Origin of the sequence: Pseudoalteromonas sp. Scap06, from assembly GCF_013394165.1 — a bacterium.
Lineage (GTDB): Bacteria > Pseudomonadota > Gammaproteobacteria > Enterobacterales > Alteromonadaceae > Pseudoalteromonas.
Map to the genome: position 1 here is coordinate 3135427 of NZ_CP041330.1, position 115343 is coordinate 3250769.

A 115343-nucleotide genomic window follows, 5' to 3' on the forward strand; every position below is an offset into this window, starting at 1 on the left:
GCCATAACAAATAGGAACCGCCAGCCCAACCACTACGGCAGGGCGCCAACCTAAAAACACGCCAACAAATATCACCACAGTAAACACTGCAAACACTAAACTTGATGTGAGGTTATTTACTTTTTCATTCGCAGTTTGGCCATAATCTCTGAGTACTGTATAGCTAACTTCTGGTGGTAATAAGGTATTTGTAAGTTCATTCATCATGGTATGAACATCATTTGCAACAGCAACCGCATTAGTCCCTGTTTGCTTGGCTACGCTTAAAGTAACCATAGGCAACTGCTGCTGATCAGTAGATTGCGCTAACCATTGGTAATGCTCAGTTTCACCAGGGCCATCGCTTACTGTTGCAATGTCCATCAAGTAAACACTTTTACCATTAACCACATTAACAACTAATTGCTCTACCGCTGATTGTGTTCTTAGTACATCACCTGCCTGAATAGCAATTTGCTGCTGATTATCAACCACATTTCCCACTTGGGTGAGTTGGTTTGATACATTTAATGCGTAAAAAACATCGTTTACCGTGGTTTGATGGGCAGCCAGTGCGCTGGCATTTAAATTGATGGTAAGAGTACGTGTACGCCCCGAAATTACTTTAACTTCACTGGTATGCTCAATGCGTTGTAAACTATTAGCAATTTCGTTAGCAAAACGGGTTAGTTCATAATCACCATAGAGTTGCGGGTCTTTACTGTAGAGACCTAACATCACAATAGGCACGTCATCTACTTCTATTGGGCGAATTTGCCAACTTTTGATCACCGATGCCATTGTATGCTGATAACTATTTAGTTTTGCGTAGGTATCTAAAATAGCTTGTTCGCGGTTGTGCCCTACTTCAAAACGCAGCGTAACCACTGTACTGTTAGTTTGTGTGGTTGAGTAAATATGCTCAACTCCCACCAACTGGGCCAGTAACTTTTCGAGCGGTTGAGTTACTAACCTAGCGACTTCAGGCGCCTCAACGTTAGGTGCAGATACATAAATATCGAGCATGGGCACAGTAATTTGTGGCTCTTCTTCTCGAGGTGTCTGATTTAGTGCAAATACCCCAAGTAACAAAGACATCACAAAAATAATAATCGGAATGCGACCACTTAAACTACTTTTTACCGCATTGTCTATTAAGCTCATCGCACTTAGCCCTTACAAAATAACCCATACAAGGTACCAAGCAGAACGACTGCATTTTCATCAATGACACGATAATAAATTGTTTGGCTCTCGCGGCGCGTAGCTACAATATTTGCTTTACGCAGCGCTGCTAAATGCTGTGATAACGCAGACTGCGCTAATGGCACGGCTTCATTAAGCTGAGACACGCTCATCTCGGAGTCTTGCAAAGAACATAAAATCATTAAGCGATTTTTATTGGCTAAAATTTTTAATAGCTGCTCAGCTTGTTCTACATTGCCGGCCATGGCAGTAAAGTCAATATTCATACTATGCTCTTATTCTAAAATAGAGCCTGAGTATAAGACGTTAGGTTAGAAAAGTCTAACATTAGATTTTACTAATATAGATATATCTAATATAGTAGCTGTACTGAATTAAATAACTGGCCTACTATAATGAAACTAAACAATGCACTCAGACTAATCGCTGGCATAATGATTATTGTGTCGCTTTTATTGCAAACTTATCACGATCCTAAGTGGATTTACTTTACAGCTTTTATCGCAGTAAATTTAATTCAATCAGCTTTTACTAGCTGGTGCCCAATGATCACTTTATTACGCAAACTTGGCTTTAAGGAATAAACACCATGCTTACACCCATTCCCGATTTACTAAAAATAATTACTCCTAATCAGCGCCGTATTGATGCCGAACAAGCAAAGAAAGAACTTGAGCAAAATAAAGGCTTACTGATTGATGTGCGTGAACCCGCTGAACATGCCACCAAAGCAGCTACTGGCGCAATTAACATTCCACGCGGGTTACTTGAAATGAAACTTATGGAAATAGAAAAAGACGCAGCCCGTCCTATTTATTTACATTGCGCTAGTGGCGCGCGTGCAACATTAAGTGCTGAGGCACTGACTCGAGTAGGTTACAGAAATGTGACAGTTATCACCTGTGATGCAACGAAAGTGTTGAATACATTCTAATTTTTTTAACAAAAAAGTAACCTTAATGTGGTACGATTTGCTTTTTATACTTTATAGGTACAAAGCAATGACGCTTACACGAAGAACTTTTTTAAAAGCCTCGGCAGCAGGATTTGGGGTCGCAGTCTTATCGTTAGGGTTAACGGGTTGTCGGTTTGATGATGAAGATGATAATTTTATTGACGTTAGCTTTAACCATGGCGTCGCTAGTGGCGATCCACTAGCAGATAGCTTAATTTTATGGACTCGCGTTACACCAAAAGATCCAGCAACCAGCCGTATTAAAGTGCAATGGCAGGCTGCGACAGATGAAAATTTCACCTCTATTAGTCACGATGGTGAAGCCTATATAAGTGCAGCCACAGACTTTACTCTCAAAATTGACTTACAAGGCCTTGATCCCAACACAACGTATTACTACCGCTTTAAATCAAATGGTAAAACCTCTCCTATTGGCTCAGGTAAAACATTACCAACAGGCAATATTGATCAAGTAAAGCTGGCAGTTGTGTCGTGCGCTAATTACCCTGCTGGCTTTTTTCATGTTTATGGTGAAATAGCAAAGCAACCTGACTTAGATGCGGTACTCCATTTAGGCGATTACATATACGAATATGGAAATAATGGCTACGCTACTGAAGACGCAACTAGCTTAGGTCGCTTACTACCTGAAGATAACAGCAATGAAATTATTAGCTTAACTGACTATCGTAAACGCTATGCCCACTACCGCACCGATAGCAATTTACAAGCAGCTCACAGCAATTGCGCCTTTATAACAGTATGGGACGACCATGAGGTTACTAATGATACTTGGCGTGAAGGTGCAGAAAACCATAATGACGGTGAAGGTGAATTTAGCGCGCGTAAACTACATGCCCTACAAGCCTACTTTGAATGGATGCCTATACGTAATGTAGCCGATAAAGAACGTATTTATCGCCGTTTTGAATTTGGTAATTTAATGTCGCTATACATGCTAGATACCCGTGTGCTCGCTCGTGATGAACAACTCAACTATGCTGATTTTGATTTAACTAGCGCACAAGGGCAAAGCGATTTTGTTAGTGCTGTTAGTTCGCCCACACGCGCATTACTGGGTAGTGAACAACTAACCTGGCTCACCGATGGTATGACAACCTCAAACTCAAAATGGCAAGTACTTGGCCAACAAGTGTTAATGACCAAGATGCACCTGCCGTTTGAAGTACTACAGCTTTTAGTGAGCCTACAAGTAAGCCAAGCAAATGGTGCTGACACTGGCGCCCTGCTTGCTCAAGCATCAGCATTATTTGCTGAGCTGGCACAAATTAAAGGCCGTATTCTAGCTGGTGATCCAACAGTAACTGATGCAGAGCGTGCGCGTGTTGATACCACCGCACCTTACAATTTAGATGCCTGGGACGGCTACGCCTATGAGCGTGAGGTACTGCTTGGTACAGCTATTGCTGCACAAAAAAACTTAGTGGTGTTAGCCGGCGATACTCACAATGGTTGGGCTGGGCAATTAAAAACTGATGCGAGCAATCCAATAGCCGCATCACAAAATGCGGGAGTTGAGTTTGCCACCTCTTCAGTGTCTTCGCCAGGTCTTGAAAAATACTTAGCACTAAATACACAGGGCCCTGAAGTTACAGTTCAAATGGAGCAAGTTCTTGCTTTACTTGTAAACGACTTGGCTTATAGCAATTTGGCTGAGCGAGGTTATCTAACAGTTACCTTCACTCAAGAACAAGCAAGCGCTAAGTGGAATTATGTAAGCAGCATAAAAACAACCTCTTACGAAATGCAAACCGAGCGCAGCAAAGAATTACGTATGCTAGCAGGTCAGCCTGAAATACAAGGGTAAATTACTCTAAACACGAGAAAACCAATCTAAGGCTCATAACTTCCTTAGATTGGTTTAATAAAAATAACCTATTTTCAAAGAGAGCTGTTGGTTACTTTTTCTCATCCAATAAAGTAACTAACATTTGCTCGATATTTTTTACACTGTAGGTCAATGAGCGAATCAGTTCGACTTGGCTTGGTGGCTCGTCTTGTTTTGCTTGAACGGGTTGTTCTGCAGTGAGGTTATCTTTTTGCGTTAAAATGGCTTCACGAAATTCACTGGCATCAACTACCCCAAGTAACGATACCAACGCACCATGTCCCGACTGTCCTGCTGTTTCAAAACTTAAACGGTATAAGCCAAACATGCGCATTAGCGGCCCCTGACTCAACCCGACATCAGTGATTTTTTCTAGTGGAATCGATTTTTCTTCTTTAAATAAAATACCGCGTTTAACCACTAGCTTGCGCTCTAGTAAATCGGCCGACATAGCGGCTAATACTCTACTTGCGACTAGCCACACTAAAAGTAATACAACGGGTAAAAGTATAATAGTTACAACTGGAAAAAGGCTAAATATTGCAGCTAAGCACATCCAGTACTGTTTTACCTTGTTATCAAAAGTGGCACTTTTTAAAGTTATATTAGACATAGTTTTATTACTTTTAAATTATAGTATTTTTAAGTTACATTAATTATAAGTTGTACACAATTCAACCACCTTGATAGTTACAATCCAATAACCACTTTAATTGCCAGCGCAATAAATACCGCACCTAACAGCCTATCTAACCATATATTTTGTTTAGTAAAACCAAAGCGCTTTTTAGACACCTCAGTGAGTAAGGCTACCAATAAATACCAGCCGGTATCTATCACGAAAACCGTTAAGCACATAACAACGCCAATACTTAGAGTAAGATTCTCTGGGTCAATAAATTGTGAAAATAATGCCAGAAAGAAAATTGCTAGCTTAGGGTTTAAAAATGCAATGGCAAAGCCATCTTGTAACGCCTTAGAACTGCTCACGTCGCTTTGCTGAATATGTAGCTCGCTGTCGCTGGGTTTTGAAAATAGTATTTTCAAACCTAAATACGCTAAATAGGCTGCCCCTAAATACACTAAAAATTGGTACACAGTAGGAAATTGCAACATCAATGCACCTAATCCCAACAGTGAAGCTGCGGCATATAAGCCCACTCCAAAACCATGGCTTAATGCTGCCAGCATGCCATTTTTCATGCCACCGCTTAAGCTATGTTTTAATACCACAGCTAAACTGGGCCCAGGCGACATTGCCCCCATCATGCACACCAGTGCTAAGCTCAACCATAATGATAACGCCATTAGTAACCCTTATATTTCTTCATTTTCAATTAGTAATGCATAACCATGCACCTGCCCATAAAAGCCTGTCAATGGCACTGCGTTTATTACTTTCCAACCGTCTTGGCTTAATTCCTGTATGCGATCATTTAGTGCGACTATATCTACCCCACCCAAAAAACGGGACTTTCTGAATTCGATTACTTTTTGCATTACAAATACCTGCTTTATAGGCTGTATTCAAAATCGTAATGATGAATACCTTGCTCAATCCGTATTTTCATACTGCCAGTTAGTCCTGCTAGCTCATCAGTGCCTGAGTCGGGCACCACTTTTAAAATTAAGCTGTCTTGGCCTTTGTCCATCAGCCCAAAATGCTGCAGTACAAAACTGCCTTTCTTGCCCTCAAGCTCGCCTATCACTTGCTCTATTGCAACATAACCAGCGCTGCCTTGGGTGGGAGTCATGGCGCTAAGCATTTCGCCTTGGCTAGTTGCCGTTAAGCTACCAGTAAATTGTTTATCAATCGACATCCGACCTAAATTAACGCCTTCCTGCCCATGTGCATACCCTTCTATAGGCGCTAATGTCACGGTAAACTCGCCTGTTATCTGTTTAGTTGTCATAATTTTCCCTGTTGATGATTTTTAATACTATTGATTTTTAATCTATTGATGCCATATCTATACCTTAATCATCAATAAGAATCTACTATGCCTACAGACAAGCCTGCTTCAGATAAAGCCGCCTTTAGCGCTTTATTCCCTATATTCAATTTTATTAAGCCTTATAAATGGGTGGTTTTAGGGGCTCTAGTAGCATTACTTGCCACCGCAGGGGTTAATTTATCGCTAGGCCAAGGCGTTAAGTTTGTGATTGATCATGGCTTTATTGCCGGCTCGCAAGCGCAGTTACAACAAGCTGTTTTGGTATTAATTGGCTTGATCAGTTTATTGGCGGTGGGCACATTCAGCCGATTTTATTTAATGTCGTGGATTGGCGAGCGAGTCAGTAACGATATTAGAAAAGCTGTATTCAATCGTATTGTTACTTTGCATCCGAGTTATTTTGAAGAAAACCGCAGTGGCGAGCTGATGTCGCGACTCACTACCGACACTACCTTATTACAATCTATTATCGGCTCATCATTTTCTATGGCGCTGCGAAGCGCGCTAATGTTAGTCGGTGGTTTAATTATGCTACTTGTTACTAATTTAAAGCTTACCTTAGTCGTCGTGGCCTGCGTCCCTTTAGTACTGGTGCCTATGTTGGTTTTTGGTAAAAAGGTACGCAAACTTGCAAGTTCTAGCCAAGATGCGATTGCAGATATCAGCACCTATGCTGGTGAGATCATTCAAAACATAAAAGTTGTACAGAGTTATAGCCATGAACAGCAAGAGCAATTTGCTTTTGCTAATGAAACTGAAAAGGCCTTTAACGTTGCCAAAAGCCGCATTAAACAACGTTCGTTTTTAATTGCAGCAGTTATTTTTCTTACCTTTAGCGCTATTAGTGCCATGCTCTGGGTAGGCGGTAGTGATGTGCTCGCAGGCACTATGACGGGCGGTGAACTTGGCGCGTTTGTATTTTATGCCATTATGGTGGCCATGTCGGTTGCCACCGTCGCAGAGGTTTACGGTGAATTACAACGCGCCGCAGGAGCAGCAGCAAGGTTACTCGAGCTACTTGCGGTTGAAAGTAAAATACAAAATCCCGAAATTCCACAAGATAATCAGTTGCATACAACTACCAGTAACAGTGCAATTTCACTTGAAGGTATTAGTTTTAATTACCCTTCTCGCCCAGATGTAAGCGCATTAAATAATATCAGCTTAAATATTGAAACAGCTAAAACTGTGGCTATTGTTGGCCCTTCCGGTGCGGGTAAAACCACCTTGTTTGAACTGTTACAGCGTTTTTATGATCCTGCCAGCGGAACAATTAAATTTCATAATATAAATATTAAACAGTTGTCATTAAACACCTTACGCAACAAAATGGGTATGGTGGCACAAAACCCGATTTTATTTAGTTCTGATGTCATGCATAACATTCGCTATGGCAACCCAAGCGCCAGTGACGAGCAAGTTTATGCAGCCGCTAAACATGCCCATGCTGATGAATTTATAAAACAGTTACCACAAGGCTATAACAGCTTCTTAGGTGAGCAAGGTGTAAGGCTATCGGGTGGGCAAAAGCAACGTATTGTTCTTGCTCGCGCCATTTTAAAAGACCCAGAGATACTGCTACTTGATGAGGCTACCAGCGCGCTTGATGCGCAAAGCGAGCATCATGTTCAGGCTGCACTTGAGCACTTAATGCAAAATAGAACAACGCTGATTATTGCCCATAGACTGGCCACGGTAAAACATGCCGATATGATTGTAGTAATGGAAAATGGCGAAATAAAAGCCACAGGCACTCATCAGCAATTAATGGCAAATAACCCTTTGTATCAAAAACTATGTGAATTACAGTTTAATTTAGATTGATTGCATTTTAGTTGCTACTTCTTTTTAAGCCATTTATTCATTGCGGTATCGTAAGCCTCAGTTAGCTTAGTTTTATCGCACTTTACACCAGCTATGTAACTATCGGGCAAGTCATTTTTTGGCATAACCCCAGCACCAACGGATACTTTCCTAAAACAGCTATCACCTCGTTGATAAGTGGTAAATTGCATATTTTGCTGCTCTATTTTTAATAGTGGCTTTACCTTGCCTGGATGCTCTTTTGAAACTGTAATACGCTTTTTCTGAGGGTCACTCTTTGCAGTATCAGAATAGCCAGTTTGTTGCTGTAAAATACTGTTGAGTCCTTTGTTTAAATCGATCTTTTTATAAGGCTTTAAAATTACAGGCTGAGTATTTTTCGTGGTGGTATTTAGCGGCTTAGTCGTTTTCTCTGTTTTTTTATAATTAATACTTAGTGGTTTTGATTGGGTTGCATTAATAAGCTCAATAGATTTAATCTCTGTATTTTTATTTGTATGAGCGCGTTGTTGAGGGACTTGTTGTGTTGCTTTAATTTTAGCTGGCACACTTACCATATAAGCTTTAATTGCGGTGGTTTTATGTCAGGTGCTTTTAATGTGGCAACAAAAAGCAAAACTAATCCGTGTAAACATATTGATAAAATAATTGCCGTGCGCCACGCTGCCATAAATATGTCCTTATCGAAGAACTATTTGTGACAGCTAACGCAGGCAAAAGTGCCATTAAAATATACAAAACCACGCATTTGCGCGGTTTTAGCTATTAACCTTGTGTATTAGGCACTATTTGAATTTCGACGCGGCGGTTTTGCGCGCGACCATTCGCGGTATCGTTAGTGGCAATTGGGCGTGATTCACCAAAGCCGCTAGTGCTTACTCGTGCAGCCATAATTTGTTGGTTTACCAAGTAATTTTTTACACTTTGTGCTCGCTGCTCTGAAAGAGTCATGTTGTAACTATCTTTGCCCGTGCTGTCGGTGTGACCTTCGACACTTAAGTAGGTTTTTTCGTATTTATTCATTACACTTGCTATCGCATTTAGAGTGTCATGAAAGCCCGATGAAATATAAGATTGATCAGTCGCAAACGTAATATTAGATGGCATCACTAAGCGTAAGTTATCACCTTCACGTACCACTTCAACTCCCGAACCTGCTAGTTCATCACGAAAAGCAGCCTCTTGTTTATCCATGTAATCACCTACAGCTGCACCCGCTAGCGCACCAATAGCTGCACCAATAAAAATACGTTTATCTTTGTGGTTACCTGTAGCTTTACCTAAAATTCCCCCTGCTGCAGCACCAATAGCGGCGCCTTTACCCGTGTTATTCATTTCACAGCCAGAAAGTAATACGGCAACGACAGTGACACTTAAAAGTGATTTGGTTAACATCATGGTAATTTCCTATTCATTTAGAATTTATTATTGCAATTATGCAAACATTTTTATGAACCAAAAATGAAGAGTAACGTAAAACACGTATTATTACTTACTTCATACGGACTAATGATAGCGCTTCATAAAAATGTCATACTTATTTGTGACACTTTAATGATTTATCAAAAAGGCGATGGCCACTATGTTAATTGCGATTTTTAGGCAGTTTTTTTTTCTTGGCTGCATGAGTTTTGGCGGCCCTGCCGCCCATTTAGGTTACTTTAAACATCACTTTGTTGATTCGCTGCGCTGGTTAAGTATCAGTCGCTATTCACAGCTAATAAGCCTCAGTCAAGCTCTGCCTGGCCCTGGCTCTAGTCAGGTTAGCTTTGCAATTGGAGTAGAGCGTGCAGGTGTACTCGGTGGCATCACCGCATTTATTGGTTTTACCTTGCCTTCTTTTTTAATAATGACACTGCTTGCTATTAGTGCTCACCAATTTGACGCCGTTTATTTTGCTGTGATCACCGGATTGAAGCTCTTTGCTGTAGTGATTGTTGCCGATGCGACCCTTAGTATGGCCAAAAGCTTTTGCAGCAACCTAATCCTTAAGCTAATTGCAGTTATAAGCACCCTAGCTCTTGTTCTACTGCCGATGTTAGGTACACAAATTATTATTTTACTGATTGCGGCCGCAGTCGGCGCTATCTGGCCACTCTTAAAATTAAGTGATTTATCACAGCAAACTAGCAGTGATCAGGGGAAAGTTAACTGGGTTGCACTTAGTTTATTTGCGCTACTGCTTGGAGTTAGCTTTATTCCAATAGGGCAAGAATTTGCGTTATTTGCGCCTTTTTACCAAGCTGGTGCTATGGTATTTGGTGGCGGGCATGTTGTGTTGCCAGTACTTCAAGCGGGTGTGCCAACGTTAAGTGATGATCAATTTTTAACGGCTTACGCCAGTGCTCAGGCTATACCTGGGCCTATGTTTACAATAGCCACCTACTTAGGCGCGCAGCTAAATACCGAGCAGCCAATAATGGGCGCAATCATAGCTACATTATTGATATTTACCCCAGGGTTTTTACTGATGTTGGCATTTCAGAAAAGCTGGATTAATTTAGCCAGTAAGCCCCGCTTTGCCAGCTCAATTGCCGCGCTTAATGCCGCCGTAGTTGGTTTTTTAGCTGCAGCATTGTATTCGCCCATTTGGACTTCAGCTATTAATAGTGTGTGGCATATTGCATTAGTGATTGCTGCATTTACGTGGCTACGTATGAAAAAGCCACCTATTTGGTGGCTATTATTGCTCTTTATTGGTGTTGGCCTTGGACAGCATTATTGGGCACTTTAATACTAGGTTTGCCCGCCATATTCACCCCGTCAGCTGGGCTTAACTGCCCACTGACACTTTGATAAGCGCGCAGTCCAAACACCGGTAATACGGCCAGTAAATGATCCATAATTTCAGCTTGTAAATGCTCGTACGATATCCAACGTTTGTCTTCACTAAAGCAGTAAAACTCAATCGGTAGGCCATGGTTAAGCGGTTGAAGTTCACGCACCATAAGTGTGAGCGAGGTATTGATTTTACTGTGTTGCTTTAAGTAACCCTCTGCATAGCGACGAAATAGCCCTAAGTTCGACACCGGATCGGGAAGTGTGCCTAGTCGAATATATTCTTGCAGTGGTATTGCCGCTTCTATTTGCGCTTTAAAATCATCATCAACTAAAAAGATGCTGTTCATATCAATGTTTAAAGAACGTTTAATACGTCGCCCACCAGATTCTTGCATACCGCGCCAATTTTTAAATGAACCGGCCACCAGCATATAAGTGGGTATAGTCGTTATGGTGTTGTCCCAGTTTCGCACTTTTACAGTATTAAGTCCTAAATCAATTACTTCGCCATCGGCGCCGTAGTTATCTACTTGGATCCAGTCCCCATAGGTCACTAAACGATTAGCGGCAATTTGAATGCTGGCGACAAAACCTAATATGGTGTCTTTAAATACTAATAAAGTAACAGCGGCGATCGCACCAAAACCAGAAAGAATATAAGTCGGCGATTTTTCAAGCACAATACTAACAATTAATATTGAACACACAATAAAGGTGATCAGCTTCACTACTTGAATTAGCCCTTGAATAGGCACTTCGCGGGCAAAATCTAATTGGTTATAAATAGCGCCAGCAATACTCACTATACTGCTAATAATAAAACCTATATAAATAATTAATAATGCTTGGCCAATGGTTTTAAGGATCTCTTGGGCAATTGCATTAACGGGGTAAACACTGTCAAATGTGGCTAAAAAAAGTACACAACATAACAAGCAGGCAATTCGTTTATTGAGCTTGGTCAACATCGGTGACAATGAACCAATACGCTCAGGCGAGAGTTTAGTCACCACCTTTTGAATACCCGGTAACATTAAGCGACGCGTAAATAAGTAAACAAATAATAAAGAAAGGATGCCAATGGATGAGGCCGTGATCGCACTGAGAAAAAAAGCATCGGGGACTTTTTCAAACCAAGGAGTAATTAGCTCCTGTAGGTGTGTTTTGGTCATGGTATTTCAATTTCCTTACTGGGAGTTAATTCAGTACTAGCTTGCTGAATATGAATAGCGCTTAATTGCTTATCTTTTTTTGTCCATAAATTATTTAAATATTGCTGAAACTCGGCTCTAAATGCGTGATCTGTTTGGTAACTGCCAATCATCTGTGTATTTATTGGCATCACCTCAATTGTAATATTAATAGACTCTAGTTCGCCTTTTAAAATATTACGACACACATGATCTGACTTACCGCTATACACTAAACTAGTGTTAAGCATAGCGTCAAATTGCTCGTTTAAAACTTCTAAGGCAAAAGCAGTTCCACCAGCCTTAGGCTTTAATAAATGCTGAAAAGGGCTTTGTTGATGCTTATGCTTTTGCGCAGTAAAACGTGTACCTTCTACAAAATTAACTATGGTTGTAGGATGATGACGAAAGTTACGGCAACTGCGCTTAGTGCGCTCGACATCTAAGCCTTTTAAATTGGGGTTTTTTGCCAATTGCGCTTTGCTCACCCGTTTCATAAAGGGCATACCCATTGCCCACGCACCAGTGCCTATAAATGGCACATACTTAAGCTCATCTTTTAAAAAAAACTTAGGAGCTGGTAATGCATTTAATGAGCTTAATACCGCAATATCAAGCCAGCTAATATGATTACTGATTAGCAAATACCAACTATTGGCATTCACCTCCCCACTAATATTAACTTTAATATCATTACAGCCTAGCCATAGCCCTAAGCGGTTACCTTTACACCACCCCTTGTACGCACCGTGTAATAATTTACTTACTACGGGTATGGGCAAAACCAATTTAACTAACCCTAGGATAAGTACTAATGCGCCAAATATTATTAAATTAGCGAATAAAACACAGCCAACAATTAAGCCATTTAACCAATTAGGTAACCATTTTTTTAGCATAACTGTTAGCTCATTTTTTATTTTTGTTTTAAATTAACGAGCGTCTGGTTTTTTTCTTCCCACACGCGATTTAATTCCGTTTGAAAACGTACTCTAAAGTCAGGATCATTAGTGTAATCACCAATTAAGTCGTCACTAACACCTTTTACTTCAACATGTACATCAATGTGTTTTACTTTACCGGCTGCAAAATCCATAAAGGTAGGAATGCCCTTAGGGTAATGAATAGTGACATTTACCACCTTAGAAATTTGCTCACCCATAGCTTGCATTACAAACGCCACACCACCCGCTTTTGGTTTAAGTAAATGAGGAAACGGGCTATTTTGGCGCGCATGCTTTTGCGCTGTAAAACGCGTACCTTCAACAAAGTTAACCACACTAACCGGCATTTCTTTAAATTTTTCACACGCTTTACGAGTCGTTTCTAAATCTTTACCACGCAATTTAGGATTCTTTTTTAATTGGCTTTTACTGGTGCGGGTCATAAAAGGAAAGTCGAGCGCCCACCAACATAAACCTAAAACAGGTACGTAAATAAGCTCTTTTTTCAAAAAGAAGTTTAAAAAAGGTATTTTGCGGTTAAACACTCGCTGTAATACTAAAATATCCACCCAGCTTTGGTGGTTCGCGATAACTAGGTACCAATCTTTCAATTTTAGCTCTTCTAGACCGGTTACATTTAGCTTTGTTGGCGTTAATAACGTTTGATTTAGCGTGTTAAACGTCACCCAAATAGAGGCACATTGCTTGGCCGTCCAGCTCATTAATTTTTGAAGTCCCTTAATTGGGATTAGCTTAACGATGCCACAAATAAAAATAGGTACAAACCAAAAAAGAGTGTTTATTGTGTAAAAGAAAATACTAAATACACTGCGAATAACTGACATTACTTCTATTCCTTTAAACATCGCGCAGCCACAAATGACCGCGCTTAACTATGCAACTAAATTAATCTTCAAAATAGGTGTAGCCTTCAAGCCCTGCATTAAGCTCGGCTAAGTAACCTTCTTTACAGTGCTCTGATACATCAAGTTTATTAATCTGAGTGGCAAAGTTATCAGCTAATAACTCGCTATCATAATCAACAAATTTTAATACATCCTTAACGCTGTCACCTTTAATGGCATTGGTTAATACATATCCTTGCTCATTAAGCTCAACATGAACTGAATCGGTATCACCAAATAGGTTATGTAAGTCACCTAAAATCTCTTGGTATGCCCCTACCATAAACATCGCAATATGATACTGCTGACCTTGTGTATATTCAGGAATAGGTAAACTGGTTTCAATTCCTGCACCTTCAACGTACTCACGTATTTGCCCGTCAGAATCACAAGTAATGTCTTGGATAATAGCGCGCTGAGTAAGCGGCTGCGTTAGGTTTTCGATGGGCATAACCGGAAATAACTGCTGAATGCCCCACACATCGGGTAACGACTGAAATAATGAAAAATTCACAAACAGTTTATCGGCTAGTTTTTCGTTTAAATCATCCAGCACTTCGCGGTGAGCTCGTGCATTAGAGCTTAATGAAGCACGAACGCGATGTAAAATAGTAAAGTAAAGCTGCTCTATTTTCGCCCACTCTAGCATGCTTACTAAACCATGTACGTATTGATCGTGTGCTTCACTAAATAAGTGCATTGCATCATGATAAATCTCTAATGCCATACGCGGGTTCAAACGTTGTAAACACTGCCACATTTCATCCAATACTAAGGCACTGTTTTTAACAGGTGGTTCTGGGTTTAAATGATTTGGTGCTTTTTCAACATCAATCACATCGGTAATAAGCACCGCATGATGTGCAGTAAGAGCACGGCCAGATTCGGTAATAATTGCAGGGTGAGCTAAGTTATGTTGGTCGCACACCTCGGCAAATGCATTTACTACATTACGCGCATATTCTTCAACTGTGTAATTCATTGAGCAAGCACTACGTGAGCCTGAACCTTCGTAGTCAACGCCAAGCCCGCCACCCACATCAACAGTATTGAGCGGTACACCGTATTGAGTTAATTCAGCAAAATGGCGAGCACATTCGCGCAAAGCACGATGAATATCGCGAATATTGGCAATTTGAGAACCAATATGAAAATGTACCATTTGCATTAAATGCAACTTGTTATGTTGCTTGAGCACTTCCACTGCACTGAGTACTTGTCCTGCAGTTAAGCCAAACTTACCTTTTTCACCACCGGTATTTTGCCATTTACCTTTACCAACCGAATTTAGGCGAATGCGAATACCAATAGCAGGCTCAATACCTAAATTATCAATTTCTTCCAGCAGTGTGGTTAGCTCAGAGAGTTTTTCAACCACAATTTTAACGCTGTGCCCCATTGCTTGACCAATACAGGCTAAACGTAAAAACTCACTGTCTTTGTAGCCGTTACATACAATAGTAATAGGCTCTTTTGCCACACCTAAAATTGCCATTAGTTCAGGTTTAGAACCGGCTTCAAGCCCCACTAAACCACTTGGGTGTGCCAATAGTTTACTGACTACAGAGCGCTGTTGATTTACTTTTATAGGGTAAACACAGGTGTATTTACCATTATATGCACGGTTGCTACGCGCTTGAGTAAACGCATTGGTGAGCGTATCTACACGGTTTTTTAAAATATCGGTAAAGCGCACCAATACAGGTAAGGTTAATCCTTGCTGTTTAAATTGCTCAGTAAGCTGGCTTAAAGAAATGGCAGGTTTTGTTTGGTCGCCATCCGGATAGGCTATCAATTCACCTTGTGCGTTAATATCAAAATAACCATCGCTCCAATGAGCAACATTGTATGTAGCACGTGCTGTTTCTAAACCCCAAGTCATGGCAACTCTTCTTTATTAAATTAGGTGTAAAGGGGCATTTTAATACGTCACTATCTGCTAAGCTAACAAAAATTGAACTTTCCCCTCTTTATAGCTAACTTTATTCGCTAAAGAGCGTAAAATTTGATTGAGCAATAGCGCAAGCACTGGCAGAATTGCCTCCTTTTTTCATACTCAACCAAAAGTGTAACAACAACTATGGCAAATTTAGATCAAAGTAAGTGGTTTACTGAAATTAGCGACCGCGATGGCAGCGCATTTTCATTACGTATTAACAAAAAGTTAGATGAAAAACAGTCTCCTTTTCAAAAAGTAGAAATGTTTGAAACCACAGACTTTGGTAATTTAATGATCATTGATGGTTGCACTATGGTGAGTAGCCGTGAAAACTTTTTTTATCATGAAATGATCAGCCACCCAGCATTACTAGCACACCCAAACCCTAAAAATGTGGTTATTATTGGCGGCGGCGATTGCGGTACATTACGTGAAGTGCTTAAGCACCCAAGTGTAGAAACTGTGACACAAATCGATATTGACGAAGTAGTTACCCAAATGTCGTTAAAGTACTTCCCAGAGTTATGTGAATCAAATAACGATCCACGTGCCACTGTGATGTTTGACGATGGCATTAAATATATGCGTGAAGCAGCTGGTGAGTCTATTGATGTAGTGATTGTTGATGGAACTGATCCGGTAGGCCCTGGTGAGGGTTTATTTAACCATGCGTTTTATACTAGCTGTTTAAATGCACTTCGCCCTGGTGGAATACTCGTACAACAAAGTGAATCGCCACTTATGCATATGCCACTACTGGTTGAAATGCGCGAAGCTATGCTAAGTGTTGGTTTTAACGACTTGCAAACCCTGCCATTCCCACAACCTATTTACCCAAGTGGTTTATGGTCAGTGACGCTAGCTCGCAAATCTGAAGCATTTAACGGTTTTAGAGAAGATGGCGCAGCAATTATTGCTGAGCATAGTGAATACTACAATGGCGGTATTCATCACGGTGCACTCGCAACACCTAATTACATGAAACGCGCTTTTAACAAAAAATAAAAAGCCATTAATACAAAGTAGGGCTCGCAAGAGCCCTTATATGTTTCTCTTTTTTCTACTAACTAAAACCGAAACTGAGCATTTAATGCTATTTGCTGCTGCGATATTCTCGATGCTTTATTCATAGCTACTCGGTTATCTGCTTGGCTATGAAGCGCTGACCCCTCAATACCTATTTGCCATTGTGGTGTAAGCTGATAACGCCAAGTTGCTGTTAGTCCCTCGCCATGACTAGCATTAGGGTCAAACTTCCAATCGTCTTTGTCTGTCACCTCAAAATAATCGTAACGTACTGAGAAACGGTGGCGTTTTATTTTATGACTCAATAATGCAAAATGACTATAAAATCGAGTATCAACGCCGCGGTTTTGACCCATAGCCGTACCACCCGACATTATTTGGATAATTAATCGTGTTTTCGGTGTAAATTTATTTAGCCATGCGACACTTAAAAATCGAGTATCCCAGGCATATTGACCCGTATTATAATTAAGAGCGCCAGGGTCACCATTGTTATCATAGTAGTACACTCGCAACTGAGACTTTTTTAAATAATCCCAATGTCCACCAACGTAATAACCAAATCGCCCATCGACCTCTTCAAACGGTAAAACTTGGTTTGCTTGAAATTGTAACTGTGGAGTATTTAAAGACGCAACAGGCGCAAAAGCGAGAGCCTCATTAAGTGTTGTTTGGCGATCATGCAAAGCAAAGCCTCGCCAAGCGAGTAATGTCCCCGCAGGATCGTTACCTTTAAATGTCGCACCAACCAAACTAAAACTATGGGCACTATTAAAATTACGGGCTGGGCGTTTAATTGTTGCTTCAACACCTAGCGTTCGCAGCTCTTCACCTACCCAAGAGTTAATTGCCGAATTGGTATAGTTATATGCAGATAACCAGCCCATATCAGGGTTTTCTAATGACAATTGTGGATAAAAGCCACCCACTTTAATATGCCATTTATAATCACTGCGAACTAAAGGTTTATATTGCAGATAAGCCTGACTAACCCCCAAGGTACTTTTTGGGTCTTGATATAAATTAACTACAGCATGGGCAGACCAACTAGAACTTATATCTGCACTTAAATCAATAATTCCCTGAGATAAAACCACACCTTGATTAGCCGCATCATGGCGATATAAACCAATTCCACCCTCTTGCCAGCTTAGTTGTGAATCAGCTTGCACTGCCCTTACTTGCAGCAAACCTTTAACTTGTGCGTTGGCTGAAAAAACACTCAACAAGCAAATAACAACGGCTAAGCCCAATAGACTATTCATAATCGTCAAACTCATCAACTTCAACCCTAATAGGCAAAGTTAGTTTTTGTTTTAACTGATAACTTAATTTATTGTTAGTTATAACAACTTTTTGCGACTCTATGTTGCTAATATCTCTAAAGCCTTCATGCCAAACATTTAGTTTATAGGCTCCATTTGGGATATCGAACGATGCTACTCCTTGCTCATTGGTGATTGCATAATATGGGCTATCCACAACAACAATGTAACCCAACATCCAATCATGAATATTACAACCAAGCTCCACAACTCCTGTTTGTTCAAATGTAATTGGATCTTGTGGTTGTTCTCGATAAAGCTTTAATTCAAATGTTTTGCTTTTAGAAAATGAATACACGTGATGCATTATCGAGTCAGCGTTAGGAAATTCAACTTGGCTGTTTTTTTCAACGACTAAGATATGTGGTGTAAATTGGCGATTTTTTTGTGTCATAGTGAAAAGTGATTTATTTATATTCACGCCAGAGGCTTGATCTGGAGCTAACCAAACAACAACATTTTCTTGAACTTTTTGGTTGTTATTATAAACAGTAACCGTTGCTGCACTACTCTTAAAAACAATGATACAACCTAAAATAGCGAGTAAAATTTTCAGCATATTTTCTTCTTGTTAAATTCTTTTTATTTATTATAGAACTAATTTCATAAAGTTTTGCAGATTAATTAACACACTCTTTTTTAGCTAATTAATTGAATACGTATGCAGCTATCTCGTAATAGTGTGTTCATCACTTTATGCTCATAACCTACGGTTTGACATCAAGGACACACAATGAGATTACCTTTACTACTAGTTGCTTTACTTGCAAGCAGTGCTTTTGCAAAAGAAGCCACGCTGAAATCACCTGATCAAAAAATTAAAATTACCATTTCTGATCAATCATCATCCCCTCATTACTCTATTAGCTTTAATGGTAAGCCTGTTATTGAGCAGTCACGCTTAGGTTTTAGGTTTAAAAGCCAAGCACCATTTGATGACGGCTTTGTTATTAGTGAAGTAACTCGTTCACAAACCGATAGCCAATGGCAGCAACCTTGGGGAGAGCGTCAAACCGTTGTTGATAAGCACAATGAAATTGCCGTTACCTTCAATAAACCTGCGCCCCACGCTGGCACATACACTGTACGATTTAAAGCCTTTGATAGTGGTGTAGGTTTTCGCTATGAAGTCCCTAAGCAAGCCGATTTTGAAAAAACTGAAATTACTAAAGAACTGACCGAATTTGCTATTGCCGCAAAAGATAAAACCACCGCATGGTGGATACCTGCTCGCGGTTGGAACCGTTATGAATATGTCTATAACACTACAGACTTACAAGATGCTGCACTTGTTCATACCCCTTTTACCTTTAAAAATGGTAACGGTGTACATGTCAGCATTCATGAAGCAGCTCTGGTAGATTATGCAGGGATGGTGCTTAACCAGCGTCGCCCAGGTACGTTTAGTGCCGATTTAACACCGTGGTCTGATGGCATTGCGGTTAAGAAGCGCGGCGCATTCAATACTCCTTGGCGCACCATTCAAATAGGTGAGCGAGCGATAGACTTAGTTAATTCAGATATTATTTTAAACCTGAATGAGCCAAATAAACTCGGTGATGTGTCGTGGGTTAAACCAGGTAAATATGTAGGTATTTGGTGGGGAATGCACATCAATGAAACAACTTGGGGCAGTGGAGAAAAACACGGTGCCACCACAAAAAATACTAAATACTATATGGACTTTGCCGCTGAGTATGGCTTTGACGGCGTATTAGTTGAAGGTTGGAACACAGGTTGGGATGGCGACTGGTTTTATAATGGTGATGTATTTAGCTTTACTAAGCCTTATGACGATTTCGATATTGTAGCGCTTACACAGTACAGTAAAGAAAAAGGGGTGCAGTTAATTGGTCATCATGAAACCTCTGGCAATGTCAGCAATTATCGCGACCAAATGGAAGATGCTTTTGCGCTTTATGAAAAATCGAATGTAAGCCAAATAAAAACTGGTTATGTGGCCGATGGTGCCAATATAAAACGCATAGATGAAAACGGCATTGCCCGCTTTGAATGGCATGACGGCCAATTTATGGTAAATGAATACTTACATAACATTAAACTTGCCGCTAAATACAAGCTAAGCATCAACACACATGAACCAATAAAAGACACGGGTCTGCGCCGCACTTACCCTAACTGGATTGCCCGTGAAGGTGCGCGTGGTCAAGAGTTTAACGCATGGGGCACACCACCCAATCCACCAGAACACATTCCCATGCTTGCCTTTACGCGTATGCTGGCAGGACCAATGGACTTTACCCCTGGTATTTTTGATATGAGCTTTAATGGCTTAGGGGACGAGACAAATCGCCCACAAACAACACTAGCAAAGCAATTAGCATTGTATGTAGTAATGTACAGCCCAATTCAAATGGCGGCGGATTTACCACGGAATTATTTAGCTAAACCCGATGCTTTTCAGTTCATTCAAGACGTACCAACCGATTGGCAGCAAAGTATTGCGCTTGATGGTGAAGTAGGCGACTTTATTGTATTTGCACGCAAAGAGCGCAAGCGCGATAACTATTCAGGGAACGATTGGTACTTAGGTGCAGTGACTGACGAAAATGCCCGCACCATTGAGATTAAACTCGACTTTTTAGATAAAGATAAACAGTTTGAAGCGCAAATCTACCAAGACGGTAAAAACGCTGAGTGGAAGAACAATCCTTATGATTTAAGCATTGAAAAACGCACTGTTACCGCAAGCGATAAGCTAACATTAAAATTGGCCACCAGTGGCGGTACAGCCATTCGTTTTAAAGCTCTCTAGTAGTTAATCTGAACTCTAGATAATAAATTAACGCTATCTGCAACCATGCAGATAGCGTTATTAGCTTGGATTAGTAACCTTTATTGGTAGGTATATTTGCGCACTTAAACCACCTTCAGGGCGATTAGAGAGCACCACCTTGCCGCCATGCATATCGATAATACGCTTAATAATTGCAAGGCCTAGGCCGCTACCTTCACTACCGCGAGCTGCATCACCTTGTTTAAACGGCTCAAACACAGACTCCAACTCGCTTTCAGGAATACCCGGACCACTATCGTTGACCGCAATAACCACATATTTTTTATTGGAATTAAAATAACTGAGTACTTCAATATCACCCTCTGAGTAGCGTAGTGCATTTTCTATCATATTGGTCACTACTCGCTTAATCGCGACACTACTTATGGGAATTTTTCCAATATTAGGATTCGGTTTAAACGTGATCGCACGTTGATGCTTAAGCTCACTTTGTACGACTTCACCAAGGAGCGCATTAATATCTTCGCAGGTTTGTTCTTCACGTTTATGATGGCGTAAATATTCGATAAATTGATCGATAATGCCATTCATATCTTCAATATCGTAAATAATGCCTTCACGTAAATAATCATCTTCATCAACCATCATTTCTGTGGCTAAACGAATACGCGTAAGCGGTGTGCGTAAATCATGAGAAACACCGGCCATAAGTAATCGACGGTCGTTTTCAAGGGCAGCAATACCTCGCGACATTTGATTAAAGGCGCGCGTTACCTCAATAACCTCGCTCGACCCTTGCTCTTGTAACTTGGTACTAAAGTCGCCTACCCCTACTTTTATCGCAGCTTGTTGTAATGCTTTTAGTGGTCGGTTCAAATGCCTGGCAAATAACCAACCTCCTAGTACACTTAAAAAGCCGATACTAGAAAGATAAAAGGTTAAAAACTCAAGGTTACTTTCTTTAAATCCGGTGAGCGGCACTTTGACCCAATAACCCGGCGCCTGCGGGGCTTCTACCCAATAAATAAGCGGATCAGTTTGACTAATGCGCACCCGAGAAAAGCCATTTAATTGCTCAGACATACTACGCGATAGCCCAGAATACTCACGACTTTGGCCTAAACCATGACGCATAGCTTCACGCTGAGTCATTACTTCAATGCCGGTTATTTCAAAAAACTTCTCAGAGACTTCATCGGTGACTTCAACGCCATCTTCCCAATCAATAAACACGGTTTTAATTTGCTTAGCCAGCATTAAATTAACTTGTTCAATGGTGGGTTTAACCACATATAAACTTACCGTGACGTAGGAGACTATTTGGTTAATAAGCAACAAAGCGGCAACCAAAAATACGGTTTGTCCAAACGCACTACGCGGAAACATTCCCATAATGATTACTTTTCACCGTCAGGAACAAATACATAACCTAAACCCCATACCGTTTGAATATAGCGTGGGTTAGCGGCATCGACTTCGATCATCCTACGAAGACGTGATACTTGAACATCAATACTGCGCTCAAGCGCACTGTAGTCTCGCCCTCTAGCTAAGTTCATTAATTTATCACGACTTAATGGCTCACGCGGATGAGACACTAACGCTTTTAGCACCGCAAATTCACCACTAGTGAGTGACACCGTGTTATCGCCTTCACTCATTTCGCGGGTGGCTAAATTTAGGGTAAATTTACCAAACGCAATTAAGTTCTCCTGCGCTGAAGGCGCCCCTGGTACTTCTTTTGATTGGCGACGTAAAATAGCTTTTATACGTGCTAATAGCTCGCGAGGGTTAAATGGTTTCGGAATATAATCGTCAGCGCCGAGTTCTAGGCCAATAATGCGGTCTACTTCATCACCTTTGGCGGTAAGCATAACAATAGGGATTTGGTTTTCTTTTTGGCGTAAACGTCTACAAATAGAAAGCCCATCTTCGCCGGGCAGCATTAAATCAAGTACCATTAGATGAAAGTTTTCACGCTCAATTAGTCTATCCATTTGCTCTGAATCCGCAGCTGTTCTGACAATAAACCCTTGCTCTACCAAGTAGCGTTCCAGCAAACTACGCAAACGTTTATCGTCATCAACCACCAATACTTTTACTGTCTCTTGTCCCATAATTTGTTGCTTATTTTTATAATTTATTAATCGTTAATATAAATGAAAAACTTAATAATAAAAAACTAATTAAGTGCTTAGATTGTTACTGAACATTTCAAATTCATTGATAGCTATTTTATCTCGACAAGCTGCCTTTATTTTAATACCTTGCCACACATGAAGATTAAACAAGAACTCAGCGTGAAAACAAATTTAATTACTCGCGAAGGTTATTTACAACTGCAGCAAGAACATGATCATCTTTGGAATGAAAAACGCCCAGAAGTAACTAAAATAGTGAGCTGGGCTGCTAGTCTAGGTGATCGCTCTGAAAACGCAGACTATCAGTACAACAAACGTTTACTACGCCAAATTGACCGTCGTGTTCGCTATTTACGAAAACGCATCCCCGATCTAAAAATTGTTGACTACTCACCCGTACAAGACGGCAAAGTTTTTTTTGGAGCGTGGGTAGAAATAGAAAACGAGGCCGGTGAGTGTAAAAATTTTAGAATTGTCGGCCCCGATGAAATTTATGATCGCAACGACTATATTTCTATCGATTCACCAATGGCGCGAGCGCTATTAAAAAAACAAGTAGACGATGATTTTGAGGTCATGACTCCTCAAGGTGCTAAGCAGTGGTACGTAAATAACATTACCTATCAAAAATGACATCGCTTAGTTTTGATTCAGATCACATTAACTTTTTATTGTTTATATTATCTGAGTAAGCTATAACTAAAGTTACTCAAGTAATGTTGTATTAACTTGAGAGTAGTTAATTAAGGTCACCATTATGTCAAACATAACAGCGCGCATATTACAAAATGCTCTCGTGTTTGCACTCTTCATGAGTGTGAGTTTGACATTGCATGGCGCACCTAAAAATAACAAACTTGATGCTGGTTTTGCTCCAGCTGAATTTATTGTTTGTGACTCCCCTGACCAAGCAAACCTCGACACCGATATAGATTCTCTTGATGGTGTTATTGCGCTTAGAGAAATCCAACCACTTTCTTTAGCGTTTTTCTTTCATTATGAAAGTCGATTTTTAGCCACTGCCTACAGTAATGCAAACCCGCGAGCGCCACCCGTTATTTAATTTAATAACTTGCTTTTAAACATTATTAAATTTTTATAACTATTTATTTAGGTGGATATTATGTCTAACTTTAAAGAACTCCGTACCCAAGACATTTCGCATGGCACTATTGCTGATACTTTTACTAATGAGGCTGTGATTGATTTAACCTCTCCAGCAACACGTATAGTAACTAGCTTTACTCAAACAAGTCCTATGCGCGCAGCGTTTGATACAACCATTGAACAAGCATCAAAACAGTTAAATGCTCAGCCCTCTGATTTTATTTTAGTGACTGACGAACAACAAAAACTAATTGGTATTGTCGCAAGTGCTGATTTACAAAGCTCAAAAATCATGATTTTATCGCAGCGTTTAGGCTTGCCTCGTAGTGAAATTAGCTTACGCTATTTAATGACACCGCTGAGTAATTTAATGGGTGTAAGTATGAAAAGCTTAAGCTATTCATGTATCGGTGATGCACTGCAAACTATGGAGCATCATGGCGCTATGTTTATATTAGTTACTGCGGCTAATAATGAAATAAGTGGTTTAATTTCAGCACGCGATATAGCACGTAAGCTGCAAATTCCTGTTCATATTAGCCCAATAGCGCACACATTTAGTGAAGTACTCGAAAGTGTAGAGCACCCTCACTAAATCCGCTTTTTATTGCCCCAGCAATGGCATCTTAAAGCAAGTAAAATAGCTTGCTTTAAGAGCTTTTTATTACCCTCCCCTGTGATATTATTCAAGACATTGACGCATCAGTTAACTTTTTAGCTGGTCTTATTTTTTGTATTAAAAGGTTTTTGCATGAGCGATATCTCTGCACGTTTAGCAACGGAGCTAAATGCACAGCAGCAACAAGTGGTTGCAGCAACAAAGTTACTTGATGAAGGCGCAACCGTCCCCTTTATTGCCCGTTACAGAAAAGAAGTGACCGGTGGATTAGATGACACCCAACTACGCCTTCTAGAACAACGTTTATCTTATTTGCGTGAACTTGAAGAGCGTCGTGGATTTATCCTGTCGACGATAGAATCACAAAATAAGCTTAGTGCTGAATTAGCGGCTGATATTAAAGCTGCACAAAGTAAAACCGAACTAGAAGACTTATATTTACCTTATAAAGCAAAGCGCCGCACTAAAGGTCAAATAGCTATTGAAGCCGGTTTAGAACCACTAGCTGATGCGTTATTTAACGATCCAATGCTTGACCCAGACGCTGAGGCTGCAAAATTTATTAATGCCGAAAAAGCGATTGTCGATACTAAAGCAGCGCTTGATGGTGCTAAGTTTATTTTGATGGAGCGCTTTGCTGAAGACGCTAAATTACTCGCTAAATTTAGAAGTCATATTAGTCAAAATGGAGCGATTGAAAGTAAACTTATTGATGGCCAAGAACAAGCGGGGGCTAAATACCGAGACTACTTTGAACATCAAGAACCATTAAAAAAAGTCCCCTCGCATCGAGCATTAGCCATGCTAAGAGCACGTAACGAAGGTATTTTACAGTTAACTATTAATCCTGAGCCTAACGCTGAAAACCCAGCGCAATTGTGTGCACAGATGATCAGCGATCATTACCGCCTAGATATTAAAAACAAACCTGCCAGCGCTTGGTTATTAACTGTAGTGCAATGGGCGTGGAAAATTAAGCTTGGATTACATTTAGAAAATGAATTTTTAGCCGCAATGCGTGAAAAAGCCGAAACCGGTGCCATTGATGTATTTGCTAAAAACTTAAAAGACTTATTAATGGCAGCCCCTGCTGGCCCTCGCACTACGTTAGGCTTAGATCCTGGTTTACGTACCGGTTGTAAAATTGCCGTGGTTGATAGCACAGGTAAGCTGCTTGCTACCCAAACGATTTTCCCACATGCACCACAAAATCATTGGGATAAATCATTACGCACGCTCGAGCAATTATGTCGCCAGCATAAAGTTGAGCTCATTGCGATTGGTAACGGTACCGCTTCTCGCGAATCAGATAAACTAGTTGGCGAGCTTATCAAAGCCAATACTGAGCTTAAACTAAATAAAATCATGGTCAGTGAGGCCGGCGCTTCGGTTTACTCCGCTTCTGAGTTCGCTGCTAATGAATTTCCAAATTTAGATGTATCTTTACGTGGTGCCGTATCTATTGCACGTCGCCTTCAAGATCCATTGGCTGAGCTGGTTAAAATAGAGCCTAAGTCTATTGGTGTAGGCCAATATCAACATGATGTATCACAAAGCCAACTAGGACAAAGCCTAATCTCAGTGGTAGAAGACTGTGTAAACAGTGTGGGTGTTGATTTAAATATGGCCTCTGTACCTTTGCTTGCACGTGTTTCTGGTTTAAACAAAACCTTAGCGCAAAATATTGTAAGCTACCGTGATACAAATGGGTCATTTACAAAACGTAGTCAGTTGAAAAAAGTAGAGCGCTTAGGGCCAAAAGCATTTGAACAAGCAGCCGGCTTTTTACGCATTAACAATGGCAGCGATCCACTAGACAACTCATCAGTTCACCCTGAAGCATACCCTATCGTTAAGCGTATTTGTGAGCACAATCAGGTAGACGTAAATAACCTCATTGGTAACAAAGAGTTTTTAAATAAGCTCGCTGCAAATGACTATATTGACGATAAATTTGGTCTGCCTACCGTGACCGATATTATTAGCGAACTTGATAAGCCAGGTCGTGATCCGCGCCCTGAATTTAAAACTGCTGAGTTTAAAGCAGGCGTTGAAAAAATTAGTGATTTAAAACCAGGCATGATTTTAGAAGGCGTGGTATCGAACGTAGCTAATTTTGGCGCATTTGTGGATGTTGGTGTCCATCAAGATGGACTAGTGCATATTTCGGCTATTACTAATAAGTTTATTTCAGACCCACGAGAAGTGGTTAAAGCTGGTGACATCGTTAAAGTGAAAGTGGTTGAAGTTGACGCTGCACGTAAACGTATTAGCTTTACCATGCGCCTAGATGACGAGATAGACACTAGCAATAAAGCTGCCCCTGCGGCGGTGCAAAAGCCACGTGGCAACAATGCAAACCAATCGCGAGCGCCCAAACCTAAGCGCGACACAGGCAATGCCATGATGGGAAATGCGTTTGCTGATGCCTTTGCAAATGCGAAAGTGAAAAAATAAAATGACCCCATAAAAAAACCGCTTAGGCGGTTTTTTTATGGCTATTAAATATAAGGTTTAGTTTAAATTTGTGCTGAGAATTGGCTTTGAGTCGCAGGTGATGTGGCCAGTTGATAAAAACTAGCAATGCGCCCAGCACGCGCTTCTACTTCAACATCACGCGATTGCTCTTCGCTTTTAGCAGTTTTTACTTCTGAACTTTCACTGTTAGAAAACGACGCACTGACTCTGCTTTTATCTTCGCTGCTATCTTCGTCATCAGCTGAAGCTAACTCAGCTTGTGCTGCGGCTATCTTTTGAGTGGCATCTGCCGCAATTGCCCTATCGGCACCTGAAGGCTCAGCCGGCGCGAGTGCTGCAGCACGTACCGTTTGCATTTTTTCAATAGTTGCTTGAGGGTCGCCATTGATAACCCCAACATCTATCGGTACTTCACCACCTACCGCATAGTTAGTACCATCGGGCCCTCTTTGATATTCGTAGCTAGGAGAGCCCGCATATTGTCCACCCACAGCGGCATGCGCTTGCTCATGTGTTCGTACTTCAGTGTCGCGCGCTTTAAGTTCTTTAATTTGCTGTAATTCTTGCTCAAGTTGCAGTTCTTCTTGCTCACTAACTTCTTCTGCAGCTTGTTGTTTTTCTTGCTCGGCATTATCTTGATCGCTATCAGCATTGCCTTCGCGTTGCGCAATCGTTTTATCGTCTGCAATTTTGCCACTCGCATTGTAGGTTGAGCTGTCGCTATTTCCTGGCAGTTTGGCTTTTTCTGCATCACTTTGAGCTTTGTTTTCGGTGCTACCAGCGGTGTTCGCAGCGGCTGGGGGAATGACTTCACGTAGCTGGTTGTCACGCCGAGCAGTCTCCGTATAAACATTTGCGGTGTTTATATTAATAGACGGAAACGGCGTGACAATATTCATGAGAAATTACACTTTAATATCAACTAAAGTGCCTAATACGTCATCTGCAGTTTGGATAGATTGCGTGTTTGCCTTAGCATTAAACTCTTCAACTTTTAAGTTTACTAACGCATCATCAATTCGTGCAGGTTGAGATACTGGCGCGGTGACTGCTTCTTCAGGGCGAGCGGCCGTTAATTGACGTTGCTGCGCTAGTTGAGAGTCGTCTTGCTGCTCTATGCTGGCACGATTAATCTCAGCGCTGGCTTTTTCAATTCCTTGGCTGGCTCTATTAAACCCTTCAACACCACTATTGAATACAGATCCTATTGGCATAATAATAAACCTCCAGCAAATAAATATTGTTTAATTATCGCTCAAAAATCACGCAAAATAAAGCTTTAAACCGCAGTAATCATGGCTTTGCTTCAAAGCATTGATTTAACGGCAGATAAAAATTCACTTTTATGAGAAATAAAAGGCGCATGTGATGCTTTGTCTATCACTTCGTATTCAAAGTCAGCATTAAGTGCCACCATTTTCTCAATGGCCCGATAAGGAACGAGAGAGTCTAAGCGTCCAAAAATGCCGCGAAGAGTCACTGGACATTGAGCAAATAATTCGCGTAAATCTTCATTTTTCAGTATGTCTAGCCCTGCACTTAAAGCCTCGTTATTCGGAGGCGGTGACTGACTCAATAACTGCTTTAACTGTTTTACATCATCGCGAGCCGACTCACTGCCCATTGCCTGAATTGCCAAAAAGCGCTCTATCGTTTTTGAACGCTCTTGCAACAACTGCTCTTTGAACTGTGTTAATACTTTAGGCTTAATGCCAGCCCATGGTAATTGCTCTGCAAAAAAGGGCGTTGAGGCAACTAAAATGACTTTTGATACTTTTTCAGGCCAATGTTTGGCAATATAAATAGCAAACAACCCACCTAAAGACCATCCCATTAGCACCGATTGTGGCTTTAACTGCTCACTCACCTGCTTTGCAGCATCGTGTAATGTATATGGGCTTAAAGAGGCGTTATTATCACCATAACCGGGTAAATCCAAACAGCGCACTTTACCTGAATATAAAAACTCTAATTCTGGTTTTATTAACTGCCACACACCTTGGCTCATTCCCCAACCATGTAACAACACACATTCATTTTGCATATTTGCCTAACCTTAACCAAACTTGAGTTCTATGATAGCGCTTTAAAAGGAGTTTGTAATGAGGATCATCAGCGAATGAAACTCAGCCTAAGTGATTGGCTATTCCCCTCTTACTGTGTGTTATGTCAAAGTCAGATTCATAGCTCAATGGGACTGTGTCAATTTTGTTTAGATGACTTGCCATTGCTAGATTTGGCCGAGCATGACAATTTATTTTACCGCCCTGATATTGTAGAAATGTTTCCTAACTGCAACTTTGAAAAGCTGTTTGCCTGTGCTTTTTACCAGCCCCCTTTTGATTTATGGTTAAAGCAGCTTAAATTTAATAATCAAATCCATTATAAAAAAGCACTACAGCAAGTCATAAAAAAACAACTTAGGGTTTTTATGACTAAACACCCTGCCGCTGTTGATGCATTTATAATTTTACCTTTACATAAAGCGCGCTTTTTAACGCGTGGGTTTAATCAAGTCACCCAAGTATGGCAGCCCTGTTTAGGGTCAAATAAAGTATTAAATAATGCGTTGCTTCGCCATAAACACACCTCGGCACAATCACAATTAAGCAAAGCTAAAAGAGTTAAAAATTTACAGCAGGCTTTTTCATGCAAAATTAATTTAGAGGGAAAAACGGTAGTAATTATCGATGATATTATGACTACAGGAGCAACTCTTAATGCGGCTACATTATCGTTAAAAGAAGCGGGCGCTAAACACGTATGGGCATTTACCACGTGCTTAACGCCACTTTAGGGCGTGTTAGTTTCCACTCACGCGAAAGGTGTGGCCGAAAAATAAAGCATTACTTAACAATCGGCTGGTGCCATACCAGTACCCTCTAAATACAGGGTTGTCAGTCATCGCAATAACACTACCTCGCCCATAAGAATGCGCCATTAACGCAGCTCCACCGGCCACTTGCTCTACATTTACTGCATCGGTAAAACCAGCAAGGAGCGGCTGCTGTGTGTAGGTAAGTATATTTACAAACGGTGCTTGCGAGGCTTCCAATAGCCAGGTGCTATTTTTAAATACAGGTAGTGTGTCACGCTTAAATGAAAATGTCAGAGGGTGAGTTGTATCTACCTTGGTATTAAATATCGCACCGGCAATACGCTGGCGACCCGCTAAGTGGTCTTTGTCTGCATATTTTAAACCTTGAGTATCGAATGCCCCAGCCACATCTTTACGCGATAAGTAGCTTGCTTTTAATAGCTGCTGATCGGCTAAAAACTTCGCCCCGCCTTTATGTCCCCAAATAACACCACCTTTCCTTACCCAGCTTTTTATAGCAACTTTATCGGAATCAGATAAAGTAGAATAATTACCATGTGGCAACACAATATGGCTGTAATTACTGAGCTCTAAAGACGCTAAACGCTCCATTTCAACAATGGTTGGCGCTACACCCACAAAACGGTCTAGGTAGTACCACACTTCTCCCGCTTCATATTGGCTCACGCCTTTACCACCAACCAATAACACCTTAGGTGCAGAAACCACAGCCATAGAGCGAGACCCTAAATCAGCACCTTTACTAGTTAAACCGGTAGTAATTGGTTTAACTTCAATCCCAAACTGGCTTTGTGCTTGGTTTAACTTTGTCACCCAGTTGGTGTCAGTTTGAAGTCCTGCTGGAATAATAATACTACCTGCGTCAAAGTTTACTTCTGCATTGGTTGATACTGCTGTTAATGGTTTTAATGCAACACGAGCTTTAATGCCTTGCTGTAACAGACTATTGAGCATTTTTGGGGCTTGCATGTCATTCCATGCAAATCCATAGGCGTAATTGTTAGTCAGTGACGCTAACTCTGGCTGCTTTGGTTTTTGCCAAGCTGTTTTTTCTACCTCTAATCCCCAGCGGCTGTTTACTTTAGCAAATGGTAAATTAAACGCATGCGCTAATGTCCAACCCGACACATCGTAAAAGGTGTTATCGGCAAAGTTTTGTTGCTCACTAAAAATAGCTTTAACTAATCGATATTGTGGTTGCGCAAGCGGTACAAAATAACTATTAGCGGTAAAGTTTTTACCTTCAGCTTTTAGCCCTTCTTTAACGGGATAAGCATTAATTTGATGTTGTTTAAGTATGCTTAAAAAGTCGTTAGTACGGGTATGATCTTCATCTGCTTGAACAATATAGCCTTGATAGTCTTCATCTTTGGCAAGCTCAACTGCTTTGTTATAAAAGTTAGCTTGATACTCAAGCAAAGCTTGGCGGTTATCAATCGCCGCTTTAAACGTTGATAAGCTCGTTAAAAGTTGGTTTTTAATTGTAAACGCAAACGTTAGCGGACCATTGATCGTTTCTTGAATATGGCCACGAGAACTTGCTTGTTCAAATAAAATACCCACACCCCCGTTTACATCGGGGTAGGTAGAGCCTTTACCATAATAAAAGTCATCAAAGCTTTCTTCTGTAAAGTATAGCGCGTTGTTTTCATCTAATGTTTTAGCATGATAATTTGCAATCGCTTTGGTAAGGCTCACATTTTCTTCAGGCGTAATTGGGTGTTTACGACTTGGGATACCCGGTTGAAAAAAGTAGCTACTATTTGGCCCCATTTCATGAAAGTCAGTTAAAATATTAGGTTTCCAATAATGAAACTTAGCAATCCGAGCCCGCGACTCTGGGTGCTGTAACAACAACCAATCACGGTTTAAATCAAACCAATAATGGTTTGTACGGCTGCTTGGCCAGCTCTCTACATGCTCTCGGGTTTGCGGATCTGACGATAAGTTCATACCGCGATTACTATTAGCCCAATTTGCAAAACGTGCTAGTCCATCTGGGTTAAGCGACGGGTCGAGTAAAATAACCGTATTGTTAAGTAGCTCATTTATTTCATCGCCTTGCGCTGCAGCTAAATAATAAGCGACTAGTAACGCTGCATTACTACCTGATGATTCGTTACCATGAACACTGTAACCCATCCACACGACACTGGGCTGCTCTGCTGTTTTATTGTTTGAATTATTTAGGCGAGCTAAATGTGCTTGGCGAGTTTTTTCTATATTTTTTAATTTGTTAGCCGCTGTAATCGTAAGCATAACTAACGGGCGCTGTTCGTGAGTTCGGCCTATTACTTCAAAATTAATTCGATCGCTTTTTTGAGCTAAAATTTCCATGTAGCGAACAAGTTGGTCATGCCTTACATGCCACTCACCCACTTGATAACCCAGTACCTCTTGTGGTGTTGGTATGGTGGAATCAAATTCAACCTGTTGCTCAAAATAATAAGATAGGGGCTTTGCCATACTTGAAAAACTGGCCAGCACCACCACTACTGTTAATATGAAGCGCATATAAATCACTCTAAAAATGTTTGTTAAATGCACGCTACCATTGCTTAAAATAGATGCCAACTTTTTACGCTCAACACTAGCCGCAACACGATGAGCGGAGTATGATATGCAGTATCCGAGTAATTTAGTCAAGTATAGACGGTATTATGATTTCTATTTCCGAAACAGCGCAAGCGCATTTTGCTAAGCTATTAGCAGATCAATCTCAACAAACGAATATTCGTGTGTTTGTTGTTAACCCTGGTACATCACAAGCTGAATGTGGTGTTTCTTATTGTCCAGAAGACGCGGTAGAAGAGAGCGATATTCGCCTAAATTTTAACGGCTTTGATGCAGTTGTTGATGCTGAAAGCGCGCCTTTCTTAGCCGAAGCTGAAATTGATTTTGTTACCGACAAAATGGGCACGCAGCTAACCCTTAAAGCACCTAATGCTAAAGCACGTAAACTAGGTGAAGATGCCAGCTTGAATGAGCGTGTGCAACACATGCTAGAAACTGAAGTAAACCCACAACTTGCCAACCATGGCGGCCAAGTTAGCTTGGTAGAGATCACTGCAGCTGGTGTTGCTGTACTTCAGTTTGGTGGTGGTTGTAATGGGTGTTCTATGATCGATGTCACACTAAAAGAAGGCATTGAAAAAGAAATGATTGCTAAATTTGATGAGATCACAGGTGTGTCTGACATTACCGATCATGAAGCAGGCGAGCATTCTTACTACTAAGCATTAATCTATTATGCTAAAGCCACTTATTTACCGCTTAGGGAGTGACCCTAAGTTGAGTTTAAAGCGCTTTTTTCGCGGGCTAGCACTGTTTGTGCTAGCCGTGATATTTATCGCTGTGGGCTATTACAGCCATTACAGTTTACAAGTTCTTGGCTTGGTTATTTTAGCCCCCGCTTTATTTTTTGCTTTTTGGGGCTATGCGGGTATTTTTGCTAACCGCTTTTCTCAAGTATTAAAAAATATCCCTTCCAAAAATAACGACCCCGATCTGTGGAAGTAACGGTTTATATCAACTCGCTTATTTAAGTAATTGATTGTTAGCTTTTAGTTTTTGATATTTAACGATAAGCGTAACGCCTCGCATAAGCATAAAACAACTCATAGCTAACCATAACCCATTATTTTGCCAATCCTGAAATAGCCAAAACACCCCAAAAAAACCTACAATCGCTGAAAGCAACATACTGTTTCGCATCGCTTTAGCGCGGGTCAGACCAACAAAAATACCATCGAACAAAAAACAGCTCATAGCTAAAATAGGCAATACTATTACCCAAGGTAAGTAGTGAATGGCCTCGTCAATAACCTCTGGTACATTAGTTAATAGCTTAATAATACTACTGCCAAATACTATAAAAAACACACTATATAAAATGCCAAATAACATGCCCCAAAATACACTGATTTTTACCCATAGCCTTATCTTCTCGACACTTTGTTGACCTTTAGCTTGACCTACTTTGGCCTCACTTGCATAGGCAATTCCATCAAGTGCAAAGCTAACTAACATTAAAAAGTTGAGTAGAACGGCATTAGCAGCCAATGTGGTTTCACCTAAGCGGGCTGCATAAAAGGTCATAAAGCTAAAACATAATTGCAGTACTAAAGAGCGAATAAAAATATCGCGGTTTAAGCTCAGAAGTCCTGCCATTTTTTCCACACTAAACCAATTTGCTACAGCCAAACTCATACCATGCTTTTTAGCAAGTTGAGCCACTAGCAATAAAGTAAATACAAGCGCGATATAGTCAGCAATAAGTGATGCCCACGCAGCCCCAACAACCGCCCAATCAAGGTACACTACAAAATAAATATCGAGCACAATATTAGTAATGTTAGTGACTAAAAGTAAATAAAATGGCCCTCGTCCATAATGCACGCCCAACATCCAGCCTAGTAAAACTAAATTACATAGCGCTGCAGGGGCGCTAAAAATACGAATACTAAAATAGCGATAGGCTTCATTGAGCACATCACTATTGGCAGCAGATAAATAGGCAATAGCGTGTTTTATAAGGGGGGATAATAAAATCAGAATTAAAGCTACGCTACTGGCTAATAACAAACTGCGTTTAAGTAAGGCTGCCAGCTGAGTTAAATCATTTTGACCATAAGCCTGCGCCACCAGCCCAGTGGTACTCATTCTTAAAAATCCAGCGAGCCAAAATAAAATAGAGATCACAGTTGAACCCAAAGCAATACCGGCTAAATAATGCGCGCTCCCCAAATGACCAATCACAGCCGTATCAACAATTCCTAACAACGGGACGGTAATATTTGATAATATCATCGGACCGGCTAACAACAACAAGCTTTTATGGTGTGCTTTATTATGTATAAGAAATTGTTTCATTTAGTATTATTATTCCTGATTTGTGGTTCTTTGCGCGCGCAAGCAGCTGTTATTCTACAGTATCATCACGTCAGTGAAACCCTTCCCGCTGTCACCAGCGTGAGTGCCAATACTTTTACTAAACACTTAAATTATTTAAAAGAGCATAACTTTAACGTTATTCCATTAAATGAGCTGATTAGTGCATTACAACAAGGTAAGGCTTTAGAGAACAAAACAATCGCGATTACCTTTGATGATGGTTACAACAATAATTACGACCAAGCTGCCCCTATCCTAGAGAAGTTTGGCTATCCGTACACTATTTTTATAAACCCAAAACTCATTGATGAACAGGCGGGTTACGTTATGGGGTGGGATAAGCTCAGGGAGCTTGCTAAAAAAGGGGCGCTTATTGCAAATCATAGTGCCGAGCATAACTACCTACATAAAAAGCGCAAGAATGAATCGCCTAGCCAATGGCGCGAACGCACTAAAAAAGACATTCTTAGTTCTCAACAGCGCATCAAAGATGAAATAGGTCACGATTACAAATACCTTGCCTATCCATACGGAGAGTTTAACAATCAACTGCAAGCACTCGTCACTGAATTAGGTTTTATTGGTATTGGCCAACACTCAGGAGCCGTTAATCAACACTCTGACTTTAGCCGCTTACCGCGCTTCCCTGCCTCTGGTTTTTATAGCAAACTAGAGACGTTAATTACCAAGATAAATTCGACTGCCTTTACTATTAATAAGCTAACCTATGAAGATAGTGTAACTTCACAAAATCCACCATCACTCACTATAAAACTTAAGACAGACGACTTTCATAAGAGTCAATTTGCCTGTTATGTATCAAGCGTTGGTCAAGCTAATTTAGATTGGTTAGACGATAATACAGTTGAGGTAACATCGCCAAAACAACTTAATAAAGGCCGCTCACGCTTTAATTGTACTGCTCCGTCAATAAAACAAGCTGGCAGTTATTATTGGTTTTCGCAGCCTTGGGTGATCAACTAAGTTTTACTTTTTTATAACTTGATTTAATAACCGCTGGGTCATTTTCTCCAGCGGTACGACTTCATTTGCTGCCCCCATATCAATAGCAGCTTTGGGCATACCCCATACCACAGACGAATACTCATCTTGCGCAAGTGTGTATGCACCTTGTTGCTTTAATGCGAGCAATCCTTTTGCACCATCACTTCCCATACCGGTTAATAGTGTGGCAACAATATGTTTTGCACCAATTTCCAGTAATGAGTCAAATAAAACATCCACCGCGGGTTTATGTCTATTAACAGCTTCTCCATCATCAAGCTGACAATACAAAGCACTACCTTGTTTATTAATTCGTAAATGAAGCCCACCCGGGGCTATATAAGCGCAACCTGCTAGCAATTTATCACCTTGCTGGGCTTCTTTTACGTTAATAGTACAAGTACGCTGCATCCGCTCTGCAAATGAGGTGCTGAATACGGGAGGAATATGCTGAGTAATTACAATTGGAGGGCAATTTTTGGGCATACGTATAAGCACTTCTTTTATCGCCTCGGTTCCCCCTGTTGACGCACCAATCGCTATCACTTTATTTACTAAAAATTCGGCATTAGTGGGGATAGGCTCTGCTACAGTACTATTTTTTTTGTGGCCTCGAACTCGCGCACTGGCCGCTACTCTTACTTTTTGCTGAACAATATCAGCATATTGGCTCATTTGTTGTTTAACATTAACTACTGGCTTTGCAATAAAATCAACCGCCCCCAGTTCAAGCGCTTCAAGGGTGATAGGTGAGCCTTTTTGAGTAAGAGTGGAAATCATTACTACGGGCATAGGCCTTAAGCGCATTAAGTTTTTTAAAAAGCTAATGCCGTCCATTTTTGGCATTTCAACATCCAGTGTTAGTACATCCGGATTATGCTTTTTGATCATCTCTCTGGCTTCGTATGGGTCTTGTGCACAGCCCACTACCACAATGTCTTTTGCCTGTTGCAGTATCTCTGTCAGTAATTGCCTGATCAGTGCCGAGTCATCAATTATTAATACTCTAATCATAGCCATCCTTAAAACAGTTCTATATCCGTGGCTTTAGTTTGCTGTTCAAGATTATGTAAGTAACGCACTTCACGTTTTTCAATAGTGTTATTATGTAAATTTCTTAGCTTTTTAACCTGTACTTTTCCATTATGAGGATTAAAAAATATTTTGCGCGGCCAAGGTCCGCCCATATCATGCGCCACTAAGTTTAGCGCTTCTTCTGCTATATATGCATTGGCAAAACTGATATTGCCAATACCAATATCTGTCATTGCGCTAATTATTTTGCCTCCCCCAAACAGTTTTACTTTTAAGTTTGCCCGAGAAGCGCCATTTTTAAGCACTTCATTAATTAAATATTCCATAGCCCAGTTACCATAACGACAATTTAAACTATGCGCTTGGTCAATTCGTTCACCTTTTTGAATAGGTAGCATAAAGTGATTGATCCCGCCTATGCCTAGCTTATCGTCGTAAACACAGGCAGCAATGCACGATCCGAGCACGGTAGTGATCAGCTCATCGTTTTTAGAAACATAAAATTCACCTGGCAATACCTTAGCGACCACTTGATCTCGCGTGGCATCCCAATAACGTTTAATATGCTCAAATCCCGCTAATACTGGCTTAAATTGTGTTTGCATGGGCTACTTTTTGATACATGGTTTTCCCTAAGTTTTTAAATAAGACATGCTCTTTTCCCATGGTTTCTGAATGCCCTAAAAATAAATAACCTTGGTTATTTAAAATATCGGCATAACGGTTAAAAAGCTGATCCTTTGTCTCTTTATCAAAGTAAATCACTACATTTCTGCACAAGATCAAATCAAATGGACCCTTCATAGGCCAATCTTGGAGTAAGTTTAAACGCTTAAATGAAATACATTGCTGTAGCTTGGGTTTCACTTTATAACTTTGACCGTCTTTGCTAGTTAAAAACCAGCGCTTGAGCAGTGCATCATCCAATCCATTCACATTTGCCGCAGTATAAATACCGCTCTGAGCTTTAGCTAATACATTAGAATCAAGATCAGTTGCTAAAATTTTCACATCCCAATCACTTGGAAAAGCCCCTTGTAACGTCATAGCTAAACTGTAGGGCTCTTCACCGGTAGAGCAGCCAGCAGACCAAATGCGAACGCGCTTAGTCTGTTTATTTGTTTTTAACAGCGTTGGTATAAACTGCTCTTTTATAAACTCAAAGTGATGAATTTCACGAAAAAAAGAGGTTAGATTGGTAGTAATGGCATTAATAAATGCATCAAACTCCTGATCCTTATGATTTTTTAAGTAATCTAGGTAACTAGAAAAGTTTGTTAATTTACGCTCACGAATTCGCCTTGCTAATCGTGAGTAAACCATTTCACGCTTATGCTCCCCAAGCACAATACCACAAGCGTTATACACTAAATGAGCCACTTCCTTAAAATCGCTATCCGTTAATAAAAACTCTTTCATTATGCACTCTCAAATAAATATAAAGATAGATTCAAACTAACCTCATTGTTTGAACCATCTAAAATAGGGTTAAAACTCCTCCCACTCTTCAGCTGAGTCTACAAAGTTTTCACCTTTGCTTTTGTTATTAACAAAGCTATTTTCTTGCTTATGCGTTATTTCAGGGGTGCGAATGGTGGGCGATACCACCGCCATATCTTGCTGCCCTAGTGAAAAGAAGTGCAGTAAACGGCGCATTTCATTAGCCTGCTCTGCCATAGATTCACCTGCAGCCGATGCCTCTTCAACCAATGCCGCATTTTGCTGAGTCATTTCATCCATTTGCGATACAGCTTTATTTACTTGCTCAATCCCTGCACTTTGCTCTTCAGAAGCCTGAGTTATATCAGCTATCATTTGTGTCACACGTTTCACCGACACCACAATCTCCTGTAACGTCACACCTGATTCATTTACAAGAGCGCTACCATCAGCAACTTTGCCAACACTATCTCTAATTAACTCTTTAATTTCTTTAGCTGCACCAGCTGAGCGCTGAGCTAAGTTACGCACTTCACCCGCAACAACCGCAAAACCTCGGCCTTGCTCACCTGCTCTTGCAGCTTCTACAGCAGCATTGAGAGCTAGTAGGTTTGTTTGGAATGCTATTTCGTCTATTACACCTATGATGTCAGCAATTTTTTTACTCGATTCATTAATTGCAGACATACTGGTTACGGCCTTATTCACAACCTCGCCACCTTGAACTGCTTTATCACAGGTTTCTTCAGCTAAGTCATTAGCCACCTTGGCATTATCAGCATTTTGACGAACCGTACTGGTCATCTCTTCCATACTAGAAGCCGTCTCCTCTAATGATGATGCTTGCTCCTCTGTGCGCTGACTTAGATCAGCATTACCTTGTGAAATCTCTTCTGCTCCACTGGCCACCAAAGTGGCTGATGTGTTAATTCGATTAATAACCTCAGTTAGCTTATCTGCTGTCGCATTTGCATCTGTTTTCAGTTTTTCAAACGAGCCGTGATACTGTTTTTCGATCCGTTTAGATAAATCACCAGTAGCCATGGCATCAAGCATATTGCCAGTATCAGTTACCGCTTCGTCAACCACTTTAACTAAACTATTAAGACCTTGAGCTAAACGTAGGAAAAAGCCATCCTTTCCTTGCTCAACCACACGGCTATTTAACTCTCCTTTACTTGCGGCACTGACCAGCTGAGCAACCTCTTTTTCTATGGCTACTTCTGCTGTTCTGTCTTCCCATTCAACTACAGTTCCAATTCGCTCATCGTCTGGCGTAATAATTGGGTTAGCAACTAAGCCAAAGGTTCTGCCTCCCACTTTAATTTCAGTGTTGTAGGTATCCGTTAACTTAGCCAACATATTTTGCTGATGGGCTGGATTTTTATGAAAAATATCAATATTTTGATTCAGTAGATTTTTGCTATCAAAGTTAGGTAAATCAATGCGTATATCATTTTGAGCATTGCTCATCATATTTTTCACCGCGTCATTCATATAAACAATCACATTCGATGCATCTGCAATCATAGTGTTTGTTGCTACAGTGTCTAACGCTCGGCGAACACGTAAGTTCTCCTGTGCTCTGGCACGCTCTGCATCGGCCTTAAATACTTCATCAGTAATATCTTGCCACTCAACAATTGTTCCCAAGCGCTCTCCTTCTTCGTTAAACCATGGCGAAGCAATTAAATCAAAAATAAGACCAGCTAATTTAAGTGTCGCTTTATGGGGCGCATCTAATTTTTTTAATAGCTCGCGCTGATGCGCTGGATGTTGATGAAAATCATCAACACATGTGCCGATTAAGTCACTTACAGCAAAGTTAGGTAATACCGATTGCAAATCTCTTTCGCGTGCTTTTAGCATTTGCTTAACTTGTTCGTTGACAAAAATAATGTTTAAGTCATTATCAGCAATCATCACATTCGCTTGGCATACTTTTAGGGCGCTGGCTAAGTCGGCAGTTTTTTTAGAGGTTTTTTCTAGTTCTTTTTGTTCGCTAATGTCCGTTGCGTATTTTATGATTTTTATTAATTTTCCGTCCATATCATAAATGGGATTGTAAGAAGCATTAATCCAAATTTCACGGCCTTGTTTATCAAATCGTAAATACTCACCTCGGTCGTATTCACCTCTACCCAGTTTGGCCCAAAAAGTTTGATAATCCGCACTATTTGCATACTCAGGTGCAACAAATAAACGATGGTGCTTACCCTGTATTTCATCAAGTTGGTAGCCAAACGTGGCTAAAAAGTTCTTGTTGGCATTAATCACTGTGCCATCTAAGTCAAACTCGATTACCGCTTGCGACTTATTTATTGCTGCAACTTGTCCGGCCGCTTCGGCTGCCTTTAATTTTTGCAAAGTGATCTCAGTAGCAAACTTAATCACTTTAATTACTTGCCCCTGAGAGTCTATAACAGGGTTATACGTGGCTTGTATCCATACTTCTTTACCATTTTTTCCAAACCGCTTAAATTCATCTGAAATAAATTCACCCGCGCTCAATCGCTGCCAAAACTGATGGTACTCATCGCTTTCCGCTTCGCTAGGACTAACAAATAAAGAGTGGTGCTGACCTTGAACCTCAGCAAGTGAGTAATCCATTACACGAAGAAAATTAACATTGGCAGTAATTATTCTTCCATTAGGCTCAAATTCAATTATTGCTAATGATTTATGCAATGCATTTATGATCAAATCATTGCTTGATTTAGACTGTTTTGAATTACTAAACCATCCCATGCTTATCACCACCTTTAAGTTATTTACTTTATTTAGTTACTATTACCGCTAAATATCCATGGTTGCTGGCAAATCAATTAGGGCGACCATTTTTTCGCCTACATTGACTAACCCTGCTACATATTCACTCTCATTAGTTTGGGTTAAACTCGGCACAGCTTTAGCATCTTGCTCTGCAATGCTATAAACATCAGCCACTGCATCTACCGTAATACCCATTACTTTACTTTCTTGCTCAAACTCTACTTTTACAATAATCACTACTGTTAATGGCCCATAGGCGATAGTGGGTAAGCCAAACCTTAAGCGTAAATCAATAATGGGCACTATAGTGCCGCGTAAATTAATAACGCCTTTTACATAATCTGGGGCATTTGGCAGTGCGGTTATGTCTTCCCAGCTGCGGATTTCTTGCACCGTTAATATATCTACTCCGTATTCTTCTTCAGCCATAATAAAGGTAAGAAACTGCTTAATCCCCTCTTTGCGCTGCAGCTCAATATTGCTATTTAATGCTATTGATTCAGAGAACATGTATCCTCCAGAGTCGCTGATGGCTCAATACTCAATGCTTGGCTGCCAGGCTTTTTTAACCCTGAAAGCTTAATCAAACCGCTAATATCTAAAATTAACGAAACGCGACCATCACCTAAAATAGTTGCCCCAGAAACTCCGTCCACTTTGTGGTAATTAGCCTCTAAGCTTTTTATAACCACCTGTTGTTGTGAAAGTAAATCATCAACGAGCACTCCTACTTTTTGATTGTCGTTTTCCACCACAACCAATAAGGTCTTATCTAATGATTCAATCGCATCTTGATGGTTAAAAATCTCGTATAAACGCAGAATAGGAATGTATTCATCACGTAATCTGAGGACATCTAGGTCTTTTCCAACACGGCTTACTTTTGCAATATCAATTTGCAGCGATTCTACAATCGAGATCAGTGGAATAATGTAAGTATGCTTGGCTACTTTAACCAATTGCCCATCTAAAATAGCCAAAGTAAGCGGCAGCCGAATAGTAAAGGTAGAACCAATTCCAGCAGCGGATGTCACTTCTACCGAGCCATTTAATGATTGGATATTGCGTTTCACCACGTCCATACCCACACCCCGGCCAGATAAGTCACTTACTTCATCAGCAGTAGAAAACCCTGGCATGAATATAAGTTCGTTAATTTCATCATCTGTTAACTCGCTATCGCTAGCAATAAGTTCGTTGGCAATCGCTTTTTCTTTAATCTTTTGGGTGTTAAGGCCTTGGCCATCGTCCATAATTTCAATGACGATATTTCCTCCCTGATGAAAAGCATTTAATGTAACCTTACCCACAGGATCTTTACCTGCTGCAATACGCTTTTCAACAGTTTCAATACCATGATCCAGTGAGTTTCTTACTAAATGCACCATAGGATCAGATATTTTTTCCATCACAGTTTTATCTAACTCGGTTTGCTCTCCGATCAGCTTTAGCTCCACCTCTTTATTGAGCTTTTGAGCAATATCACGCACCAAACGTGGAAAGCGACTAAACACAAAATTAATTGGCAGCATACGAATACGCATCACGTTTTCTTGTAAGTCTCGAGTATTATGCGCTAGTTGTGCTAATCCCTCTTGAAGCGAGGTTACTGCAGTAGCTGTCATTTCCTGTTCGCTAAGCTGATTTAACATTGCTTGGGTAATAACCAACTCGCCCACCATATTAATTAATGAGTCAACCTTATCGATACCAACTCGAATAGAGGTTGATTCTGGTGCAGCTTTTGCGCTGGGCGCATTGGCAACTGCCTTTGCTTTATTTGCTTTGGGTTGCTCAGCAATTTGGGGAGCTTCCTCCACAACAGCCGATTCGTTAATTACTTCTTCTGATCCGGCTTTAGCATCATTAAATAAGCCACCGCATAGCTCAATTTTAATATCTGCATCATCTTCAACCCATTCAAAAATCTCTTTAATGGCTTGCTCATCTCGCTCAGTGTTTAAGAAAAACCGCCAATATAAAAAGCACTCATCGCTGGATAATTCTTTAATATCAGGTATGGCATCGGTGAATACCTGTACTTCTAACTCACCAAGCTCGGCTAATTCGCTGATCATAAACAAAGGTTCATTACCGGTTTTAAATAGATGAAAATGTGGCTTAAAATCAATCTGGTAAGTATTAACTATAACCTGTTCATGATGTGTTTCTTCACCTTGTTCTTCACCAGCTGGCATACCTAGTAATTTCTCGAACTGCTCTCGTAAAGTATCTGCTTGGGCTAAATCTGGTTCTTCCTGTACCTTTAGCGAACTTAGCAAAGCCCTTAAGCAATCCACTGATTTAAGTAATAAATTAATGTGCTCGCTAGTTATATTGCGCTCACCTTCACGAATTTGATCCAATAATGTTTCTAATACATGGGTAAAATTTGCAATTGAGTTAAATCCAAAAGTAGCACTGCCCCCTTTTATTGAATGAGCAGCTCTAAATATAGTATTAATGGTTTCTAAGTCTTCTTCGCCTGGCACTAAGTTGAGTAATTCAGTCTCCATGATATCGAGGCCTTCAAAACTCTCTTCAAAGAACACTTCAAAAAACTGGCTTAAATCAATACTCACAGTGCACTCCTAAGTTAACGGATTACTTTTTTTAGCACGGCTAATAGCTGATCTGGATTAAAAGGTTTTACAATCCATCCTGTTGCCCCTGCAGCTTTACCTTCTACTTTTTTATCCATCCCCGACTCTGTAGTTAACATAAGCAGCGGTGTAAACTTGTAATCTGGTAGCCCTCTTAGCTCTCTAATAAGCGTGATCCCATCCATAATTGGCATGTTTACATCAGAAATAACTGCATCAAAACCTTGTTGCTTGGCAATGGCTAATGCCTCGCTGCCATCTTTGGCTTCGGTAACATCAAACCCTGCTGTTTTTAACGTAAAGCTCACCATTTGGCGCATTGATGCAGAATCATCGACAGCTAAAATTCTTTTCATATAAACCTCTAGTTAGTACTTTCTGAAGCTAAATATTCACTTAAACCGAGTTGTTCAATGACATTTTTTAATGCGTCACTGCTGCCAACCCAGGCAATTTTTTGATTAATAGTAAGAAGGTGTTTTTGTAGGGCACAAAGAAGTTGAACCGAGGCGGTATCAGCAGACATAACATCGCTAATATCCAGACAAATATCTCGGCTGTTATTAAGTTCGCTTAATAAATCTTGATGTAAAACGTCAACTTGAACAATTGAAAGTTCATTTGGTAGTTTAAGCATTTTTAAGCTTTTCCTTATCAACTCGATCCATACCAAAAGCTTAGACCGAGATAATGAAAACGCCATAAAAACGACTAAAAAATAACTAATTAATTAAAATTAGCTGTTAAAAAACGTAAAAAGGGGCACAAAGCCCCTCTAAAATCGTTAAGTCATTAAAAGCTAGTTTTTGTAAAAATCTGCAATTTCAATAAATTCTGCCGTTAATTTTGTAGTATTAACCAAAGGCACATCTCCTTGTTTAAATTCAGGCTTAAAAATAGCTCTTAGTGCGCCACTGCCATCAACAAGTGCAACCGATGCACTATGATCCACCGCGTAGTCAGATTCATCACTATCACTAATTGCATAAATTAATCCCAACTCACGTACAAATGGAAATAGGTCTTTATGCTCCCCAGATACAGCTAAAAAGTCAGGGTTAAAATAATCTATGTACTCTTTACGCCTTTGAGCAATATCTCGTTTAGGATCAACAGATATAAACCACACCTGCAGGGGATAATTAGCTTGTAAGTTTTTATAGACATTGTTGAGCTTAGCAAGCGTCATTGGACAAATATCAGGGCAGCTTGTGTAGCCTAGAAAAACTAAGTTCCATTGACCCAAAAACTGCTGTTTGGTTACTAACTCCCCCTGTTGATCATTCAACGAAAAATCAGATAACGGTTTTGCTGTTTCGTACACTAATGCATCAAGATCCTGTAAACTTTTTTTATCACCACATGCCGATAAAAAAAGCACCGAAAAAACAATTAACCCACACCATAACTGCTTCATATAACTAGCCATTTATCTATAAATAAGATAACAAAGAGTATCATTAAATGAACAATCGAAAAACGAAATAAATCCATTGCGGTGTCTTCTTTAGCGGCAAATTTTAAGTTAATTGCTTTGTATATAAATACCACATTGAGGATACATGCCCCGCTTAAATAAATAAGCCCCGACATACCTATCAAATAAGGGAGTACGCACACAATGGCTAATAGCACTGAGTATGCGAGCACACAGGTTTTACAAAATTCGATTCCATGGGTCACAGGTAACATAGGGATTTTAGCGCGTTCGTAATCACTTTTACGCGCGATTGCTAACGCCCAAAAATGCGGAGGAGTCCATGTGAATATAATCATAACCAACAACCAAGGAGCGGCTGCCATTTGATTGGTTTCAGACACCCAACCAAGTAAAGGTGGCATGGCGCCAGCCAAACCACCAATCACTATATTTTGTGGCGTGGCGCGTTTTAAAAACGACGTATAAATAAATGCGTAACCAACAAGTGCAAATAAGGTAAGTATGGCAGTGAGTGTATTTGCCCACAACATCAACATAATAAACCCTGCCACGCCAATAACAGCAGCAAAACTCAATGCGTGTAATTTACTTAAGCGCCCTTTGGCGACTGGGCGGTGGCGTGTACGTGCCATTTTACTATCAATTTCACTATCAACCACATGATTGATAACGGCAGCTGCCGCAGAGAGTAAACCAATCCCTAATAAACTTATGAACTGAACCCCAACACCTCTGCCAACGTCAGGGGCGAGGGCTAAGCCCACCCATGCCGTTAACACCAGCATAGCCACTACTTTAAATTTACTGATTGCCAAATAATCTTGGATTAAATGATAACTTTTAGTCAATAACGATGGGCTATAAACGGGCTGCATTGCTTTTTTGTTAATTGTAAGTGCCATAACGATTCCCCTTTAAGTACGTACTTTTAGGTAATAACATAACCTAACCATAGTTAATAACAGTATGGCAGCCATTAAATTATGCGCCAGCGCAACACTAATTGGGAAGTGAAAGTACACAACTGCTAACCCCAACGCTATCTGGCAAAATAACGCTACCAATACACTCACTGTGCAGCTTTTAATTTTTTGTGAATAGGCATGGCTATATATACGCCACATAACAAGTGCCAACACAATACAAGTGACCAGTGCCCACATACGATGCAGTAAATGAATAGACATACGCGCTTGTTGTGACAACACGCCAAACTCATAATTACTGTGCTCTAACGGTAGCTGAAAAACACTACTGAGCGAAAATGGCTGAGCATAACTACATAGCGGCAAACCATTACAATGTGGCGCGGCATAATTAGCCGCTAACCAGCCACCTAAGGCGATTTGTAAAATAAGTACCGTGAGCGCCACCAAGCTTAGTTTAAAGTGAGGTTTTGCACCTGCGTCCCCACCCGTAATAGGCTGACTGGTCAGCCTTAAGTACAACAACGTTAATAACGCCAAAATGCTAAACCCTCCGAGTAAATGCCCCATCACAATTAACGGCTGCAGGTTCATAGTCACCGTCCACATACCTAGCGCGGCCTGAAAAATAACAAGCAAAAGCAGTAGCATCGGTAATTTTACAGGCGTAGTTGGATACTGGCGTTTTACAAAAGCCAAAATAAACAACACTAAAATTAATACTCCGAGCGTGCCAGCAAAATAGCGATGAATCATTTCTTTCCATGCTTTTGCTGTTTCAAATATCATATCGGGGTAGCTTTGAATCGCATGCGCAATCTCAGCTTCATGTTTTGGTACGGTTAAAAAGCCATAACAACCAGGCCAATCGGGGCAACCAAGCCCTGCGTCACTTAAGCGTGTATATGCGCCTAGAGCTACCACAATTAGTGCGAATAAACTCGTTGCTAATACCAAATTTTTATAATTTTTATACATAGCAGCCTCTACTTAGCTTGATCGAGAGTAATTAAGTAATTTTTTTAGATCTTTCAATAACCCCTTTTGTATCAAACGGTTTTCTTGTGGTTGAGGGTTAAATGGATATTCCAACACAATCAGTCCCATATGGTCGATTAAATACAAACTCGCGGGTTTTAACTGCTGTTGTTCAGCAATCATATGCCAATGCGGCTTCGCAGCTTTGGGTCTCCCCATTATCGCCATATCTACTTTGTGTTGATTTTTGCCAAGGGCAACATATAAATTATCTAAAGCGGCGAGCTGCTCTGAGCAAGACTCTTCGCATTGTGCTGAATAATTTAAAGCAATAGTCCATTGTTTTGGATTATGCTGCTGCCAATTGTCTAGCTTAATTTCACGCTCTAAAAATTCACCGTGGTTAGTAATTGCTGTAGGTAGCCAATCAAGTTTTAACGCGCTGTAAGCCAGCACTAAAGGGATAGCGCAGCATACAACAAAGAGCAACAGGGGTTTATTTTTCATTATCTATCCTCTTCTTGCTTGCAAAAATAGCAACTACCACACAGGCAATCGCAATTAAAAACCACTGCACTGAGTAGGCATAGTGTTTTTCTGGACTCATCACAACAGCTTCATAATGGGGAGCAGCAATCTCATCTTCACCGCCTTGGCGATAGGCCATAAAATCCACTAAAGTTCGCTGAGATTGGCTACTGAGTGATTGCAGATCAATGATTTGAATTCGTTTAGCTAAATCTGACTGAGTATTGCTATTAGCTAAGGTAAAGCCACTTAAATTATCTTCTTTAATTTGTGCCGTTAACGTAAATTTACCACTAGGTATTGTCACGTTTGGTAGGATTTCTCTTGAGCGGCCAGCTTTTACCCAACCTAAATTAACTAATAAAAAGCGCGACTCATCAGGTAATTTTAATAATGTCAGTAAGTCGTAACCAACCTGACCATTATAAATTTGGTTATCGAGCAGCCAATAATTATTGGTATCAAAATAACCACTCAACGAAACTAATACCCCGGTTTTATTCCACTCTTTTGGCAGTTGTTGCAACTGTGCCCAGCTCATAACTCCTTGCTGTTGAATATTTTCAATGGCATTAAGCTGTTGTTGCTTTTGATCTGCGCGCTGTAATTGCCAAAACCCTAAACGCATACAAACTAATACCACAATAACAACCAGGCAAACTGTGATTATTGAGCTAAGCTTTTGTTTGTTAAATACAACTAACTGCATAGGGTAAATCCAGTGATTATTAAAATTATTATTGTTCTACTGTTATTATTTATATTGTTTAATTTATTTCGTGCTTTATTTATTATGGTGTCGGGAAAAACCAATGGACGCCCCATGTCTCACTTTTTAGGGCGTCGGGTGTTATTTTCTGTTGTGGTATTAGTGATGGTAATTGCCGCACTAAAGCTCGGTTTAATTACGGCAAATCAATCACCTTTGCCCACTACAGTACATATACAAAAACAAACAAACATAGCCAAACAACATCAACAAAATGCCAGTACCACGCCGCAGCTTGAAACGCGAAGTGCTTATTTTTTGTAAAGTGGCCTTTTAAAATCCGTAGGAAAACGATTAATAAAATAATGGTACCTAAGGTGACATGCATACCGTGAAAACCGGTTAGCAAAAAGAAGGTATTACCGTAAATTCCCGCATCAAGGGTTAAATTAAGGTCATTATAAGCATAAATATATTCTTCTACTTGGAGCCCTAAAAAGCATACTCCCAGCAAAATAGTTACGCCTAAAAACACCTTAAGTGGAGTACGTTTGTTATTTTCCATCGCTACATGAGCAAAATGCAGAGTTACCGACGACGCTAATAAAATAAGGGTATTTATCAGTGGTAACCCTTGCCAGCCCATTGCTTGCGTCGTGGTGCCCCCAGGGGTATTTAACAATGGCCACACAGCCTCAAAAGTAGGCCATAACACTTCGTTAGTCATGGCGTTATTATCGGCGCCTCCAAGCCAAGGTACAGAGAACATGCGAGCATAAAAAAGGGCGCCAAAAAAGGCCATAAAAAACATGACTTCTGAAAAAATAAACCAGCTCATACCTTGCCTGAATGAGCGATCCATTTGGGCAGAATATAAACCTTGATGCGACTCTTCAATCACATTTTTAAACCAGCTAAACAGCATATAAAGCAATACGGCAATACCCACATACAGTATGTAAATACCACTGCCTCCCTCTTTACCCATATCCATAACTGTTAAGGCTGCCCCTACCGCAATAAAAAATAGCGCCACTGCGCCAACTATTGGCCATGGGCTTTGATCAGGTACATAATAATGTTCATATTTTTGATTCATTTCATTTGCTCCTAGTTTTTCACTAGTTTTATAAGCTAGTTATTACTGGCTACTAACTTCTCGCTAATATCAAATACGGTATAAGACAGAGTTAACTCCTCCACATCACTGGGTAACTCAGTATCAACATAAAAAAGTAATTTAAACTCTAACTCCTCGCCAGCCTTCAAAGGTTGCTGGTCAAAGCAAAAACACGCTATTTTGTGTAAATATTTAGCTGCTTTGCCCGGTGCTACCGAGGGGATAGCCTGCATCACTTTGTCTTCATTACTGTTGTTTTTAGCGCTAAACATAACCTCACGCATGGCCCCTGGTTTTACATCTACACTGTATTCTTTAGATTTAACCTCAAAAGGCGCACCACTTTGGGCATGGGTGGTAAAACTAACGCTGACTTCTCTATTCTCAGTAACCAAGGTACTTTGCTGTGCTTGTTCTAGCGAGGGCTTACCATTAAGCCCGGTTATATCGCAAAACACGTCATATATAGGTACCATGGCAAATGCAAAAGCAAACATTGCAATGCAAATAACCACCAGCTTTTTTAATAACGGCAAGTGAGTCATTATTTAATGTCCGGCGGCGTTGAGAACGTATGATATGGCGCTGGTGAATCAACGTCCCATTCAAGCCCTTCTGCCCCATCCCAAACTTTTGCAGGCACTTTATCGCCCCCTTTTGCACATTTATACACAACAACAACGAACAGTAATTGCGATAAACCAAAGGCAAACCCACCTATACTAATAATGGCGTTAAAGTCAGCAAACTGCAGTGCATAATCTGGAATTCGACGTGGCATACCAGCTAACCCCACAAAATGCATTGGGAAAAACAGCACATTTACACTTACCAAGGACAACCAAAAATGCCATTTTGCCAAAGTAATATTGAACATATTTCCGGTCCATTTTGGCAACCAATAATAAGCCCCCGCCATAATAGAAAATACCGCGCCCGTCACCAGCACATAATGGAAGTGTGCAACTACAAAGTAGGTGTCGTGGTATTGAAAATCAGCAGGTGTGATCGCCAACATCAATCCCGAAAAACCACCTAAAGTAAACAGCACAATAAATGCGATACTAAACAGCATCGGCACTTCAAAGCTAATAGAGCCACGCCACATAGTTGCTACCCAGTTAAATACTTTTACGCCGGTAGGTACCGATATCAACATAGTCGCGTACATAAAAAACAACTCACCCGCCACGGGCATACCTGTGGTAAACATATGATGCGCCCACACAATAAAGCTCAACAAGGCAATCGAAGAAGTGGCGTACACCATAGAGGCATAACCAAATAGTTTTTTACGTGAAAAAGTAGGAACAATCGTAGAGATAATGCCAAAGGCAGGCAAAATCATAATATAAACTTCAGGATGACCAAAAAACCAAAATATATGCTGGAACATTACCGGATCGCCACCACCAGCGGCGTCAAAGAAGCTGGTCGCAAAGTATTTATCGGTGAGTACCATAGTAACTGCACCAGCAAGTACCGGCATTACTGCAATAAGTAAAAAAGCCGTGATCAGCCATGTCCACACAAATAACGGCAGTTTCATCCATGTCATACCCGGAGCACGCATATTCACTATGGTGACCACCACATTAATGGCACCCATAATCGAACTGATACCCATTATATGTACCGCAAATACAAACATTGCTGTGTTGTCGTTACTATAAGTGGTGGAAAGCGGAGCGTAAAAGGTCCACCCAAATGCAGGACCGCCACCAGGCATAAACAGTGACGCTAACAAAATCAAAAACGCAAATGGTAAAATCCAGAAGCTCCAGTTGTTCATTCTCGGTAATGCCATATCTGGCGCACCAATCATTAACGGAATCATCCAGTTTGCCAATCCAGTAAATGCAGGCATTACTGCACCAAACACCATGATTAAACCGTGCACTGTGGTCATTTGATTAAAAAAGTGAGGATCAACCAATTGTAAACCCGGCTGAAATAACTCAGCCCGAATAACCATGGCCATTGCTCCACCAATCAAAAACATGGTGAGAGAAAAAATTAAATATAAGCTTCCGATATCTTTATGGTTGGTTGTAAATAACCAGCGCTTAAAGCCTGTTGAAGGTTGATGGCCATGATGAGCCTCATTGGAATTAGGTTGTTCTGCAATGCTACTCATTATTTAGCCTCCCCATCAGCATCCAGTGCCGCTTGTATTTCGCTTGGTTGAATTACCTCTCCGGTGTCATTACCCCATGCGTTACGCTTATAAGTAATAACGGCTGCTATCTGCTTAATAGATAATTGCTTTGCGAAAGACTGCATCGCTGTACCTGGTTTACCATGAAGTAAGATATCGATATGACCTTTGATATCACCTATAACTATTGGGCTGCCTTTAAGTGCTGGAAAAACACCCGGCAAACCTAAACCTGTAGGTTGATGACACGCTGCACAGCTCGCCATATAAACTTGCTCACCAAGAGCCATCAGCTCCTCTTTTGGTACCACTTGATCTAATAACGCAGCGTCTGCTTCAGCCGCTTTTTGTTTAGCTTGTTTAGCTTCTGCCAACCACGTTTTGAAGTCTTCTTCTGTTTTTGCTTCTACCACAACAGGCATGAAGCCATGATCTTTACCACACAGCTCTGCACACTGCCCGCGGTAAGTACCTACTTCATTAATATTGGTCCATGTTTCGTTAATAAACCCAGGGTTTGCATCTTTTTTAACTGCAAAATCAGGTACCCACCATGAGTGAATTACATCATCTGAAGTCATTAAAAAACGAACTTTTTGGTTAATCGGTAGCACTAGTGGCTTATCTACTTCGAGTAAATAATTCGGGTTTTTATCGGCAAGATTCGTTATTTCATTTTGAGGAGTCGCTAACATTGAATAAAACTCAACGTCCTCCCCCATATACTCGTAATGCCACTTCCACTGTGATCCAGTAATTTTTATGGTGATATCAGCTTTGCTGGCATCCTCCATCGCAATTAACGTTTTAGTCGCAGGAATGGCCATAACAATTAAGATGACAAAAGGAATGGCAGTCCAGAGTATTTCTACTTTGGTACTTTCATGAAACTGGGCAGGGACAGCCCCTTTAGACTTGCGATGATGGATGAGTGCCCAAAACATAATGGCAAACACGATCACCCCAATCACACAACATATTAAAAATATGGTCATGTGCAGTTGGTATACATTATTACTTATATCAGTTACGCCTTTACGCATATTATATTGGCTATTAGCAAGCACATTTTGCGAAAAAACTAACAATATAAGCCACAAGGAAGAACTCAGCTTACCCATGTGACGGCTCCTTTGATGCTATTGCTGACGCAAAGCGAAGAGGCATACGGCTTAAACGCCCATTCGTTATTTTTATTTTTTATAAGGGTGCTGGAGTTACTAAATGTGTGTGCTCAAAACGACTAGGCTGTGAGTTATTTTTATTCCAGCTCTTTAATAACTAGTTAAAAAATAAACAATAAGCAAGGTGAGTATGAAAAATAAACAAGAGGTTACTTAAAAAAGTGCAGCAAAGAAAATAGCAATTAATGAGGTAATTAATCCCAAAGTCAGGGTTAGTAAGGGGTAGCTTGAATAACAGCGGAAAAAATATAAAATTTTATGATTTAAAAATAACTAGGGTCTGTTGACCTTTGCGGATTAAAATTTGTTCAAACTAGGGGCGGTTTAATCGCGGCGCGAGGTTTGTAACCTAGTGGGCTAAGTCAAAACCGAGCAACAAAGAGTAAATCGCCCCTAGGCAGAATCCTTCGGGCAGCGCCTGTTTGGCATTGATGCTGCGTTATCGCCTATTTATGGGGAATAACCACACCACATAGGCTCTGTCTTGCCTAAATACCAAACAGACTGCTGCAAATTCAACCTTGAAAGGTCAACAGACCCTAAAATAAATTTGTTTGTTTATAACAATATTTAGCGATTTTTAAAAATAACAAAAAGCGATTCACAAGCAATATCGTACAAAAATAATGCATGTAAAAACAGCGCCTAATCAATATTAAGCGCTAGGTTATGCTTAACTATCACATCCAATCAGCGTTACGAATAACACCCACCGCTAAACCTTCAATATTGAAAGATTCATTTTCCAAATCAACTTCAATGGCTGAAAACTCGTCATTTTCAGCATGCAGTAATACTTTTCTGCCGGCTTTTTCTAGACGTTTAACCGTAACATCATCATCCACTCGAGCAACAACAACCTGACCATTTTCAGCTACTTGAGTTTTATGTACAGCGAGTAAGTCGCCATCCATAATGCCAATATCTTTCATGCTCATGCCGTTAACGCGCAGTAAAAAATCAGCCGCAGGTTTAAACATTAAAGGGTCAATTTTACAGTGGCTTTCTACATGCTGTTGCGCCAATATTGGCTCACCCGCAGCAACTCGACCAATTAAAGGTAAGCCCAGTTGCTCTGGCTCTTCTTCTTCAACAAGCTGAATGCCCCGACTCGCGCCCGGCTTCATTTTAATCACACCTTTTTTAGCCAGTGCTTTTAAATGTTCTTCTGCAGCATTCGCACTTTTAAAACCCAGTGTTTGTGCAATTTCGGCACGTGTAGGAGGCATACCAGTATCTTTAATAAACACTTTGATAAGTTCGAGTATTTGCGCTTGGCGTTTCGTTAATGGTCGCATACAACTGGTTTTCCATACAGTACAATTAACTGTGAGTATATACAGTTATTTTAAAATCGCAAATATAAATTAAGTTAGCTCCACTGATAATAATTAGCTTATCGCACTAAGAATATAACCCGCTCTTAACTACTTAAAATTATTTTTGCACTGATTAAAGCAACCCATCAACAGTAAAAATAAAAAATGTATCTTAAAATTTACAACAATGGTTAATTTTAATGAGCGCTAATGTTAATTAATTGAAATAAAAATATTACCGTGTACACTTTATGTGGACAAAACAAATGTAAAAGGACTATGAAATGAAAAAATACTCACCTTTATTTATTGGGCTCCTATTCAGCGGCTATACACAAGCTCAAGTTCCGCTTTTTGAAGTGCAATATATTAATGAGCCACAAAGCGTGGCCACACAAACAAGTAATCAATTACAGTTTGGCCAGCCTCTTTTTGAGCTCACAAATAGCACAAATACCTTTCTTTTACCTGTTAAAGGTAACGACATTGAATTTATAAAAAGTTCAACAAGTTTGTCAGCAACGGGAAGCTTAATTTGGATTGGTAAAAGTTTAGAAGATGACGAAATAACACTTATTAAATCTGCAAAAGGCATTTCGGGTACTGTAAAAGTAGGTGAACAGATATATAAATTACAACCAAATAGGCACTCTGGTCATAATTTCATTGAATTAGATCCCCAAAAGCAGCCAGCTGAACATGCTCCCGACTATAAACAGTCTAATAACTTGGAGTTTATGAGTGAACAAATTTTAACAGCTCAAAACACTCAATCGGTAATGGCTAACGAAACGCAAAGTAATATTAGTTTATTAGTTTTATATACCCCAGCAGCAGCTCAAAAATCAGGGGATATAAATAGCTTAATTGATCTTGCGATTGTTGAAACCAACCAAGGTTATCAAAACTCAGGCGTCAACGCAGTTGTTAGCATAGCCCACATGAGCCAAATTAATTATACTGAAGCTGCAAACTCAAGTACTGATTTAAATCGTTTAGCAGCTAAGAACGATGGTTATATGGATGAAGCACATACATTACGCGATCAATTCGGTGCAGATGTAGTTATATTAGTAAATGATGTCAATGGTTACTGTGGCCAGGCCAAAGCCATTGGCGCTAATGCTCAAAGCGCTTTTGCTATGGTCGATTATGATTGTGCGACAGGCTACTACTCCTTTGGTCATGAGATTGGGCACTTACAAGGCGCTCGCCATAATCCAGAAAACGATCCTTCAACAACTCCTTATTCATTTGGACATGGTTACCAACAACCTCAATCGCAATGGCGTTCAGTGATGGCATATAATTGTCCAGGTAATTGTACACGTATTAATTACTGGTCGAACCCTAATAAATCATACAATGGAGATGTAATGGGGACTTCGGCAGAACATGACAATGCCAGAGTGTTAAACTTAACTAACCCTATTATTGCAAACTTTAGATCTTCAACCCCCCCAATTCCTGGTGACAATGTACTCCAAAATAACCAAGCAATTATGGTTAATGGTGCAAAGAATAGCGAAAAATTATTTACATTTGTAGTACCAAGTGAAGCAACACAAGTTACTTTTAGAACATCAGGTGGTAGTGGTGATGCTGATATATATGTAAAATTTAACGAAACGGCATCCACAAATAATTTTGATTGTCGCCCATATAGAAATGGCAATAATGAGAGCTGCAGTGATACTCGCAGTGGAAATTACTCTGTCATGCTCAAAGGCTTTGATGCTTATAATAATGTAGAACTGGTCGCTAGTTACCAATAATAAGCAAGCTACATAAGCAGGCGTCGTAGTATGGCGACCTGCTTAAATTAAGCTAAAAAAATTTTATTTGCTATCACTCACGACAAGATTTAAATTTCACCTTAATATGAGCTCAATTTTATATTTTTAAACATTCTTTTAGGAGCGAGTATGAGCATTTGGCATCAACCAATTACATTAGAGTTTTGTAAGCAATTAGATCAAGGGATCACTGGCCAAGGCACGCTCATGAAGACCATGGGAATTGAAATCAGTGAAATTGGTGACGATTACTTAGTGGCCACTATGCCGGCAATTCCAGAGCATCATAACCCTATGGGTATAGTGCATGGTGGTGCCAATGTAGTGCTTGCTGAAACCGTAGCAAGTTATGCCGCTAACTTTGTAGTTGATTTCAGTCGATTTTATTGTGTTGGGCAAGAGATAAGCGCCAGTCACTTAAAAGCGTCACGCAACGGCACATTAACGGCTACCGCAAAAGCTTATCATATAGGTAAACGCAGCTCGGTTTGGGATATTAAAATAACCAATAGCCGCAATGAGCTTTGCTGCGTATCAAGAATGACCGCAGCAGTAGTCGAACGAAAAGGTTAAATTACTTTTCCAGAGGGTAAATAGTAACTTCTATGCCTGCGCCAATTGCAGATATGCGTAACAAGGTATCTGCATGTAGGGCCTGATTAAAACATTTTGGCGACGTACCCGACTCAAACCCCATATCAAAGGTTCTACGAGAACAACTTAACCATTGCTTTAATGCATTGCGTGAACACGACTCAATTAGCTCACATAAATGATTAATTGCTTTATCGGGTGTGGTTATTTCACCAGCTACTTCGATGCGTGCCAGTTGGCGGTATTCGTCTTTATCATAATGTAAAATGGTTGCGACCTTTTTTAAATCAGCAACTAATACGCTAATATCTTGCTTTGACTCAAGCTCGAGATCTACATTTAAAAATTGAATTTCCGACATTGTTTCGTATTTATCCTCTAATGGTTACCTTGCAAACTTTAACGCAGTTTTATCGTTATACCAAATCAACACCCTATAAATAGACACTTTATCAGTTAATACTCTTATTTTAGGATGTTATTGCGACTTACTATTAGCACTATTGTGCTGAAACTCAATTTGAATGCACTAGTGCGACATTTTGTCGCACCCACCCTGCCTACCATTCGCGTAAAATGTTTATTAAAAGTAATAAGATAAACACCTATGAAAAAAATATTTAAACCAGTACGTAAACTTCATAAATGGTTGGGCTACTTATTAGGTTTACAAATTTTAGCTTGGTTGCTTGGCGGTTTAATTATGAGCGCTATTCCGCTTGAAAAAGTACATGGTAATCACCTAGCAACACGCACCCTAACCAACCCCTTTAAAAGCCATGATTACGTCGCATCAATTGATGATATCGTATCCCAAGTAACCAACCCGACTAAAATAATCTTTACGCATTTTTTATCCACCCCACTTATAACTGTAACCAGTGCCGGTAACCAACAAAGTTTTAATGGCATTACCGGGCAACCATTTAAAGCACCTAACAAACAGCAAATAATTGCTAATGCACACGCACACTTACTTATTAATGCTCAACGAGTAAGCGCTGCTTTATTAGCTACAAGCCCACGAGAAAGCGGTTATAAAACAAATATATGGCAAGTGAAATTTAACGATACATTTAACACCACCCTCTATTTGTCATCAGACACAGGTAAAGTGATTACTGTTCGCAGTGATATTTGGCGAGTGTTTGACTTCTTTTGGATGCTACACATTATGGATTACGATGAGCGCGAGGATTTTAACAACCCGTTACTCATTAGCTTTGCTGCCAGCAGTGTGTTTTTTAGTTTTACTGGTTTTATTTTATTACTGCAAAACATCCGATTAAGAACAAGAAAACGTAAGCTATCCTGAGTTTTTAAGCAGGTTGTACAGAAAACTGATTTACCATTTAGGTTATTCTCTTTAAAATCGCGGCTCCTGTAGTTCACTAAAGTGATAGGATATGCCGCATTTTATTTTTGCGTTATTGCTTTGCGTTATCAGCTTTACTATTAATGCTGAGCAATTTACTCGTTTTTCCAGTGCTAAAAAACACTTAATTAAAACCTTACCAACCAATGCAAAAAGTATCTATTGTGGTTGCGACATAAAACGTAAAGGCAAAAAGTTAGTACCCGATGCAACCCATTGTGGTTATGTGCCACGCAACACATTTACCCGTTCAGGTAACGTGAACCAACGCGCTCTGCGAATAGAATGGGAACATATTGTACCCGCTTGGGAGTTCGGTCATCAGTTACAATGCTGGCAAGATGGTGGACGTAAAAATTGCCGTAAAGTAAGTGCAAAGTTTCGCATGATGGAAGCTGATATTAACAATTTAGCTCCCGCAATCGGTGAAATTAACGCTGATCGTTCAAACTATCGCTTTGGCATGTTAGCCCAAAATGCTAATCAATATGGTCGCTGTGAGGTTAAGGTTAATTTTAAACAACGCGTTATAGAGCCTCCGGTTTATGCACGTAAACGTATTGCCGATGCATACGCTTACATGCAAAAAACTTATGGTTTAAAAATATCAAATCAACAACAAAAGCTGTTTAATGCGTGGCAACAACAAGCTTATGCCGCAAAAACCGACAGTAAAAAGCTGTAACTTATGTTTATAATGCTTGGTGTGGTCCAAATATTTCGTAATGAATATTCGAGCTCTGTACACCTAAGTCAAGTAGTTGGCCTTTTACATAAGCCATAAATGAAGCTGGTCCACACAAATAAAATGCCCCTTCGCTAATAGGCAGTGATGCTTCAAGCACAGATAAATCCATAAGACCTGTGTAATCACATCCCCCACCACCTTGATTAAACCAGGTTAAGGTTTTTAGTTGTGGATGCATAGCCGTTTGCTGAGCTAGGTAGTCTTTAAATGAATACTCCAAGCTATTTTCACACGCGTGTAAGTAACTAATCGCTTGATTAGTATTGTCGCTCAATAGCGTTTGCAGCATAGCCATCATTGGGGTTTGGCCAACACCTGCAGAAATAAGCACAACGGGGCTTGTTGCATCTTTCAAAAAGAAATCACCTGCTGGTGGGTATAGCTCTACTCGTGCGCCCTGCTCTAGTGAGTGTAAATAGTTAGACACCACGCCAGGCTGTGGTTGGCACTCTTTTTTAACGCTAATACGATAGTTTTTAGCATTGCTCTTTTGCGAAATAGAATACTGGCGGATCTCTTCATATTCTGCCCCCTCAGGCTTAACTTTAATGCCAAGATATTGTCCTGGCTTGTGGGAAATAACAGCTTTGCCGTCTAAAGGTGTGAGGATAAAGCTGGTTACAAATTCAGACTCAACATGTTTATGAGTAATTTCAAACTTCCGTGTACCTACCCAGCCACCATGATTATTTTTACTGTGTGTATACAACGCTGCTTCTTCGGTAATACAAATATCAGCCAGTAGGTTATAAGCTTCTCGCCATGCGTATTCAACATCAGCTGTAAACTGATCAGGAATAAGCTCTTTAAGTGTGCCGATCAAATGCGCCCCTACAATAGGGTAGTGTTCGGGTAAAATATTCAAGCTGGTATGCTTATGGTTAATTCTAGCTAATGCCTCTTTTAACACGGCTAAATTATCAATATTTTGCGCATACGCAGCCAAGGCATTAAATAATGCAAATTGCTGACGACCCGTTTCTTGGTTAGTCATATTAAAAATATGTTTAAGTTCCGGGTTATGGCTAAACATGCGCTTATAAAAATGATCGGTGACGGCTGTGCCCGCTTCTGCAAGTAATGGAGCTGTACTTTTTACAATCTCAATAGTTTTTTCAGATAACATTTTGGTTTCCTATGGGTGAACTAACCACGACGCCCATCAACACGACGCCGCGTTAATATAGGAGTGCAGTGAATTAAAAATAATAAAAAGGCCAGTAACCAAAGCACAGCACTGATCTGCCAAGCTAGGTGTGGCCCAATAAAAGACGGGAGAAAAGCACGAATAATTGCGGCACTAAACACCAATACAAATGCAAGATTCATAAAACCAGGAATACTAAGTGAGCGACCGGTATGTCCTAGTGATACCCGTGTCATCATGGCTAAAATCATCATGCCGATACCACCAATAGTGATAAAATGCAGCGCGTCTTTAAACAGTATTGCACTGCTATAAAAACTGATTGCCACTAACATTAAACCTATACCTAAAGCTAAATACGCAAAGTGTAACGACCATAATAATGGGACTTTTAGGACTTGCTTGTTCCACCAGCAAACACCGCGAACTAAATGCAAAAACGCTGCACTCATCACAACTAGTGCCGGGTTAATTACAGTGAAAAATAATTTACTAATAAAAAATAATGCTATCGCCAATACCGATAAGTATAAAATAGCTTTATCTATGTTTGGTGTGCGTACCTGCTTAGATAAGCCCAGCCCTTTGGCAGTAAAAAAGGGTAATACACGCCCAGCTACAACCCCCACCAACAAACTTATAACCAGTACTGCGGTATCAACCATTACAAGCGCTAGCTGCGTTTGGTTTTTTAGCACTAGTATTAAATACAACATATTGAGCGTACATAAAAATGAAAGAATAAATAAAAACAAGTAGTTGCGTTTACTGCTCGCTTTTATCAACATGCTGGCTAACACTATGATTACCGAGAGCCACCAAACAACTTGTAAAATCAGTACCGCATAAACATTAAACTGATCAATGCTAGGCACAACTACAAAAAAACTAAGCCGTGCACTAAGCCATATTAGGCTAAGCCACATCAATGGTTTACCGTTAATACTTGCAACACCGGTCCATGTTTGTGCTGCAGTAAGTAAAAAGCCAGCCACAACCACGCCCGCAAAACCAAATAACATTTCATGTGCATGCCACAAATTAGCAGGCATAACTAAATACCACTGTGCATCGCCACTTAAAATAAGTAACCAATAACCCACAGATAAACACGCTAGTGATCCACCAGCTAAAAAAAAGGGTCTAAATGCCAACATCCATAATGACCATTGTGATACCTGATGAAATGCGACCTGCGCTGGCATAGGTTCGGCTAAGTTTATGGGCTTCATTAGCGCACCTCCTGCCCCAGTCCATGCTGCGCCACACAGCGCAGTACGTAACTCACTTTGACAATCGCCGCGAGGACAATCGTGCTAATGTGTGCAAAAATTTGTACCGGTATAGAAAAGTAGCCTGCATAGGGATAACTTATTAACAACGTAATCAACACCCCAAATACGCTAATACATAGCATCTTATTTGCATGAGATAGCAAACGGTAATACAGAGAATTAGACTTCACTGAATAATTAACCTGTCCTAAAAAAATACTGCTCATAACAACCCCAATAACTGCTTTCGTTATTTTGTTATTACACAGACCATGCCAATTAAATAAACACTTTAAATTCAATGCATTATTTAATTTCACTTTACAAAAAGAGTCTTTATGACCTACTATAAAAACCAATTAAATACACTAACAGGTCATTTTGACATGAACCAGCAATTCAACCTGACTCAAGTTGCCTTGGAGCTTGCACAAAGCACCTTACATGCCCACAGTTTTGAGCAGCTCTTAGCCACAGTTGAACGTGTTATTCCAAGTGATGCTAGCGCTTTGTTAATTCGCCAAGGCGAGCAATTAAAGCCTTTAGCGATTAAAGGTTTAATGCCTGATAGCTTAGGCAGGCGCTTTAACATTGCAGAGCATCCTCGCCTTGATGCTATTTGTAATCACCGCTTGGCACTGCAATTTGCACATGACTGCCCGCTCCCAGACCCATATGACGGCTTACTACTAGCTAAAACGGGTGATATTCCAGTGCATGCCTGCTTAGGGTTACCGCTTTATGATAAAGATTCGCTGCTTGGTATTTTGACCTTTGATAGCCTAAACGCTGATGCGTTTGACGGCATTACCGCTGATACGCTTAATACCTTACAAACCTTGTGCAGTGCGCACTTTAAAACAGCCCTAGAGCTTGCCCATTACAAACAACATGCCCAGCACTCAAGTGAATTAGTACAAGCGTTAAACCGTGAGGCGCTCAAGCGTGATGGTGGTGAAATTATTGGCCAAAGCCCAGTAATACAAACCCTTAAAAACGAAATAAAGCTGGTTGCAGCCTCTAATTTTAGTGTATTAATTTTAGGTGATACTGGGGTCGGCAAAGAGTTGGTGGCGCGTAATATTCACTTGCATTCAGCACGCAAAGATCAGCCATTGATCCATTTAAATTGTGCATCACTGCCTGAAAACCTCGCCGAAAGTGAATTTTTTGGCCATGCAAAAGGCGCCTTTACGGGGGCACAAAATGCTCGCCAAGGTAAGTTTCAATTAGCCGATGGCGGTACCTTATTTTTGGATGAAATAGGCGAGCTACCACTGGCAATGCAAAGTAAATTATTACGGGTACTGCAAAGTGGCGAAGTACAAACCGTTGGTGAAGACGAACTTAAATATGTTGATGTTAGAGTGATTGCAGCCACTAACCGTGACTTGAAACACGAAGTAGAACAGGGGCGATTTCGCGCCGACTTATATCATCGCCTAAGTGTGTACCCGTTAAGCGTAGCGCCTTTAAAAGCCCGTGATGAAGATGTTATTTTATTAGCCGGTTATTTTTTGGAAAAAACAGCTCGCAAGCTTGCGATTAAACAGCTAAAACTCAGCATTGAAACGCAATTACTGCTAAAAAAATATGACTGGCCTGGCAATGTAAGAGAGCTGGAACATGTTATTAATCGCGCCGCATTAAAAGCTAAACAGCATCAATGGCAGCAGCCAATTATTACTATTGAGCCAGAGCATTGCGAGCTAAATTTAAACGCTATTAACACCTTAGATCTTGAACACTCAAACCAGCTTGCAACCACACCTTTAACAAACAACATTTCGTTAAAACAAGCCACCGATACTTACACTCAGCAGCTTATTATACAGCAACTTAAACAACATAATTATAACTGGGCAAGCACAGCGCGAAGTTTACAGGTCGACCGCGCTAACTTAACGCGGCTAGCCAAGCGCTTGGGTATTTCTATAAAAAAGTCGTTGTAGCTTTTTTAACTTAATTTACGCTGCTTAAAATAGGTTTTTAATAACTGACTAAACGCTTGCACTTTCGCAGTACGATGCACTAAATGGTGCGTCACTAACCATAAGTCAGTAGGCCAACTTAGTTCGTTAGGTAATACAGGCACTAAATCAGAGTATTGCGCTGCAACATCATGTTGTAATCCGCCAATCCCTAGCCCCTTAACGATGGCGCGAGTAGCCTCTGAGGTTTCTGATACTCTAAGTTTAACTTGCGACGAGGGAATATTTTCATCAACCCACGCAAAATAAGGCACTTTGCCATTATAACCCGCGACTCCTGATACAAAATTATGCACCGAGAGTTGTGCTAACGTTTGTGGCAAGCCATAACGATTTATGTAATGTTTTGAAGCATAAAATCCTGACGAGAGTGCCGCTAAATGCTGAGCAATATAATCACCTTCATCCGGCCTGGGCCCTGCTCTTACAGCGATATGTGCTTGGCCATGGTCTAAGCGCAAACGCTTTTGATCCATAATCACTTGTAATTGCACTTGCGGATGCAAGGTCTGAAACTGCTCACATACCTCACTTAATACATCTATAAAACCACTCACAGTGGTAAGTAACAAGCTACCTTGTAAGGTACTATCTGCTGCAATTATGTCACTGTGTAAGCGTTCTAGCTCACCATTAATTGCTTGTGCTGTGGTAAATAACTTAGCGCCAATCTCTGTGACTTTGTAGCCACGAGCATGTCGGTGGAATAATCGCGCATCTAAGCTTTTCTCTAAGTTATTTATTCGCCTGAGCACCGTACTGTGATGAATATCTAGTGCTTCGGCAGCTGCAGTTAAAGTGCCTAAACGCGCCACCTCATAAGCAACCTTAAGATCTTGCCAATCATCAAATTGAATTGCCATAGTAACCACTTTTTAAATTGTGCATATACGCACACAAGTTTTGCGTTTATTTGGCTTTTCTGCAAGCAATTATTTGTTAAAGTCACTGCTGTACACAATCAACATTAGGATCAGCTCATGACTACACCAAAAATTATTGCCCTAGCAGGTAGCTTACGTAAAGACAGCTTTAATCAAAAACTTATTAATGAAGCAGCTCGTTTTGCACTAGAAAGTGGCGCTGAAGTGGAAGTGATCAAACTCGCAGACTTAGCCATACCTATGTTTGATGAAGATTTAGAAGCACAAGGCACACCGGCCGGCGTACAACAATTAAAAGACAAGCTGCGCACAGCAGATGGTATTTTACTGGCCAGCCCAGAATATAATGGTTCTATCACCGCAGTGTTAAAAAATGCCATTGATTGGGCGTCGCGCACCGAACAAGGTGCAGAGCCTGCATTTGCAAATAAAGTAACCGCTTTATATGCAGCATCACCGGGTGGACTTGGCGGCTTACGTGGGTTGAATCACGTGCGTGATATTTTATCTGGCATTGGCAGCTTAGTATTAGCTAACCAACTGGCAGTACCGGCTATTCATACTTTATTAGACGAAAATGGCCGTATTAACGACCCCGCTACCGCTGAAAAAGTGGCCGGCCTTGCACAGCAGTTAGTTAGCGTAGCGAGTAAGCTAAAATAAGCAGCGGCTATAACTTTGTTGCTGCAAGCTTTGCAGCAATAAAGTCTTCATGGGTAACATACAACAAGTTTGCAACACGACGAATAACGTACTCTTCTTGAGGATCAAGTTCACCATCCGCGTACGCCAAGCGCCAAAGTAGCTCAACTATATCAATACGTTGCTGTGCACTGCATTGATTATTAATTTGCTTAGAAAATTGAAAATAATCAATGGCATCATCTAAACTTGAGCTTGCTTGTTCGGTTAACTCATCTACTGCTTCATCAGTTAAATCAAAATATTTTTTTAATGTCAGACTTAGCGTATGTTGTTCATCTGCCTGTAAATCGTTATCCGCTCGCATTACTTCAATTAATAACGCTGCAACCGCTGTTTTTAAATCATGTTGTTCAATATCATAATCTTGCTGATCAATACTCGAAAAAAGCTGTTTAATTTGCTTGAACATCACATTTCCCCTTTTTGGGTGTTAGACTTATATAATAACGGGTGTAATAGATATGCTGATCACACTACCCAATATCAAGATGGAGTTAAAGGTTTATGAGTAGAAAAGCTAATCATTATCTATATGGAAGTATTAGCTGGGTGTTTTTAACAGCATGTTTGAATGTGTCGGCAGAACAAACTGAAATGCAGCGGCTATATGACTTTGATGAAAAGGTGCATTACAAACAAACTCAAATAGACACTAACAACTATCATCTAGAGATCCAATCTGATGACTACCCACATTTTAAAAACCAAAGTGTGTTTTTATTGCGCCACGCTAACCGCTTATGTCGCGATAACCCTTTTATGTTAAAAGTAACCGAAGGGGTGCAAGAGTATGAACGTTTTCCAACTAAACCACGCGCTTATCAGCCACCACTGAGTGTATTTGTGCAGTGTGAAATACCCGCAGAAAAAACCTCAAAAAAATAACCCCTCTTTACTTTTCAGTAAGCCACTGAGTATTAAAACAGCCAGTGGCTTTACTGACGCTGAGTTTAGTTAACGCTATATCCCCACGGCGCAGCCGGTGGTGTGATAGGCTTAGTTAAATCAAAGTCAACGCGGAATTCGCGACCTTGGCGAATGAGTCGGTAAGTAAACTTTTCAGGATAAATATACATTTGCCATGTATTGCCTACCGATTGTGGTATGCCTTGGCTAACAAATAACTCTTTTGAATACTGATCAGCAGGGAATGACTGCATGTTAGCAAAACCCGCATCAAGCGTATGACCACCATACATAGTAGACACATCATCGCTGCCATCTTGATGGCGGTGATCGTGCTTTAAACTCAACCCACTGCCTGTTTTAGTAATGATCCACGTACGTGAGGCATCATCACCCACATGAAACGGCACTTGTAGCTCACGTTCATTACACTTACGCACATGCATAACTAATTTTTTATCGGCAAATGAACTCGGCCCTGTGGCATTATCAACCGTTACTTTACCTTCAAAAGCTTTACCACAATGGGCAGCAATGTTATCAAAAAAGCCATCATGGCTTGGAATTGATACTAAAGGTGCTGGGCGTGCTATTGCAGCGGTTGATGCAAGCATTAGTGCTGCAGCTGTTAATAATTTCATAATGTATCCCTAAATAAAATTTTAGCTTAGGCTAATGGTTTAATGGACATAAAGAAAACAATTACGATAAGCTGCTATACGGCGAGTAAGAATAAATCTAACCATAATGATTAGTTTCGTTAAAGCTGCTCTAAATTGTTAAAACTCACTTTTATTCTTTGGTTCACCTTTTACGTCTCCAACTTCACTTGTAAATTCAGTCTTCTCTTCATGTATCTTTTCCGTTAGGTAATAAAGACCAAAAAAAGTTGTCAACATAATCAATGAAATAGAATATACATAAACAAATAAAAACAAATACTTAAGTGTATTTAAGTAGATAGAATTAAAAGAATTTAAAAGTAGTTCGATATTGCTTCCTGCACTAATAACTATTTTGCTAAAAAATACCAATAGGAAGCTAACAAATGATAGAAAACCAAACATGTATGATAAAAATTGTCTTCGACTTAACACTTTATCATCAAGTTTTAAAGGTATGCCATCAGTTGGTGAATCTATGTTGGGGTTTGGAAAAGTAGCTATTGCGCCGAGGGCTGCAATGTAAAAACCGGTCAACACTTGCAGAAAACCACTCACTGAGTGAATCATTCCTTTATCACCCAATACAGCAATCGGCCTTGGTAGGAAATAAAATATTAGACAGGTTAAAATTGCTATAATGATTGGAATCACAAAGTCAACTAACCTTTTCTGCCTATTACTAATCTTCAAATAGCGCATTGGGGCAAGTAACTTGCATATTATATCCATTTTATTTTATAGCCTTTTCAAGCATCTTCTTCATATTATTTGCGAGCTCTTTGTGTATATTATTTTCACATTGACCTATTTTATTATTTAATTCAATTAGTTCTGACTTAGTAAAAAGTAAGTTCGCAATGTCAGCTTCTTTGGAATTGAAAGGCATAGTTCGTTGTTTCTTTACTTGCCTAGTCTTTTTCTCACCTTTTTCATTCGTTGTTACCTCTTCGGATACGACCTCAGAATACTGCACCCTCACTTCGTCGTAATTTTTTTCCTTACCAAAACTTGTAGCTTTTTTTATCAACTCCAATGCTTTGCTTCCTGTTGGCTTCCCTGAAACTCTTAACTTGATAGCTTGTTCTGACATTCTCAGTTCTTTATTATCATCAATAAAATTGCCATCATTATTATTTAATAAAGTTATCCCTTGCAAAGAGCTATGTTTTAGAGAGTTCTGCAATGTAGAGCTAGCGTGGCCATTAAAAGAAGCCATAGGCCTACAGATATTCCCTTCCTTGCTTTTACTGCCTGGCTTTTTATAGGTTGACTTACAACTTATTTGAAAGAGGCGAGTTAAAAACTGTTCAATTGTAGACTTTGGTAAACCTGTAACTTCCTCAATTACAGAGAGGTGCCAACCTTTCTTCTCCTTTATACAATCAAGACTAAATAAAACATGACAGGCTGCGCCAATACCTTCAAACTTTTTCTTGACTTCAACTCTAACGGCACCAGTTTGAGTGTTCGAAAATGCTGGATCAGTAGCTTTGACATCAGATGCATGCAGTAAAAGCATCACAAATCCATCTATTCTTTTGAAATCTTTGACCCTTATAGTTATTTCATTTTTTCTATATTGATGTACAGCTTTTCCATTTTTCCAAATATGCTCAACTTTATCTAACACTTCATCAAAATCGAATTGAGGGGCATCATCAGGGTAAGACCTCAAATGAAAATCATAAAAATAAACCCAGCGTCGTTCAGTTGATTGCATATTTTACATCCTTTGTTATTGATAGAGTTAAGTATTAAAATTATCCTAAGAAAAGCAGTAATGAAGTGATAAATTGCTAGAGGCTTTCCCTTTACTTAATGAAAAGAGTACACCTTAATATGTTTAACGTAAACTGATTAGAAATATAGTTTCAACTGAAAATTTTAGGTTTTCATACAAGTAAAAACACGGCTTTCGCCGCGTTTAGGTTCACATGGAAAAATCAGGTTATTGCCAAGGACGCTCAGCGGCAAGTTTTGCTTCAAACGCATCAATTTGCGGATTTAGGGTCTCGGTTACACCAATAAAGTCTAAGCCACTTAATAAACGCTCTTTCACATCATTGCGAATATCAAAGCTGATTGGCGCAAATTTATTGCTGCATAATTGCTGGTTTTCAAGATCCACATCAATGTAAATATCGTCATGCTGCTCACTTAACACAAATAAGTCTTCTAAGATTTGCGCTGGCAGTGCAATGGCAAGCATTTGGTTATTGCCACAGTTATTAAAGAAAATATCAGCAAAACTTTCAGCCAAAATCACTTCAAAACCGTATTGTTTAAGCGCCCATGGGGCGTGTTCACGTGATGAACCACAGCCAAAGTTGTCACGGGTTAGTAGTATTTGCGCGCCTTGATAGCAGGGTCGGTTCAAAATAAAATCAGGGTTTGGCTCGCCATTATCTAAATAACGCCAATCGTAAAATAGCGCAGCATCAAAACCATCACGGCTGGTTGAAGTTAAAAACTGCTTAGGAATAATTTGGTCGGTATCGACGTTGTTTTTATCAAGTGGGGCCATTAAGCCACTAAAATAGATGCTCATTAGGCTTCTCCTCTAATATCAACAAAGTGGCCATGTATTGCTGCCGCTGCCGCCATTGCTGGGCTCACTAAGTGTGTACGCCCGCCTCGCCCTTGGCGTCCTTCAAAATTACGGTTAGATGTAGATGCACAGCGTTTACCTGCGCCTAAACGGTCGTCATTCATTGCTAAACACATAGAACAACCTGGCTCACGCCATTCAAATCCTGCAGCTTTAAATATGTCGGCAAGGCCTTCATCTTCTGCTTGTTGTTTAACCAAGCCTGAGCCTGGAACAATTAATGCTTCAATGCCAGCAACCACTTGCTTGCCTTCAACTATTTTTGCTGCGGCGCGTAAATCTTCAATGCGGCTGTTGGTGCATGAGCCAATAAATACTGTGTCTACTTTGGCAGTTGATAACTTATCGCCCGCTTTTAAACCCATGTATTTAAGTGCACTACGAATGGCATCAGCTTTAATTAAATCGGTTTCTTTGTCTGGATCTGGAATACATTCGTCAACGCCAATCACTTGCTCTGGGTTAGTCCCCCAGGTGATCTGTGGTTGAATATTAACGGCATCTAACTCTACCTCTAAGTCAAAGGTTGCGCCATCATCAGTTTTTAAAGTTTCCCAGTAGGCAACAGCGGCGTCAAAATCAGCGCCTTTTGGTGCAAATGGGCGCCCTTTTAAGTAGTCATACGTTACCTTGTCTGGGGCAATTAAACCGGCCTTGGCACCCATTTCAATACTCATATTACACAACGTCATGCGCGCTTCCATTGATAGCGCTTCAATGCCTTCACCACAAAATTCAGCCACATAACCCGTACCACCAGCAGTGCCTAGTTTACCTATAACCGCCATAATTAAATCTTTAGCAGTTACTGTTGGGCGTAACACACCGTTAATTTGAATTTTTAACGACTTAGCCTTTTTTTGCTGTAGCGTTTGCGTAGCTAATACGTGCTCAACTTCTGAGGTTCCAATACCATGGGCAAGCGCTCCAAACGCGCCGTGGGTTGAGGTATGACTATCGCCGCATACTATGATGGTGCCTGGCAAAGTGATCCCTTGCTCTGGGCCAATCACATGTACTATACCTTGATTTACTGAATCTAGGTCGTACAGCAAAATACCAAATTCTTTACAGTTTGCATCCAGTGCCATTAGTTGATTTTTAGAGACTTCGCTGGCTGCATCTAATGAACGGCTTTTAGTTGAAACATTATGATCCATGGTCGCAATGGTTTTTTCTGGACAGCGCACTTTACGATTTTTTTCACGTAAACCTGCAAATGCTTGTGGCGACGTCACTTCGTGTACTAAATGACGGTCAATATAAAGTAAATCGGTTTGCTCGTTGATGCTGGCAACCGTATGTGCTTGCCAAATTTTATTGTATAAAGTTTGAGCCACTTGCTAACTCCCTGATCTGATTGAGCCACAGCCTAACGGTGCTGTGGCTTTAATAGTTAAATGCGTGAAACAATAGCCGCTGCAACATCGGTGGTGGTATAGCCGCCCTGCGGATAAATATCAGGTGTCCCCACACCCGCTTCAACCGCCTCTGCAACTGCTTTTTCAATGGTGCGAGCCGCTTCATCTTGTCCTAACGAATAACGTAACATTAATGCGGCACTTAAAATTTGTGCAATAGGGTTAGCAACCCCTTTTCCGGCGATATCGGGCGCTGAGCCACCCGCGGGTTCATACAAGCCAAAGCCTGATTGATTTAAGCTAGCCGAAGGTAATAGCCCCATTGAGCCGGTGATCATCGCGCATTCGTCAGATAAAATGTCGCCAAATAAGTTATCGCACAGTAATACATCAAACTGGCTAGGCTGTTTAACTAGCTGCATCGCTGCATTATCTACATAAATATAATCTAAGCTCACCTCAGGAAACTCTTTACTCACTTCGGTGACTACTTCACGCCACAGTACACTTGATGCCAGTACATTGGCTTTATCAACCGAGGTTACATGATTGCTGCGCAATTTAGCGGCCTCAAAAGCAAAACGTGCAATACGCTCAATTTCTTTACGCGAGTATGTTTGGGTGTCAAATGCCGCTTCTTCAGCACCTTCGCCACTGCGACCTTTTTCACCAAAATAAATACCGCCGGTTAGCTCACGCACACACAAAATATCAAAGCCTTTTTCGCTAATATCAGCACGAAGTGGTGATGCAGCGCTCAATGCGGGTAACAATTGAGCAGGGCGTAAGTTACAAAACAAACCAAAATGTTTGCGTAGTGGTAACAATGACGCGCGCTCTGGCTGCTCATTCGGTGGCAAGTTTTCCCACTTAGGACCGCCCACTGAACCAAATAAAATAGCATCGGCGTTTTCACAGGCTTTTAAAGTTGTATCAGGAAGTGCTTTGCCAAATTCATCAATGGCTGCGCCGCCAATCGCGTGATGCTCACGGTTCAAAGTAAAACCAAATTTATCACTGACTGCGTCAAGTACTTGCTCTGCAGCTGCCATAACTTCTGGGCCAATACCGTCGCCTGCTAATACGGCAACGCTGTAATGTGTTTTACTCATCCTGCTTTCCTTTGTTGTTTTAAATCAGACACTTTTTGTGCTCGATAAATTAAGTTATAAACCCGAACCATAGCTCGAACAGAGGCTTCGACCACATCGGCCGCAATACCAGCACCGTGATAGGGACGACCATCATATTTAGCAATAATATTCACTTGCCCTAATGAGCTGGCGCCTTGGCCAGTTGCCTCTAAATTGTATTCAATCATTTCAACACTCATACCTGTTAAGCGCTCAATAGCAGCAAACGAAGCTTCAACAGGGCCATTACCTGTGGCCGCTTCTTGTTTTGCTTCGCCATCAATCAGCAAGCCTATGGTTGAGCTGGCCACAGATTGTGAATTAGACGCAGAGTTAACAAACTCTAACTGATACTTTTCGTCTTTATCGTTAATTTGATTAAAGTAAATCATTGCCTCTAGGTCATAGTCGTATACTGTGCCTTTTTGGTCAGCCAGCGCAACGAAACTTTGGTATAAGCTATCCATGTCGTAATCTGATTTTTGATAGCCTAATTCTTCTAAGCGGTGTTCTATAACATGGCGGCCTGAGCGTGAGGTCATGTTTAACTGATTACTTGGTACGCCAACACTTTCTGGTGACATAATTTCATAAGTGTTTTGCGCTTTTAATACACCGTCTTGATGAATACCTGAGCTGTGAGCAAACGCATTTTCGCCAACAATCGCTTTATTTGGCTGTACCGGCATATTACAAATTTTGGCTACCTGGCGAGAAGCGCGATAAATTTCTTCGCTTTTTATGTCGGTATATACGTTTAAGTGGTCTTTGCGCATTTTCATAATCATTGCCACTTCTTCAAGTGAACAGTTCCCCGCACGCTCACCTATACCATTAATGGTGCATTCAATTTGGCGTGCACCGGCTTGCACTGCGGCCACGGAGTTGGCAACGGCTAAACCTAAATCGTTGTGGCAATGCACACTTAAACGCGCTTTATCTATATTTGGCACGTTATTCATTAAATGACGGATCATTGCTGCGTATTCATCTGGAGTTACAAAACCGACTGTATCTGGCAAATTAATTGTTGATGCACCGGCGTTAATTGCTTGTTCAACAATTTTGCATAAATCCCAATGCGGTGTACGCCCAGCATCTTCACAGGAAAACTCAACATCATCGGTATAGTTACGCGCTAATTTAATAGATTTAACAGCCATTGCAGTTGCATCATCAAGGCTCATACGCAACTTGTGTTCAAGATGAAGCGGGCTGGTGGCAATAAAAGTATGAATACGACTTTGCTGTGCAGCGCGCAGCGCATCGCCACAGGCCTCGATATCTTTGGCAACCGAGCGAGCTAAGCCACAAATAATAGGGCCTTTCACCTCGGTGGCAATACGTTGCACTGAGCGAAAGTCAGCTGGGCTCGACACCGGAAACCCCACTTCCATTACATCCACATTTAAGCGGCTAATGGTATGCGCCAGTTGAACTTTATCGTCTTCTGTTAGGCTTGCTTTTAGTGCCTGCTCACCATCACGTAAGGTGGTATCAAAAATCCATACTTTATCTTGCTGTTGCATAGCTGCCCCTCAATTGCTGTGTTACCCAAATTTCGATTTATCCCTACAGCGAGATAAAAAAAACCCCGCGGTTGCGGGGTTTTTAATGTTTAACTCAATGCAAACACACTAATCCCCGCTCACTTGCCACAGCAGTAAGAGGTTTAGGTTTAGTGTAATTAAGCGAATAGTTTGCATCTGTTTTCTTGTGTGTGTGTCCAATGAGGCTTATTTTTATCATTGCAACGCAGTTGGCGCAAGCATAAAAATACCAAACAAATAATTAAAGGGGACTTTCTGGGGATTTAAAATTCAAATAAAACTTGTAAACAGAATAAAACATCCAATTTAAACCTGGAGCAGGCTTAAATTAATAAGCGCTGTAAAATACAGCGCTTATTTTAACTTTTTTTAATATCTATTCTTTATTTTCAGCACGTACGTAATTTGACGCGCCGCGCGTAATATAACGTAACTGCCATATAACTCGCTCTATCAGTTCATCGCGTTGCTGACCTTCAATATCAAGCGCTTCAGCGCCTGCATTAAATACCAAAGTAACCATGGCTTCTGCCTGAATATACGCATGAATAGCATCGCAGGGGGTTTCACTTTCTAAATAATGTGCGAGCTCTAAAATAAAGTGTTTCACTTCACGCGCCACTGCTGCTCTAAATGCTTTTGAGGTACCTGAACGTTCACGCAACAAAAGTCTAAACTGATTGCTTGAGTTATCAATAAACTCCATAAAAGTAACCACAGAGGTGTTGATTACACTGCCACCACTGGCTATTCGTCTGCGTGCTTGGCGCATCAGCTGGCGTAGGGTTAAACCCGCTTCATCAACCATGGTTAAGCCCAACTCGTTCATATCTTTAAAGTGACGATAAAAAGAGGTAGGCGCAATACCTGCTTCGCGTGCAACCTCACGCAAGCTTAAATTAGAAAAGCTATGATCAGCACTAAGCTGATTAAATGCAGCTTCAATTAATGCTTGTCGTGTTTTTTGTTTCTGTTGTGCTCTAACACCCGACATCAACAGCTCCCTGAGTGAGTTTGTAATAAATTTTTAATTAAAAAAATAGCTAATAGTACAGTCTAATACTTGACGGCAGCAGATTGAAATATTATTTTAGCTTACAGTTGTACGCTGAGAAATGATAAACATGAAAAAACCACCAATTATATGGACCAACGTCCTTTTCTTTAGCCTGACGTTTTTGGCTGCTATTACACTTGTACCTTGGTATGGGTTTAACTATGGCTTTACAGGCACGCAGTGGGTTGCTTTTGTAGCTTGCATGTTTTTTGCGGGATTATCGATCACCGCGGGCTACCACCGTTTATGGGCACATAAAACCTATAACGCACACCCTGCGGTTGAATTTATTTTTGCCCTTGGTGGTGCTTTTGCGCTACAAAATAGTGCGCTGCATTGGAGCAGCGATCATCGAATTCACCATGGTCAAGTTGATGACCCAGTTAAAGACCCTTATGCCGCCACTAATGGCTTTTGGTACAGTCACATTGGCTGGATGCTTCGCGACTACCAAGGCGACAGCTACGATGATTACAGCAACTGTCGTGATTTACAGCGAAATAAAATTGTTATGTGGCAGCACAAGCATTACTTAAAATTGGTAATTGCCATGAATGTTGGTTTACCGCTAGTACTCGGCTTAATGCTTGGTGATGTATGGGGCATGTTACTGTTAGCAGGCTTATTGCGTTTAGTGCTGAGTCAGCACTTTACCTTTTTTATTAACTCAGTAGCACATATTTGGGGTTCACGTCCTTACACTGAAAAAAATACCGCGAGAGACAATGGCTTTTTAGCACTGTTTACCTACGGTGAGGGTTATCATAACTTCCATCATATTTTTGCCAGCGATTACCGCAATGGCATTAAATGGTTTCATTACGACCCAACAAAATGGATGATCCGCTCACTCGCAGCCATTGGTTTAGCGAGTAAATTAAAGCGCACACCGGTTGAGCGCATTGAAAAAGCTAAAGCAGAAACCTTAATGAGTAAAACACAAGGTCGTCTTGCAAAATTGCCTTTAGCGCAAGATAAGCTTACATTATTACAACAAGAGTACGATTTGCTGCTTAAAAAGCTGCAAAATTATTGCTCATTACAAAAACAAGTGTTGGAAGCTAAAAAAAATAATATGGCAAAGCAGTGTGAAAAGTCGGCATTAATGGCACAATATCACGAGCTTGAAGCCGCCTGGGAAACACAAAAGCAGGCATGGCTAGCACTTAATGCGAGGTTATTAAAAGCCTCTTTTAGTTAAAATAGGAGTGGCTGTGGCCAAACAACCAGAAAAGAAAAAAGTACCCGTGAGCTACCAATATGATGCAATCATTATTGGCACGGGTCCTGGCGGTGAAGGGACCGCTATGAACCTCTCTAAAAGCAACAAAAAAGTAGCGGTTATTGAACGTCAAACTGCTGTTGGTGGTGGTTGTGTTCACTGGGGAACCATTCCTTCAAAGGCACTTCGTCATTCGGTTAGTCGCTACATTGAATACAAAGCAAACCCTTTGTTTAACGTAGGCGAGCGCCCAGTAAGACTTACTTTTCCTGATATTTTGCGCCATGCCAGTTCGGTAATTTCAAAGCAATCAAACTTACGCAGCAGCTTTTACGATCGTAATCGCATTCATATGTTTCAAGGCGATGCTAGCTTTGTTGATAAGCACACTATTGAAATTAGACGTAATGACGGTTCAACTGAACGCCTAACTGCACAAACTATTGTTATTGCTACCGGCTCACGACCTTATCGCCCACCAGGTGTTGATTTCACCCATTCGCGTATTTATGAAAGTGACACAATTTTAGGCCTTGAACACGACCCGCATCGCGTACTTATATACGGCGCGGGTGTAATTGGTTGTGAATACGCATCTATCTTCAAAGGGCTAGGTGCAAAGGTTGATTTAGTAAATACTCGCGATCGCCTACTTGCGTTTATGGATGCTGAAATATCTGATGCGCTTAGCTATCACTTTTGGAATAGTGGCATTGTTATTCGTCATAACGAAGAATTTGATCGCATTGAAACCCGCGATGACTGTGTTGTTATGCATTTAAAATCGGGTAAACGTGTAAAGGCTGACTGTATTTTATTTGCCAATGGCCGTACTGGTAATACTGATACATTGAATTTAGAAGCAATTGGCTTAAAAGCAGATAGCCGCGGACAAGTAAAAGTAAACGAAACCTACCAAACAGAAATAGACAACGTATATGCGGTAGGCGATGTTATTGGCTACCCAAGCCTTGCTAGTGCTGCCTTTGACCAAGGTCGAATTGCAGCAGATGCCATCGCTTGTGGTAACTGCGATGAAAAGCTGATTATTGATATCCCAGCCGGTATTTATACTATTCCTGAAATGAGTTCAGTAGGTAAAACAGAGCAGCAATTAACTGCCGCAAAAGTACCGTACGAAGTGGGACGTGCGCAATTTAAACACTTAGCACGTGCACAAATTGCAGGTACCGATGTGGGTAGTTTAAAAATATTGTTCCATACAGAAACCAAGGAAGTACTTGGGGTGCATTGCTTTGGTGAGCGTGCCTCTGAGATTGTTCACATTGGCCAAGCTATAATGGAACAAAAAAATGGTGGCAATACCATCGACTACTTTGTAAATACTACGTTTAACTACCCAACAATGGCAGAAGCTTATCGAGTTGCGGCATTAAATGGCTTAAACCGCTTGTTTAAATAAGTGCTTAAGTAAAATAGTTTGCACAAAAAAGCCCGCTAATTAGCGGGCTTTTTATTGTTAGTTCATAACTTACTTATGATATTGCGCACTTAGCTCATGCACAGCGTTAATAAATACACCCGCATTTTCTGGGTCAACATCTGGTGTAATACCATGCCCTAAGTTAAATACATGACCATTGCCAGTGCCAAAGTCTTCTAAAATCGTACCCACTTCTTGGCGAATACGATCTGGCGTGCCGTGTAGCATTGAAGGGTCCATATTGCCTTGTAGCGCCACTTTATCGCCAACACGACGTTTTGCATCACCAATATTAATAGTCCAATCTAGGCCTACTGCATCACAACCTGTTGCTGCAATTGCCTCAATCCATTGGCCACCATTTTTAGTGAACAAGGTAACCGGTACTTTACGGCCATCATTTTCGCGAATTAAACCATCAACGATTTTATGCATATACTGTAGTGAAAACTCATTGTAGTCACGCGGGCTCAATACACCGCCCCACGAGTCAAATATCATCAGTGATTGTGCACCCGCTTTAACTTGCGCGTTTAAGTAATCAATCACTGAATCAGCTAGCTTATCAAGTAGTAAATGCAGTGTTTGTGGCTCAGCAAATGCCATTTTTTTGATTTTACCAAAAACCTTACTACTTCCGCCTTCAACCATATAAGTTGCAAGTGTCCAAGGTGAACCCGAGAAACCAATTAATGGCACTTCACCTTTAAGCTCACGACGAATAGTGCTTACAGCATTCATTACATAGCCAAGCTCATCGGTAGGATCAAGTTTAGGAATTTTTTTAACATCGGCTAATGATGAAATTGGGCGTTCAAACTTAGGGCCTTCACCCGTTTCAAAGTACAAGCCTAATCCCATTGCATCTGGAATAGTTAAAATATCACTAAATAAAATAGCGGCATCTAATGGGTAACGACGCAGAGGCTGTAATGTTACTTCACAGGCTAACTCAGCATTTCTACACAGGCTCATAAAATCGCCCGCTTGTGCACGTGTAGCACGGTATTCAGGTAAATAACGTCCAGCTTGACGCATCATCCATACTGGCGTGACATCAACAGGTTGCTTGGCAAGGGCACGTAAATAACGGTCGTTTTTTAATTCGCTCATAGCGTATAGAGTCCTAGGGCTTTTAGAAATTGTGCAAGATTGTACCACCATATTTGCCCCCCCTCTATCGCTAAGCGATTAAATCGCCACAGAGTAGCACCAGATCAAGTGATTTTTTGTTTTCATTTCGTTTTGTACACAAAACAATCAAGTAAACGTTAATAATAAAAACTTTTCATTAAACTATTTGCAACATTTATAAAAGCTTGATATTGTTACTCCCGCGTTAACATAACAATAACAATAATCGTTAATATAAAAATAATAAAAATCTCTAATAAAAATAAGAATGCTTGTTTAAACAAGTCCAATAAAGAAATTAAACCACCGTAATTGGTGGTTTTTTCTTTCCTGCAATAAATACTTACAACTTATACCCGTAAACAAAACCCTCTGTGGTACTACATCTATTTTACTTGTTGATATACACGCCAATTAAATATATCTTGGATGATAGAAACTTTATTACCAATTTAAAATCCAACCCAGCTTAGGAGAAGAATTATGCTGAAGCGTGTAGAAAAAGCTCAACAAAAGTGGGGGGGTAGCCATACGGTCATCGACAATTGGTTAAACGAACGCCAAGAGCTGATTGTACTTTACTGTAAAATTGCAGGCTTTTCACCTTACGAGAAAAAAGATCAGTCTTTGCCTGAACCGTCTCAAATTCAAGCTTTTTGCCAAATATTGATGGATTATCTATCGGCTGGGCACTTTGAAGTGTACGACGATATTGCTAAAGCTTGCGAAAAGAAAGGCCTAGAAAGCCAACAACTGGCAAATACTATATACCCACGTATTTCAGATACCACAGACATTGCTCTGGATTTTAACGATAAATACGCTGAAGTAGACGCTGAAGATTTATTAGTAGGATTTGATAATGACCTATCGGTAATGGGTGAAGCACTGGAAGCGCGCTTTGCACTTGAAGATGAGTTAATTGATAACTTATATTCTAATCACGCAGATTAATCAGTTATTCAGTGCAATAAAAAAGGGACCTAGGTCCCTTTTTTGTTTTATATAAATACTTATTCTGCAGCGGCAGCTTCTGCATCATTTTGAATTTCTAATAACTCAACTTCAAAAATAAGTGTTGAATTAGCAGGAATTTTACCTAAATCACGGTCACCGTAAGCAAGGTCTGAAGGAATGGTAAATTTGTACTTAGAACCTACAGGCATAAGCTGTAAGCCTTCAGTCCAACCAGGAATAACACGGTTTAGTGGGAAAGTTGTTGGCTCGTTACGTGAATAAGAGCTATCAAATTCAGTACCGTCTAAAAGAGTACCTTTATAATGTACTTTAACCACGTCAGTCGCTACTGGCTTAGCGCCTTCGCCTTGGCTCAATACTTCGTACTGTAAACCAGACTCAGTAACCATTACGCCTTCTTTGTTAGCATTCTCAGCTAGGTATTTTTCACCCTCAACTTTGCTTTTTTCAGACTCAACCTTTGCTTTTTCTTCTTGTTTAGTGCGCACTGACTCATCTAATGCTGTTAATACTTCACGAATTTTTTCTTCGTCAATTTTAGCATTACCGGCAAGTGCATCTTCAAAACCACGCATTAATAATGCTTGATCTAATTCGATACCAATTTCTTTTTTATCCGCTAGGTCTTTATTTAAAAAGTTACCTACAGATGCCCCAATACCGTAAGCTTGTTGTTGCGCTACAGTATCTAGTTTAACGTCTGCTTGCTCTTTTTTTGCTTCTTGATTACAAGCTGTAAGCGCTAAAACTGACGCTGCAATCAATGACAATTTAATCGTCTTTCTCATTTTAAATCTCCGACACACTTTGCAGTTGTCATTTATTGTAATATTACTAGTTAAAGATTAACGGCCTACATGGTAGGCTGCTTGTTTAATAGCTAAACTAAAAACATATCCAGTGATTAGACAAACAACCTAGGCGTTTTTCGCAACCTAGTCTAACCTCTCAGTCACGAAGAGTTAAGAGGAAATACCTGTAATATGTCGTTATTTCGTACTTTTTTAGTTGCTACCTGCTGTTTATTAACAATTGCATGTAGTGATGAAAAACAACAAGCAGTGGCTAGTTTTGAGCACACGGCACAAGGTGCTTTCTCATCCGCACTCTCGCATGATGGTCAATACAGCTTAGTGTCTTCTATCAATCATGGGGTCGCACTTTGGGATAATCAACAGCAAGCCCTTAAATACCAATGGTTTCAACAACAAGCGCAAGACAGCCTTGTTTACGCTGTAGCCATTGCTTTTGATAATAGCGTGGCTGTTACCGCCGAAAAAACCACCTTCGCCGTTTGGGATATTGCCACAGGCAAAAATAAAGGCTTTTATAAAATACAAAAAGCCAGCATCCGCGATATTGCCATTAGTAACCAAGGCAACAGTGTTGTGTACGGGCGCAGCGATGGCGTTGTAGTATTTATAAACCTTAACACAGGCAGACGCATTGAATTTTTAGGCCATCAAGATAAAGTAAACACCGTAGACCTATCACCTAATGGGCGCTATGCATTGAGCGGCTCAAACGATTATGTGGCCTACTTATGGGATACCCAAAGTGGACAAGTTATTCATCGCTTTAATCACCCAACCCGAGTAACCCGAGTCGCTTTAGATCCTCAAGGACGTTATGCTTTTACCGCCGACAGTATGGCACAAGCAAATGTATGGAAGCTGACTACAGGTGACCTTGTTAGTAAACTAAAGTATATTGCGCGTCAGAAAATTTTTACTGCGGTGCGCTTTAACGACCAAGGCACTTTATTAGCAACCGGTTCACCGAACAAACAGGTGGATTTATGGCAGCTAAACAGTGGTGAAAAAATTCAAACATGGCAAGTGACCCCAAGAGAAGGCAGTAGGCCAAAATCGGCAGTGGTACTTGATGTGACATTTACAGATAACGGTAAATCATTGTTAACTGAAAGCTCAAGCGGAATCGCTGAGCGCTTTATTATACGAGAACCAAATGAACACAATTGAACATCGGTTAATGGAACTTGAGGCTAAAGTGGCTTTTCAAGACGAAACGATTGAAATTTTAAATGATGAAATAAAAGTTCACCAGCAACAGTTGGCAAAAATAAAGCGCCAAACCGAGTTGCTGGCTGAAAAACTTAAAGAGTCGCAGTCATCACAGCCTATGATGTCGAATATGCCAGAGCCACCGCCGCCGCATTATTAAGCAGCACTAACAAGGCACTAATCGCCTGGATTAAACACGCCAATGATCTGTTCAAATTGGCGTGTTGATGCCTGCACAGCCTGCTCTGGTTGAGCCATTTTATGGCCACACTGCATACATTCAACTTTTTCTACGTCGTGCTCTTTGTAAAGCATTAACATATCCATGGTTTTACACTCAGGACACGTTGCTCCAGCAATAAATCGTTTTTTATGTTTCACTTCGCTTTTCCTACCATTTTGACTGACGTTATTTTATCGCAATATTTGCCTACTTGATACGATTGATATGGCTAATAAGATCCGTGTTATAATGGCGGCAATTCAATCAAGGCACAGTAAAGTAACGTATTTATGATCCAAATCTCAGAAATAGAACTGCTTCGCGGTGGCAAAGCTTTATTAAAAAATGCATCGGCTACATTATTTCCAGAGCACAAAGTAGGCCTTGTTGGTGCCAATGGCTGTGGTAAGTCAACGCTATTTAGTTTATTAAAGTCTGAGCTTTCGTTAGATGGCGGTAATTACAGTATTCCTAAAGATTGGTCACTGGCCTCGGTAAAGCAAGAAACCCCCGCCCTTGAAATAAGCGCCATAGATTACGTACTGCAAGGCCACCCTGAATATTATGCGCTACGAATTGCGCTGCGTGAAGCCGAGCAAAATAACGATGGCGACACTCAAGCTAAAGTGCATATTCAGCTTGAAAACATTAAAGGCTATAGCATAGAAGCCAAGGCAGGTGAGCTTTTACATGGTTTAGGCTTTGCTAATAATCAAATAGAAAACCCGGTTAGTGCATTTTCGGGTGGTTGGCGCATGCGCTTAAACTTAGCCCAAGCGCTTATTCGCGATGCCGACTTACTATTACTGGATGAGCCAACAAACCACCTAGATTTAGATGCCGTGTATTGGCTCGAGCGTTTTTTACGTGCCTACACCGGCACGCTAGTACTTATTTCTCATGATCGTGAGTTTTTAGATGCTGTGGTTGATCAAATTTGGCATATAGATAAACAACTTATTAATGTGTACAAAGGTAACTACTCGCAGTTTGAACGCCAAAAAGCTGAGCGCCTATTGCAGCAGCAAGCCATGTTTGAAAAACAACAAGAACAAATAGCGCATCTTGAGCAGTTCATTACCCGCTTTAAAGCCAAAGCTAGCAAAGCCAAACAGGCACAAAGCCGTGTTAAAGCGCTAGAGCGAATGGAAAAACTTGCCCCAGCACACGTTGACTCGCCATTTGATTTTGAATTTGCCGAGCCAACCGCTCTGCCCAATCCGCTATTGACACTCGACAAAGCCAAAGCCGGTTATGGCGATGTCACCATTTTAAACAGTATTAAGCTGAACTTAGTACCAGGCAGCCGTATTGCACTACTTGGCAGAAATGGCGCAGGTAAATCAACACTGATTAAATTACTATCAGGTGACTTACAACCTCAAGCAGGTGAAGTGTTTCAGCATCAAGGCTTAAACATTGGCTACTTTGCGCAGCATCAACTGGAGTCTCTAGATTTAAAAGCCAGTGCCGTCACCCACCTGCAACGCTTAAACCCAAAAGCCAGCGAACAATCATTGCGTGACTTTTTAGGCGGTTTTGCCTTTGTAGGCGATAAAGCACTCGACCCTGTAGCACCGTTTTCAGGCGGTGAAAAAGCCCGTTTAGTACTGGCTATGTTGGTTTATCAAAAACCAAATTTACTACTACTCGATGAGCCAACCAACCACCTTGATTTAGAAATGCGCCACGCTTTAGTTATGGCATTACAAGGCTTTGAAGGCGCTATGGTCACGGTATCGCATGACCGTCATATGCTTAAAAATACCGCCGATGAATTTTATTTAGTTGATAATGGCGAGGTCACCCAATTTGGCTACGACCTAGATGCATATTATCAGTGGCTGCTTAATGCTAATAAAGAAGCCGCTAAAAACGACACCTACGAAGAGCCAAAAGCCCATTCACAAGTTAACCGTAAAGAGCAAAAGCGCTTAGAAGCCGAGTTTAGAAAAGCGATTCAGCCGCTGAAAAAGCAAATTGAAAAACTTGAAAAGCAATTAGATAAATTTGCTGCAGAACTAGCTGACGTTGAAGAGGCGCTAGGCGATAACACTCTCTATAACGACGAAAATAAAGGCAAGCTTAAAGAGTTAATTACTAAACAAGCCACACTCACGCCTAAGCTTAACGATGTTGAAGAAGAGCTACTTATGGCCCTTGAAGAAATGGAACAAAAAGAGCAGGCATTCGCCGATGAACTTGCTTAAAAGCAACGATTTTTGGCAGTTTGCATGTAACCTTTATAGCAAAGGTGACATGCAAACGCGCCTGTTGGATTATCAAAACCAGCTAGGTAAAAACGTCAACCTATGCTTGTTGCTGTATTACTTAGATTCTCTCAATCTAGCTATTAACCAAACACAGCTAAACAAGCTTGAACAATCAATTAGTGAGTTTGATAAGCTGGCATTGAAGCCTCTACGAGCCACACGTGCCTACTTAAAAGCCAATCAAGCCGAGATTACAGATTACGCCGCAATTCGAAAAGCACTTCTCGGTGCCGAGCTAAAATTAGAAAAGCAGCAACAAATAATATTGATTGATGAAGTTAATAGTATGAATTTAACACCTTGTGCAACGCCCAATAACAGCGATAAATATTTGTCATAATTTTTCACTATTAATTTCATCAGATCATAACGCCATTTATATTATGAATTTTAGCTTTTATATACATGGTTACTTTGGTTTACTTTTATACACCAAGCTATATATCTTTAGTTTTGTATTGAAATACCTCTTCTAAAGGTAAGTTAAAAACTAAAGAAATTTTAAAAGCCACCTCTAAAGTGGGTGAATATTTATTTGCCTCAATTGCCATTACCGTTTGCCGCGTTACGCCAATAGCATCTGCTAACTGCTTTTGCGTCATTTCATCGCGTAAAAAGCGTAATGTTCGAATAGAGTTAGTTATTGCATACTCACTCATAGATATCACCCGTTCTGCCTTTATAAAGCTGCGCTATGTAATTGACTATTTCGGCAATCAAAAAAGCGCCTACCATGATATGCATTGGTAAATATGGAATATTATATTCGATAGCTGGGCCCCAGTTATTAGCTTCAATTTGATATTGAAAAATAGCAACACAAATTCCCGCCTGTAAGATTATGGCCTTATATTTATAACCCACTAAATTTATTTGCTTTTCTCTCACATCAGGTGGCTGATTTAATTCATTATCACTGATAAATGTAAGTAATAAATAGCTCAATACTATAAGTATCACAGAATAAATTAGCACCTGTAGCAATAAGCCAGATAACCAAGAAACAGAACTAAGCTGCTGCGTACTCGCATTCATTAGGCTGTTTACATAAAAGTAAGATATGTACACGCTTACCAGTAAATCGATACTCAGCGTCAGTTCTCTAAAACTTATGCTTTGTAAAAGTTCTTTAAAGTGCTCTGAACGAGTCATATAAAGCTAACTCCAAGTAAAATATTTTTGACTTTTAAACTATAAGTTCACTTTTTAGCCATGTCAAATATATTTAACACCAGGTTTATTTTATTTAACCTAAAACAAAGCAACGGTTATTCAAAGCTGAACTTTGCTGACCATCTTTATTATAAAAGTGATTAAAAAATCGCAGATAATTTACTAAAAAGTGCAAAATCGACTTAACTTTATTGATCAAAATCAACATCTGCATTGCCCATTTTATAATCTGTAAAATAGCTTGATCTGGATCATATCAAGTACCACTGAGCCAGCCTATGATTACCTCATAGACATCAGGAGGCAATTATGGACGTATTCTTTAGAGATTTTTTTAGCGACCCAGTACTATTTTTATCATTTGGATTTTTAGGCGTCGTTATTAGTTTATGCCTCTTCTTTGTGTATTTTTTCATGAAAAAAGTACACGATGCAGACATTAAAGAACAGCATTAAGCACGACGCACAAAGCGCCTTATTAGTTTACTGATTAGGCGCTTTTTATTTTTAAATATAAAAAATTTGCTACACTAGCGCTTCGTTAATTGCAAAGTGCGTAGTACAGACATGATCCCTAAGTTCAAACCCGCATGGTGGATGACCAACCGACACGTTCAAACCATAATACCGCGTTTTTTCCGCCCTTTTCATCATACTCGCTACGAACTTGCGCAACTTGATACGCCCGACGGAGACTTTATTGAGCTTGCTTGGTCACTTCCGCATAACGAAAAAGCACCACTCGCAGTGGTACTTCATGGGCTTGAAGGCAACATAAACAGTTTTTATGCCAAAGGCATGATGAAGGCATTAAAAAAGCAAGGCTTTGCTGTCGCATTGATGCACTTTAGAAACTGCTCAACCGAAGTAAACCGCTTACCCAGAGCCTACCATAGTGGCGACACCGCCGATTTAGCTTTTTTTATAAATCATTTAAAACAACAATTTCCAAATCGCCCTATTGTAGCGGTGGGTTTTTCATTGGGTGGTAATGTACTCGCTAAGTATTTAGGCGAAGAAAACATTCACTGCCCGCTTAACGCAGCTGCCGTGATATCTGCGCCCTATGATTTATCATCATCTAGTGATGTTATTCGTAAAAGCTTAGGTAAAATTTATCAAAAATATTTGCTCGATCGAATGAAAAAGTCGATGCAACGTAAATTACCGCAAATTAAACAACAGATACCGATCACCACTGATCAATTAATGGAAATTGACGATTTATTAGAGTTCGATAACCAGCTTACAGCACCGTTGCATGGCTTTGAGAATGCACACGATTACTACAAAAAAGCCAGTGCGATGCCGTACTTAAAAGATATTGCGACACCTACACTAATTATCCATGCCAAAGACGACCCTATGCTGTCGATTAAAGCGGTTCCAAGTAGTCAGGATGTAAGTGAGCATGTTACGCTGCGTATCTCTGAAAAAGGCGGCCACGTTGGTTTTATTAGCGGTAACAACCCGTTTAAACCGGTGTATTGGTTAGAGCAAGTGGTGCCTGATTATTTTAAGCAATGTGTATTTAATAACACCGATAAAGAGTGACTATGATTATTCCTTTTGAACAACTTGATAAAGACACACTGTACAACCTAATTGAAAGCTATGTACTGCGTGAAGGCACAGATTATGGCGAACAAGAATTCAGTATTGAAAGTAAAGTGGCGCAAGTAAATCAGCAATTAAAAAGCGGCGAAGCTATGGTGTTTTTCTCTGAACTGCACGAATCGGTCACCATAATCTCTAAAAGTGAATTCAAAGCACTGCAAAGTGAAGCGCAACTCGACGAGTAAACTTGTCAGACACGACGTAAAAATAGACAATGGTTTTTTTAACTCAAAGAGCCATTATAAATGATAAAACTAAGCTCACTAGTTGCTGCAATGTCGATTGCATTAACCGGCGCAGTCAGCGCTGAAATAACCCCTTCAGATAAAGCAATTAAGCTTGCTCACGATACCATTTTAATCGACACTCACATTGATGTACCTTACCGCATTCATGATAAATGGGCGGATGTAACTAAAGCCACTGAGGGCGGTGATTTTGATTACCCTCGTGCAGTAAAAGGCGGTTTAAACGCGCCATTTATGTCGATTTATATTCCTGCTCATTTAGAGTTTGAAGGCAAAGGAAAAAGCTTCCAATTAGCGAATCAATTAATTGATGGTATGGAAGCGATTGCGTTTCGTGCTCCAGATAAGTTTGCCATTGCTGACTCAACACAAGACATTGAGCAACAGTTCAAGGACAATAAAATATCAATCGCCATGGGCATGGAAAACGGGTCGCCTATCGAGGGCGAAATGAAAAACCTACAACACTTTTTTGATCGTGGCGTACGTTACATCACCCTAGCTCACTCGCAAAGCAATCATATTTCTGACTCATCATACGATATTCGTCGCAAGTGGAAAGGCTTAAGTCCATTCGGTAAAGAGCTAGTAAAAGAGATGAATAACATCGGCATGCTGATTGATGTATCGCATATTTCGGACGATGCATTTTATCAAGTAATGGAATTGTCTAACACACCCGTTATTGCATCACACTCTTCACTACGTAAATATACGCCTGGTTTTGAGCGTAATATGAATGACGACATGCTGTTAGCCCTTAAAAAGAACGGTGGTGTGATTCAAATTAACTTTGGCTCAAGTTTTGTTACTTCAAAAGCCGGAAGTTGGTACGATCAATTCAAAAGTAAAAAGCAAACAATTACTGAAGAAGGCAAAAAAGTAGCTAAAGATTTTGATGCTATGTACCGCGCTAAAAATCCATTCCCATTTGCTAGCCTTGAGCAAGTGCTTGATCATATTGATCACGTTGTGAAGCTAATTGGTATCGATCATGTTGGTATTGGCTCTGATTACGACGGTGTAGGTGACTCACTGCCTATCGGCTTAAAAGATGTATCTAGCTACCCTAACCTAGTTCAAGGTTTGATGGACAGAGGTTACAGCGATACCGATATTAAAAAGATTTTAAGCGGCAATACACTAAGAGTATGGAAGCAAGCTGAGCAATACGCAAAATCGCATTAAGCTTTATGCGCTAGGCTTAGGTCTAGCGCTTTTAGCCACTTAAAACACCGTATTTCGCCACTCACGCCCCGCCTTCTTAATTAATCCGTATATTTCATCTTCATTTAACACACTTTTTAACAGACTTATATTTCGAAAACAGATAAATTACCCATTTTAGAGGCAGATTATTTTATGACTATAAACAAAGGAACTATTGCGATTACTATAGCAACACTTGCCTTGGTAATTTCATGCTACGGAACATTTTTTAAAAATCAGCCAAGTTCGCTTAATAAACCCAAGCAGCAACAGCTAAGCCCCACAGTTTCTATTAGTACTCCTACAGAATACCAGCAATCAAATGAAGCCTTAATTGACGAACTAAGCAAGAAAGTAAGTTCGCTACAACGCCAATTAGCTAACTTAAAACTACACGCTAATGGCTCTTATCAAGAACAAGATACCGACGAATTTAAGGAACTTGTTCTTAACGTACTTGAGGAAAAGCAGCAGCAAGAAGCTGAGGAACTGCGCGAGCAAAATCCTCTTTATGGTTTTTATGCAGATTTACCAGAAGACTATGATTTAAGGATCAAATCAGAACCAGATTATGCTAAACAAATAAACTCTCAATTAAGAGAGCAAACTTTAGATCCAAGCATGGCAGATTTAGATAGATTATCTGCACTTAGCCAACTGCAAATGAATATGTATATTCTAAATAAATCTACTATGCCTGAGTATGACTATGAAGTAGTAGGTAACATTTTAAATTTAGCGAACAACAGTAGTGACGAAAAATTTAAAATTCAAGCTGTTGAGTTAACAACTCAAACACCGGTACTTGATTACCGCCTTGCAGAACAATTTACAAACTTGTTAGAGCGAGACACGAATGATTATATCCGTCGCTTAGCTGCACAAGGGTTAATGGCGCAATACTACCAAGCTCAAAATAAGCAAGATGGCTATACGAAGCAAATGGCGCAGCATCTACTTTCAGTTTATGACAATAGCTCTGGCAATGCAGTCAGGGCAACGCTTGACGAAATGATGGGTAACCAAGATATGCTTGATGAGTTACGTAAGAATGCTGGTTACTAACTGATTAAGTTCATTTTCCTGCTCTGTTACAGTAATAAAATTAATACTTACACTTTACCACAGACATTAAAAAAACCGAGACTTAGCTCGAGTTTTACTAATGCTTAATACATTACAACTGATGATTACTCTACGATCATTGCTACAAAGCACCTACGCCTAAGGTAAGAGAGCCACCTTTATGCTTTATTCTCTAAATTGAAGGCATTAAAAAACCCGAGACTAAGCTCGGGTTTTTTTAATGCTTAATGCATTACAGCTGTTGATTACTCAACGATAGTTGCAACAACACCAGCACCAACAGTACGGCCACCTTCACGGATAGCGAAGCGAAGACCTTCGTCCATCGCGATTGGCGCGATTAGAGTTACTGTCATCTTAACGTTATCACCAGGCATTACCATTTCTACGCCTTCTGGTAACTGTACGTCACCTGTTACGTCAGTTGTACGGAAGTAGAACTGTGGACGGTAACCTTTGAAGAATGGAGTATGACGACCACCTTCATCTTTAGAAAGTACGTATACTTCTGAAGTGAATGTTGTGTGTGGGTTGATTGAACCAGGCTTAGCTAGTACTTGACCACGTTCAACGTCTTCACGCTTAGTACCACGTAGAAGTGCACCAATGTTCTCACCAGCACGACCTTCGTCAAGAAGCTTACGGAACATCTCAACACCAGTACAAGTAGACTTAGTAGTCTCTTTGATACCAACGATTTCAACTTCGTCATTCACGTTGATGATACCAGCTTCAACACGGCCAGTTACAACAGTACCACGACCTTGGATTGAGAAAACGTCTTCGATAGGCATGATGAATGGCTTATCGATGTCACGCTCTGGCTCTGGAATGTAAGAATCTAGTGCTTCTGCAAGCTCTACGATTTTAGCTTCCCATTGCTCTTCGCCTTCAAGTGCTTTAAGTGCAGAACCTTGAATTAGTGGTAAGTCATCACCTGGGAAGTCGTATTCAGAAAGAAGTTCACGAACTTCCATTTCTACTAGCTCAAGTAGCTCTTCATCATCAACCATGTCACATTTGTTCATGAATACAACGATGTAAGGAACGCCAACTTGGCGAGAAAGTAGGATGTGCTCACGAGTTTGTGGCATAGGACCGTCAGTCGCAGCAACTACTAAGATAGCGCCGTCCATTTGAGCAGCACCAGTGATCATGTTTTTAACATAATCGGCGTGACCAGGACAATCTACGTGTGCGTAGTGACGAGTAGGTGTATCGTACTCAACGTGAGAAGTTGAGATTGTGATACCACGCTCGCGCTCTTCTGGAGCGTTATCGATTGATGCGAAATCTTTAGCAACACCGCCGTATACTTTTGCAAGTACGTTAGTGATTGCTGCAGTTAGTGTAGTTTTACCGTGGTCAACGTGGCCGATTGTACCAACGTTTACGTGCGGTTTTACGCGTTCAAACTTTTCTTTTGCCATGACGGAACCTATCAGTTTTGTGTATCTAGATTACATATGAAAATAATCCACCATAGGTAGATTAAGTTAATTTTTTCAAATTTCAAATAGTTTTTTCTGACAGATAAAGGAAGTGTTTAAGGAGATTCAATTGACTGGTGCTGATAGGCAGATTTGAACTGCCGACCTCACCCTTACCAAGGGTGCGCTCTACCAACTGAGCTATATCAGCATCATCAAATTGGAGCGGGCAGCGGGAATCGAACCCGCATCATCAGCTTGGAAGGCTGAGGTAATAGCCATTATACGATGCCCGCTTTAAGGAACCTGTTCTTAAACTACCTCTAACCGTCTAGAATAAAGTGGTGGAGGGAGCTGGATTCGAACCAGCGAAGGCTGAGCCGTCAGATTTACAGTCTGATCCCTTTGGCCGCTCGGGAACCCCTCCACGATAATTCTTTATACTAAGCACTTCCGGTAAAAGGAAAGTGGTGCCGACTAACCGAGTCGAACGGTTGACCTACTGATTACAAGTCAGTTGCTCTACCAGCTGAGCTAAGTCGGCACTGCTTTAGTACGGGGCGAGATTCTAGAGTAAGGTTTATTGGGATGCAACCAAAAAATTAAAAAAAATGTGATTTTATGCTTCAAACGCTCACTATTCGCGCAAAAAGCAGTTTTTTTGTTGTTTTTAACTCTTTTTAGCTAACTCATACCAGTAATTTAAGCCTTTCATCACTAGCATTGGGTCGAAAATACTGTCTGAAAAATGCCCTTGTAATAGCTGACCATAACCACCAGCAAAAATTAAAAGGCTATTTTTTGTATTCAAATGCAGCTTTGCTTGTTCAATTGCGCCAATAGTTGCCACTAAAGCGCCATTTTTTAATCCGTTAGGGGTATTTTTGCCAAGCTCATTAGCAAATGGCGTGTTTGCATCATCAAATACGCGCTGAGTATTTTGGGTGAGTGAGGCAGTCATTAAATCAAGCCCTGGTAATATCCAACCACCTAAGTGCTGCCCATCAATATTAAGGACGTCTATAGTCGTTGCCGTGCCTGCATCAACAACAATTGCGGCCGTATTAGGGTAAAGCGTGTAGCCACTAATGAGCGCCAACCATCTATCTATACCCAAATTACCCACTTGTTGATACGCGCAATGTAACGTACCTAGTTCATGACTAACCGTAGCCTCAAAGCAATCGATATTTTGTGCTTGGGCTTTTTCTAATAGCTGCTTAAGTAATTCACTACGGCCCACACAAGCGTATACAACAACCGTAATTTGCAGCCATGGAATATTATTAGTATCGCATGGCTGTATTTGCCCACCTTGCCACAATACAGCTTTGAGTGAGGTATTACCTACATCAATGAGTAATCTCATGCTTGCGCCTTTCTTAATGAAATCTCACCGCCATAATAACTTTTCACTTCACCGTCTTGGCGAATACGTACACCACCGTGCGCATCTATACCTTCACAAATGCCACACCAACTTCGATGTCCGGTATTAAGCTCTACCTGCTGACCAGCAAATGCATTTAATGCATTCCATTGTTGATACATAGTTTGTAAGCCATTCTCACGATATTGCGCTAAGCGTTGCTCTAAACAATAAGTTAATGAAGCTACTAGTTGATTTTTATCTAGCTGCTGGGTGTGCTGACTTAAATCGGTCCACGCTTGGTCAATGTACTGACTGGCACTTTGTGGCATATTTAAATTAATACCAATCCCTATTACCAACTGACATGGCCCTTGTGGCTGCCCATCTAATTCTACCAAGACACCTGCGAGTTTTTGTTTGTTTATATAAATGTCGTTTGGCCATTTAAGCTCTACTTCAATACCATAAAGTGCTTTTATCGCATCATACACCGCTAAACCAACAGCAATCGATACGCCCATCGCGGCTTGTAAACCATCATCTAAGCGCCAAAAATAACTGTAGTATAAGTTTGCACCAAAGGGTGATTGCCATACTCGGCCTCGACGCCCCCGCCCTGCTTGCTGCATTTCGGCTACAATCACGGTACCCGATTTTAGTGCTGCTTTAGCTTGAATGCGGCGCATTAACTCGCTGTTGGTTGAATCAATCAGTGGTTGCACTTCAATATTCGCGGTATTAGCGCCTAACTCAGCATAGTGCTGCTGTATGCTTTGCTGATTAAGTAAACCTACTTGGTTATTTAAGCAATAGCCTTTACCTGTAACTTTAAATACATCTAAGCCCATAGCCTGTAAGCTTTGAATATGCTTACTTACCGCCGCGCGACTTATTCCTAATTCATCGCCTAGTGCTTGCCCAGAGACGAACCCACCTTCATTCAGTGCATTTAAAATAGCCAGCTTGTTTCCATCAGGTGCCTTCATACTGATTGCTCCAAAGAGATATGGCATTCATTGTGTTGATCAATTAACCGCACTTCATGTTCTAAACTTATGTTGTAACGTGTTAAAACAATATCCTGAATGTGAGCAATCATATTAATTAAATCATCCCCTGTACTATTACCATGATTAACTAGTACCAGCGCTTGTTGTTGATGCACTTCTATACCTGCAATTTTATATCCCTTCAATCCCGCTTGCTCTATTAACCACCCTGCAGCCACTTTATGGTGACCGGCACCATGCGGGTAATGAGGTACCTCAGGATATGTCGTAATTAACTGCGCTAATTCACTATTGGTGATAATAGGGTTCTTAAAAAAACTGCCCGCATTAGCCAGCTTATAGGGATTTGGGAGTTTGCTGTTACGCGTTTGTATCACTTGTGCGCACACTTGCTGTGGCGTCGGGTTTTTTAGTTGTTGTAGCGGGCCATAACTGAGTACTGGCTGCCATATTTTGGACAACTTAAAGTGCACTTGGGTGATCACTGCTTTATTTTTTAGCGCGTGTTTAAATACCGATTCACGATAAGCAAAGTGACATTGCTGATTAGTTAAAGATTTAAAGCTACCGCTATCAATATCAAAATAGTCAACAGCTTCAATAAACTGAGCTATTTCTACGCCATAGGCACCAATATTTTGTACTGGTGCAGCACCGACTGTACCAGGTATGAGGGCTAAATTTTCAAACCCCGCGATACCTTGCTCCAGCAAGTAAGTCACTAATTGATGCCAATTTTCACCGGCAGCTACACTAACTAAAAAGTCATGCGAGCGCTCAGTTATAGTAATGCCTTGGGTTGCCATTTTAATGACCGTGCCTGCATAGTCATTTAAAAAAATAGTATTGCTGCCCTCACCCAACAAACAAAAAGGGACTTTAAAGCACTGACTTTTAAGCTGCGCTGAGTCGGTAATCTCGACAAAATTTTGGCATTGGCTACTTAATGCAAATGTATGTAAGGGTTGTAATGAGTGCGGCACAAAGCCCTCTAAAGGTAGCAGAAATTAATCGCTCTAGTTTAACTCATCGTCGCAAATTGCGCATCAGCTTGTAAAAATTGTTCAACCCACTGCAGCAATCATGATATAAAACCTGCACTTTTTTTATTTGTACTCAAGGTAATTATGAAAATCAAACCTCTTTTTTTAAGCCTAGCTATGGCAGGTATGTGCTCGCAAGCAATGGCCAGCGCTATTGATCAAAATTCCTACGCCAACCTTGATGATGTTATCACCACGCATTTAAACCTTGATTTAGACATCGACTTTGCTGATAAGCAATTGGAAGGTTTTGTTGAGCATACGCTACAGTGGCAAAATGCCAACAGTAAAAAGCTAGTACTTGATACCCGTGACCTTGATATTGATAAAGTGATGTATCAAACGGCAAATGGTAATTGGCATAAAGCTAGTTTCAACCTTGCTAACCGCGATGATGTTAAAGGCTCAAAACTAACTATTACCTTTAAAAATCAAGCACAAAAAGTTCGTATTTACTATAACAGCCGCCCAGAAGCGTCTGGCTTACAGTGGTTAACGCCAGAGCAAACTGCCAGTAAAACTCACCCGTTTATGTATAGCCAGTCACAAGCGATTCATGCACGTAGTTGGATCCCAGTGCAAGACACCCCAGCAATGCGTGTAACTTATAATGCGCGCATTCATACCCCTGAGGATATTCGTGCAGTAATGAGTGCTGATAATAAAGATGCTCTTTATAAAGATGGTGATTACCACTTCACTATGCCACAAGCTATTTCACCTTACTTAATTGCAATTGGTGCAGGTAACTTAGAATTTAAGGCCATGTCTAAGCAAACTGGTATTTTTGCAGAGCCGACTATTTTAGACGCCTCGGTTGCTGAATTTAATGACACCCAAGCGATGATCGACAAAACCAATGCCATGTACGGCGACTATGCATGGGGTCGTTATGATTTACTTATGCTACCACCTAGCTTTCCGTTTGGTGGTATGGAAAACCCACGCTTATCATTTATTACGCCTACGGTTGTTGCTGGCGATAAAAGCTTAGTTAATCTGATTGCGCATGAACTTGCACATTCTTGGTCTGGCAACTTAGTGACGAACGCTACATGGGAAGATTTATGGTTAAACGAAGGTTTTACCTCTTACGTTGAAAACCGCATTATGGAAGAGGTATTTGGGCGTGACCGTGCTGTTATGGAACAAGCACTTGATGCAGCTGGCCTACGTGCGCAACTTAAAACCATTGATGCCCCAGATACACGCCTTAATTTAAAACTAAATGGCCGTGATCCGGATGATGCGTTTAGCTCAGTGCCTTACACAAAAGGTCAGCTATTTTTAATTTACCTAGAAGAAAAATACGGCCGTGATAAGTTTGATGACTTTGTTAAGACCTATTTTAATGAGTTTGCATTTAAATCGCTAACCACTGCGCAATTTGTTTCTTACATCAAAGCTAACTTAATTGAAAAGTATCCAGGCGTAGTGAGCATGGATAAAGTAAACGAGTGGATTTTTCAGCCCGGTTTACCAAGTGATGCACCTAACCCAACCTCTGACGCGTTCGATAAAGTCGATACTGTAACAGCGAGCTGGTTAAAAGGGGATACAACTGCCGCACAATTACCCACTGCAAATTGGACTGTGCATGAGTGGCTACACTTTTTAAACAACTTACCGCGCGATTTAAGCATTGAAAAAATGACTGAATTAGACGGCGAGTTTAACTTAACCCAATCAACCAACGCAGAACGTGCGTTTGCATGGTACATGCTAGCAGTAGGTAATGGTTACCAACCGATTTACCCTGCGCTTGATAAGCATTTATCGGGTATTGGTCGTCGTAAGCTTATCGTGCCGCTTTATAAAGCGCTTATTACCAATGGTAAAAAAGATTGGGCACAAAGCGTATACTTAAAAGCACGTCCGGGTTATCACCCACTGGCACAAGGTACCATTGACGCATTATTTAAATAGCGTTATCAATAAATTAAAAAGGGCCAACTTGGCCCTTTTTTAATGCTTAATTATTTTGTTACTTTATCTAAAAAAGCCTGCCTTTCAGCGAGCGTTGCTTGTTGCCACCAAAAGTCGAGCATATTGGCAGCGCTTGGCATGCCCTTACCATTAATTGGCGCAATCGGTTTAATTGGGCGACTTGGTTTTTGTGGGCCGGCAGGGGTTTCTGAGGCCTGCTGATTAAACTGTGAACTTTGTAGTTGTCGTTCAGCTATCACATTTAATGGCTCAGCTAAGGTACTGCCTTTTGCTTTTAAGCTTACTTGCGGTGCCTCAGCAAATACTTTTGCTGCCACCGCATTTTCAGCACGATTAAATACTAAGGTGTAATCTTTACCTGCTTCAACGGTTACATTGACCCAAAAGGGCTCTGACTCAATCACTTCGTGATCGTCATAACCTAAATCATATAAATCTGTGTATTTAAGCTTTAACTGATAAGTACCCGGTGCTAACTCAACATCATCAACACGACTAAAAATCGAACTTTCAATGACTCGTTCACCCACTTGTAAAGGAACAAACTCCTCGGGAAAGTGAATGTTTTCTGCCAAACTAGATGCACTCACCAAGAGCGCCGCTACACTGCCTAATAATATTGATTTACGCATAATTACTCCTTTAGTTGATTTCAGTTTGACACTGCTGGCAAAATTTGTCATTAGTGGTATACATATTAATCGAAAAAATTAGAGTCATCATTATGAGTCAAGAGACTATTTTTACTAAAATTATTAATCGTGAAATTCCTGCTGACATTATTTACGAAGACGACCTAGCACTTGCATTTAAAGATATTAACCCTCAAGCACCCTTTCATGCGTTGATTATTCCTAAACAAGCCATTGCCACGATTAATGATGTCACTGAGGAAAACTCACATCTTGTTGGTCATCTATATGTGGTAGCGGCTAAGCTTGCCAAACAACTTAATTTTAGCGATGACGGCTACCGCGTGGTGATGAACTGCAATGAACACGGTGGACAAACCGTTTACCATATTCATTTGCATATGCTAGCGGGAAAAGAAATGGGCTGGCCTCCGTATCAAAACACTAAAAAAGTTGCGCTATAATCACTCATTAAATCCTGTATCTTAAAAAATACATTAAAAATACGGCGTTTTTCTTATATACCAAAAAAACAATTACTTATTTGCAACATTTTATGTTTAAATAATCGTAAATCGCACCTTTTCGCCAGTGAAATTGTTACTCCCTAATACAAAAGGTGTGCAGGGATCGTGGTAAGATTAATTAGCCAGCTTTATAAAAGAGTAAAATACATGAGCAGTTCAGCCTTTTTGTTGTTAGATGAAGAACCAATTAACACTATTGGTATTAACGTTTTAGAGCCTTTGTTAAAAACGCAGGGCCTAGACGTAACTACAGGTACGAATATTTTAGATGTTCCGGTAGGTACTCGCTTATTGTTCATTGAAACATCAAGTAAAGACGCATGGACTAAGCTAAAAGAGCAGCTCGTTAATTTACGCGTCAAATGCGATATTGTGTTGTTTAATTTAGATGAAAACCCAGAGCTTGCTAATCGTGCATTACTCAGTGGTATTCGCGGTGTATTTTACACCACCGATAATGCTGACGTATTAATGAAAGGGATTCGTTTACTACTTGAAGATCAGCTTTGGTATCGTCGTGATATTATGTGTAATGCGCTCAACCGTATGCTGCAATTTAACAAAGACGCACTACATAAGCTAACTGATGGCGATATTGAGCCAATCAAACTCACTAAACGTGAAAAAGCGATTATCTCGTTAATGAGTAACGGGTCGAAAAATAAAGAAATTGCTGAAGAGTTAAGCATTAGCCCACACACGGTTAAAACTCACTTATACAGCGCATTTAGAAAAACTAAATGCCGTAACCGTATTGAACTACTCTCTTGGGCACAACAAAATATTCCTGACGAAATTCGTTAAGGCTTATTTAAATAAATTTAATACAGGCACTTCAGGTGCCTGTTTTTATATCTTCTTTAAAAATCGCTGTTGGGGTCTTAATGCTCGACTCATTTACGCTTTATTTTGCCAGTATCGCTGTTATGACAGTGATGACGTTACTGAACTTTTTAACTTGGCGTACCAATAAGCATGTCCCCGGCACGTTACTTTATATCTCCTACCCTTTACTACTATTAGCCGCCATTGTGGGCTTTGCGCTCATAGGTAAAATCCCTGAAAAGCTTGCCATTACCTTTGCTAATAGCATGATGTTTTTAGCGTCCATTGTGCATTGCTTATCGCTGAGTCAGTTTTTAAATTATCGTGGTCGTGGTTTTAAATTTGTTTGCCTATTTACCGCTGCCAGCGCTTTATTGCTTGTTTACTTCACTTTTTTTCAGCCATCTATGCGCTCACGGGTTTATATTTCTGACTTTCAACATATTGTAGAAGCCGCTTTTTTACTATTTGTTTTTTTTAAATATGCGCGAAAACCTTATCCTAATGCCAGTATTGTTTACATTATTATTTTAACCTTGGTTGCAGCCAGTTTTATCACTCGAACTATTTTTATGGATCGCGTTGCACAACAAGATGCAATATTAAACCCATGGTTTGACTCACTATTATTTTTGAACAGTGTGATTGCCCCTATGTTTTATGCAGCCGGTATGGCTCTATTGTGTAATGAACGCAGAGAATTAAGGCTTAATAAACTTACCGAAAAAGCACACAAAGACTTAGAGATTCGCGGGCTCTTTTTATCAACTATAAGCCATGAAATACGCACCCCATTAAACGGCATTTTAGGCAGCGCACAACTGGTGTTAAACCAAACTAGCGACAGCCGCAATAAAGCTTATTGCGAAGCCATTATCAACTCAGCTGAGTCGCTCAACTTACTAGTAGATAAAGTACTGGAATACGCAAGCTTAGATCAGCATGACGAAGCCTTGTACGAAGAAGACATAGAATTCAAAACTTGGCTACAAAACTTATGCCTGCTGTTAAGTCCTCTGGCCGAACAAAAACAGCTTAAATTTGAGCTTGCCTGTAACATCCCTGATAAAGCCTGTTATTACTGCGACCAACAAAAGCTCAGACAAATCATTATTAATCTTGTTGGTAATGCGATTAAATTTACCGACACCGGCACAGTAAAAGTGCAAATTGATTTAATTAATGAAACTCAGCTCGATCATACTCTTAAAGTAAGCGTACTCGATTCAGGCCCGGGTATTGAAAAAGATGAAATTGATTACTTAACTGAGCCCTACATTCAAAGCAGCGCCGGTAAGGAAAAAGGCGGAACGGGGCTTGGTCTGGCTATAACTAGTCGCCTTCTCGATAAAATAAATAGCCAACTAGAAATCACCAGTGAGCTGGGAGTGGGTAGCGTATTTAGCTTTAACATGACACTAGCAATAGGTGAACTTAGCCTTGTAGAGCAGCGCCATCAAAGTAAGGATTATTTAACCGGACTTGATGTGTTACTTGTTGAAGATTTAGATTTAAACCAAAAAATAGCCGTTGAATTTATGGCTGACGACGAACATAAAATTAAGCTCGCTAAAGATGGCAAAAGTGCGATTGAGTTGATGAAAAAATACCACTTTGATGTGGTGTTACTTGATATGAACTTACCCGATTTAACAGGGCAGCAAGTGCTAAAAACACTCAAGCGAGTGGAGCATAAAAATCAGCGAACTCCGGTGCTGGCCTTTACTGCCAGTTTGAGCCCTGATGAAATAAAAGAATACTTAGCACTGGGTATTAAAGACATTGTTGGCAAGCCATTAAAGCAAGAAAAACTACGCCAAGCATTGAGTGATTCACAGTCAACACAAACAGCTAGCATTGCCGTCGAGCTGATTGATACGTTATACGATGAAACCGCAACAGAGACCTTAACAAGCTCTTTTAGTATTGACGAAGTATCTTCTATTTATAATGAGTTTATCCTATCTGCGCGTAATAAGCTGAGCCGTTGCCAAGCTTTATTAGAGCAAGACCCCGAGCAATGCATTAAGTTATTACATCGCCAAGCCAGCACCGCAATGCAACTTGGTTTTAATAGCTATGGACTGGCACTGAAAAAAATAGAACGACGCTTGCTTGATAAAAAGCCATTAAATAACTCATTAAATGAAGCCAGCACACTGTGGCAACACAGTTTAGAAGCCTATTTAAGGTATGTGCGCCAAGGGCTAGAGTAATACGGTTACGGGCTACCAAGTTTTACGACCGTAACAAATGATCAACCATATTTACTATTTATACTGTTATTTTCTACCGTATACATCATCAAATCGCTCTATGTCACTTTCATCCAATATGGCACCCGTTTGCACTTCAATAACAATTAAGGGTTCGGGCTGATTATTCGCTAAGCTGTGCAGTTGTTTTGCACCAATATAACAAGATTGGTCATGGGTCAGTGTTAAGCCTTGCTGGTCAATACATATATCTGCAGTACCTGAGACAACCACCCAATGCTCGGCACGATGCTGATGACGCTGGGTTGAGAGTTTTTCACCACTTTTTACGGTAATTTTTTTAACTTTAAAGCCGATACTTTCTATTAACGTACGATAATGTCCCCAAGGGCGGTAAACCACCTGATGATGCGCCAGTTTGTCATTTTGCGTAATTGCCAATTGCTTAAGTATTAAAGGCAAGCCTTCAAGCGAATCTTGTTTTGCAATCAAGGTGGCATCATGAGTATGTACAATCGCTAAATCGCTCACACCTAAAGTAGCAATTGTGTGCCCATCTTCGCTAATAACTAGGTTATTAATACTATTCTGTGCAATATGTTGCTGATTTTGACTGTTACCCTGCGAATCCTTTTCTGCAAGCGCAGCCAGTGCAGAAAAACTGCCGACATCGCTCCACTTTAACGCCACAGGCATTACCACTACATTATTGCTGCGCTCTAAAATAGCGTAGTCAATTGAGTCATTTGGGCAAGATTCAAGTGCATGGGCATTTGCTCTGGTAAACGCTAAGTCTTGTTTAAAGTCAGTGGCACTAGCAACACTTTTAGCAATTTTAGGGGCAAAGCGTTCCAGTTCTTTTAGATATGCCGCGGGAGTAAATAAAAACATACCACTATTCCAACTATAACCGCCCTCAGCTAAATAAGTTAATGCAGTTGCTAAATCAGGCTTTTCCTTGAACTGGTCAACTTCAAAGCAACAGGTATCTTTAATGGCTGCGCCCTGTTTTATATAACCATAACCTGTGTGTGGCTCTGTCGGCGTAATTGAAAATGTAACTAATTTACCTTGCTCAGCAAGTTTAATCGCATCGGATAACTGAGCCGTTAATGCGGTAAAGTCTGCAATATGATGATCGGCAGGCATCACCAACAAAGGGCCCGTGATATTATTTTTTAAAGCATAGTGCGCGGCAAGAGCGATAGCTGGTGCGGTATTTTTGCCTTCTGGCTCAAGTACTATGGCATAGGGTTTTGCAAATGCTGCCTGCTCTGCGGCAATAAATCGATGCTGTTCATTACAGACCAAAATAGCGGGATTAAAGCCCTCAGTTGCAACTCGTAATAAGGTACTTTGTAATAACGACTGCTGGTTATTATCATCAAGCAAAGATAAAAACTGCTTTGGCATTGCTTGGCGCGATAGCGGCCAAAGCCGTGTACCAATGCCGCCAGCTAAAATTACCGGTGTAATAAGGGTTGTATTCATAAAGCCGCCAATAAAAATATCAGCGGTTATTTTAGCACTTTATCGGCTGGGCGCTAATTTATACCAATGCAAAAGCATCGGCATCTAAATGTGCCGGAAATTTAGCTCTAAACTCATCAAGCGGCGCTTTATTTAACGTGATTGTTAATAATGCTTGCTGGTCATCATGCGCTTTAATCAGTGGCTCACCTTTAAAGTCATACACTGCGGTTCCACCGCTGTGGTCAATACCATTGCCATCTTCGCCAACCCGGTTTACGCCAACCACGTAGCACAGGTTTTCCATTGCTCGCGCCATTAATAAAGTGTCCCACACATTACGCCTTGCCGCAGGCCAGTTGGCAATATTAATCATCACGTCGTAGTCATTGTTATTGCGCTGAAACACCGGAAAACGTAAATCGTAGCAAACTTGCGGTAAAATTTTAAACCCATTGAGCTCAAACACTTTACGGGTTTGTCCTGGCACTACAAATTCACCCTCGTTACCCAAACAAAATAAGTGGCGCTTATCGTAATAGCTCACTTCTCCATTTGGTTGTACCCAATAAAACCGGTTGGCCTTTTTGTCTCCTTGGGTTACCAATACTGAGCCTGCAATCACTGCATTATGTTGTTTAGCTTGTGTTTTAAGCCAACTCAGTACTGAGCCATTTTCAGCCTCACCACAATCAAGGTTAACCGCAAATCCAGTGGCAAAGGTTTCGGGCAATACAATTAAATCTGGTTTATTGGTGATGTTGGCAAGTTGTTGTTCAAACATAGCTAAATTGGCTTTTTTATCGAGCCAATGCAATGAGTTTTGTAATAGTGCTAAAGTTAAAGTTGACATAAAATCTGCGCCGCCTCTATTAGGATTTGATCGTTTTAAGCAAAACATAAACGAATAACTTTATCGCCATTAGGCTGCTTGTATTGCATATCCATCGATTACCACAACAGTGGTCTCATTTAGAAACCTTAAGCATTCCTATTTTTGATAACGGCCATGATATTGACCGTTTAAGCTTATTAGTTAGCGATCACCATTTGCACTCACCGATTAAATTTGGTGTATTAATTCGCGATCATGGCTTATATGCAGTTGGCAAAAATATTGCTGAAGTGCGTCGCCACCTAGAAGCACTAGAGTTTTTGTTTAGCTGCGAATTAGAGCGATTAAAAATCACCGGCATTCGAGCGAGCAATACACCTCATCATCGATAACTAACAAGCAAGTATTTAATGGTAATGCTCGTACATTTTATCTAGCGGCTCAGAAAGGCCACTTTCTTGTACTATACGTACATGTTTGCGTTTTAATTCGCGAGCACTGGTAACGCCACAAGAATGTGCAATAAGCCCCGCACCGTAATGGATGTATTTATTATAATTTGCAACTCGCTGCGCTTTATCTTCAACATTCAAACCACGTTGTAAACGTTCATTATGCGTAGTAATTCCTGTTGGGCAAGTATCTTTATTACATTGCATAGCCTGAATGCAGCCTAGTGCAAACATATGCCCTCGGGCAGAAACTACAAAGTCGGCTCCTAGTGCTAATGCCCATGCGACTTTGGAAGGCACAATTAATTTACCCGAAACAATAATTTTAACTCGCTCTCTAAGACCATGTTTCTTTAATAGCTGTATAACTAAAGGGAGGCTTTCTTTAAGCGGTAACCCTACAGAATCTAATAAAGATTGTGGTGCTGCGCCGGTACCGCCATCCGCACTATCAATAGTAATAAAGTCGGGCGCGGACTCAATACCACGATGATTAATCTCGGCGAATAAACTTTCTAACCAAGTATGTTCACCAATAACCGCTTTAAAGCCTGTTGGTTTACCCGTTGCAGTTCTGATGGTGGTAAGCATGTCTAGAATATCGCTTGGATTTTTTATCTCTGGGTGCCCATTTGGGCTAATAGAATCCTGCCCTTCGGGTATGCCTCTTATTTTGGCAATTTCAGCATTCACTTTTCGCCCAGGTAACATGCCGCCTTTTCCGGGCTTAGCTCCTTGGCTCATTTTCAGTTCAAACATTTTAACTGCTGGATGCGCAGCAACGGCTTTTAGCTTTTCTGTACTTAAATTTCCCTGCTCGTCGCGTACACCGTATTTTGCGGTGCCAATTTGAAATACAATATCGGCGCCACCTTCTAAGTGATACGGACTAAGGCCGCCTTCCCCCGTGTTCATCCAACATCCTGCTAATTTTGCCCCCTTCGATAGTGCACGTACAGCCGGGCTGGATAGCGCACCAAAGCTCATGCCCGATATATTAAATAGCGAATTTGTGGTGTAAGGAAATTTACAGTAAGGGCCAAGCGTTATGTTGCTCGGCGCTAAGGCTTCTTCATCTAAGGTAGGAAACGCACAGTTCATAAACATGACTGTGCCTGTGGCCTCTAAACTTTGAGTTGAACCAAAAGCGGCCGTGTGATCAACATCTTTAGCCGCGCGGTAGACCCAACTGCGCTCGGCGCGATTAAAGGGCATTTCTTCACGATCGAGGGCAAAAAAATACTGTCTAAAAAACTCACCTTGGCGCTCAAAGAAATAACGAAAACGTCCAATCACGGGATAATTACGCCTAATAGCATGCTTTGTTTGCGTAACATCTCGAATATAAAAAATAGCAATTAATACAACCAGCAATCCCAATGCAACAATAAATAGGCTGGCAAACACATCGATACTGAACATTATAAACTGACTCATTACTTATCCTTAAATGCTAAAAAAGCGTGATGCCATCAAATAACACCACACTTTTATAGTTTCAAAATAATGCGCTTTTAGCTATCTGTTTTTGCTAACTCTGCTTGTATATACAAACGTATTTGTTGCTCAAGCACCGACAAAGGTACTGAGCCATGGCGCAATATTTGATGATGAAACTCACGAATATCAAATTGCTGACCTAATGCTTGCTCAGCCTCTGCGCGCAGACGTTTAATTGTTAACTCACCAATTTTGTAAGACAGCGCTTGTGCTGGCCACGAAATATAACGGTCGGTTTCCGTTTTTACATTATGTAATGAAAGTGCCGTATTATCAGCCATAAAGTTCATTGCACGCTCTCGACTCCAGCCATACATATGCATCCCCGTATCAACCACTAAACGTGCAGCACGCCACATTTCGTAGGTTAAACGACCAAAGTTGCTATATGGGTCTTGATAAAAACCAGCCTCAACCCCTAAGTACTCTGAATATAACCCCCAGCCTTCACCAAATGCTGATAAATAGGCATCTCGGCGATAGCTAGGTAAGCTTTCAAGCTCTGCATTGAGTGATATTTGTAAATGATGGCCCGGTACGGCTTCGTGCAGCGTTAACGCTTCTAAAGCATAGAGTGGTCGTTTATCTAAAGCGTACGTGTTTACCCAATAAAAACCGGCTTGATCATCACGGCTCGAACCTGAATAGCGCCCAGTAGTGTACTTAGGTGCAATATTGGCGGGCACCGGCGCTACGCCATAGGGTTTGCGTGGTAAGGTATGAAATAATTTAGGTAACTGTGCATCCATTTTTTTGGCAATGTACGCGGCCTCTTTTAATAATTGTTCAGGCGTTGTGGCGTAAAACTGCGGATCAGTACGTAAAAAGTGGATAAATTCTGCAAACGTGCCCTTAAAACCCACCTCTTTGATGACCGCTTCCATTTCACTGCGAATACGCGCCACCTCAGCTAAACCCAGCTCATGGATTTCTTTTGGGGTCATTTGTGTCGTGGTGTAATACTTAGCACGATTTGCATAAAAGGCTTCGCCATTAGGAGTTGACGAAATACCAATATCACTGCGCGCGCCAGGTAAGTATTCAGTATTAAAAAAAGTTAAGTAATCTTTATAGGCTTTAATAACTTGGCTGCTAATAATTGCTTTAGCTTGTTGTTGTAACGCTGCAAATGCACTATCACTTAAGCCAGCGGTATTGTTTAAAAACGGCTTGTAAAATTCAGACTGTGTTACATCGTCAACAATGTAGGCAGTAATAGAGTCTTGGTAGCCAATTAATACCGCTTTGGGTTGAGTTAAACCAACTTCTAATCCTTTACGCATCCAGCCTATGTTTTGCTCAAAAAAGCGCGGCACTTGCTGTAATCGCTTTAGGTAGTTTTGATAATCTTGTGCAGTTTTATAATCCGAGCTATTAACAATAAACGATAGGCTTGAATGAAAGCCATACTCTGACGTTAAAGGCATGTAGTGTGCGTTAAATACATATTCATCAACACTATTTTGCACTTGCGCTCGAATAATACTGTAGTTAATTTGGTTTTCGTCACTCAGCTTGCTCATATCTATTGCATCTAAATCAGCCAATAACTGCGTGTTTTTTTGATACTGCTGCGCTAAAAAGTCAGCTGATAAGTTAGGAAGTAAATAGCCATCAACACCCTCAGGATTACTGTACGGACTTACATTTTGGCGATGTTTTACGATATTTTCGGCCGTTTGCGTAAATTGCTGATTGGCGTTAATTGTAGTTAGCTGACACGCGCTTAATGAACACATTAAGGTGACACTTAATAAGGAAAGACGCATTTTTTTTGAAAGAGATAAATTCATAGTTATTGAGCTTAGTGACGTTACAGATGTGATAAACCTATCGTAGCCTAAATAAATAGCAAATAAATATACGACCAATTGCGAAAATATACGGTAGTAATCATTTTATTAACTTAAGTTAATACTTAACAATTAGAGTAATTGCTCAAAAAAACAACGGTTATTGAAATTATAGCGCCATTTTAGCCAACTACGACTCATTTTACTTTTAAATAACAGATATAATGATTATTGTATCTGTGCTTGGAAGCAAATTGCCTCATTGGACGAGTTTTATAAATCAGCATTTATGCGTATTTGGTTGGTAATTGCAAATGATGTTCCATGATTCCATGGCTATAGCACAAGAAAAAATGACAAAAGTATGTATGTTTTTAGAGCATCATGTTTTGCCTCCTACCCCCTTAAATTTTCAAGTTGTGTATACATACATTAGTAAAATCCATTTTGCGCTTAACAATGCTATTGATGAAGCCATAGATGCCCAACAAAATATTGATGAGCTATTTATTGAGCAACTCTATTTTGAATATTTAAATCAGGGTCATAAAACCGAAGTAGCAATGATTGAAAACGTCAATGGCGTGATCAACTCACTATCGCGAAATGCACAGCAAACCGAAAAAAAACTTAACGATTTCGCAGGTCATGTTAATGACTGCTTACATTCTTTAGATGAAAATAATATTGCTAATAGCCGCATCGCCTTAGAAAGACTTAATGAGCAAACGCAGTTACTGTTCTCGCAACAAGCGCAATTTAAACAAGACCTAAGTCAGGCAAAAAAACTACACGAAACAACTAAAAAACAACTCAATACCTTGCGCAAACAACATGTCATTGATCCGCAAACAGGCTTATACAAACGCCATTATTTAACTAAGCAAACACAATTATGGCTAAAACAAGACAAGTCAATTTCAGCAATTGCCATTCAAATTGATAATTTAGAGCATTTTATTAATAACTTTGGTGATGCAATTGGCGAAGTGATTTTAAATAAAGTAGCTAAGCAAGTTCAAAAGTATGTTTCGCAAAGTGGCTTAGCCGGGCGCTCTGCAAAAGACCAATTTATCGTTCTACTTGCTAACATTGAGCCCGAAACAGCTAAATTGATTGCAGAGAAAGTAATAGCTGGGGTCGAAAAGCTACGTTTTATCAGTTCAAAAAGCGATTTAAAACTCCCTCCCATTTCTCTCTCATTAGGGATTACGGAACAACAAGGCGACTTTAACCAACTAGTTAAAAGTGCCTCAAACGCGGCGTTTAAATCACGTGCATCTCAATAGCAAAGCACACTGTTCACACAATAAATTAGCTGATAAATCATATTCAAATTGCACCCTTGGTGCACAATCAAGTACACTAGTCTCTATTACCACGATAGAGATTAATCATGAACGAGAACCCTGAAAAGACCACGCATTTTGGCTATAAAACTGTTGCCGAAACCGAAAAAGCTTCTATGGTTGCTGATGTATTTCATTCTGTTGCGACAAAGTACGATGTTATGAATGATCTCATGTCTTTTGGTATTCATCGTTTATGGAAACGTCAAACAATTGCCAGCTCAGGTATTCGTAAAGGTCATCATGTATTAGATTTAGCCGGCGGTACTGGCGATTTAACTGCAAAGTTTAGCCAGCTTGTTGGCGAAACCGGTCAGGTTGTTTTAGGTGATATAAACTCTTCAATGTTAAAAGTAGGCCGCGAAAAGCTGCATAACTTAGGCCTTGTAGGCAACATTGATTACGTACAAATGAATGCTGAAGCCTTACCTTTCCCTGATAATAGTTTTGATTTAATTACGATTGCTTTTGGCTTACGTAACGTGACGGATCAAAATAAAGCATTGCGCTCTATGTACCGCATTTTAAAACCAGGGGGTCGTTTACTCATTCTTGAGTTTTCAAAACCAGAGCAAGAGCTTCTCAGCAAGGCGTATGATTTTTACTCTTTCAACATCTTACCTACTATGGGTAAACTAGTTGCTAACGACAGTGAATCATACCAATACTTAGCAGAGTCAATTCGTATGCACCCAGATCAAGAAACCCTTAAAGCGATGATGGTCGAAGCAGGGTTTGAGCAAGCGACTTATCAAAATCTAACTGGTGGCATTGTTGCCCTGCATCGTGGATTTAAATACTAAGGTTAGTAACTTATGGCGCTTGAAGAACACAGTAAAGAACAACCGGCTGCAGGCAGTTTTTTTATGCTACCGAGCTTTGTACTTTCGCTTATTGAGCAAGTATTAAATCAAGCACTTAAACTCGATCCGAGCTTACTCGATAAACTAAAAACGGTAGAGCATCAGCGCTTATTAGTTGAGGTTAGAGACTGGCAGCAAAAAATAACCATTACTTATGCCAATCAGCAGCTACATCTTTACACTGCATTCGAACATGCTGACGCTGATTGTATGATCAGCGCCAATATAGATACGTTGTTAGCACTGAAAAACCCAGCCATGCTGACTCAACTTATTCGCCAAGATAAGCTTGATTTACAAGGTGATTTAAACATAGCCCAAAGCTATAGTTCAGCTTTTTCAAGTGTAGATATTGATTGGCCAGAGCAACTAGCCAAGCATATTGGCGACGCGCCTGCACAACAACTTTATTTGCACTTGCAGTCGCTTAAGCAGCAAGGTAAAAAAGCAAAGTCTCAGCTCGACAGTACTTTTATTAGTGTGTGCCAAGACGAACTGGCAATCACCATTCACCCATTAGAGCTTGAGCAATTTAAACAACAAAATAGAGCACTAAAAGGCCAAGTTGCCGCCATTGAGCAACGTATTAACGCCCTAATTAAAGCCCTTTAACGCGCTAAGGATTTTTTGTGTCAACTGCCCGACTGTATTACATAACTAAAACCCTGCTTAGCTTCGGACTTGATGAGCTTATACCTAAACACAAAGTACCCTGGTTTGCTAAAATCGCACGTGGCAGCTTGTTTTGGTTACGCAATCAACACAAAGATAAACCCCCAGGCTTAAGACTTCGCTTAGCTCTGCAACAACTTGGCCCTGTGTGGATAAAGTTTGGCCAAATGCTCTCAACTCGACGCGACTTATTACCTCATGATATCGCATTGGAGTTAGCCTTTTTACAAGATCAGGTAGAACCGTTTGAAGGTGAATTGGCACAGAAAATCATCGAAACAGCATTAGAAATAGATAATATTAGCCAGCTATTTAGCGACTTTTCACAAACACCTCTGGCATCGGCTTCAATTGCTCAGGTGCATACAGCTACCCTTGTTGATCCTCAAGGTGAACCGCAAGATGTTGTTATTAAAGTTATACGTCCTAATATTGAACAGCAAATAAATGCCGACTTAGCACTAATGGAAAAATTAGCTAAGGTTGTTGGTAAGTTAATTAACGAAGCCAAACGCTTACGCCCTGTAGAAGTGGTTAAAGAGTATAAAAAAACATTACTCGATGAACTTGATTTAATGCGTGAGGGCGCTAATGGTATTCAATTAAAGCGTAACTTTGAAGGTTCAGAATCACTTTATATCCCTGCAGTATACAGTGACTATAGCCGCAGTAATGTTCTGGTTATGGAACGTATTTACGGTATTCCGGTGTCAGATACTGAAGCATTGATGGCACAAAACACCAACATGAAGTTATTAGCAGAGCGCGGAGTAGAGGTATTTTTTACCCAAGTGTTTCGCGACAGTTTTTTTCATGCGGATATGCATCCAGGCAATATTTTTGTCTCCCGCGAACACCCGCACAACCCTAAATATATTGGTATTGATTGCGGTATTGTGGGAACACTCAATAAAGAAGATAAACGCTATTTAGCTGAAAATTTCATTGCCTTTTTTAACCGCGACTACCGTCAGGTAGCACAGCTACATGTTGATTCAGGCTGGGTACCACCTGATACCAGCATTGAAGAGTTTGAATTTGCTATTCGCACCGTTTGCGAACCTATTTTTAATAAACCACTGGCTGAAATATCATTTGGTCATGTATTGGTTAACTTATTTAATACCGCACGTCGTTTTAATATGCAGGTTCAACCACAGCTCGTATTACTACAAAAAACTTTGTTATATGTTGAGGGCTTAGGTCGCCAGCTATATCCACAACTGGATTTATGGAAAACAGCAAAGCCATTTTTAGAAGACTGGGTTAAACAACAAGTTGGTCCGCTGTCTGTGCTAAAGCAAATGTATGCAAACTTACCGTTTTGGGCAGAAAAAATGCCTGAACTACCCGATTTAATTTATCAAAATTTAAAGCGAGCACCACACTCTCACGTACCTGCAGTTAAAGTTTCACATAAACCATTGGTTTTAGGGTTGTTTAGTAGTGCAGCGATGATTGTCTCAGCTTTATTTTATTTACAACACAACTTAATCGCTGCTGGCGTTGTCTTAAGTTGTGCTGTTATTGGCTTTATAGCGGCTTGGCGCTGCGCATAAACTAAGTGCTATTTGCCGCTTTGGGCGTATAATCAGCACTTAACCTTATTATTTTATGGCTTAAAAGCAGGAGAAAACCATGGGTTTTGGTGGTATTAGTATTTGGCAATTATTAATTGTACTTGCAATCATTGTACTTTTATTCGGTACGAAGAAACTACGCGGTATAGGTGGTGATTTAGGTGGCGCAGTAAAAGGCTTTAAAAAAGCCATGTCTGATGACCAAAATACTGAGAAACAAGCCAGCGAAGATAAAGCGGAACAGATACAAAATTCAGCAGAGTCAAAACCTGCCGATATAAATACAACTGACAAAACCAAAGACAACAACAAGGTTTAACCAGCATGGGAATGTGGGAGCTTGTTGTGGTATTTATTGTCGGCTTGGTGGTACTTGGACCAGAACGCTTACCTGTTGCTATTAGAACCGTAAGCCGCTGGGTAAAAACAGCCAAAGCAATGGCTAACTCAGTAAAAGCGGAAGTAAGTGAAGAGCTGCGTGTAAACGAGTTACATGAAAACCTAAAAAAAGCAGAGCAACAAGGTCTTAAAGATTTAAGCCCTGACCTACAAAACTCTGTTTCTGAGCTGCAACAAGCAGCGCAATCAGTTACTCACAGCTATAAAAAAGATCAAAGCCAAGCCACTAATAACCAATCAACAGATGACTCTAAGTAATTATGGCACTCTCTTTTTTCATGCGCTTAATGCAGGGTATAGAAAACAATGACTGAAGAAGTAAAGTCAGGGTTTGTCGCTCATTTAATCGAATTACGTGACCGGCTGATAAAATCACTATTAAGTATTTTAGTGATATTTATTGGTTTGGTTTACTTTGCAAACGATATTTATACGTTTGTGGCGGCTCCTTTAGTCGCTCATTTACCTAGTACTGCCACTATGATAGCAACAGATGTCACCGCGCCATTTTTTGCCCCCTTTAAACTTACGTTGTTTGTTGCTTTATTTGCTGCGATCCCTTGGATTTTACATCAAATTTGGGGATTTATAGCCCCCGGTTTATATCAGCACGAAAAGAAAATGCTCATGCCCATATTAGCTTCCAGTATTTTCTTATTCTATGGTGGCATAGCTTTTTGCTACTTTGTAGTACTGCCAATTATTTTAGGGTTTTTCACCAGTGCAGGTCCTCAAATGATGACCCTAGCACCGGATATCAGTAGCTATTTAGGCTTTGTACTTAAGCTATTTTTTGCTTTTGGTATTGCATTTGAAATCCCAGTTGCGATTATGTTGCTTTGTTGGAGTGGTGCAACAACCACACAAAGTCTAAAAGAGAAACGCCCTTATATAGTGGTCGGTGTATTTGTTGTGGCGATGTTTTTAACGCCACCCGATGTGCTATCACAAACCTTATTAGCATTGCCTATGCTGCTTTTATTTGAGCTTGGCTTAATTTTAGCTAAATTTTATACCGCAAAACCACAACAAGAATCTGAGGAATAATATGAATAAGCATTTACTTTCTTTACTCGCTTTAGCAAGTGTACCGGTTTTAGCCGCAACTCCTATTAATGAGCAAGCGTTACAAGCCTGTAGTTTTATTGAAAACGATTTTAATCGTTTACTATGTTACGACAACACTATCGCGGGAAAATCACTCACTCAACCAGCGCATAAACAACCACAACAATCTGTTAAAGCTAATGTAAAAGCTGACACGGCTGTCGCAACAGCACCTGTGGCTGCCAAGGCAAAAGAGTTTGGTTTAGAGCATAAAAACATTACTAAGAATACTGAAGAAACAATTTCATCAACAATAGCTAATGTTAAAAAAGCCCCTTATGGTGAGCTAATTATTACCTTAGAAAATAATCAGCAATGGCGTCAAATTGGTTCAGATAGATTAAGTCTAGACAAAGGTGACACTGTTACTATTAGCCGTGGCGTATTCAACTCTTTTTTACTTAAAAAAGCAGATCAAAACCGCTCAATTCGTGTAAAACGTACTCAGTAATGCAATACACGTTAATTGATGCTGGCGTAAATTTAACTAATCATCAATTTGATGGTCAGCATCAAGAGGTGCTCGCGCGGGCAAAAGAGGTCGGCGTTAAGCATATGCTAATTATTGGCTGCGATATAAGTTCAAGTGAGGAGTCATTTATACTTGCTGCACGCTATGGTCAATATGCTAGCGCTGGTATTCACCCTCATGATGCAAAAACAGCAACCTCTGAACTTGAACAACAGCTCACTAAACTCGCACAAAATGAGCAAGTTATTGCAATTGGTGAATGCGGACTAGATTACAATCGTGACTTTTCTCCAAGAGATGTGCAGCGTGATGTGTTTCGTCGTCAGCTCGCATTAGCTGAAAAGCTAAATCTGCCAGTTTACTTACATGAACGTGATGCCAGTGACGACATGCTTGCTATTTTAAATGAGTTTACTGTTCGCGGTGTACTGCACTGTTTTACTGGTGATGCACAAGCACTTGCAGGTTACTTAAACCTGGGTCTTTATATTGGTATTACCGGCTGGGTATGTGACGAACGACGCGGCAAAGAATTACAACAACTGATCCCTAGCATTCCCATTGAGCGTTTATTAATTGAAACCGATGCACCCTTTTTAATCCCTCGCACTGTCAAACCTAAGCCAAAATCAAGACGTAATGAGCCAGCATTGCTGCATTATGTTTGTGATACACTTGCTCAGCTTTATGGTGTTTCTGCTTGTGAAGTGGCAAAACATACGAGCGACAACTTTAACCGCTTATTTGGATTAGAGAAAAAATAATGCGAACCTTTTGCGCTTTGCTGGTATTCATTATGGTGTTTTATGCATCCTGTTTTCCTGCAAGTGCAATCGAGATAAATAGCGAATTTAATTCAAAAAAAATAGAAGATATTCATTATTCGTTTGCTCCTACCTCATTAGAAGATGCACGACAAAGTAATTTACAAGAATGGCTGCTACTTAATAATAAGCCACTTAATTTAGGCCTTGAGTCTCGACCTGTATGGATTCAATTTAAAATTAAAAATCAGTTATCGCAGCCGCTAATGCCCTTACTGTCACTAGACAACCCTCTTTTGAATGACGTTTCCCTTGCTCACTTTATGGGTGATAAACTACTCACATCAACTCATATAGGTGATACGCTTGCGCTTTCGCAAAGAGTAATCAAGAGTGAGTCTTTACTAGTCAAGTTAACTCTTCCCGCTAACAGTGAAACTACTGTGTACCTTAAAGTTAATAATGATTCAGGTATTGGGCTGCGCGTACCATTAACACTGTGGCAGCAAGACTCGTTACTAGCTTATAAAAGTATGGTGAATTTACTTTATGGATTACTAATTGGCTTTATTTTTTCTTTAGCGGTGAGTAGTCTGGTTTTATTTGCTTTTTCACGTAAACATTATTTTGCTTACGCTGGTTTAATTACGTTAATGCTCGGCTTCTTTTTAGCTTACTTAGGCGGATTTGGATTTCGTTATGCACCCTCAAACATAGCAGACCTACAACAGTTAATGCTGCCTATTTTGCTGATGCTGATCACGATATCGTTTCTTCCTTTACAGCGCCATGTTTGCACCGCTATTGAGTCTAATTTAGTAAAAGGGCAAACAATAATTACCGCACTATACGCATTAATTATTTTACTTATTTGGTTGCTTCCTACTCCCAGCGTAGCTTTATTTGCTATTTTGAGCATCCCTGTAATTTTAATTTATCATGTTGTCACAACGTTATTTTATTTACGTAAAAATCCCACTAGCCCCAATAAATCGCTCTTAATGGCACTTGGGTTCTTTTTAATTGTGGTTATTCATTTTTCCATTGCGTTAACAGGCTTCTACACTGTTACAAGAGCGAGCTTAATGCTCACCTTTGCAGCGTCTTTAGGTTGCTCATTTTGTCTAAGCTATACCGTCATAAAATTGTTTATATTGCAACGCGATGAGCAAGTAACAGCACAGCAAGCATTGATTGCACAAAGCGCCGCACAAGATGCGCTATTAAATGAGCGGATCGAATTACAAGAGCGCACCCGCCAAGAGCTTGAAAGCCAAGTAGATGAACGCACCTTTGAATTACAAGTCACACTTAGAGAGCTTGAAGATAAAAACCATGAACTTGAACAACTCAATATGGAAGATGCGCTAACTGGCATTAAAAATAGACGTTTTTTTGATAAAAAGTTACTTATGGAAATTCGTCGTTCGCGCCGTGAACAAACACCATTGAGTATTATTATGCTAGATATCGACAAATTTAAATCAATTAACGATAACTATGGCCACTTAACCGGCGATCAAGTTATCAGGGCGGTATCTGATACCATTAAACAACAGCTTAAGCGCCCACTTGACGAAGTAGCGCGTTATGGTGGTGAAGAATTTGTCATTTTACTACCTAATACTGATAACCCAGGTGCACTGATCATTGCAGAGCAAACACGCCTAGCAATAGCAAATAATACTGTAAATGTAGCAGGTACAATTATCGACTTTACCATTAGTGCCGGTGTTTATACCCAAATTGCCGATGACATTCATAACCCTGAACTATTTACTGATTATGCCGATAAGGCACTCTATTTAGCAAAACAACATGGCCGCAATCAAGTGGTTAATTTTTCAATCCCACAGTAGGAGCGTATACTTATGGCCCAATCTGGACTAGACCTTTTCCCATATACTCGCATGCGTAGAATGCGCCGTAACGATTTCTCTCGTCGCCTTATGGCTGAAAATCAGCTGAGTATTAATGATCTTATTTATCCTGTGTTTGTGCTTGAAGGTAAAAACCGCCGTGAAAGCATTGAATCAATGCCCGGTATTGAACGTTTATCAATTGATTTACTGCTAGAAGAAGCTAAAGAACTGGTAGATTTAGGCGTCCCTGCGCTCGCTATTTTTCCTGTTACTCCTGCAGATAAAAAGTCTCTACTCGCTGAAGAAGCTTATAACGATGATGGCTTAGCTCAAAGAACAGTACGCGCATTAAAAGAAACCTTCCCAGAGCTTGGCGTGATCACCGATGTTGCACTTGACCCATTTACAGTGCATGGTCAAGACGGCATTATTGATGATGCAGGCTATGTGATTAACGACGTCACTACCGAAATTTTAGTTAAGCAGGCGCTATCACATGCAGAGGCTGGCGCAGATGTTGTTGCCCCATCAGACATGATGGATGGTCGTATTGGTGCAATTCGTGAAGCTCTTGAAGCCGATGGCTTTATTCATACCCGCATTATGGCCTATTCTGCAAAGTATGCGTCAAGCTACTATGGTCCATTTAGAGATGCTGTCGGTTCTGCGGGTAACTTAAAAGGCGCTGATAAAAAAACATACCAAATGGATCCTGCCAACTCTGATGAAGCAATTCGCGAAGTGGCACTTGATCTTCAAGAAGGCGCTGACATGGTAATGGTTAAACCTGGTATGCCATACCTTGATATTGTTCGCCGTGTTAAAGATGAGTTTGGTGTTCCAACATTCGCTTATCAAGTAAGTGGC

The 115343-nt window shown here is 40.4% G+C and carries 115 protein-coding genes, 4 tRNA genes and 1 pseudogene (2 of these 120 only partly in view); 50 read left to right on the forward strand and 70 right to left on the reverse strand.

Annotation, left to right across the window (positions count from 1 at the left end; translation table 11 throughout):
- Positions 1 to 1143, reverse strand: partial view of an efflux RND transporter permease subunit gene (locus FLM47_RS14500; RefSeq protein WP_178956717.1) — the start only. 2133 nt of this gene lie to the left of the window's left edge; the window shows 1143 of its 3276 coding nt (coding positions 1–1143); it begins with the start codon at positions 1141 to 1143; the stop codon falls past the left edge of the window.
- Between the two features lie 5 nt (positions 1144 to 1148).
- Positions 1149 to 1451 carry a metalloregulator ArsR/SmtB family transcription factor gene (locus FLM47_RS14505; protein ID WP_010392476.1) on the reverse strand — a complete coding sequence of 101 codons (303 nt, stop codon included), beginning with the start codon at positions 1449 to 1451 and terminating at the stop codon, positions 1149 to 1151.
- A gap of 129 nt (positions 1452 to 1580) precedes the next feature.
- Here FLM47_RS14505 and FLM47_RS14510 point away from each other — a divergent pair, with 129 nt between their 5' ends.
- From FLM47_RS14510 to FLM47_RS14520, 3 genes are all read left to right on the forward strand, one after another.
- Complete coding sequence (locus FLM47_RS14510; protein WP_010392474.1) at positions 1581 to 1769, forward strand: DUF2892 domain-containing protein; 189 nt, start codon at positions 1581 to 1583, stop codon at positions 1767 to 1769.
- Positions 1770 to 1774: 5 nt separating this feature from the next.
- Positions 1775 to 2119 carry a rhodanese-like domain-containing protein gene (locus FLM47_RS14515; protein ID WP_138608299.1) on the forward strand — a complete coding sequence of 115 codons (345 nt, stop codon included), beginning with the start codon at positions 1775 to 1777 and terminating at the stop codon, positions 2117 to 2119.
- Positions 2120 to 2186: 67 nt separating this feature from the next.
- Positions 2187 to 3968, forward strand: a complete 1782-nt coding sequence (locus tag FLM47_RS14520) for an alkaline phosphatase (RefSeq protein WP_178956718.1) — start codon at positions 2187 to 2189, stop codon at positions 3966 to 3968.
- A 91-nt stretch (positions 3969 to 4059) separates the two neighbouring features.
- On the opposite strand, the gene FLM47_RS14525 is transcribed toward FLM47_RS14520, so the two are convergent.
- From FLM47_RS14525 to FLM47_RS14540, 4 genes are all read right to left on the reverse strand, one after another.
- A complete protein-coding gene (locus FLM47_RS14525) occupies positions 4060 to 4602 on the reverse strand; it encodes a PH domain-containing protein (RefSeq protein ID WP_178956719.1) in 543 nt (180 codons plus the stop codon).
- A 77-nt stretch (positions 4603 to 4679) separates the two neighbouring features.
- Entirely contained in the window at positions 4680 to 5297 is a 618-nt protein-coding gene (locus FLM47_RS14530; protein ID WP_178956720.1) for a LysE family translocator, read from the reverse strand.
- Between the two features lie 9 nt (positions 5298 to 5306).
- On the reverse strand, positions 5307 to 5489 hold the full coding sequence (locus FLM47_RS14535) for a hypothetical protein (RefSeq protein ID WP_178956721.1): 183 nt from the start codon (positions 5487 to 5489) through the stop codon (positions 5307 to 5309).
- Between the two features lie 14 nt (positions 5490 to 5503).
- Positions 5504 to 5902 carry a DUF3224 domain-containing protein gene (locus FLM47_RS14540; RefSeq protein ID WP_178956722.1) on the reverse strand — a complete coding sequence of 133 codons (399 nt, stop codon included), beginning with the start codon at positions 5900 to 5902 and terminating at the stop codon, positions 5504 to 5506.
- Positions 5903 to 5989: 87 nt separating this feature from the next.
- Between FLM47_RS14540 and FLM47_RS14545 the strand changes: the two genes are divergently transcribed.
- Positions 5990 to 7768 carry an ABC transporter transmembrane domain-containing protein gene (locus FLM47_RS14545; RefSeq protein WP_178956723.1) on the forward strand — a complete coding sequence of 593 codons (1779 nt, stop codon included), beginning with the start codon at positions 5990 to 5992 and terminating at the stop codon, positions 7766 to 7768.
- A 14-nt stretch (positions 7769 to 7782) separates the two neighbouring features.
- Here the strand turns inward: FLM47_RS14545 and FLM47_RS14550 are convergent, their stop codons facing one another.
- The gene (locus FLM47_RS14550; protein ID WP_256729580.1) at positions 7783 to 8316 is read right to left on the reverse strand and encodes a hypothetical protein; all 534 of its coding nucleotides are present in this window, start codon (positions 8314 to 8316) and stop codon (positions 7783 to 7785) included.
- Positions 8317 to 8533: 217 nt separating this feature from the next.
- A complete protein-coding gene (locus tag FLM47_RS14555; protein ID WP_010392457.1) occupies positions 8534 to 9166 on the reverse strand; it encodes an OmpA family protein in 633 nt (210 codons plus the stop codon).
- 184 nt (positions 9167 to 9350) lie between these two features.
- Between FLM47_RS14555 and chrA the strand changes: the two genes are divergently transcribed.
- Positions 9351 to 10502 (forward strand): chromate efflux transporter, encoded by a 1152-nt coding sequence (chrA, locus tag FLM47_RS14560; protein WP_178956724.1) that lies wholly within the window; start codon positions 9351 to 9353, stop codon positions 10500 to 10502.
- Here chrA and FLM47_RS14565 read toward each other — a convergent pair.
- The 4 genes from FLM47_RS14565 to speA form a co-directional block, all read right to left on the reverse strand.
- Positions 10462 to 11721, reverse strand: coding sequence for a mechanosensitive ion channel family protein (locus FLM47_RS14565; protein WP_178956725.1), 1260 nt, complete (start codon positions 11719 to 11721; stop codon positions 10462 to 10464). The two genes, chrA and FLM47_RS14565, sit on opposite strands and share 41 nt — an antisense overlap.
- Positions 11718 to 12638, reverse strand: a complete 921-nt coding sequence (locus FLM47_RS14570) for an acetyltransferase (protein ID WP_178956726.1) — start codon at positions 12636 to 12638, stop codon at positions 11718 to 11720. Before FLM47_RS14570 ends, FLM47_RS14565 begins: the two co-directional genes overlap by 4 nt.
- Before the next feature lie 17 nt (positions 12639 to 12655).
- The gene (locus FLM47_RS14575; RefSeq protein ID WP_178956727.1) at positions 12656 to 13528 is read right to left on the reverse strand and encodes an acyltransferase; all 873 of its coding nucleotides are present in this window, start codon (positions 13526 to 13528) and stop codon (positions 12656 to 12658) included.
- Positions 13529 to 13589: 61 nt separating this feature from the next.
- Positions 13590 to 15470, reverse strand: a complete 1881-nt coding sequence (gene speA, locus FLM47_RS14580) for a biosynthetic arginine decarboxylase (protein ID WP_178956728.1) — start codon at positions 15468 to 15470, stop codon at positions 13590 to 13592.
- Between the two features lie 198 nt (positions 15471 to 15668).
- On the opposite strand from speA, the gene speE reads away from it, so the two are divergent.
- The gene (gene speE, locus FLM47_RS14585) at positions 15669 to 16532 is read left to right on the forward strand and encodes a polyamine aminopropyltransferase (RefSeq protein ID WP_138608318.1); all 864 of its coding nucleotides are present in this window, start codon (positions 15669 to 15671) and stop codon (positions 16530 to 16532) included.
- 62 nt (positions 16533 to 16594) lie between these two features.
- Here the strand turns inward: speE and FLM47_RS14590 are convergent, their stop codons facing one another.
- Both FLM47_RS14590 and FLM47_RS14595 read right to left on the reverse strand, forming a co-directional pair.
- On the reverse strand, positions 16595 to 17833 hold the full coding sequence (locus FLM47_RS14590; protein ID WP_178956729.1) for a hypothetical protein: 1239 nt from the start codon (positions 17831 to 17833) through the stop codon (positions 16595 to 16597).
- On the reverse strand, positions 17811 to 18437 hold the full coding sequence (locus tag FLM47_RS14595) for a methylamine utilization protein (RefSeq protein ID WP_138570699.1): 627 nt from the start codon (positions 18435 to 18437) through the stop codon (positions 17811 to 17813). Before FLM47_RS14595 ends, FLM47_RS14590 begins: the two co-directional genes overlap by 23 nt.
- 174 nt (positions 18438 to 18611) lie before the next feature.
- Between FLM47_RS14595 and FLM47_RS14600 the strand changes: the two genes are divergently transcribed.
- Positions 18612 to 20654, forward strand: a complete 2043-nt coding sequence (locus FLM47_RS14600; protein ID WP_178956730.1) for a glycoside hydrolase family 97 protein — start codon at positions 18612 to 18614, stop codon at positions 20652 to 20654.
- A gap of 60 nt (positions 20655 to 20714) precedes the next feature.
- On the opposite strand, the gene envZ is transcribed toward FLM47_RS14600, so the two are convergent.
- Positions 20715 to 22028, reverse strand: coding sequence for a two-component system sensor histidine kinase EnvZ (envZ, locus tag FLM47_RS14605; protein WP_055012728.1), 1314 nt, complete (start codon positions 22026 to 22028; stop codon positions 20715 to 20717).
- A gap of 5 nt (positions 22029 to 22033) precedes the next feature.
- Positions 22034 to 22753 carry a two-component system response regulator OmpR gene (gene ompR / locus FLM47_RS14610; protein ID WP_008109519.1) on the reverse strand — a complete coding sequence of 240 codons (720 nt, stop codon included), beginning with the start codon at positions 22751 to 22753 and terminating at the stop codon, positions 22034 to 22036.
- Between the two features lie 183 nt (positions 22754 to 22936).
- On the opposite strand from ompR, the gene greB reads away from it, so the two are divergent.
- The 4 genes from greB to FLM47_RS14630 all read left to right on the forward strand — a co-directional run bounded on the left by greB (position 22937) and on the right by FLM47_RS14630 (position 26960).
- Positions 22937 to 23410, forward strand: a complete 474-nt coding sequence (gene greB, locus FLM47_RS14615) for a transcription elongation factor GreB (protein ID WP_010392431.1) — start codon at positions 22937 to 22939, stop codon at positions 23408 to 23410.
- A 124-nt stretch (positions 23411 to 23534) separates the two neighbouring features.
- Positions 23535 to 23840, forward strand: coding sequence for a hypothetical protein (locus tag FLM47_RS14620; protein WP_178956731.1), 306 nt, complete (start codon positions 23535 to 23537; stop codon positions 23838 to 23840).
- Positions 23841 to 23900: 60 nt separating this feature from the next.
- A complete protein-coding gene (locus FLM47_RS14625) occupies positions 23901 to 24479 on the forward strand; it encodes a CBS domain-containing protein (protein WP_138608328.1) in 579 nt (192 codons plus the stop codon).
- A 156-nt stretch (positions 24480 to 24635) separates the two neighbouring features.
- Positions 24636 to 26960: a Tex family protein gene (locus FLM47_RS14630; protein ID WP_054202833.1), complete on the forward strand. Its 2325-nt coding sequence runs from the start codon at positions 24636 to 24638 to the stop codon at positions 26958 to 26960.
- 62 nt (positions 26961 to 27022) lie between these two features.
- Here FLM47_RS14630 and FLM47_RS14635 read toward each other — a convergent pair whose 3' ends face one another.
- From FLM47_RS14635 to bioH, 3 genes are all read right to left on the reverse strand, one after another.
- Positions 27023 to 27880, reverse strand: coding sequence for a putative metalloprotease CJM1_0395 family protein (locus FLM47_RS14635; RefSeq protein WP_178956732.1), 858 nt, complete (start codon positions 27878 to 27880; stop codon positions 27023 to 27025).
- 6 nt (positions 27881 to 27886) lie between these two features.
- Positions 27887 to 28195 carry a hypothetical protein gene (locus tag FLM47_RS14640; RefSeq protein ID WP_008112879.1) on the reverse strand — a complete coding sequence of 103 codons (309 nt, stop codon included), beginning with the start codon at positions 28193 to 28195 and terminating at the stop codon, positions 27887 to 27889.
- Positions 28196 to 28287: 92 nt separating this feature from the next.
- Positions 28288 to 29025, reverse strand: coding sequence for a pimeloyl-ACP methyl ester esterase BioH (gene bioH, locus FLM47_RS14645; RefSeq protein WP_178956733.1), 738 nt, complete (start codon positions 29023 to 29025; stop codon positions 28288 to 28290).
- Between the two features lie 75 nt (positions 29026 to 29100).
- Between bioH and FLM47_RS14650 the strand changes: the two genes are divergently transcribed.
- Positions 29101 to 29778 (forward strand): ComF family protein, encoded by a 678-nt coding sequence (locus FLM47_RS14650; RefSeq protein WP_010392416.1) that lies wholly within the window; start codon positions 29101 to 29103, stop codon positions 29776 to 29778.
- Positions 29779 to 29784: 6 nt separating this feature from the next.
- On the opposite strand, the gene FLM47_RS14655 is transcribed toward FLM47_RS14650, so the two are convergent.
- Positions 29785 to 32334: a M14 metallopeptidase family protein gene (locus FLM47_RS14655; RefSeq protein WP_178956734.1), complete on the reverse strand. Its 2550-nt coding sequence runs from the start codon at positions 32332 to 32334 to the stop codon at positions 29785 to 29787.
- 146 nt (positions 32335 to 32480) lie between these two features.
- Between FLM47_RS14655 and nfuA the strand changes: the two genes are divergently transcribed.
- Entirely contained in the window at positions 32481 to 33056 is a 576-nt protein-coding gene (gene nfuA, locus FLM47_RS14660) for a Fe-S biogenesis protein NfuA (protein WP_008465569.1), read from the forward strand.
- Between the two features lie 13 nt (positions 33057 to 33069).
- Positions 33070 to 33339 (forward strand): hypothetical protein, encoded by a 270-nt coding sequence (locus tag FLM47_RS14665; protein ID WP_138608336.1) that lies wholly within the window; start codon positions 33070 to 33072, stop codon positions 33337 to 33339.
- 18 nt (positions 33340 to 33357) lie between these two features.
- On the opposite strand, the gene FLM47_RS14670 is transcribed toward FLM47_RS14665, so the two are convergent.
- Positions 33358 to 34692, reverse strand: coding sequence for an MATE family efflux transporter (locus tag FLM47_RS14670; RefSeq protein WP_256729581.1), 1335 nt, complete (start codon positions 34690 to 34692; stop codon positions 33358 to 33360).
- Here FLM47_RS14670 and FLM47_RS14675 point away from each other — a divergent pair.
- A complete protein-coding gene (locus FLM47_RS14675; protein ID WP_178956735.1) occupies positions 34672 to 35697 on the forward strand; it encodes a polysaccharide deacetylase family protein in 1026 nt (341 codons plus the stop codon). The genes FLM47_RS14670 and FLM47_RS14675 overlap by 21 nt on opposite strands.
- A 3-nt stretch (positions 35698 to 35700) precedes the next feature.
- On the opposite strand, the gene FLM47_RS14680 is transcribed toward FLM47_RS14675, so the two are convergent.
- From FLM47_RS14680 to FLM47_RS14740, 13 genes are all read right to left on the reverse strand, one after another.
- The gene (locus FLM47_RS14680; RefSeq protein ID WP_306171945.1) at positions 35701 to 36732 is read right to left on the reverse strand and encodes a chemotaxis response regulator protein-glutamate methylesterase; all 1032 of its coding nucleotides are present in this window, start codon (positions 36730 to 36732) and stop codon (positions 35701 to 35703) included.
- Between the two features lie 8 nt (positions 36733 to 36740).
- Positions 36741 to 37358 (reverse strand): chemoreceptor glutamine deamidase CheD, encoded by a 618-nt coding sequence (cheD, locus tag FLM47_RS14685; protein WP_138608343.1) that lies wholly within the window; start codon positions 37356 to 37358, stop codon positions 36741 to 36743.
- Positions 37342 to 38172, reverse strand: a complete 831-nt coding sequence (locus tag FLM47_RS14690; protein WP_131691797.1) for a protein-glutamate O-methyltransferase CheR — start codon at positions 38170 to 38172, stop codon at positions 37342 to 37344. Before FLM47_RS14690 ends, cheD begins: the two co-directional genes overlap by 17 nt.
- A gap of 69 nt (positions 38173 to 38241) precedes the next feature.
- Entirely contained in the window at positions 38242 to 40941 is a 2700-nt protein-coding gene (locus tag FLM47_RS14695) for a methyl-accepting chemotaxis protein (protein ID WP_178956737.1), read from the reverse strand.
- Positions 40942 to 40989: 48 nt separating this feature from the next.
- The gene (locus FLM47_RS14700) at positions 40990 to 41475 is read right to left on the reverse strand and encodes a chemotaxis protein CheW (RefSeq protein WP_138608347.1); all 486 of its coding nucleotides are present in this window, start codon (positions 41473 to 41475) and stop codon (positions 40990 to 40992) included.
- Positions 41457 to 43547: a chemotaxis protein CheA gene (locus tag FLM47_RS14705; RefSeq protein ID WP_178956738.1), complete on the reverse strand. Its 2091-nt coding sequence runs from the start codon at positions 43545 to 43547 to the stop codon at positions 41457 to 41459. Before FLM47_RS14705 ends, FLM47_RS14700 begins: the two co-directional genes overlap by 19 nt.
- 14 nt (positions 43548 to 43561) lie before the next feature.
- Entirely contained in the window at positions 43562 to 43924 is a 363-nt protein-coding gene (locus tag FLM47_RS14710; protein ID WP_008115349.1) for a response regulator, read from the reverse strand.
- A gap of 8 nt (positions 43925 to 43932) precedes the next feature.
- Positions 43933 to 44205: a lipid asymmetry maintenance protein MlaB gene (locus FLM47_RS14715; protein WP_138608351.1), complete on the reverse strand. Its 273-nt coding sequence runs from the start codon at positions 44203 to 44205 to the stop codon at positions 43933 to 43935.
- A 162-nt stretch (positions 44206 to 44367) separates the two neighbouring features.
- A complete protein-coding gene (locus FLM47_RS14720) occupies positions 44368 to 44985 on the reverse strand; it encodes an SCO family protein (RefSeq protein ID WP_178956739.1) in 618 nt (205 codons plus the stop codon).
- A complete protein-coding gene (gene cyoE, locus FLM47_RS14725; protein WP_178956740.1) occupies positions 44982 to 45911 on the reverse strand; it encodes a heme o synthase in 930 nt (309 codons plus the stop codon). The genes FLM47_RS14720 and cyoE overlap by 4 nt, the downstream gene beginning before the upstream one ends.
- Before the next feature lie 12 nt (positions 45912 to 45923).
- On the reverse strand, positions 45924 to 46913 hold the full coding sequence (locus FLM47_RS14730) for a heme A synthase (protein WP_131691802.1): 990 nt from the start codon (positions 46911 to 46913) through the stop codon (positions 45924 to 45926).
- A gap of 12 nt (positions 46914 to 46925) precedes the next feature.
- Positions 46926 to 47420, reverse strand: coding sequence for a transmembrane cytochrome oxidase associated protein (locus tag FLM47_RS14735; protein WP_178956741.1), 495 nt, complete (start codon positions 47418 to 47420; stop codon positions 46926 to 46928).
- Positions 47410 to 48150 (reverse strand): SURF1 family protein, encoded by a 741-nt coding sequence (locus FLM47_RS14740; protein ID WP_178956742.1) that lies wholly within the window; start codon positions 48148 to 48150, stop codon positions 47410 to 47412. Before FLM47_RS14740 ends, FLM47_RS14735 begins: the two co-directional genes overlap by 11 nt.
- A gap of 12 nt (positions 48151 to 48162) precedes the next feature.
- Here FLM47_RS14740 and FLM47_RS18950 point away from each other — a divergent pair, with 12 nt between their 5' ends.
- Positions 48163 to 48474: a DUF2909 domain-containing protein gene (locus tag FLM47_RS18950; protein WP_024602178.1), complete on the forward strand. Its 312-nt coding sequence runs from the start codon at positions 48163 to 48165 to the stop codon at positions 48472 to 48474.
- On the opposite strand, the gene FLM47_RS14750 is transcribed toward FLM47_RS18950, so the two are convergent.
- The 5 genes from FLM47_RS14750 to lexA form a co-directional block, all read right to left on the reverse strand.
- Entirely contained in the window at positions 48374 to 49249 is an 876-nt protein-coding gene (locus FLM47_RS14750; RefSeq protein WP_008465600.1) for a cytochrome c oxidase subunit 3, read from the reverse strand. The two genes, FLM47_RS18950 and FLM47_RS14750, sit on opposite strands and share 101 nt — an antisense overlap.
- Positions 49250 to 49284: 35 nt before the next feature.
- Positions 49285 to 49815, reverse strand: coding sequence for a cytochrome c oxidase assembly protein (locus FLM47_RS14755; protein WP_010392384.1), 531 nt, complete (start codon positions 49813 to 49815; stop codon positions 49285 to 49287).
- A complete protein-coding gene (gene ctaD, locus FLM47_RS14760) occupies positions 49815 to 51407 on the reverse strand; it encodes a cytochrome c oxidase subunit I (protein ID WP_178956743.1) in 1593 nt (530 codons plus the stop codon). Before ctaD ends, FLM47_RS14755 begins: the two co-directional genes overlap by 1 nt.
- A complete protein-coding gene (gene coxB / locus FLM47_RS14765) occupies positions 51407 to 52549 on the reverse strand; it encodes a cytochrome c oxidase subunit II (protein ID WP_054202822.1) in 1143 nt (380 codons plus the stop codon). The genes ctaD and coxB overlap by 1 nt, the downstream gene beginning before the upstream one ends.
- 743 nt (positions 52550 to 53292) lie before the next feature.
- Positions 53293 to 53910 (reverse strand): transcriptional repressor LexA, encoded by a 618-nt coding sequence (gene lexA, locus FLM47_RS14770; RefSeq protein ID WP_010392379.1) that lies wholly within the window; start codon positions 53908 to 53910, stop codon positions 53293 to 53295.
- Between the two features lie 305 nt (positions 53911 to 54215).
- Here lexA and FLM47_RS14775 point away from each other — a divergent pair, with 305 nt between their 5' ends.
- Both FLM47_RS14775 and FLM47_RS14780 read left to right on the forward strand, forming a co-directional pair.
- Positions 54216 to 55706 carry a M12 family metallo-peptidase gene (locus tag FLM47_RS14775; RefSeq protein WP_178956744.1) on the forward strand — a complete coding sequence of 497 codons (1491 nt, stop codon included), beginning with the start codon at positions 54216 to 54218 and terminating at the stop codon, positions 55704 to 55706.
- 150 nt (positions 55707 to 55856) lie between these two features.
- A complete protein-coding gene (locus FLM47_RS14780; protein ID WP_138608368.1) occupies positions 55857 to 56300 on the forward strand; it encodes a PaaI family thioesterase in 444 nt (147 codons plus the stop codon).
- A gap of 1 nt (position 56301) precedes the next feature.
- Here the strand turns inward: FLM47_RS14780 and FLM47_RS14785 are convergent, their stop codons facing one another.
- A complete protein-coding gene (locus tag FLM47_RS14785; RefSeq protein ID WP_008114170.1) occupies positions 56302 to 56682 on the reverse strand; it encodes a hypothetical protein in 381 nt (126 codons plus the stop codon).
- 246 nt (positions 56683 to 56928) lie between these two features.
- Here FLM47_RS14785 and FLM47_RS14790 point away from each other — a divergent pair, with 246 nt between their 5' ends.
- Positions 56929 to 57636 (forward strand): hypothetical protein, encoded by a 708-nt coding sequence (locus tag FLM47_RS14790; RefSeq protein ID WP_178956745.1) that lies wholly within the window; start codon positions 56929 to 56931, stop codon positions 57634 to 57636.
- Between the two features lie 91 nt (positions 57637 to 57727).
- Positions 57728 to 58381, forward strand: a complete 654-nt coding sequence (locus FLM47_RS14795; RefSeq protein ID WP_138608372.1) for an endonuclease — start codon at positions 57728 to 57730, stop codon at positions 58379 to 58381.
- A 7-nt stretch (positions 58382 to 58388) separates the two neighbouring features.
- On the opposite strand, the gene hmpA is transcribed toward FLM47_RS14795, so the two are convergent.
- The gene (gene hmpA / locus FLM47_RS14800) at positions 58389 to 59570 is read right to left on the reverse strand and encodes an NO-inducible flavohemoprotein (protein WP_138608374.1); all 1182 of its coding nucleotides are present in this window, start codon (positions 59568 to 59570) and stop codon (positions 58389 to 58391) included.
- Positions 59571 to 59590: 20 nt separating this feature from the next.
- Positions 59591 to 60823: an NnrS family protein gene (locus tag FLM47_RS14805; RefSeq protein WP_178956746.1), complete on the reverse strand. Its 1233-nt coding sequence runs from the start codon at positions 60821 to 60823 to the stop codon at positions 59591 to 59593.
- Between the two features lie 428 nt (positions 60824 to 61251).
- Here FLM47_RS14805 and norR point away from each other — a divergent pair, with 428 nt between their 5' ends.
- On the forward strand, positions 61252 to 62817 hold the full coding sequence (gene norR / locus FLM47_RS14810; RefSeq protein ID WP_178956874.1) for a nitric oxide reductase transcriptional regulator NorR: 1566 nt from the start codon (positions 61252 to 61254) through the stop codon (positions 62815 to 62817).
- Between the two features lie 5 nt (positions 62818 to 62822).
- On the opposite strand, the gene FLM47_RS14815 is transcribed toward norR, so the two are convergent.
- Positions 62823 to 63719 (reverse strand): LysR family transcriptional regulator, encoded by an 897-nt coding sequence (locus tag FLM47_RS14815; protein WP_178956747.1) that lies wholly within the window; start codon positions 63717 to 63719, stop codon positions 62823 to 62825.
- 117 nt (positions 63720 to 63836) lie between these two features.
- On the opposite strand from FLM47_RS14815, the gene FLM47_RS14820 reads away from it, so the two are divergent.
- Positions 63837 to 64403, forward strand: coding sequence for an NADPH-dependent FMN reductase (locus FLM47_RS14820; RefSeq protein ID WP_138608382.1), 567 nt, complete (start codon positions 63837 to 63839; stop codon positions 64401 to 64403).
- Positions 64404 to 64410: 7 nt separating this feature from the next.
- Here FLM47_RS14820 and FLM47_RS14825 read toward each other — a convergent pair whose 3' ends face one another.
- Complete coding sequence (locus tag FLM47_RS14825) at positions 64411 to 64854, reverse strand: TerB family tellurite resistance protein (protein WP_138608384.1); 444 nt, start codon at positions 64852 to 64854, stop codon at positions 64411 to 64413.
- A gap of 95 nt (positions 64855 to 64949) precedes the next feature.
- Here FLM47_RS14825 and FLM47_RS14830 point away from each other — a divergent pair, with 95 nt between their 5' ends.
- Positions 64950 to 65330, forward strand: a complete 381-nt coding sequence (locus FLM47_RS14830) for a hypothetical protein (protein ID WP_138608386.1) — start codon at positions 64950 to 64952, stop codon at positions 65328 to 65330.
- A 65-nt stretch (positions 65331 to 65395) separates the two neighbouring features.
- On the opposite strand, the gene FLM47_RS14835 is transcribed toward FLM47_RS14830, so the two are convergent.
- From FLM47_RS14835 to fabR, 8 genes are all read right to left on the reverse strand, one after another.
- Positions 65396 to 65992, reverse strand: coding sequence for a hypothetical protein (locus FLM47_RS14835; RefSeq protein ID WP_178956748.1), 597 nt, complete (start codon positions 65990 to 65992; stop codon positions 65396 to 65398).
- Positions 65993 to 66130: 138 nt separating this feature from the next.
- A complete protein-coding gene (locus FLM47_RS14840; RefSeq protein ID WP_178956749.1) occupies positions 66131 to 66745 on the reverse strand; it encodes a hypothetical protein in 615 nt (204 codons plus the stop codon).
- Between the two features lies 1 nt (position 66746).
- Entirely contained in the window at positions 66747 to 67736 is a 990-nt protein-coding gene (locus FLM47_RS14845) for a hypothetical protein (protein WP_178956750.1), read from the reverse strand.
- A gap of 228 nt (positions 67737 to 67964) precedes the next feature.
- Positions 67965 to 68564 (reverse strand): 3-isopropylmalate dehydratase small subunit, encoded by a 600-nt coding sequence (gene leuD / locus FLM47_RS14850; RefSeq protein ID WP_178956751.1) that lies wholly within the window; start codon positions 68562 to 68564, stop codon positions 67965 to 67967.
- Complete coding sequence (gene leuC / locus FLM47_RS14855; protein WP_178956752.1) at positions 68564 to 69964, reverse strand: 3-isopropylmalate dehydratase large subunit; 1401 nt, start codon at positions 69962 to 69964, stop codon at positions 68564 to 68566. The genes leuD and leuC overlap by 1 nt, the downstream gene beginning before the upstream one ends.
- Before the next feature lie 56 nt (positions 69965 to 70020).
- Complete coding sequence (gene leuB / locus FLM47_RS14860; RefSeq protein WP_055012752.1) at positions 70021 to 71097, reverse strand: 3-isopropylmalate dehydrogenase; 1077 nt, start codon at positions 71095 to 71097, stop codon at positions 70021 to 70023.
- Positions 71094 to 72647: a 2-isopropylmalate synthase gene (gene leuA, locus FLM47_RS14865; protein ID WP_010392352.1), complete on the reverse strand. Its 1554-nt coding sequence runs from the start codon at positions 72645 to 72647 to the stop codon at positions 71094 to 71096. The genes leuB and leuA overlap by 4 nt, the downstream gene beginning before the upstream one ends.
- 397 nt (positions 72648 to 73044) lie before the next feature.
- The gene (gene fabR / locus FLM47_RS14870) at positions 73045 to 73662 is read right to left on the reverse strand and encodes an HTH-type transcriptional repressor FabR (protein WP_008114202.1); all 618 of its coding nucleotides are present in this window, start codon (positions 73660 to 73662) and stop codon (positions 73045 to 73047) included.
- 130 nt (positions 73663 to 73792) lie between these two features.
- Here fabR and FLM47_RS14875 point away from each other — a divergent pair, with 130 nt between their 5' ends.
- Both FLM47_RS14875 and sthA read left to right on the forward strand, forming a co-directional pair.
- Complete coding sequence (locus FLM47_RS14875; RefSeq protein WP_008114204.1) at positions 73793 to 74926, forward strand: fatty acid desaturase; 1134 nt, start codon at positions 73793 to 73795, stop codon at positions 74924 to 74926.
- Between the two features lie 13 nt (positions 74927 to 74939).
- A complete protein-coding gene (gene sthA / locus FLM47_RS14880) occupies positions 74940 to 76370 on the forward strand; it encodes a Si-specific NAD(P)(+) transhydrogenase (RefSeq protein WP_008114205.1) in 1431 nt (476 codons plus the stop codon).
- Positions 76371 to 76439: 69 nt separating this feature from the next.
- Here sthA and hemE read toward each other — a convergent pair whose 3' ends face one another.
- The gene (gene hemE, locus FLM47_RS14885; RefSeq protein WP_008114207.1) at positions 76440 to 77504 is read right to left on the reverse strand and encodes a uroporphyrinogen decarboxylase; all 1065 of its coding nucleotides are present in this window, start codon (positions 77502 to 77504) and stop codon (positions 76440 to 76442) included.
- A 504-nt stretch (positions 77505 to 78008) separates the two neighbouring features.
- Here hemE and rsd point away from each other — a divergent pair.
- Complete coding sequence (gene rsd / locus FLM47_RS14890; RefSeq protein WP_138608398.1) at positions 78009 to 78479, forward strand: sigma D regulator; 471 nt, start codon at positions 78009 to 78011, stop codon at positions 78477 to 78479.
- Positions 78480 to 78538: 59 nt separating this feature from the next.
- Here rsd and fkpA read toward each other — a convergent pair whose 3' ends face one another.
- A complete protein-coding gene (fkpA, locus tag FLM47_RS14895) occupies positions 78539 to 79291 on the reverse strand; it encodes an FKBP-type peptidyl-prolyl cis-trans isomerase (protein ID WP_138608400.1) in 753 nt (250 codons plus the stop codon).
- 195 nt (positions 79292 to 79486) lie between these two features.
- On the opposite strand from fkpA, the gene FLM47_RS14900 reads away from it, so the two are divergent.
- Complete coding sequence (locus FLM47_RS14900; protein WP_178956753.1) at positions 79487 to 80485, forward strand: WD40 repeat domain-containing protein; 999 nt, start codon at positions 79487 to 79489, stop codon at positions 80483 to 80485.
- A complete protein-coding gene (locus FLM47_RS14905; RefSeq protein ID WP_008465625.1) occupies positions 80472 to 80687 on the forward strand; it encodes a SlyX family protein in 216 nt (71 codons plus the stop codon). Before FLM47_RS14900 ends, FLM47_RS14905 begins: the two co-directional genes overlap by 14 nt.
- Before the next feature lie 17 nt (positions 80688 to 80704).
- On the opposite strand, the gene FLM47_RS14910 is transcribed toward FLM47_RS14905, so the two are convergent.
- Positions 80705 to 80908 carry a YheV family putative zinc ribbon protein gene (locus FLM47_RS14910; protein ID WP_008114218.1) on the reverse strand — a complete coding sequence of 68 codons (204 nt, stop codon included), beginning with the start codon at positions 80906 to 80908 and terminating at the stop codon, positions 80705 to 80707.
- A 132-nt stretch (positions 80909 to 81040) separates the two neighbouring features.
- Here FLM47_RS14910 and FLM47_RS14915 point away from each other — a divergent pair, with 132 nt between their 5' ends.
- Together FLM47_RS14915 and FLM47_RS14920 are read left to right on the forward strand one after the other, a co-directional pair.
- The gene (locus FLM47_RS14915) at positions 81041 to 82960 is read left to right on the forward strand and encodes an ATP-binding cassette domain-containing protein (RefSeq protein WP_178956754.1); all 1920 of its coding nucleotides are present in this window, start codon (positions 81041 to 81043) and stop codon (positions 82958 to 82960) included.
- Complete coding sequence (locus FLM47_RS14920; RefSeq protein WP_010392333.1) at positions 82947 to 83363, forward strand: TIGR02444 family protein; 417 nt, start codon at positions 82947 to 82949, stop codon at positions 83361 to 83363. The genes FLM47_RS14915 and FLM47_RS14920 overlap by 14 nt, the downstream gene beginning before the upstream one ends.
- Positions 83364 to 83460: 97 nt before the next feature.
- On the opposite strand, the gene FLM47_RS14925 is transcribed toward FLM47_RS14920, so the two are convergent.
- Together FLM47_RS14925 and FLM47_RS14930 are read right to left on the reverse strand one after the other, a co-directional pair.
- On the reverse strand, positions 83461 to 83682 hold the full coding sequence (locus FLM47_RS14925) for a helix-turn-helix transcriptional regulator (RefSeq protein ID WP_010392331.1): 222 nt from the start codon (positions 83680 to 83682) through the stop codon (positions 83461 to 83463).
- Entirely contained in the window at positions 83675 to 84175 is a 501-nt protein-coding gene (locus FLM47_RS14930; protein WP_010392329.1) for a hypothetical protein, read from the reverse strand. The genes FLM47_RS14925 and FLM47_RS14930 overlap by 8 nt, the downstream gene beginning before the upstream one ends.
- Positions 84176 to 84763: 588 nt before the next feature.
- Here FLM47_RS14930 and FLM47_RS14935 point away from each other — a divergent pair.
- From FLM47_RS14935 to FLM47_RS14950, 4 genes are all read left to right on the forward strand, one after another.
- Positions 84764 to 85750, forward strand: a complete 987-nt coding sequence (locus FLM47_RS14935; protein ID WP_138608410.1) for a hydrolase — start codon at positions 84764 to 84766, stop codon at positions 85748 to 85750.
- 2 nt (positions 85751 to 85752) lie between these two features.
- Positions 85753 to 85998: a YheU family protein gene (locus FLM47_RS14940; protein WP_178956755.1), complete on the forward strand. Its 246-nt coding sequence runs from the start codon at positions 85753 to 85755 to the stop codon at positions 85996 to 85998.
- A gap of 60 nt (positions 85999 to 86058) precedes the next feature.
- Positions 86059 to 87249 carry a dipeptidase gene (locus tag FLM47_RS14945; protein WP_178956756.1) on the forward strand — a complete coding sequence of 397 codons (1191 nt, stop codon included), beginning with the start codon at positions 86059 to 86061 and terminating at the stop codon, positions 87247 to 87249.
- A gap of 174 nt (positions 87250 to 87423) precedes the next feature.
- Positions 87424 to 88335: a hypothetical protein gene (locus FLM47_RS14950; RefSeq protein ID WP_178956757.1), complete on the forward strand. Its 912-nt coding sequence runs from the start codon at positions 87424 to 87426 to the stop codon at positions 88333 to 88335.
- Positions 88336 to 88601: 266 nt separating this feature from the next.
- Here the strand turns inward: FLM47_RS14950 and tuf are convergent, their stop codons facing one another.
- The 8 genes from tuf to murB all read right to left on the reverse strand — a co-directional run bounded on the left by tuf (position 88602) and on the right by murB (position 93151).
- Positions 88602 to 89786 carry an elongation factor Tu gene (gene tuf / locus FLM47_RS14955; protein WP_109875886.1) on the reverse strand — a complete coding sequence of 395 codons (1185 nt, stop codon included), beginning with the start codon at positions 89784 to 89786 and terminating at the stop codon, positions 88602 to 88604.
- 135 nt (positions 89787 to 89921) lie between these two features.
- Positions 89922 to 89997 (reverse strand) — tRNA-Thr (locus FLM47_RS14960).
- A 10-nt stretch (positions 89998 to 90007) separates the two neighbouring features.
- Positions 90008 to 90082 (reverse strand) — tRNA-Gly (locus FLM47_RS14965).
- 46 nt (positions 90083 to 90128) lie between these two features.
- A tRNA-Tyr gene (locus FLM47_RS14970) sits at positions 90129 to 90213 on the reverse strand.
- A 41-nt stretch (positions 90214 to 90254) separates the two neighbouring features.
- Positions 90255 to 90330 (reverse strand) — tRNA-Thr (locus tag FLM47_RS14975).
- 126 nt (positions 90331 to 90456) lie between these two features.
- Entirely contained in the window at positions 90457 to 91155 is a 699-nt protein-coding gene (locus tag FLM47_RS14980; RefSeq protein ID WP_178956758.1) for a type III pantothenate kinase, read from the reverse strand.
- The gene (gene birA, locus FLM47_RS14985) at positions 91152 to 92144 is read right to left on the reverse strand and encodes a bifunctional biotin--[acetyl-CoA-carboxylase] ligase/biotin operon repressor BirA (protein WP_138609568.1); all 993 of its coding nucleotides are present in this window, start codon (positions 92142 to 92144) and stop codon (positions 91152 to 91154) included. The genes FLM47_RS14980 and birA overlap by 4 nt, the downstream gene beginning before the upstream one ends.
- Positions 92141 to 93151, reverse strand: a complete 1011-nt coding sequence (gene murB, locus FLM47_RS14990; RefSeq protein ID WP_178956759.1) for a UDP-N-acetylmuramate dehydrogenase — start codon at positions 93149 to 93151, stop codon at positions 92141 to 92143. Before murB ends, birA begins: the two co-directional genes overlap by 4 nt.
- A 144-nt stretch (positions 93152 to 93295) precedes the next feature.
- Here murB and FLM47_RS14995 point away from each other — a divergent pair, with 144 nt between their 5' ends.
- Positions 93296 to 95137 carry a M1 family metallopeptidase gene (locus tag FLM47_RS14995; protein ID WP_178956760.1) on the forward strand — a complete coding sequence of 614 codons (1842 nt, stop codon included), beginning with the start codon at positions 93296 to 93298 and terminating at the stop codon, positions 95135 to 95137.
- Positions 95138 to 95187: 50 nt separating this feature from the next.
- Here FLM47_RS14995 and FLM47_RS15000 read toward each other — a convergent pair whose 3' ends face one another.
- Positions 95188 to 95790: a DUF2057 domain-containing protein gene (locus FLM47_RS15000; protein WP_010392289.1), complete on the reverse strand. Its 603-nt coding sequence runs from the start codon at positions 95788 to 95790 to the stop codon at positions 95188 to 95190.
- 92 nt (positions 95791 to 95882) lie between these two features.
- On the opposite strand from FLM47_RS15000, the gene FLM47_RS15005 reads away from it, so the two are divergent.
- The 3 genes from FLM47_RS15005 (at position 95883) to FLM47_RS15015 (ending at position 99358) form a co-directional block, all read left to right on the forward strand.
- Entirely contained in the window at positions 95883 to 96254 is a 372-nt protein-coding gene (locus tag FLM47_RS15005; protein ID WP_010392287.1) for a histidine triad nucleotide-binding protein, read from the forward strand.
- A gap of 210 nt (positions 96255 to 96464) precedes the next feature.
- Positions 96465 to 97121, forward strand: a complete 657-nt coding sequence (locus FLM47_RS15010) for a response regulator transcription factor (protein ID WP_138609560.1) — start codon at positions 96465 to 96467, stop codon at positions 97119 to 97121.
- An 80-nt stretch (positions 97122 to 97201) separates the two neighbouring features.
- Positions 97202 to 99358: a response regulator gene (locus FLM47_RS15015; RefSeq protein WP_138609558.1), complete on the forward strand. Its 2157-nt coding sequence runs from the start codon at positions 97202 to 97204 to the stop codon at positions 99356 to 99358.
- Positions 99359 to 99424: 66 nt separating this feature from the next.
- Here the strand turns inward: FLM47_RS15015 and FLM47_RS15020 are convergent, their stop codons facing one another.
- Complete coding sequence (locus FLM47_RS15020; protein WP_178956761.1) at positions 99425 to 100849, reverse strand: mannose-1-phosphate guanylyltransferase/mannose-6-phosphate isomerase; 1425 nt, start codon at positions 100847 to 100849, stop codon at positions 99425 to 99427.
- A gap of 58 nt (positions 100850 to 100907) precedes the next feature.
- Entirely contained in the window at positions 100908 to 101681 is a 774-nt protein-coding gene (locus FLM47_RS15025; RefSeq protein WP_178956762.1) for an amidohydrolase, read from the reverse strand.
- A 113-nt stretch (positions 101682 to 101794) separates the two neighbouring features.
- Between FLM47_RS15025 and FLM47_RS15030 the strand changes: the two are divergent.
- A pseudogene (locus FLM47_RS15030) lies at positions 101795 to 102055 on the forward strand (class II aldolase/adducin family protein); the annotation flags it as partial.
- Positions 102056 to 102070: 15 nt separating this feature from the next.
- On the opposite strand, the gene FLM47_RS15035 reads toward FLM47_RS15030, so the two are convergent.
- Entirely contained in the window at positions 102071 to 103552 is a 1482-nt protein-coding gene (locus FLM47_RS15035) for an FMN-binding glutamate synthase family protein (protein ID WP_178956763.1), read from the reverse strand.
- A gap of 77 nt (positions 103553 to 103629) precedes the next feature.
- Complete coding sequence (locus FLM47_RS15040; protein WP_178956764.1) at positions 103630 to 105408, reverse strand: DUF885 family protein; 1779 nt, start codon at positions 105406 to 105408, stop codon at positions 103630 to 103632.
- Positions 105409 to 105740: 332 nt separating this feature from the next.
- On the opposite strand from FLM47_RS15040, the gene FLM47_RS15045 reads away from it, so the two are divergent.
- The 11 genes from FLM47_RS15045 to hemB form a co-directional block, all read left to right on the forward strand.
- Positions 105741 to 106697 carry a diguanylate cyclase domain-containing protein gene (locus tag FLM47_RS15045; RefSeq protein ID WP_178956765.1) on the forward strand — a complete coding sequence of 319 codons (957 nt, stop codon included), beginning with the start codon at positions 105741 to 105743 and terminating at the stop codon, positions 106695 to 106697.
- A 107-nt stretch (positions 106698 to 106804) separates the two neighbouring features.
- Entirely contained in the window at positions 106805 to 107560 is a 756-nt protein-coding gene (ubiE, locus tag FLM47_RS15050) for a bifunctional demethylmenaquinone methyltransferase/2-methoxy-6-polyprenyl-1,4-benzoquinol methylase UbiE (protein ID WP_008108541.1), read from the forward strand.
- 12 nt (positions 107561 to 107572) lie between these two features.
- Positions 107573 to 108232 (forward strand): SCP2 domain-containing protein, encoded by a 660-nt coding sequence (locus FLM47_RS15055; protein ID WP_178956766.1) that lies wholly within the window; start codon positions 107573 to 107575, stop codon positions 108230 to 108232.
- A gap of 17 nt (positions 108233 to 108249) precedes the next feature.
- Entirely contained in the window at positions 108250 to 109851 is a 1602-nt protein-coding gene (gene ubiB / locus FLM47_RS15060) for a ubiquinone biosynthesis regulatory protein kinase UbiB (protein WP_178956767.1), read from the forward strand.
- A gap of 79 nt (positions 109852 to 109930) precedes the next feature.
- Positions 109931 to 110191: a Sec-independent protein translocase subunit TatA gene (gene tatA / locus FLM47_RS15065; protein WP_178956768.1), complete on the forward strand. Its 261-nt coding sequence runs from the start codon at positions 109931 to 109933 to the stop codon at positions 110189 to 110191.
- Positions 110192 to 110196: 5 nt separating this feature from the next.
- On the forward strand, positions 110197 to 110529 hold the full coding sequence (gene tatB, locus FLM47_RS15070) for a Sec-independent protein translocase protein TatB (RefSeq protein WP_178956769.1): 333 nt from the start codon (positions 110197 to 110199) through the stop codon (positions 110527 to 110529).
- A gap of 48 nt (positions 110530 to 110577) precedes the next feature.
- On the forward strand, positions 110578 to 111318 hold the full coding sequence (gene tatC / locus FLM47_RS15075) for a twin-arginine translocase subunit TatC (protein ID WP_008108549.1): 741 nt from the start codon (positions 110578 to 110580) through the stop codon (positions 111316 to 111318).
- 1 nt (position 111319) lies between these two features.
- Positions 111320 to 111829 (forward strand): hypothetical protein, encoded by a 510-nt coding sequence (locus FLM47_RS15080; RefSeq protein ID WP_138609540.1) that lies wholly within the window; start codon positions 111320 to 111322, stop codon positions 111827 to 111829.
- Entirely contained in the window at positions 111829 to 112614 is a 786-nt protein-coding gene (locus FLM47_RS15085) for a TatD family hydrolase (RefSeq protein ID WP_178956770.1), read from the forward strand. The genes FLM47_RS15080 and FLM47_RS15085 overlap by 1 nt, the downstream gene beginning before the upstream one ends.
- Positions 112614 to 114473: a diguanylate cyclase gene (locus FLM47_RS15090; RefSeq protein WP_178956771.1), complete on the forward strand. Its 1860-nt coding sequence runs from the start codon at positions 112614 to 112616 to the stop codon at positions 114471 to 114473. The genes FLM47_RS15085 and FLM47_RS15090 overlap by 1 nt, the downstream gene beginning before the upstream one ends.
- 12 nt (positions 114474 to 114485) lie before the next feature.
- Positions 114486 to 115343, forward strand: partial view of a porphobilinogen synthase gene (gene hemB, locus FLM47_RS15095; RefSeq protein ID WP_138609534.1) — the 5' portion only. Its footprint extends 150 nt past the window's final position; 858 of the gene's 1008 nt are visible here — the first part of the coding sequence; the start codon lies at positions 114486 to 114488; its stop codon lies off the right edge, out of view.

What these genes read in the sequence shown, in the direction of transcription:
- ctaD (WP_178956743.1), bottom strand. Translation starts at nt 51,407, where the DNA reads ATGAGTAGCATTGCAGAACAACCTAATTCCAATGAGGCTCATCATGGC.
- FLM47_RS14735 (WP_178956741.1), bottom strand. Translation starts at nt 47,420, where the DNA reads ATGAAAAATAAACCCCTGTTGCTCTTTGTTGTATGCTGCGCTATCCCT.
- FLM47_RS14680 (WP_306171945.1), bottom strand. Translation starts at nt 36,732, where the DNA reads ATGATTAGAGTATTAATAATTGATGACTCGGCACTGATCAGGCAATTA.
- FLM47_RS14930 (WP_010392329.1), bottom strand. Translation starts at nt 84,175, where the DNA reads ATGACTCGTTCAGAGCACTTTAAAGAACTTTTACAAAGCATAAGTTTT.
- bioH (WP_178956733.1), bottom strand. Translation starts at nt 29,025, where the DNA reads ATGCAAAATGAATGTGTGTTGTTACATGGTTGGGGAATGAGCCAAGGT.
- FLM47_RS15080 (WP_138609540.1), top strand. Translation starts at nt 111,320, where the DNA reads ATGAATAAGCATTTACTTTCTTTACTCGCTTTAGCAAGTGTACCGGTT.
- fabR (WP_008114202.1), bottom strand. Translation starts at nt 73,662, where the DNA reads ATGTCGGGTGTTAGAGCACAACAGAAACAAAAAACACGACAAGCATTA.
- FLM47_RS14790 (WP_178956745.1), top strand. Translation starts at nt 56,929, where the DNA reads ATGAAAAAAATATTTAAACCAGTACGTAAACTTCATAAATGGTTGGGC.
- FLM47_RS14690 (WP_131691797.1), bottom strand. Translation starts at nt 38,172, where the DNA reads ATGAAAGAGTTTTTATTAACGGATAGCGATTTTAAGGAAGTGGCTCAT.
- cyoE (WP_178956740.1), bottom strand. Translation starts at nt 45,911, where the DNA reads ATGGCACTTACAATTAACAAAAAAGCAATGCAGCCCGTTTATAGCCCA.
- FLM47_RS14515 (WP_138608299.1), top strand. Translation starts at nt 1,775, where the DNA reads ATGCTTACACCCATTCCCGATTTACTAAAAATAATTACTCCTAATCAG.
- FLM47_RS14940 (WP_178956755.1), top strand. Translation starts at nt 85,753, where the DNA reads ATGATTATTCCTTTTGAACAACTTGATAAAGACACACTGTACAACCTA.
- FLM47_RS14980 (WP_178956758.1), bottom strand. Translation starts at nt 91,155, where the DNA reads ATGAGATTACTCATTGATGTAGGTAATACCTCACTCAAAGCTGTATTG.
- lexA (WP_010392379.1), bottom strand. Translation starts at nt 53,910, where the DNA reads ATGCGACCATTAACGAAACGCCAAGCGCAAATACTCGAACTTATCAAA.
- FLM47_RS14540 (WP_178956722.1), bottom strand. Translation starts at nt 5,902, where the DNA reads ATGACAACTAAACAGATAACAGGCGAGTTTACCGTGACATTAGCGCCT.
- FLM47_RS14700 (WP_138608347.1), bottom strand. Translation starts at nt 41,475, where the DNA reads ATGTTCTCTGAATCAATAGCATTAAATAGCAATATTGAGCTGCAGCGC.
- FLM47_RS14950 (WP_178956757.1), top strand. Translation starts at nt 87,424, where the DNA reads ATGACTATAAACAAAGGAACTATTGCGATTACTATAGCAACACTTGCC.
- FLM47_RS14650 (WP_010392416.1), top strand. Translation starts at nt 29,101, where the DNA reads ATGAAACTCAGCCTAAGTGATTGGCTATTCCCCTCTTACTGTGTGTTA.
- FLM47_RS14840 (WP_178956749.1), bottom strand. Translation starts at nt 66,745, where the DNA reads ATGGATATAATATGCAAGTTACTTGCCCCAATGCGCTATTTGAAGATT.
- FLM47_RS15090 (WP_178956771.1), top strand. Translation starts at nt 112,614, where the DNA reads ATGCGAACCTTTTGCGCTTTGCTGGTATTCATTATGGTGTTTTATGCA.
- FLM47_RS14785 (WP_008114170.1), bottom strand. Translation starts at nt 56,682, where the DNA reads ATGTCGGAAATTCAATTTTTAAATGTAGATCTCGAGCTTGAGTCAAAG.
- FLM47_RS14820 (WP_138608382.1), top strand. Translation starts at nt 63,837, where the DNA reads ATGACTACACCAAAAATTATTGCCCTAGCAGGTAGCTTACGTAAAGAC.
- FLM47_RS14730 (WP_131691802.1), bottom strand. Translation starts at nt 46,913, where the DNA reads ATGTATAAAAATTATAAAAATTTGGTATTAGCAACGAGTTTATTCGCA.
- tatB (WP_178956769.1), top strand. Translation starts at nt 110,197, where the DNA reads ATGGGAATGTGGGAGCTTGTTGTGGTATTTATTGTCGGCTTGGTGGTA.
- tatC (WP_008108549.1), top strand. Translation starts at nt 110,578, where the DNA reads ATGACTGAAGAAGTAAAGTCAGGGTTTGTCGCTCATTTAATCGAATTA.
- FLM47_RS14530 (WP_178956720.1), bottom strand. Translation starts at nt 5,297, where the DNA reads ATGGCGTTATCATTATGGTTGAGCTTAGCACTGGTGTGCATGATGGGG.
- FLM47_RS14675 (WP_178956735.1), top strand. Translation starts at nt 34,672, where the DNA reads ATGTATAAGAAATTGTTTCATTTAGTATTATTATTCCTGATTTGTGGT.
- nfuA (WP_008465569.1), top strand. Translation starts at nt 32,481, where the DNA reads ATGATTTCTATTTCCGAAACAGCGCAAGCGCATTTTGCTAAGCTATTA.
- FLM47_RS14795 (WP_138608372.1), top strand. Translation starts at nt 57,728, where the DNA reads ATGCCGCATTTTATTTTTGCGTTATTGCTTTGCGTTATCAGCTTTACT.
- FLM47_RS14545 (WP_178956723.1), top strand. Translation starts at nt 5,990, where the DNA reads ATGCCTACAGACAAGCCTGCTTCAGATAAAGCCGCCTTTAGCGCTTTA.
- speA (WP_178956728.1), bottom strand. Translation starts at nt 15,470, where the DNA reads ATGACTTGGGGTTTAGAAACAGCACGTGCTACATACAATGTTGCTCAT.
- FLM47_RS14635 (WP_178956732.1), bottom strand. Translation starts at nt 27,880, where the DNA reads ATGAATATTGTCACGCCGTTTCCGTCTATTAATATAAACACCGCAAAT.
- hemE (WP_008114207.1), bottom strand. Translation starts at nt 77,504, where the DNA reads ATGAGCGAATTAAAAAACGACCGTTATTTACGTGCCCTTGCCAAGCAA.
- FLM47_RS14995 (WP_178956760.1), top strand. Translation starts at nt 93,296, where the DNA reads ATGAAAATCAAACCTCTTTTTTTAAGCCTAGCTATGGCAGGTATGTGC.
- hmpA (WP_138608374.1), bottom strand. Translation starts at nt 59,570, where the DNA reads ATGTTATCTGAAAAAACTATTGAGATTGTAAAAAGTACAGCTCCATTA.
- FLM47_RS14665 (WP_138608336.1), top strand. Translation starts at nt 33,070, where the DNA reads ATGCTAAAGCCACTTATTTACCGCTTAGGGAGTGACCCTAAGTTGAGT.
- FLM47_RS14520 (WP_178956718.1), top strand. Translation starts at nt 2,187, where the DNA reads ATGACGCTTACACGAAGAACTTTTTTAAAAGCCTCGGCAGCAGGATTT.
- FLM47_RS15020 (WP_178956761.1), bottom strand. Translation starts at nt 100,849, where the DNA reads ATGAATACAACCCTTATTACACCGGTAATTTTAGCTGGCGGCATTGGT.
- FLM47_RS14755 (WP_010392384.1), bottom strand. Translation starts at nt 49,815, where the DNA reads ATGACTCACTTGCCGTTATTAAAAAAGCTGGTGGTTATTTGCATTGCA.
- FLM47_RS14620 (WP_178956731.1), top strand. Translation starts at nt 23,535, where the DNA reads ATGTCAAACATAACAGCGCGCATATTACAAAATGCTCTCGTGTTTGCA.
- FLM47_RS14525 (WP_178956719.1), bottom strand. Translation starts at nt 4,602, where the DNA reads ATGTCTAATATAACTTTAAAAAGTGCCACTTTTGATAACAAGGTAAAA.
- FLM47_RS14835 (WP_178956748.1), bottom strand. Translation starts at nt 65,992, where the DNA reads ATGAAATTATTAACAGCTGCAGCACTAATGCTTGCATCAACCGCTGCA.
- FLM47_RS14830 (WP_138608386.1), top strand. Translation starts at nt 64,950, where the DNA reads ATGAGTAGAAAAGCTAATCATTATCTATATGGAAGTATTAGCTGGGTG.
- FLM47_RS14925 (WP_010392331.1), bottom strand. Translation starts at nt 83,682, where the DNA reads ATGAGTGAGTATGCAATAACTAACTCTATTCGAACATTACGCTTTTTA.
- FLM47_RS15055 (WP_178956766.1), top strand. Translation starts at nt 107,573, where the DNA reads ATGGCGCTTGAAGAACACAGTAAAGAACAACCGGCTGCAGGCAGTTTT.
- coxB (WP_054202822.1), bottom strand. Translation starts at nt 52,549, where the DNA reads ATGGGTAAGCTGAGTTCTTCCTTGTGGCTTATATTGTTAGTTTTTTCG.
- leuA (WP_010392352.1), bottom strand. Translation starts at nt 72,647, where the DNA reads ATGCAACAGCAAGATAAAGTATGGATTTTTGATACCACCTTACGTGAT.
- FLM47_RS14695 (WP_178956737.1), bottom strand. Translation starts at nt 40,941, where the DNA reads ATGGGATGGTTTAGTAATTCAAAACAGTCTAAATCAAGCAATGATTTG.
- FLM47_RS15045 (WP_178956765.1), top strand. Translation starts at nt 105,741, where the DNA reads ATGGCTATAGCACAAGAAAAAATGACAAAAGTATGTATGTTTTTAGAG.
- FLM47_RS15085 (WP_178956770.1), top strand. Translation starts at nt 111,829, where the DNA reads ATGCAATACACGTTAATTGATGCTGGCGTAAATTTAACTAATCATCAA.
- FLM47_RS14595 (WP_138570699.1), bottom strand. Translation starts at nt 18,437, where the DNA reads ATGCTGAAAATTTTACTCGCTATTTTAGGTTGTATCATTGTTTTTAAG.
- FLM47_RS14710 (WP_008115349.1), bottom strand. Translation starts at nt 43,924, where the DNA reads ATGAAAAGAATTTTAGCTGTCGATGATTCTGCATCAATGCGCCAAATG.
- FLM47_RS15000 (WP_010392289.1), bottom strand. Translation starts at nt 95,790, where the DNA reads ATGCGTAAATCAATATTATTAGGCAGTGTAGCGGCGCTCTTGGTGAGT.
- ompR (WP_008109519.1), bottom strand. Translation starts at nt 22,753, where the DNA reads ATGGGACAAGAGACAGTAAAAGTATTGGTGGTTGATGACGATAAACGT.
- chrA (WP_178956724.1), top strand. Translation starts at nt 9,351, where the DNA reads ATGTTAATTGCGATTTTTAGGCAGTTTTTTTTTCTTGGCTGCATGAGT.
- FLM47_RS14780 (WP_138608368.1), top strand. Translation starts at nt 55,857, where the DNA reads ATGAGCATTTGGCATCAACCAATTACATTAGAGTTTTGTAAGCAATTA.
- FLM47_RS14825 (WP_138608384.1), bottom strand. Translation starts at nt 64,854, where the DNA reads ATGTTCAAGCAAATTAAACAGCTTTTTTCGAGTATTGATCAGCAAGAT.
- FLM47_RS14505 (WP_010392476.1), bottom strand. Translation starts at nt 1,451, where the DNA reads ATGAATATTGACTTTACTGCCATGGCCGGCAATGTAGAACAAGCTGAG.
- ubiE (WP_008108541.1), top strand. Translation starts at nt 106,805, where the DNA reads ATGAACGAGAACCCTGAAAAGACCACGCATTTTGGCTATAAAACTGTT.
- FLM47_RS14630 (WP_054202833.1), top strand. Translation starts at nt 24,636, where the DNA reads ATGAGCGATATCTCTGCACGTTTAGCAACGGAGCTAAATGCACAGCAG.
- FLM47_RS15025 (WP_178956762.1), bottom strand. Translation starts at nt 101,681, where the DNA reads ATGTCAACTTTAACTTTAGCACTATTACAAAACTCATTGCATTGGCTC.
- FLM47_RS14905 (WP_008465625.1), top strand. Translation starts at nt 80,472, where the DNA reads ATGAACACAATTGAACATCGGTTAATGGAACTTGAGGCTAAAGTGGCT.
- FLM47_RS15015 (WP_138609558.1), top strand. Translation starts at nt 97,202, where the DNA reads ATGCTCGACTCATTTACGCTTTATTTTGCCAGTATCGCTGTTATGACA.
- FLM47_RS14555 (WP_010392457.1), bottom strand. Translation starts at nt 9,166, where the DNA reads ATGATGTTAACCAAATCACTTTTAAGTGTCACTGTCGTTGCCGTATTA.
- FLM47_RS14600 (WP_178956730.1), top strand. Translation starts at nt 18,612, where the DNA reads ATGAGATTACCTTTACTACTAGTTGCTTTACTTGCAAGCAGTGCTTTT.
- FLM47_RS14750 (WP_008465600.1), bottom strand. Translation starts at nt 49,249, where the DNA reads ATGAATCAAAAATATGAACATTATTATGTACCTGATCAAAGCCCATGG.
- FLM47_RS14535 (WP_178956721.1), bottom strand. Translation starts at nt 5,489, where the DNA reads ATGCAAAAAGTAATCGAATTCAGAAAGTCCCGTTTTTTGGGTGGGGTA.
- FLM47_RS15010 (WP_138609560.1), top strand. Translation starts at nt 96,465, where the DNA reads ATGAGCAGTTCAGCCTTTTTGTTGTTAGATGAAGAACCAATTAACACT.
- FLM47_RS14670 (WP_256729581.1), bottom strand. Translation starts at nt 34,692, where the DNA reads ATGAAACAATTTCTTATACATAATAAAGCACACCATAAAAGCTTGTTG.
- leuD (WP_178956751.1), bottom strand. Translation starts at nt 68,564, where the DNA reads ATGAGCATCTATTTTAGTGGCTTAATGGCCCCACTTGATAAAAACAAC.
- FLM47_RS14590 (WP_178956729.1), bottom strand. Translation starts at nt 17,833, where the DNA reads ATGAGTTTGACGATTATGAATAGTCTATTGGGCTTAGCCGTTGTTATT.
- FLM47_RS14565 (WP_178956725.1), bottom strand. Translation starts at nt 11,721, where the DNA reads ATGACCAAAACACACCTACAGGAGCTAATTACTCCTTGGTTTGAAAAA.
- FLM47_RS15040 (WP_178956764.1), bottom strand. Translation starts at nt 105,408, where the DNA reads ATGAATTTATCTCTTTCAAAAAAAATGCGTCTTTCCTTATTAAGTGTC.
- norR (WP_178956874.1), top strand. Translation starts at nt 61,252, where the DNA reads ATGAACCAGCAATTCAACCTGACTCAAGTTGCCTTGGAGCTTGCACAA.
- FLM47_RS14775 (WP_178956744.1), top strand. Translation starts at nt 54,216, where the DNA reads ATGAAAAAATACTCACCTTTATTTATTGGGCTCCTATTCAGCGGCTAT.
- FLM47_RS14900 (WP_178956753.1), top strand. Translation starts at nt 79,487, where the DNA reads ATGTCGTTATTTCGTACTTTTTTAGTTGCTACCTGCTGTTTATTAACA.
- FLM47_RS14945 (WP_178956756.1), top strand. Translation starts at nt 86,059, where the DNA reads ATGATAAAACTAAGCTCACTAGTTGCTGCAATGTCGATTGCATTAACC.
- FLM47_RS15005 (WP_010392287.1), top strand. Translation starts at nt 95,883, where the DNA reads ATGAGTCAAGAGACTATTTTTACTAAAATTATTAATCGTGAAATTCCT.
- fkpA (WP_138608400.1), bottom strand. Translation starts at nt 79,291, where the DNA reads ATGAGAAAGACGATTAAATTGTCATTGATTGCAGCGTCAGTTTTAGCG.
- FLM47_RS14570 (WP_178956726.1), bottom strand. Translation starts at nt 12,638, where the DNA reads ATGCTAAAAAAATGGTTACCTAATTGGTTAAATGGCTTAATTGTTGGC.
- FLM47_RS14510 (WP_010392474.1), top strand. Translation starts at nt 1,581, where the DNA reads ATGAAACTAAACAATGCACTCAGACTAATCGCTGGCATAATGATTATT.
- FLM47_RS14655 (WP_178956734.1), bottom strand. Translation starts at nt 32,334, where the DNA reads ATGCGCTTCATATTAACAGTAGTGGTGGTGCTGGCCAGTTTTTCAAGT.
- FLM47_RS14720 (WP_178956739.1), bottom strand. Translation starts at nt 44,985, where the DNA reads ATGAAGCAGTTATGGTGTGGGTTAATTGTTTTTTCGGTGCTTTTTTTA.
- cheD (WP_138608343.1), bottom strand. Translation starts at nt 37,358, where the DNA reads ATGCAAACACAATTTAAGCCAGTATTAGCGGGATTTGAGCATATTAAA.
- FLM47_RS14935 (WP_138608410.1), top strand. Translation starts at nt 84,764, where the DNA reads ATGATCCCTAAGTTCAAACCCGCATGGTGGATGACCAACCGACACGTT.
- FLM47_RS14915 (WP_178956754.1), top strand. Translation starts at nt 81,041, where the DNA reads ATGATCCAAATCTCAGAAATAGAACTGCTTCGCGGTGGCAAAGCTTTA.
- FLM47_RS14815 (WP_178956747.1), bottom strand. Translation starts at nt 63,719, where the DNA reads ATGGCAATTCAATTTGATGATTGGCAAGATCTTAAGGTTGCTTATGAG.
- FLM47_RS14805 (WP_178956746.1), bottom strand. Translation starts at nt 60,823, where the DNA reads ATGAAGCCCATAAACTTAGCCGAACCTATGCCAGCGCAGGTCGCATTT.
- speE (WP_138608318.1), top strand. Translation starts at nt 15,669, where the DNA reads ATGGCAAATTTAGATCAAAGTAAGTGGTTTACTGAAATTAGCGACCGC.
- FLM47_RS14845 (WP_178956750.1), bottom strand. Translation starts at nt 67,736, where the DNA reads ATGCAATCAACTGAACGACGCTGGGTTTATTTTTATGATTTTCATTTG.
- FLM47_RS14920 (WP_010392333.1), top strand. Translation starts at nt 82,947, where the DNA reads ATGAACTTGCTTAAAAGCAACGATTTTTGGCAGTTTGCATGTAACCTT.
- tatA (WP_178956768.1), top strand. Translation starts at nt 109,931, where the DNA reads ATGGGTTTTGGTGGTATTAGTATTTGGCAATTATTAATTGTACTTGCA.
- FLM47_RS14875 (WP_008114204.1), top strand. Translation starts at nt 73,793, where the DNA reads ATGAAAAAACCACCAATTATATGGACCAACGTCCTTTTCTTTAGCCTG.
- FLM47_RS15035 (WP_178956763.1), bottom strand. Translation starts at nt 103,552, where the DNA reads ATGAGTCAGTTTATAATGTTCAGTATCGATGTGTTTGCCAGCCTATTT.
- leuB (WP_055012752.1), bottom strand. Translation starts at nt 71,097, where the DNA reads ATGAGTAAAACACATTACAGCGTTGCCGTATTAGCAGGCGACGGTATT.
- FLM47_RS14640 (WP_008112879.1), bottom strand. Translation starts at nt 28,195, where the DNA reads ATGCCAATAGGATCTGTATTCAATAGTGGTGTTGAAGGGTTTAATAGA.
- tuf (WP_109875886.1), bottom strand. Translation starts at nt 89,786, where the DNA reads ATGGCAAAAGAAAAGTTTGAACGCGTAAAACCGCACGTAAACGTTGGT.
- envZ (WP_055012728.1), bottom strand. Translation starts at nt 22,028, where the DNA reads ATGGGAATGTTTCCGCGTAGTGCGTTTGGACAAACCGTATTTTTGGTT.
- birA (WP_138609568.1), bottom strand. Translation starts at nt 92,144, where the DNA reads ATGAAGGCACCTGATGGAAACAAGCTGGCTATTTTAAATGCACTGAAT.
- FLM47_RS14575 (WP_178956727.1), bottom strand. Translation starts at nt 13,528, where the DNA reads ATGTCAGTTATTCGCAGTGTATTTAGTATTTTCTTTTACACAATAAAC.
- rsd (WP_138608398.1), top strand. Translation starts at nt 78,009, where the DNA reads ATGCTGAAGCGTGTAGAAAAAGCTCAACAAAAGTGGGGGGGTAGCCAT.
- FLM47_RS14715 (WP_138608351.1), bottom strand. Translation starts at nt 44,205, where the DNA reads ATGCTTAAACTACCAAATGAACTTTCAATTGTTCAAGTTGACGTTTTA.
- FLM47_RS14740 (WP_178956742.1), bottom strand. Translation starts at nt 48,150, where the DNA reads ATGCAGTTAGTTGTATTTAACAAACAAAAGCTTAGCTCAATAATCACA.
- FLM47_RS14625 (WP_138608328.1), top strand. Translation starts at nt 23,901, where the DNA reads ATGTCTAACTTTAAAGAACTCCGTACCCAAGACATTTCGCATGGCACT.